Here is a 115,343-nt window from a genome sequence, read left to right on the forward strand (position 1 = left end):
TTCTTCTTTGCGTAGGTGCGGTGCTTGAGAAATGACTCCCAGCGGGCTTCCCAGGACGCGAACTCGCCCATCCACGATGCTGCCTCATCAAGGTCGGCCACGTGCGTCAGGGCCTTGGCCAGGGCCAGCAGTTCCTTGCCCGCTTCCAGTTTCGGGCGCAGCGTCAGATGCGTGCGGATCTTCTGGCGGATATGAAACAGGCACCGCTGGACCTTCGTTTCGGGCCAGTGTTCCCGCAGGGCGCTCTCGAGGCCTTTGTGCCCGTCCAAAATGGCCACGTCCGGTGCCGGGATTTGCTGCAGGAGCGCTGACCAGGATTGGACTGCACTCCCAACGACCTGTTCGAGGTGGACAAGACACCGGTGGAGCAGCCCACAGCCCCAACTCCGGTCGCGGTCGAACCGGCGAAGGCCGTTGGTGGCCGCGGCCGGTCGATGCCGCCGCTATAGGCCCGGTTGATTGCTGATGGGCAAGAGACAATGAGACTGCGCCGGATGGGGAGCACCGGTCGGGTTCATCGGCCGGGAGTACTGCTGTGAGTGCATGCGTCGCATCCGCGAGCAGGCGGCGAAGGCGCCATGCCCGCGCTGCGGCAAGGACCGCGTCTTAGATACAACAACCGGGGCGGTGCACGTTGTGCTCTCGATGCTGCTCGCGGTGCACATCCAAGGCGAAACATGGCCGAAGGCATGGTCCGCTTACCCGAGCCGATTACCCGCCAGTCCATCCCTGGCGCTCAACAGCGTTGTTCTCTGAGCCTTACTGTCGCATCGACATCAACCGTGAGACCTTCAGGGTCGGTAGCGGGATCTCCGACCACGACGACGCCGTAGTCACGCGCCGCCCCGACGATGCTCACATACCCGTTGCGCACGTCGGCGAGAACCCGTTGTTCTTCACGAGTGAAGGGGTCGCCCCATCCGCCGCCCCCGTTTGTCATGCTGCGGAGCACAGATCCGGCTGGCAGGTCCCACATCGGTCGGCTACCGAAGTAGAAGTACTTGCCGTCATTCCCATCCTGCAGTTTGGTGTCCGGGTGGAGGACCCCGGCGATCGGATCGGAGGACGTTAGAGTTTCGGCGCTGTGCGAGAGCAGTTGCTGTCGCTCGGCGATAGAGGCGACTGTCGGCGCGAAGGTCCAGGCTGCTCCGGTTATTCCGGCCTTTCCGCCGTTAACACCGAAACCGCCTGACCCCTTCAACGTCACCGGACACGGAAAATGCGTGCTGTCCGTGAGCCACAGCGAGTCGCGCGACATCGCGCTGCCTCCGCGGTGATATCCAGGACCGCCGGAATCGATGACAGCTTCGTTAGACAGCGCCACGACCGGCACACTCGCCTCGATGGGCTCGAACCCCAGGGACGAAATGTTGGCGAGTATCGAGATGATGTAGTTCTCCCCGTCGCCTACCTCCGACGCCCCCCAGGGGCCCTGTTCTCCTCCGAATGCCCCGACGGTCGACCACTGGCTTCCATCGGGCCGCACGCCGACGGTGTTATGTACATTCCGGCCGAGATCTCCGCCCACCGCCCGATGCCCGAGCGCATCCGCTAGCGCGTTGCTTACGGCACTTAGAAGCGAGGCGGTTGCATAGAAGTACATTGTTACTGCCCCGTCGGGCGGCATGGCAGAAACGATCGAACCAGGAGGGCAAACCACGTCGATGTTGCGCCAATTGCCCGAGGTGAATGCGATGCCCGGGGAGAGGAGCATGCTCAGTCCACACCCGATCGCATTCTTAGCGTCGATAAACGTGCAGTTAATGCCCGTGCGTGCCTGCCGAGAGGTTCCTGACAGGTCCGCCTCAATCTTTGAACCCCGCACGCGCAGCGCTACCTTGATCGCATACGTTTCCGTGTCATCGACGCCGTCGGCGTCGACGACAGACGATCCCGTGTAGTCGCCGTCGGGAAGTTCGGTGATGGCTTCGGCCATCCTCTCCGCGGAAGCATCAGTCGCATATCGAATGGATCCCAGGTACGGTTCGAGACCATAACGGTCGATGATTTCCAGGATCATCCTCTCTCCGAACCCTAACTGCGTTTGTGTCGCAAACAAGTCGGGAAGGATTAATTCTGCCCACCTGGTATTGTCGAACAGCAGCGAGAACGTCTGCCGAACCGCCTTACCTTGCGACCACATCAGCATCGGAGGCAAGACAAGCCCATCTTCGTAAGTGCTTCGCTTTGAAGCGCTGAAGCCCCCGGGCGTGACACCGCCGAAATCGAGCTGGTGCACCTTCATCGCGACGAACGAAACAATCGTGTCGTCAACGAAGATCGGCTTGATGAAGCACAGGTCATTGACGTGGCCGCCGATCCTGTACGGGTCATTGCCGACGAGGACGTCACCTTCACGCAGGTCGTCGTATCCATATTCTTCGACGGTGTTGCGTACAGCCTCCGTCATTGCACCGATGAAGGTAGGCAACCCGTCACTAATGGCACCCATCGCATAGTCGACTTCGCGAGGCCCAACAATTACACAGGAGAAGTCGTATACGAGCGAAACTATCGGGGAGAAGGCCTGCCGTCGGAAAGCCGTCGCCATATTTTGCACGGCATACGTAGATTTTGTGTTCAGAAGGGAGGTAGTGAACCTGTCAGCTCCGTACCTCGCCACGAATTCCTCGTTGGTCAGAGCGCGGAGGGATGTCTCGTGCACGGTGCCAGACGGCTGCTCATTGGTGATGGTCACTTCTGTTCTCCTCTCGACGCCGCGGACGTGATGACGAGCTCACCGTGGAGCCCGACATCGACGCGCTGACCAGCCGTGATGTGGGTAGTGGATAGCTTTTCGGACACGATCGCCGGACCCTCAATACGGTCCCCAGCGCACAGATCGAGCCGGTTGTACACAGGCACCTGAACAGGCGTGTCCGTAATGAGCTGGATTGTGGTATTCCGCACGGGGCTCAACGGCTGGGCACCACGAGCCGGAAGCTGGGGGTACTCGACCTTCTCGGATGCCACGGTTGCCTGGATCCGATACGTCACACCTTCAACAGGGAAGGCTTCGAACCTGCTGCCGGTCCGCGCGAAATAGGTATCGTGAAAGTTTCGAATAATCGCTGCTATGGCATCTGCATCGACCAACCCGTCCGGAACCTCGATGAACGGCATGTCGAACTCTTGGCCCGCTAGTCGCGCATCGAGCGACCGGACGATGGTGACCTCGCGATCGGTGTCGAGGGATTCCAGAAGAGCCTGCTCCATGTCGGCGTAGATGGCATCGATCTTCGCGGCGTTCTCAGGCACGAGGAACGTGTAAGCGCCACGGTTGCTCGTGTAGACCTGCTCTGCTGCCAGGAGCCCGAGCGCGGAGAACAATCCGGGGTGCGGGGGCACGATCACGGACTTGGCGTGCACGAGGTCCAGGGTTGCCGGAAGCAACATCGGACCAGCCGCGCCGTACGCCATAAGAGAGTACTCGCGTGGGTCGATGCCGTTCTTGATGGCAACGTTCGTCATCGCCTCCGCGAGGTTATGGAGACCGAGTTCGTACGCGTAGCGAACTCGCTCCTGATACGTGAAGTCAGTGTCCAGTGCCTCGAACGCTTCCCGCGACTTGTCGATATCGAGAGCAATCCTGCCGTCGGCAAACCAAGCGGGTTCGATGATGCCGGCCAATAGGCATGTGTCCGTCGTCGTCGGCTGAGTTCCGCCCTTGCCATAGCACGCGGGGCCAGGCGTTGAACCAGCGCTGTCCGGCCCAACCTGCAGCTCGCCCGACGATCCAATCTGAACGATGCTGCCGCCGCCGGCGCCGACGGAGGTGACATCGTTGGCCAAGGCACTGACGACGAGGTCATGCTCCAACTCAAACGTCGTGCTCAAATACGGGGCGCCGTTTGTCACCAGCGAAATGTCGCATGACGTACCGCCGACATCGGAACACAGCAGATCCTGCTCACCGATCATTCGGCCAAAATCGGCACTCGCGACTGTCCCTGCAGCCGGACCAGCGAATACGATCCGGAACGGTTGGATCAGAGCTCTGTCCGCTGGAACAAGTGTCGCCGCGCAATCGGCGAAATTGAGCGCGCCGTTAAATCCCGCGTTACTCAGGCCACTCTCTAGGTTTTCGATGTAGTCCGAAAAAAGAATCTTCATACAAGCATCGATCGTCGTCGTCGAAGCCCGCGCGTATTCGTGCGCGATAGGCGAGACCTCGCTCGAGATGGACACAGGAATGTCACCCAGAATTTCACGCACGAGCTCACGGAGCCGTAGCTCATGCGTGTCATTCACGTAGGAGTTCATCAGGGTGATAGCCACGCCTTCAACATTGCATTTGGCGAGCACATTGATCTCGGCACGCGCCTGATCTTCGTCCAGTTCGAACAGCACCGAGCCGTCTGCTTTGATCCGCTCGTGAATGGTCCGGCGCAGGTAACGCTCAACCAGAGGACGGCGCGCATCTCCGAACTCACGACGCCAGTTCGGGTCCAGCAGCGCCTTCATGGGGCGGAAGACCGAGCCGTGGTCGAGTGTGTCGCGGTGCCCTACGGTTGCCAGCACGCCGATCTTCGGTAGCTTCCGGGTGATAACAGCATTCAGACCATGCGTACTCGCGTGATTGAATATCGTGCCATTCTCCAGCCCGAGCTCTTTTGCGCCGCCCACTACCGCGTCGTAGATAGCCGAGTAATCGGTCGACACTTTCACGGTCCGAATATCCGACCCCGAAACAGCAACCACATCTGTAAACGTCCCGCCGACGTCCACTGAGAACATCATCGAAGCGCCTCCACTCGGTCAGCGAAAAATTCAAGTGGCCCAAACATGGTCCACCTCTCACGATCGACCTCGGCCAAGCACTCCTGGCATCGGGTTGTGAGGAACCAGCCGCCCTCCGAAGTCACCGGATAGCGACGGATATCTGTGCTTTGACAGTGTGAACAAACCGCCGCGACAGGTTCACGAGCTTGCTCCACAGTCAAACTCGACGGCCTCGGATAATGCACCATTGCACGGCTCCTCTCTATTCAGTGCTTCTTTGAAGCTTGGTAAATGCTCTTGTCACGCGAATTCGGCGGACTTCCGACGCCAATCGGTGGATTCCTTCACGACTGGGTTGAAGGCCCGGGGAGTGAGTCGTACGTGGAGACGCAACGCGCGCGACTACAAGGAGTGATTGTCAATTACCGACCACCCTCCACGCCGACAATGACACACGCCATCACCGCCGGCGCAGTGGAGACATTCCGCCAGGCGTGGCGGGTTCCGCGTTGGACCAGACAGTCGCCGCGGGTCAGCAACTCGCGCCTTCCGCCGTCGAGCTCGAGCTCAATCTCGCCGTCAACGACGAAGATGTAGTCGATGGTGTTCGACGTATGGAATGCCGCATCACCCGCTGTCTCGTGCGTAGCCGCAACCCCTAAAGCGTCGCCAGAGGACTCGTCCGGGCGGTCGACTACATCAGTAACCGACGAATCAGGAGGAATGGAAAAGACCGAGAAACGCGTTCCCCCTGGACCCGGAAAATTAGTGCCCGCCACTGGTTCTGCTGGGTCCTGGAAGACCGGGACACCGTCCGATGTACCCCAGACCTGCCACGAGATTCCCGTCCGTTCCTTGCTCCCATCCCCTACGGGAGTTCGTACGAATGCGGGCTCTATGAGGTCGGTCGACCGAAAGCGGGAGATACCCGCATCGTCTACCTCGGTCACCACTGCCTTGACTTTTCGAATTACGTCAGCGTTTTCCAGAAGAATTCTCTTTCGTTCGTACTTCGTGCGGTGGGGCCTTGAAACAGAGCTATTTATTCCATGAGATTTACTCTGCTTCTCATCAGTGTCTTCATCCCCGTTGATCAGACTCACGATGGGCCTTACTGCCCGAGTAGCTTCTTCCATCGCTGCTGGAATGCTTTGGCCTCGTCGGTCGTGATCTGCGGGATCTCTTCCAGCGTGACTCCATTGGTTTGAATCAGCCCGGACACACCCTCGCGAACGGCGTACATGCCTTTGGCAATAATCGTCTGACCGGCCTCGCCCAGGAGCCAGTTCACGTACACCTGCGCTGCATTCGGGTGCTTGCCCGCCTTCAACACCACCACCTCGTTGCGAATGCTCCCGGCGTTCGGGTAGACCTTGTAGTCGACCGGCGCACCGGTCGCCTTGACCGACGCCACGTTCCCCGCGGGCACGGGCATCGTCGCGGAGATCTCCCCTGCGGCCATCGCCGCGATTTGTGGGTTTGAGCCAGGATAGCTGCGCGGCGCGCCCTTTGAGGTCAGCTTGTCAAGGAACGCCGAACCACCGGTCTGGGGCTTTTCCGTCGTTTGGAGTACCGAGGCCACGGTCGGACCGATCGAGGGGTCTGTCACCCCCAGATGCGACGGGTCCACGTTCAAGAGGTCCTGCCAGGAGTTGATGCCCTGCGGCATCAACTTCGTGTTCCACGCCCACGCATAGACGGCGCTGCCCATCGTTACGACGTACGGGGTGCGCTGATTCTTCGCTCGATCGACCTTTGGATCACCCAGCGCCGGAACGGTGAGCGGCAGCAAAGCCCCCTTATTCGCGTATGCATCGAAAGTCGGATGATCCAGGATGTCGACAACGTCCGCACCCACGTTCCCAGCGGCGAGCTCGGCGTCGACTCGCGCTGTGATATCTGCCGGGGTCGAGCGAACATAGGTCAACTTGATATTCGGGTAATCCTTCTGGAATGCCGCCGGGAGCGGATCGGACATGCTCGGGCTGAGCAGCCCGTAGATGGTCAGCTCGCCCTCCTTGTTGGCGGCGTCCACTACCTTCGACCATTCCGCCTGGTCCATGATCTTGTTCGACACGTCAGCCGGGTTCGCGCCCGAATTGCTCGTTGAAGAACCGGCTCCTGCTGATGCGCATCCTGTCAGCGCGAGTAGCCCTCCCGCGACAAGCAGGCATCCATGCGCCATTACGGCCCTGGTCTTTTTCACAGCTATTGCCTCCATCCACAATGGACTCGAATCCACGTCTTCGGGAATCCGGCCTCCCCCAGTAGGCAAAATCAACGTATAGGACGGCTGGATACGATTGCAAGGAAACTCAATTTCTTTCTGGAAAAAAGATAACGACGATGTCGGGCAGATCGTCCGGGGCGGGTGGAACTTGTGCAAGAGGCAGCCGCGAGCGATCCTCGCCTGATGGCCCTCCTATCGGTTCGGTGTTAGGTCTGGCAATGGAGCCGATGACATGCCCGCCAGACGCCTACAACAGCGGCACGGACTCATCCGGCTGCAGCCCGGAGACAGTCATACGGCAGCGTGGAAAATCTACGCCCTTTAGCGCCGATGGCATCATGAATTTCCGAAGAACCAAGGGTCCAGCATCAGACTGGGCGGGAACCAGCGGATCAAACGCCACTACTGGCGGTTTGTGGCCATACCCAGCAGACAAAGCCGAAGCAGAAGACAAACTACAGGCCGGCTATGGCACGGCACCGTCGACATCACCGTTCCTGAACAAGGCAAGCTATGGATGTTCGTGGAACTAGGTGAACGGAAACTGTTCGATATCGAAGAACACAACATCAGCAGAATGGACTAGAGGGACGTGCTCATGGCCTACACCTCAACCTGACGTCAGGCGAGCAGCCCAGCCAATATCAGAATATTGCCCATTGGCGAGTTTCCAGACAGAGCGCTCAAGAGGTTATAGAACTCATCCTGACATCGCACGGTGCAGGAGGCTTGAGCGGCCGATAAATCGATTGGTCAGCGCGCCCACCTGGATTTGGGAGTGCCCTTAGTAAGGAACGTCATTGTGGGCATCTGCGCTGGCCAGGCAACTCTGCTAGACGGGAATCAGCCGGGAAGCCGTCCATCAGCCACCACCGCCCAGCCAAAGGTTGAGGTGAGCCGCTCCACCAAGCTCCAACAAAACAACCACTTGTAATACAAGTAAGCAACTTATATCCTAAGACTGTGGGCGAAGGAGCCCAGCCCCGCCTTTAGGAGAATCCATGAGCAGCGTCGATCTGATCCGGCACGTCAAACTGTCCACCGCCCGCCTCCCCCTCGCTGTCCCCATCAGCGATGCCAAAGTCTTCACAGGCCGGCAGAAGCCCATGACTGAGGTGGTTTTCCTCTTCGCCGAGATCACCACCGAACTGGGGCACACCGGCGTCGGCTTCAGCTACTCAAAGCGCGCCGGCGGCCCCGCCCAGTACGCCCACGCCAAGGAAGTGGCGGAGGGCATCATCGGCGAGGACCCCAACGACATCGCCAAGATCTACACCAAGCTGCTCTGGGCCGGTGCCTCGGTGGGCCGCTCCGGCGTCGCTACCCAGGCCCTCGCCGCCATCGACATCGCCCTCTACGACCTCAAAGCCAAGCGCGCGGGCCTGTCCCTGGCCAAATTCCTCGGCTCCCACCGCGACTCCGTCCAGACGTACAACACCTCCGGCGGCTTCCTCAATGCAAGCCTCGAAGAGGTGAAGGCCCGCGCCACGCAGTCCCTCGAAGAAGGCATCGGGGGCATCAAGATCAAGGTGGGCCTCCCGGACAGCAAGGAAGACCTGCGCCGCGTGGCCGGCATCCGCGAACACATCGGCTGGGACGTCCCGCTCATGGTGGACGCCAACCAGCAGTGGGACCGCGCCACCGCCCTGCGCATGGGCCGCCAGCTCGAGGAATTCAACCTCATCTGGATCGAAGAACCCCTGGACGCCTACGACTTCGAAGGCCACGCCCACCTGGCCAACGTCCTGGACACCCCCATCGCCACGGGTGAAATGCTCGCTTCGGTGGCCGAACACAAGGGCCTCATCAACGCCAACGGCTGCGACATCATCCAGCCCGACGCACCCCGTGTGGGCGGCATCACCCAGTTCCTCCGCCTCGCCGCCCTTGCCGACGAGCGCGGCCTGGGCCTCGCCCCGCACTTCGCCATGGAAATCCACCTCCACCTCGCCGCCGCGTACCCGCGTGAGCCCTGGGTGGAGCACTTCGACTGGCTGGACCCGCTGTTCAACGAGCGCCTCGAAACCAAGAACGGCCGGATGATCGTGCCGGACCGCCCCGGCCTTGGCGTCACCCTCAGCGGCCAGGCACGCGCCTGGACCACCGAGTCCGTGGAGTTCGGCGCCTAACCCCGAGGCCGTAATCTTGAAGCCATGAGCCGGAACCTCACCGCGGACCTCGCCGCTGACCTTCGCACCCGCATCGTCGACGGCGTCATCCAGCCAGGCGAGAAACTGCCCAGCGAGAACACCCTCATCAGCGACTTCGGCGTCAGCCGCACCGTGGTCCGCGCGGCGCTGACCCGGCTCCAGGCCGAGGGACTTGTGGAAACCGAACGGGGGCGCGGCAGCTTCGCCCTCACCCCGCCGTCGGACGGGCCCCAGGCAGCACCCGGGTCCCGTCCGGTGGCCACCATGGAGGACCGCCTCCACCTGCTCGAGTTCCGCATGGGCGTGGAAACCGAGGCCGCCGCACTTGCCGCCCGCAACCACACCGAGCGGCAACTCCGCGCCGTGACCACTGCACTTGAGGAGTTCACAGCCAGTGCCGGCCACCCGGCCCACGCCATGAAGTCCGATTTCGAGTTCCACCGCGCCGTGGCGGCCGCCTCCGGAAACCCCTATTACTCCGACTGCCTCGCTGCCCTGGGCCAGACGATGATCGCGATGCCGCGCACCCGCTTGATGACCGGCGTCGAGCATTACGCCCGCGACCACTTCGACCAGGTGGTCCAGGAGCACCGCTCCATCTCGGATGCCATCGCCGACGGCGACGAGGCTGCCGCGGCCGCTGCCATGCGCAGCCACCTCGCCAACTCACGACGACGGTTCAAGGCTTCCGCGCGCCCGTAGCCTCGCGCGCCCCGGCAAGGCGGAACCGGTCAGCCCGCCGCCTCCGCCAGCGGTTCGATCAGGTCCAGGAGCCTCAGGACTGCCGGGTTGTCCGTCTCCTCGTTCCACGCCAGTTCCAGATCCACCCGGTTCAGCTCCTGCATCCCGTGCCGGCCGTCGATCTCGCGGAACTCCACCCCCGGTGGCGCAAAAGCCATGGCCGACGCCGGCACCAGCGTCACCCCCAGCCCGGCCTGCACAAAGGCCAGGAGCGCGGGGACCTGGCTGGCGTACTGGGTGATGTTGGCATGGGCACCCGCGCTGGCGAACAGCCGGAGCACCAGATCGTGGAAGTAGCGCGCCTCCTTGGTGGAATACATCAGCAGGGGCCGCCGGTCCAGTGATCCCAACGGCAACGGCTCCCCCACGGGCGGCGCAGCGCTGCCCAGGAGCAGACTGCCCTCCGGCAGCGCCACCACCAGCCGGTCCTGCATGAGCGGCCTGGACACCACACCCGGCCGCGCCACGATGGGCCGCAGTAATCCGATGTCAACGTTTCCCTTCACCAGCCCGTCCATCTGGTCCGTGGAAACCAGCTCCCGCAGCACAAAGGACACCCCTGGCATCCCCTCAGCCGCACGCCGTAGCATCATGGGCAGAGCACTCTGCCCCGCGATGGCCGTGTAGCCCACCGTAATGGTGCCGGCCTGGCCCGAGGAGACCCGCCGGACATCCATGTCCGTTTTGATGCACATGTCCAGGATCTGCCGCGCCCGCGGCAACAGCATGGCCCCGGCCGCCGTCAGTTCCACCTTCCTGCTGGTCCTGCTGAACAGCAGTGTCCCCAGCTTCTTTTCAAGCATTTGGATCTGCCGGCTCAGCGGCGGCTGCGTCATGTTCAGCCGCTCGGCAGCAGCCCCGAAGTGGAGCTCTTCGGCCACAGCCACAAACGCCTCTAACTGGGGTAACGAGAACATTCATACCTTTTCTGGATGGTTGAGTGCAGAAGTTGGCTTGGACGTGTATTGATTGCTTCCCATATCGTCAGTGACCAGGAGCACATATGCAAGTCAATCCGGCACCCGAGTCAATGAGGACCTTGATGAACCACGCGCCCCCAGCACAGCTGCAAGCCCACCTCAACCAGGCCAGGATCACCGGCGTCACCATCACGCCTGTGGCCTTCAAGGACCCGCCCCTGCTCAACACCGTGGGCGTCCACGAACCGTTCGCCCTTCGCGCCATCGTGGAGGTTCACACGGACGCCGGCGTCTCGGGCTTTGGCGAAACCTACGGCGACACCGGGCACATCGCCCGCCTCAAGCTCGCCGCCAATTCCCTGCCCGGCACGGACATCTTCAACATCAACAGCATGCGCCTTGCCATTAATCACGCCCTCCGCCAGGACACCATCCAGGGCGGCCACGGCATGAGCGGCATGGTGACCGGCTCCAGCACGGGAGACCGTGTCCTGTCCGCGTTCGACGTCGCTGCCTTGGACATTCAGGGCAAGCTGCTGGGCAGGCCCATCAGTGACCTGCTCGGCGGCGCGGTCCGCGAGGCCATCCAGTTCAGCGGCTACCTCTTCTACAAATGGGCAGCCCACCCCGGCCAGGCCGGCGACCCCTGGGGCGAGGCCCTGGACCCCGCCGGCATCGTCCGGCAGGCACGGACTATGGTGGACCGCTACGGCTTCGGCGCGCTCAAGCTCAAGGCCGGCGTCTTCCCGCCCGAGGAGGAGATCGCCGCCATCCAGGCCCTCCGCGGGGAATTCCCGGACCTGCCCCTGCGCATCGATCCCAACGCGGCCTGGACAGTCGAGACCTCCATCCGTGTGGGCAAGGAACTGGACGGAGTGCTGGAGTACCTGGAAGATCCGACGCCGGGCATCGACGGCATGGCGGCAGTGCGACGCGAGGTGGCCATACCTTTGGCTACCAACATGTGTGTGGTCAGCTTCGCGGATGTTGCACCCGCTGTGGCTGCCGGAGCCGTGGACGTCATCCTGTCCGACCACCACTTCTGGGGCGGCCTGCGCCGCAGCCAGTTCCTCGCCGGCATCACCGAAACATTCGGCCTGGGCCTGTCCATGCACTCAAACTCGCACCTGGGCATCAGCCTGGCCGCGATGGTCCATCTCGCGGCAGCCACCCCCACCCTCGATTACGCCTGCGATACGCACTGGCCCTGGAAAGACCCGGCCGAGGACGTCATCAAGCACGGGGCCCTGAAATTCATGGACGGTGCAGTCGAGGTCCCCAACGGGCCGGGGCTCGGTATTGAGGTGGACCGCGATGCCCTGGAACGCCTGCACCGCCAGTACCTGGACTGCGGCATCCGCAGCCGGGACGACACCGGCTACATGCAGCGGATCAACTCCTCCTACCAGCTCCAGAGCCCGCGCTGGTGAGCACTGCTCCTGCGGGCGCCATGGAGCCATTGCGGATTGTGGTCACCGATCCCATCATCAGCAGGTTACAAGACGTATTAACGCACGACGGCGGCGCTCACCGCTGGGACATGGCGGCGGCCTGGAGCCCGGAACGGAAGCGTGACGCACTGGAGCGGGCCGACGTCGTGGTCTGTTCTTCCCTGGCACCAGCGGAAGCCGAGGCTGCCGCGAAGCTCCGCCTGGTCCACGTCACCGGCGCCGGGTACGACAAAATCGCCCTGGACCACCTGGCACCGCAGGCCGCGGTTGCCAACACCTTCCACCACGCCCGGCCCATCGCCGAGCACGTCCTGATGGTCACGCTGATGCTCTCGCGCAACGTGGTGAGGGCGGACCGGGACGTGCGCAGCGGCCAATGGCACACCATTGCCACGGCCGGGGACGTGCCGTTCCATCCCATCCTCGCGGACCTGACGCTTGGCCTGGTGGGACTCGGTTCCATCGGCGCGGAAGTGGCGCGGGTGGCCACAGCGATGGGGATGGAAGTGCGTGCTGTCCGGCGAAACCCGTCCGCCCCCCTCCCCGAAGGAGTGCAGCTGGCCTGGGTGGGCGCGAACCCGGATTTGCACCAGCTTCTGGCCAGCTCCGACGTTGTGGTGGTGACGGTCCCGCTGGATGAAGACACCAGGGGCATGATCGGGGCAACCGAGTTCGCTGCCATGAAGCCGACCGCGCTGCTGATAAACGTGGCACGTGGCCCCGTGGTGGACCAGGCTGCGCTGTTCGAGGCCTTAAAGGGACAGCGGATCGCGGGCGCGGGGATTGACGTTTGGTGGGGTGCCCCCGCGGACGGCATCATCCCGCCCGCCGAACTGCCCTTCGCCTCGTTGGCGAACACCGTGCTCACGCCCCACCATTCCGGCCACGCCCGGATCACCTTTGAACGCCGCGCCCAGGACATCGCGGCCAACATCCGGCGGCTGGCCCGCGGTGAAGAACTCCGGAACGTGGTGCGTGCGCCTGTTGCGGTGGGCTGACCTTCGGGACCGGCTGGCTACCCGGACAAAACCAGCTGAAGCACCAGCAGCACACTTCCCAGCGCCGAGGCACCAAACGCCAGCCCTTTGAGCCTGCCCGGAGTGAGGAAGCGGTTCACGTACCGTGACGCCACATAACCTGCGACAACCGCCGGGACCATCCACAGCGCCAGGGCCAGCATGTCCGGCGTGACCGCACCGGCCAGCCACAGCATCGTCATCGAAATGGCCGAGCCCACCATAAAGAAGGCACTCATGGTGCCGCGCAGGCGTGGCCCCTCGTGCCCTTGCCAGACGAGCGCCATGGGCGGGCCGCCGATGGAAGTGGCCGTGCCCATGATGCCCGAAGCTGCCCCGGCCGCCACCAAGGTTCTGCGGCGGGGCCGGGGAGCCCATCCCCTCACGGCCAGGACCAGGCCCATCAGCACCACAATCACCACTACCCAGGCCAGACCCTCCCGGGATGACGCTGCCACCAGCCACGCCCCAAGGAAGCTGCCGGGGATCCTGCCGGCCAAGGCCCAGCCGGTCCCGCGCAGGTCCAGGCTTTGCCGCTCCGTCACGGTCACCATCACCGTCACCAGCAGCGCCAGGAGGATCAGGGTGGCCGGCAGCAGCGCCGGGTCGATGATCGCGATCACCGGCGCTGCCAGCATGCCCATGCCAAAACCGCTGGAGGCCTGGAGGCAGGCCGCCAGGAAGACCACTCCCGCGATCACGGCATATTCGGGACCAGTCACAAGGCGCCCGTCACCTGTCGCCTGTCACGGGGCACTGGCGGTGACGGCCGCGCCCGCCAGGCCTTTGAGGGAATCGAGCGGGAAGTGGCATTCAGCGCTGTGCCGCCTGCCATCCGGCGCGGTCAGGACCTGAGGTTCCGGGGCCACTTGGGCACAAATGTCCTGCGCCTTCCAGCACCGGGTGCGGAAGCGGCAGCCCGACGGCGGATCCAGCGGCGAGGGCAGCTCGCCCTTCAGGACAATCCGGTCACGCTTGGCACCGGTGACGTCCAGCTTCGGGGATGCGGACATCAGCGCAGCAGTGTACGGGTGGCGGGGATGGTCGAAGACCTCCTCCGTCTCCCCCGTTTCAATAATCCTGCCGAGGTACATCACCGCCACCCGGTCCGCCACATGCCGGACCACGGTCAAGTCGTGGGAGATAAAGATGTAGGAAACCCCGAGTTCGCGCTGCAGCTCGTTGAGCAGGTTCAGGACCTGCGCCTGGACTGAAAGATCCAGTGCGGACACCGGCTCATCGAGGATGATGGCGTCCGGGTTCAGCGCCAAGGCGCGGGCGATGCCAATCCGCTGGCGTTGGCCGCCAGAGAACTCCTGCGGCGACTTCCGGCCGTCCGACGCGCGCAGTCCCACCATCTCCAACAGCTCACGGACCCGCTCGTCCCGTTCCTTCGACGTCGGATAGAGGCTGCGGTGCGTGGCCCACGGCTCGGCGATGATGTCCCCCGCGCTCATCCGGGCATTAAGCGAGGCGAACGGGTCTTGGAAGACCATCTGCACCCTGCGCCGCCAGCCCAGCAGTTCCTTGCCGCGCAGCCCGAACGGGTTGGTCCCCTCAAAGCTGACGGTCCCTTCATCCGGTGTCTCCAGCATCATCAGGGTCCGGGCCAGGGTGGACTTGCCGCAACCGGATTCGCCCACCAGGCCCAGGGTCTCACCGCGGCCCACCGTCAGGCTGATCCCGTCCAGGGCCTTGAGTTTTGTGTTGCCGCTGGCGCTTTTGGCCACGTGGAACGTTTTGGTCAGGCCGTCAATGCTCAGAAGCGGTTCAGCCATTGGTGATCTCCTCGCTGAAGTGGCAGGCTGCGGTGCGGACCGGCCGTCCCTCCGCGCTGATGGTGCGGTCCGCCGGGGTGGTTCCCATTCCGCCGTCGTCCGCTTCCAGCACGTTGGTTCCGGCCGGATCAGCCGTACGACGCCGGCCTGCCGGGCGGAGCGCGGGGCGTTCAGCCCGGCAGATGTCCTGGACCAGGGGGCAGCGCGACTGGTACACGCAGCCGGCGGGAATGTCGTGAAGCTCCGGCGGGCTGCCGGGGATGGACTTGAGATGGGCCCCGCGTTCCAGGTGGACGGGAACGGACTCCAGCAATCCCTTGGTGTAGGGATGCCGGGGGTCGGCAAAGACCTCGGCCACGGGCCCGCTCTCCACCACGTTGCCGGCATACATCACCGCCACGGAGTCCGCTTCCTCCGCCACCACCGCAAGATCGTGGGTGATGAGGATGACGGCCATCTGGCCTTCCTCGCGGAGCGTGCGCAGCAGCTGCATAATCTGGGCCTGGACCGTGACGTCCAGTGCGGTGGTGGGCTCGTCGGCGATCAGCAGGCGCGGGTTGAGGGCCACCGCCATGGCGATGAGGATCCGCTGGCGCATACCGCCGGAGAACTGGTGCGGATAGGAGTTGACCCGTGACTCCGGTTCAGGGATGCCCACCCGCTTCATCAGGTCGATCGCTTCAAGCCGGGCCTGCTTCGCGTTCAGGCCCCGGTGGATGCGGAAGGCCTCCCCGAGCTGTGTTCCGACTGTATATACAGGGTTCAACGCGGTGAGGGCGTCCTGGAACACAATGCCCAGTTCCGGTCCGGCGAACTTCAGCCTCTCCTTCGGGCTCAGCGCAGCAAGGTCGGTGCCGTTGAGGACTATCTGCCCGTCGGCGAGGTCGCACACCGGGTCCATGATTCCGGCCAGGGCCTTGGCGGTCATCGACTTGCCGCACCCTGATTCACCGAGCAGTGCCAGGGTTTCCCCGGCCCGTGCTTCAAACGCCACGCTGTTCACGGCGCGGATGGTGCCGCGGTGTGTGCGGATGTCCACCGCGAGGTCCTTCACCTGCAGGACAACATCGTGGGCCTGCGACTGTGTTGCGGGCGTCCCTGCCCGCGGCCTGCTGTTCGGGGGAGCTTGTTCGGCGGCTGTTCTCACGGTTGTGCCTCCTTCGCTGGGATGCGGACGATCAGCCGCTTACGGGGAAGTGCCAGGCGCCAGCGCTGCGCGGGATCTGTTGCGATCCGCAGCCAGGCAGCCAGGACGTTGGCGGCGATGGTGGTCACCACGATGGCGACGCCCGGGAAGATGGACAGCCACCATGCCGTCTGCAGGTACTGCCTGCCTTGCGAGACCATCAGGCCCCAGCTCACGTCCGGCGGCTGGATGCCAATCCCCAGGAAGCTGAGCGAGGATTCGGCCAGCATGACGTAGCAGAACTCCAGGGTGGCCAGGGTCAGCAGGGTGGGCAGCACCACCGGGATGACATGCCGGACGATGATGGCGTTGGGTTTTGCGCCGAAGGTCCGGGCAGCATCCACGAAGGTGCGGCTCTGCAGTTCGGCGGACTCGGCGCGTCCCGTGCGCAGGTAGATAGGGATGCGGGTCAGGGCGAGGATCAGCACGATGTTCGCGGCGGAGGGGCTGAACACGTACAGCACCACCACGGCGAGCAGCAGCGAGGGGAAGCTCATGATCACATCGGCGATGCGCATGGACACGTTTTCCCGCCAGCCCCGGTGGTAACCGGCCCAGACACCCCACAGCGAACCGATCACCAGGGCCACCGCCACAGCCGGTAATGCCACGGACAGCGTGGTGCGGCTCGCCACCACCAGCCGCGCCAGCATGCTGCGGCCCAGCGAGTCACTGCCCAGGAAGTACTCCCAGCCGTGCGCCATGGTGAAGGGGGCCTTGTTGGCAAACAGCAGGTTCTGTTTGGTGGCCAGGTCACCCATCAGGGCCGGGCCCACCAGCGCCGTCAGGCCCACGGCCACCAGGACCAGCGCGGACGCGGCAGCAAAACGGTCCTTGAGCAGGAGGCGGAACAGGCCCGGATTCCCGCCCTTGCCGGCCGCCGTGTTTTTGGTCGGAGGTTGCTGTGCGTCCGGCTGTGGCACCGCGGCGCTGTCAGTCATTGAAGTCGTCATGGGTCCTCCTAGGCTTTGACCGTCACGGGACGGACGCGTGCGTCCAGCAGCGCGTAGCCCATGTCAATGAGGATGTTCAGGGCAAAGATGGCGACAGCGGTGAGCAGCACCGCTGCCTGCAGGACGGCGAAGTCCCGCTGCAGGATCGAATCGATCATGAGCTTGCCAATGCCGGGCCAGCCGAAGATGGTCTCCACCACTACGGCGCCGTTCACCAGGCCAACCGTCAGGTCACCGGCCACCGTCAATGCCGGTGCGGCGGCGTTGCGCAGTGCGTGGTGGGTGACCACCCGCAGGTCACCGGCGCCGCGGCTCCGGGCCAGCTTGATGTAGGGCTCGGACAGTGCGGACACCATGGAGCCGCGGACAATCTGCACCAGCACACCGAACGGGCGCAGGAGCAGGGTGGCGATCGGAAGCACCCAGGCGCTGGCTCCCGACACACCGGATGTCGGCAGCCAGCCCAGGGTGATGGCAAAAACCCAGATGCCCACAATGGCCAGCCAGAAATCCGGGATGGAAGCGGCAGCCATGGAGATGAAACTTGAGATCCGGTCCGCAACGCCATTCGGCTTCAAGGCTGCCCAGCAGCCCACCACCAGGGCGAGCAGTACCGCCAGCACCATGGTGGTTGCGGCGAGCTGGAGCGTGGCCGGGAAAGCCCGCAACGCCATGGCGGCAGCATCCTGCCCGGTCCGCAGCGACTGTCCGAAGTCGAGCCGGAGCACCCCGCCGAAGTAGTCTGCCATCTGCACCAGCAGCGGCTGGTCCAGGCCATTGCGGGCCGTGAAGTCGTCCCGCATCTGCTGGGTTGCGTTCAGTGGCAGGTACAGGCTGGCCGGGTTACCGGTCATCCTGGCCAGCGCGAACACGCCCACGATCACCACCACCAGCGGCAGTGCGCTGGAAACAATGCGCTTTCTCAAGTAGATCAGCATGGTTGTCCTTCCCTCCCGGTGGCGGGACCTAGTTCGCCGGCGTCATTTCCGAAATGCGCAGTTCATCGCCGCTGGACGAGTTGGGCTTGTAGGTCAGGGACTTGGCCAGGCCAAGGATGCCGGTCTGGTGCGAGATGTGTGCGAACTGGACCACCTTGTCGTTCTGGTAGGCGAAGATCTCCTCAAACGCCTTCTTGCGGTCCTCCCCGGAGGCAGCATCGGCCTTCTTGATCATGGCGTCGAACTCGGGTGTGCCAAAGTAGCTCTGGGCGCCGGTGGAGAGCATGTACTGGTCAACGGTGAACGCTGCGTCACCGGCCTGGTTGCCGTGCTGGGTCATCAGGGCAACCGCTCCCTCATCCTCCGCGAACGGACGGACCTGGTAGGTCAGGTGCTGGCTGGTTTCGAGCATCTTGAGCTTGACGTTCAAACCGGCCTGGCTGAGTTGCTCCTGGAGTACCTGGGCCAGTTCCGTGATCTTGGGGAACTGGGCACTGCGGACAACCAGCGAGATCTGCTTTGACGTGTCCACGCCGTCGGCCTTTGCCTCGGCGACGAGGGACTTGGCTTTCTCCAGGTCGAACGGCCATCCGGACAGGCTCGAGTTGTGGCCCACAATGCCTTCCGGAACCAGCTGCGCCGCCACCTGGTGCTTGCCCTGGTAGAGGGAGTTGACGATGCCTTCCTTGTCGATGGCGAAGTTGACCGCCTGGCGGATCCGGATGTCGTTAAGCGGCGCCTCATTCGCGTCCATCCGCAGGGCAACGGTCTCGTTATTCGGGTAGTCCACGCCGAGGTCGCCGATGTTGTCGTCCGGGCTCAGCCCCATGGCCACATCGGCTTCCCCACTGGTGACCATCGCGGCACGCACGGAGCTCTCCGAGCGCCACTGGTACTCGGCTTTGGCGTAGGCCGGTTTGTCTCCCCAGTAGCCATCCCAGCTGGAGAGCGTGATTTTCTGTCCGGCGTCCCAGGAGTCGATCTTGTACGGGCCGGTGCCTACCGGCTGGCGAACCTTCTCCGTGGTGCTCGTGGACGTCGGCACCACTTCGAGGAAGGAGAGCCGCAGGGGCAGGATGGGGTCCGGTTCGGCAGTAGTCACGGTCAGCGTGGTGGCATCCACGGCCTTGACGGCCAGTTCGTCATCGCCGAAGACGTACCCCTCGACATTGCAGCCAAGCTTCGAGTTGACGGCCCGGTCGATGGTGAAGGCGGCTGCCTCGGCGTTGAAGGGAGTACCGTCCTGGAACGTGACGCCCTCACGAAGCTTCAGCGTCCATTCCGTATCGGACGTGGCCTTCCATTCGGTAGCAAGCTTGGGTTCGAGCCCGCCCGTGGTGGGGTTGCGTTCGATCAGCGGCTCGGTCACGTTCGAGCGCACCACAACACCCGTGGACGTCAGGTTCGATTCACAGGCTTCGAGGGTGGGCGGTTCCTGGCTGAGGACCACGCGGACCGTATCAGCGGCGGCAGCACCGCCGTCGTCCGAGTTTGCAACGGTGCAGCCGCTCAATCCCAGTACCGCGACGGATGCCAGGGCAGGCCACTTAAGCGCTCTGGCGATGGGAAGCTTTGAAGAAGACATCTTTGGGTTCCTCCAGGTTCGATACGTACGGCAGCGGGACGCTCCTGCACCGCCGGGCAACGCCGGATAACAGGGCCTTAGGGTCCGCCACGCTGGACTCAAGCTAATTGAGCTCCTGGGGGTCCACAAGGAAATTGGCCGTCCCTCCGCCCGAGGGGACGCGCCGGAAATCCGCTTTTATGCGCTGTGATCAGGACCACTCGCTACGGAATTCCGCGCCATGGCGGCGAAGCAGCGCGATCAATACAGTTCAGGCATCGATCCATGCCAATTCCAAGTTGGACCTGTATGAGTCACGAAACCTAGGGTGCAGCTATGAAGAACAACGCCGTCCTCCAGGTAGGGCCACTGATGCCGATCGTCCAAGACACCATTGCCGGGGACTACGGGGCGGTCCGCCTGCCCGATTCCGCCCAGGCGCGGGACGAATTCCTGCGCGAACACGGCGCGTCCTTCGATATTGCAGTGACGTCCGGCAAATTCGGCGTGGGGACGGAGCTGATGCGCGCCCTGCCGAACCTGCGCGCAGTCATCAACTTCGGCGTCGGCTATGACACCACTGATGCGGCCCAGGCACTCGAACGCGGCATCACCGTCAGCAACACCCCGGATGTGCTCAACGACTGCGTGGCTGACACTGCTATTGCGCTCTACCTTGACGTGCTGCGGGGAATCAGTTCCGCAGACCGCTTCGTGCGCCGCGGCGACTGGCTGAACAAGGGCAACTATCCGCTCGCCACGAAGGCCAGCGGCAAGCGCGTGGGCATCCTGGGGCTGGGCCGGATTGGGCGTGTCATTGCCCGTCGCCTTGAGGCGTTCGACTGCGGGATCAGCTACCACAGCCGCCACCCGGTAACGGAGGTCAGCTACCGGTACGCCGCCTCCCCGCAGGAGCTCGCAGCCGGCTGCGACGTCCTGATAGTGGCCGCGGCCGGCGGACCAGATTCGGAAAAGCTTGTGGACGCGGACACTATTGCTGCACTTGGCCCGAAGGGATACCTGATTAACATCGCTCGAGGGTCAGTGGTGGATGAGGACGCCCTTGTTTCAGCCTTGCTGGCGGGCCGGCTCGCCGGCGCCGGGCTGGACGTGTTCGCCGAGGAGCCCAAGGTCCCCGAAGACCTCCTGGCACTGGACAACGTGGTACTCCTGCCCCACCTTGGCAGCGGAACCCACGAAACCCGGGCCGCCATGGCGGAGTTGACCCTTGCCAACCTGCGCTCCTTCGTGGACAACGGGACGGTCCTCACGCCCGTGCATGCCTGATCCGATCCCGCGTCCCGGCAAGGCGAAACCTAACCTTGTTCGCAAATCCGAACCCTCAAGGCCAGGATTCGCGAACATGCCCAGGATCCGCGGCCGGAGGTTAAACAGAAGAGCCCCGGTCCTAAGACCGGGGCTCTTCATTTGCGTGCGCGAGGGGGGATTTGAACCCCCACGCCCTTTCGGACACTGGCACCTGAAGCCAGCGCGTCTGCCGTTCCGCCACTCGCGCGCAACTTCCTTCACTGAATTCCGGCCGGTTTCCCTGATCCGCAACCCTGTAAAAGCAGCGAGATCAAGCATAACGGACATTGCAGGGAAAATACCAATTGGGCTCCGGAACGGCCGTGGAGGCCCGCAAATAGGGACCAGAAAGGCCGCGCCGCAGAGCTGAAACCAAGGCCGCCGCGGCACCAAAAGCAACAGCAGACCGAACTTTTGGCGGCGCCCGGCCGTTGTGAATTAGGGTCATTCACAGGCCTGCCCAGTAGTATCGGATGTAGGAGTGGCTGCTGCCTGTGGGCACACCGGAGGCCTGGCAACACCACTGCAAGTGAACTTACGGAACGAAAACTGCCCCGCAGCCGGGGGGAAAGGAGAAGAACCATGGGTCTGCTGGACAAGGTGGAACGCGGCATCGAAAAAGCCGTCCGGGGCGTCTTCTCCACCGGCTCGCGCGCCCAGGTGGAACCCGTGGAGATCGCCAGCCGGCTCCGGCGCGAAGTGGACCACAAATCCCTCACCGTTGCCGCCGGCCGCACTCTGGTGCCCAACGTTTTTGACGTCCAGCTCAGCGATGAGGACTTCAAGCGCGCCCAGGAATGGGGCACGGCCCTGGCCGAGGAACTGTGCGACGTCGTCATCAACCACGTCCGCAGCCAGGGGTACATCCTGCAGGGCCCGGTACGGATTTCCTTCCGGCGCGAGTCCGAACTGCGGCCCGGGGACTTCGAGATCGTTTCCACAACAGAGAAGTCCGGTTCCGCGCCTGCCCGTCCCAACGTGCCGGCCGCTCCCAACCGCCGGCCAGTCCGCCTGCAGCCTGTCCTGGACATTGACGGCCAGCGGTACTCACTGAACGCACCGTCGATCGTGCTGGGCCGGTCTTCAGAAGCTGACATCCACATCGAGGACACCGGAGTTTCACGGCGCCACCTCGAAATCCGGACCCTCGACGGCGTCACCAGCGCCGTGGACATGGGCTCCACCAATGGCAGCTATGTCAACGGACACAAAGTTTCCGGAAGCACCGAACTGACCGACGGCTCCACCATCACGATGGGACGGACAAAGATCATCTTCCGCCTGCTCCCCGCCAGCCCGGGTGGCTCCGCATGAGCGAACTGACCATCACCGCCCTGAGGTTCGGCTTCCTGCTGCTGCTGTGGGTGCTGATCTTCAGCATCGTTTCTGCCATGCGCCGCGACCTCATGGTGGGCCGCAAAGCTGCCGCCGGGGCCCCCACCGCCCGCCAGGTCCGCAAGAACCCGGATTTGGCCGAGGCTCCGCCGCAGCCAGTGAAACAGCATGCCAGGCAGCTGGTAGTGGTTGAAGGCCCCCTCAAGGGATCAACCCTTCCCCTCGCCGCAAGCCCCATTCTCCTGGGCCGCGCCCAGGAGGCCACCCTGGTCCTGGAGGACGACTACGCCTCCGGCCGCCACGCCAGGCTCTTTCCCCAGGGCAGCCGCTGGTTCATTGAAGACCTCGGCTCCACCAACGGCACCTACCTGGGCGATCAGCAACTGACCCGCGCCCTGCCCGTTGAACCTGGTGTTCCCGTGAGAATCGGCAAGACGGTCATCGAATTGAGGCCATAGGCGTGGCCGAACCGCAAACTCCCGCAACCGACCCCAAGCCGGTGGAGCGGCCCCTCATCATGCGCTTTGCCGCGCGCTCCGACGTCGGAAAAATCCGCGCCAAAAACGATGACTCCGCCTATGCAGGACGCCATTTGGCCGTGGTGGCCGACGGCATGGGCGGCCACGCGGGCGGCGACGTTGCCTCCGCCGCCACCGTGCTGGACATGATCCACCTGGACCACGGCGATTACGACGGCGACGCTGCCACCACTTTGGCGGACGAGATCCAGACCGCCAACTCGCTGCTGTCCGAACTGGTGCACATCAACCCCAAGCTCGCCGGCATGGGCACCACGGTCACCGCGCTGCTGCTCGCCGAAGGAAAGCTGCACTTCGCCCACATCGGCGATTCACGCGCCTACCGCCTCCGGGATGGCAAGTTCGAGCAGGTCAGCGTTGACCACACCTTTGTCCAGCGGCTCATCGACGAAGGACGGCTCCGCCCCGAAGAGGCCGAAACCCATCCGCACAAAAACGTCCTGATGCGTGTCCTGGGCGACGTGGACGCCAGCCCCGAACTGGACCTGGACAGCCTTGACGTCAGGCCGGGTGAACGCTGGCTCCTCTGCTCCGACGGGCTCAACTACGTGGCCGGGCATGCCGTGGAACGCACCGTGCGCGAGACCAGGGACCTGGGCGAATGCGCGGAAATCCTGGTGGAGCTCACCCTTGAGGCAGGCTCCCCGGACAACGTCACCGTGGTGATGGTGGACATCGTTGAGGAAACGCCCGACGACGTCAATACCGCCGCCGTCGACGTCATTCCTTCCCCCGGGGCCACCAAAGGCCCTGCCGCGGCAAAGGACGCGCGTCCCCTGAGCGCCACACCGCCGGAAGGAAAGGACTCTGCCAAGGCTGCCGCCCCGCCAAGCCCAGCTGCCCCGGCAGCCAAAACTCCTGCCGCCACCGACGCCCAGAACGCCGGCGCAGTTGCGGACTCTGGCACCCCGGACTCTGACGAAGACACCGGCAAAGCAGGCCCGGAGGCTGACCCCGAATCAGGTTCTTCCGGGTCGGATTCGTCTGAGCAGGACCCCTCTGACGCCGGTTCCACCGACCCGCACCTCGGCGAACACCTCACCGCCGAAGTACTGCGCGAAGAACTTTCCTCTCGCCCGCACGAACTGGTGGGCGCGGCAGCAACAGCCGCAGAGAGCGGATCCATTCCCACCATCGCCGGCCGCACCGTGGCACGGCGTGCCGCCACCCTCCTCACGCACAAGGCTGAACCGCAGCCCGGCGATGCCGAAGACAACCTCGTGCCGCTCAAACCGCGCCGGTGGGTCACCTGGTCCGTCGCCGCGTTGGTGCTGGTGGTCCTGACGGCAGGACTCTGGCTCGGCTACGCGTGGACCCAGACCCGCTACTACGTTGGCGAGTTCGATTCCCGGGTGGCCATCTACAACGGCGTCTCCCAGCGGCTCGGACCCATCCAGCTCTCCACCCTTGAGGCGGTTACCGAGATCCGGATGGACTCGCTCCCCCCGTTCTCGCAGCAACGCGTCCGCCAGACCGTCCCGGCGCAGGACCTTTACGACGCCCAGCGCATCGTCAAGAACCTCGAACTTACCGGCACCACGTCCCCTGAAGAGGGGTGCCCGTCCCCGTCGGCATCGCCCACAGCCTCGCCGGTTACGGCCAGCCCGCCGCCGTCGGCAGAAGCCCCCGCGCCTTCACCCAGCGCCTCAGCCGCCCCGGCACCACCGGCACCGGCAGCGCCTTCCCCCACACCCAGTCCCACGATCTCCTGTGAGGTGGGCAAATGACCCAGCCCAGTACCGCGCCCAAGCCCCGACGCAACGTGGAGCTCGCCTTGCTCCTGCTTGCCCTCACCGTAGGCATCGGCGCGAACATGCTGGTTGGCGTGGACCAGGAAAAGGCCTTCGATTCGGACTTCTGGTTCCAGTCGAGCCTCCTCGCCGTTGCAGCCCTGGTATTCCACGGTGTCCTCCGCTTCCGCGCTAAATATGCTGATCCGGTAATACTTCCCGTGGTGGTGGCACTCAACGGAATTGGCCTGGCTATGATCCACCGTCTGGACGCGCCGGGCGATGACACCGGCAACAACCAGCTCCGGTGGACCCTCATCGCCATGGCGGTGGCCATCGCGGTGATCTGGTTCCTCAAAGACCACCGTGTCCTGCGCAAATTCACCTTCATCTCACTTGCCGCCAGTGCCCTGCTCCTGTTGCTGCCCCTGATCCCAGGGATCAGCGCCGGGGAGATCCTGGGCGCGCGGGTGTGGATCCGGCTCGGTCCCATGACTTTCCAGCCAGGCGAAGTCGCAAAAATCACCCTCGCAATATTCTTTGCCGGGTACCTATCGTCCAACCGGGACCTGATCCTGCTCGCGGGCCGGAAGATCGGGCCGCTCCAGTTCCCCCGCTTCAAGGACATGGGACCCATGATCACCGCCTGGCTGGTCAGCATCGGCGTGCTCATCTTCCAGCGCGACCTAGGCTCCTCAGTCCTGTTCTTCGGCCTCTTCATCGTGATGATCTACGTTGCCACCAGCCGCATCAGCTGGGTGGTGATCGGCCTGGCCCTCATCCTTGGCGGCGGGTTCGTGGCGGCCCAGGTGTTTTCCCACGTCCAGCAGCGCGTGTTCGGATGGCTCAATGCCTTTTCCCCCGAGGTCTACGAAAATGGCAGCCGGCAGGTGATCCAAGGCCTGTTCGGCATGGCCAACGGCGGACTGGTGGGAACGGGCCTGGGCCAGGGCCGCCCGGATCTGGTGCCCTTTGCCAACAGCGACATGATCATCGCCTCCCTCGGCGAGGAGTTGGGGTTGATCGGACTGTTCGCCATCGTCCTGATGTACCTGCTGCTGTTCACCCGGGGTTTCCGGGCCGCCCTCGGGACGCGGGACGCGTTCGGGAAGCTGCTGGCCTGCGGCCTGTCCTTCGCCGTCGCACTGCAGTGCTTTGTGGTGATCGGCGGCGTCACCCGGCTCATCCCCTTGACCGGCCTCACCACTCCGTTCCTGGCCGCCGGCGGGTCATCGCTGCTGGCCAACTGGATCATCGTGGGCCTGCTCCTCCTGATTTCCCATACCGCCCGCGGACCGGTGGATACCACTCCGCCTCCTTCGGCAAAGGAAGCCGATTCCCTGGGCATTGATACTCCTACCGAGGCGGTGAAGCACCTGTGAACCAGGCAATACGGCATTCATGGGTAGCGGCAGTTGCCATGTTTGCACTGCTCTTCGGCGCCATCAGCTTCGTCCAGGTGGTGGGTGCGGACGATCTCAAAGCCAACCCGCTGAACCAGCGCGCCATCCTGCAGAACTACTGCAATGACCGCGGCGCCATCATTGTGGGCGGAACTCCCGTGGCGGAATCGGTGGAGAGCGGTTCGGAGACCTGCAAGTTCCAGCGCACCTACTCCCAGCCCGAGCTGTATGCAGGCATCACCGGCTACTTCTCACAGAACTACGGCGCCACCGGCCTGGAACAGGCCCTCGGCCAGCAGCTGGCCGGCAATTCGGACCAGCTGTTCCTGGACCGGGTGGGCCAGATGTTCCTGGGAAACCAGCCCAAGGGTGCCTCGGTGGAACTCACTATCGACCCCGGGATCCAGAAGCTTGCCTATGACCTGATTCCGGACGGCCAGCGCGGCTCCATCGTGGTGACCAACCCCAAGACCGGGGCCATCCTGGCCATGGTGTCCAAGCCGTCCTACAACCCCAACCTCGTGGCAACCCAGAACACCGAGGAAGAGTCGGCCAACATCAACGAACTGGTCAAGGTCCCCGGCATCAACCTGAACGCCAACGTCAGCGGCCCCACCGGCGAGCAGCTTGCCCCGGGTTCGGTCTTCAAGCTGGTGGACGCCGCCGCGGCCCTTGCCTCGGGCAAGTACAACAAGGACAGCGAGCTGCCCAACCCTGCAGAAATGCCCTTCGACGGCATCCAGTACAAGCTGCCCAACTACGCCGGCGGCAACTGCTACACCCGTAACACCGCGGACTTCGCATTCGCCCTGCAGCAGTCCTGCAACACCCCGTTCGCCAGCATCGCACTGGACCTGGGGCGCAACGCCATTGCCGAGCAGGCCAAAAAGTTCGGCTTCGGCGAAGACATGGGCGACCAGCTGAAGCTGGGTTACGCCAAGGGCAACGGTTTCCCTGACGACCTGGACGCTCCGGGCCTGGCGCAATCCGCCATCGGCCAGCGTGACGTCCGCGCCACACCGCTGCAGATTGCCATGATGACTGCCGCCATCGCCAACGACGGGGTGCAGATGCAACCCACGCTGATCAAGGCCCTGCGCTCCCCGGACCTGCGCGTCATCGACGAACCGCAGCCGCAGCAGCTGCGGACCTCCACCACTCCGGCGATCGCCAACCAGATCACCGAATGGATGACCAGTGCGGTCAGCCAGGGCATCGCCAACAGGGCTGCAGTCCCCGGAGTCCAGGTGGCCGGCAAGACCGGAACCGCGGAGTTGGGCAATGGCGTCAACAACTCCTGGTTCACCGGGTTTGCCCCCGCAAACAACCCGCAGGTGGGAGTCACGATCGTCATGGAGGGCGTGGACATCACCACCGGCGCACAGCTAACCAGTCCGAACGCGAAGAAGATTTTTGAGGCGGTGTTGAATAAGTGAGGCCTACAACCGGAATCACCCTCGGCGGCAGATTCCAGCTGACTACGCGGATCGCGATTGGCGGCATGGGGGAAGTCTGGAAAGCCAAAGACCTTGTCCTGGGCCGCATCGTCGCCATCAAAGTCCTGAAAGAGGAGTACACGGGGGACCCCGGCTTCCTTCAGCGATTCCGCGCAGAGGCCCGCCACACTGCCCTGCTCAACCACGTGGGCATCGCCAACGTCTTCGACTACGGCGAGGAAGAGGGCTCCGCCTATCTGGTGATGGAACTCGTTCCGGGCCAGCCGCTGAGCAGCATCATCGAGCACGAGCAGGTGCTGTCCCCCGACCGCACCCTGTCCATGATCGCCCAGACCGCCCGCGCGCTCTCCGTTGCCCATGCCCAGGGCCTGGTGCACCGCGACGTGAAGCCCGGCAACCTCCTGATCACCCCTGACGGCCGCGTGAAGGTAACCGACTTCGGCATCGCCCGCCTCGCCGACCAGGTCCCGCTCACGCAGACCGGTCAGGTGATGGGAACGGCGCAGTACCTGGCACCTGAACAGGCCACCGGACAGACAGCCACGGGATCCTCTGACATCTACTCGCTGGGCGTCATCGGTTACGAGTGCCTTGCCGGGCACCGGCCGTTCTCCGGTGAGTCCCAGATCGCCATCGCCCTGGCCCAGGTCAACGACGCTCCGCCGCCCCTTCCCGAGTCGCTTCCCGCCCCGGTGCGCGCCCTCCTGATGTCCATGCTGGCCAAGGACCCCAAGAACCGTCCGGCCAACGCCATCAAACTTGCCGAAGCTGCCGAGGCCATCCGGAACGGCGACATCAACGCCGCCCGCGCCGCCGTACCGGGCATGCTCCTCTTCGACGCGGACACTGGCCCCATTACTGCCCCCGTGGACACGGCGACTGCCCCCACCGGCGTGATCGGCGCCCAGCGGGACTCGTCGCCGGCAGCCACCTCGGCGCTCCCTGTACTGGGTGCCGGCGCGGCAGGAGCCGCGGCCGGGATGGCGGCAGGCGCTGCCGGCGCGTCCGCAGCAGACGGTGAACCACAGGGGACACTCGCCCGCGCCAATGCCCTGGCCGCCGAACGGAATTGGATCCCGGAAGAGACAACGTACGACGACGAGCCCGCCGATGAGCCGCGGCGCAAGGGCCGCAGCCCCTGGACGTGGCCGTTGGTTGCCTTGATCCTGCTGCTCCTGTTTGCCCTGGTGGGGTTCCTCGTCAGCCAGTTGGGACTCTTTTCGCCCTCCGGCGATCCCTCACCCGGCGCTACCTCCACCAGCGCGCCGGCCACTTCGGCCAGCCCCACCCGGACCACGCCGTCGGCTACCCCAACACAGACCCGCAGCACACCGACGCCCACACCCACCCAGGAGCCCACCCCGGAAACGGTGAACGTCATCCCCGAGGCCTACCTCGGCAAGGACTACCGGACTGTTCAGTCGCAGCTCTCGGCAATGAACCTGGATGTGACCGTCCAGCCGCAAGTTGATGTGAATTCTGCGCCCAACACTGTGATTGCCCTGTCCCGCTCGGGCCGGGTGGAAGTGGGATCACCGATCACAGTGACGTACGCGGTGGCGCCGTCGCCCGCGCCCACCACAAATGCTCCCACTCCCACCTCCGCCCCCAGCACGCCGTCCGCAGCGGGACCTACGGCGCCTTCATCCCTCCCGGCTTGTGGACCAGACCAAGTGCCCGGCCTTCCTCCTACCTGCCGCCCGTAACTGCCAGGACAGCCAGTGAACGAGTCAGCGCGCACACCGTTGCACCGGGAGGACAACGTCCCGGTGGATAACCAGCGTGTCCTCAGCGGACGCTACGAACTGGGCGGCCTCATTGGCCGCGGGGGCATGGCGGACGTCTACCGGGGCCTGGATACCAGGCTTGGCCGTACCGTCGCCATCAAACTGCTCCGGGCAGATATGGCCCGGGACCCGCAGTTCCAGGCACGCTTCAAGCGCGAGGCCCAGTCAGTGGCCGCCCTGAACCACCCCTCGATCGTGGCGATTTACGATACGGGCGAGCACATGGTCCATGACGGCTCCGATGACAACGTACGGGTGCCGTACATCGTGATGGAATACGTCGAAGGCAGGACTATCCGGGACCTGATCCGGGCCAACGAAGTCAGCATCAGCCAGGCCATCGATTATTGCCTGGGCGTGCTCGGCGCCCTTGAATACAGCCACAAAGCCGGCATTGTGCACCGCGACATCAAGCCGGCCAACGTGATGTACTGCGACGGCACGGACTCGGTAAAAGTCATGGACTTCGGCATCGCCCGGGCCATCGCCGACTCCTCCGCCACCATGACCCAGACCCAGGCCGTGGTGGGCACGGCGCAGTACCTCTCTCCCGAACAGGCCCGCGGCGAAACAGTGGACGCGCGCAGCGACCTCTATTCCGCGGCCTGCCTGCTCTACGAAATGCTGACCTCCCGCCCGCCGTTCGTCGGCGACAGCCCCGTGTCGGTGGCCTACCAGCACGTGCGCGAGATTCCCGCGCCGGCGAGCAGCCTGAACCCTGACATTTCCCCGGCACTGGACACCGTGCTGGCAAAAGCGCTGCAGAAAAACCGCGATGACAGGTTCCAGGACGCCGCCGCCTTCCAGCGTGCCCTGCGGGCTGCGCGGGCGGGGGTTCCGGTCCCGGCAATTGCTGCTTCGGAGGCACCCACCGATCCCAATGACCACGTCCCCGCCCCAACCACAGCGCCCGTCACCGAAGCGTTTGCGGCAGCCGGGGCAGGCTTCCTCGATGACCCCCCAACCGGGCGCTTGGCTGCTCTCGGCACTACAGCCGACGACGACAGCGGCGCCACTGCCGCCGCTTACGAACCTTCAGCACGCGATGACCTTCCCCTCGGCTTCCCTCCCGAGCGTGAACGGACCGCACGGCAGAAGTCCCGCCGTCGTGCCTGGATAACCACCCTGGTGATCTTCACCCTCCTGGTCCTCACCGGCGGTGGGCTGTGGGTGTACAACACCGTGAACCGTCCGGCGCCGCCGCCGCCCAAGGTACAGATCCCGGCGGTGGCAACACTGACCGAATCGGCGGCACTGCAGGAGCTCTACGGCGCGGACCTCAAACCAAAAATCGTACGCCTTCAGCATGACACCGTGCCCAAGGGGACAGCCATCGGAACGGATCCAGCCTCCGGCACGTCCATGGACCCTGGCTCCGATGTGGTGCTGAACATTTCCGAGGGGCCCAGCGCCGTGAAGATTCCGGACAGCCTGCCGGGCAAGACGGAGGCCGCGGCCAGGGATATCCTGCGGCAAAACGGACTGGTGGGTGCGCCGTCCACCACCACTGCCAACAGCGCCACCGTCCCGGCCGGAATTGTGATTACCACCAGCCCTGCCCCCGGGCAGATGGTAGGAGTGGGCACCACGGTTGAGCTGGTGGTGTCCACGGGCAAGGTGGCAATCCCGGAACTGCGCGGCCGGACCCGCGAGGAGGCTGAAGCGGCACTGAAAGAACTCAGCCTCGTACCAGCGGTCACGGAGGCGGAGAACGCCCAGGTGGAAGCCGGCAGGGTGACGGACCAAAGCGATCCCGTTAACTCCGTGGTGGAGCAGGGAAAGACCGTCAGCATCGTGGTGGCCAAAGCCCCGCCGCCGCCACCACCGTCCCCCACACCTACGCCGAAGCCCACACCGACGCCCACCTCCACCAAGAAGGGCTAGCGGCAGCCGGCGCCGGCGAGTGTGGCCGGTGGCTAGTGCTGGATTAGTGGGCTCAGCTTCGCGGCTCGAGCCGCCGCACCCTTCATGCCCAGGGATTCGAGCCAGTTCCCCAGCATCTGGTAGCCGCCTTCGGTGAGCACGGACTCGGGGTGGAACTGCACCCCGCACAGCGGCGCGGTCCGGTGCTGAAGCCCCATCACCACCCCCGACGCAGTTTCCGCGGTGACTTCCAGGACGTCCGGGAGCGTTTCGCGGACTGCGGCCAGCGAGTGGTACCGGGTGGCCGTGACGGGGGAGGGGAGCCCGGAAAAAACGCTGGTCCCGATATGTTCCACCAGCGACGTCTTGCCGTGCATCAGTTCAGGCGCGTGCGTCACCTTCCCGCCGAACGCCTCGGCCAGCGCCTGGTGTCCCAGGCATACGCCGAACATGGGCACGCTGTTCTCGCCGCACCATTTGATCAGCTCGATGCACACACCCGCCTCGGCAGGGTTGCCGGGGCCCGGTGAGATGAGGATGCCATCCCGCGTGCCGGCCAGCTCGATGGCCTCGGCGAGGGTGACGTCGTCATTGCGGACCACAGTGGTCTCGGCGCCGAGTTCCTGGAGGTAGCCCACCAGGGTGTAGACGAAGCTGTCGTAGTTATCCACTACGAGGATCTTGGTTGTGGTCATGGCTGGCTTGCGGAACCAATCGTTGAGTCGGTGAATTGGGTGTACTCGGACATCCATGGGAAAAGGAACTGAACCATCAATACCAGCGCGGCGGCGACCAGCACCAGCGAGATGGCGATCCGCAGCCAGAGGGGCCCGGGAAGATGGCGGAAGATCCAGGCGTACATGCTCAGCCCCTTCCCGTCGCTGCGGCTACCTGGGCTGCTATTTCCGCCGGGGCACCGGCGGCGGCAGGGCGCCAGCTGTCCAGCAGCGCATAGGCGATGATGCGCTCTTCAGCACCAAAGCGGGGGTTGCAGCTGGTCATGGTGAGGAAACTTTCGGTGGGGGCGACGCCCGGCTGGGTGGGTACCGGCTCCAGGACGTCGGTGCGGGAGGGCATAACGATCTGGTTGTTGCGGAAGACGTAGATGTAGAAGCCGTCCTTTGTCTGCACGTAGATCTTGTCCCCGGGCACCAGCGTGTGGATGTTGTCCAGCACTGCGCCGTGCGTCTGCCGGTGGCCGGCAACGGCGAAGTTCCCCACCGCACCCGGCATGGCGGTGTTGCTGTAATGCCCCAGCCCCAGCGTGTCCAGCACATCCTGGCTGGTTCCCTGCACGATGGGCCGGGTGTAGTTGGGACCAAACCGGGGAATGTACATAATGCCGATGGTGCCGGCATGGCCGGGCGGGCTCCCCACGGCAGGAGGGCCGAAATCTTCAGTGGCCGGCGCGGCGGGGGCTTCCGGAGCGGCAGGTTCGGGGGTGCCCAGATCCTGGGCGAACTCCTTGATCGCTGCGCTCTGCTTGGCATCCGATTCAACGTTGGTCCACCACAGCTGCCAGGCGACAAACAACAGCAGGACCACCCCGGCGGTGATGAGCAGCTCACCCAGTACCTGGATGGTTCCGCGCAGAAATACGACGCCGGCACGCGGCGCAGCGGCGGGCCTTGCCTTCTCCTGCAGTACCACGCATTCTCCTCGGGGCGGTTGCGGCGGGCACTGGTGCCCCATGAACTACGACTAGAATTGGCTGCTAGTAAGAATCCAGATTTGACCAAGATCGCGCAGACCGCTGGCAACTTCCTTCTTGCAGGATATCAAGCCCGGAACGCCGAGCTTGCCTCAGCCCGCCAAGGAGAGCCAGTGCCCGAGTCAAAGCCTCGCAAGAAGACCGCCAGCACCACCGCGCAGGCGTCGTCCCAGACCTACAAGCCCAACCCTGTCTGGTTCAAGCCGGTCATGTTCGGCCTGATGATCATTGGCCTCCTCTGGATCATCACTTTCTACATCAGCGAAGGCCGGCTTCCAGTCCAGGCGTGGGCATCATGGAACATCGTGGCCGGCTTCGGCATCGCGATCGTCGGGTTCCTGATGACCACGCGGTGGCGTTCATAGCCGGTGGCATTCATGGCGCCTGACAGCGGCGGGGTGCTGGGCGAGGACGGGCTCGCCCGTCCCCTGTGGGCTTCCACGGACCCCCTCCTGCGCGAGTACTACGACACCGAGTGGGGCCTGCCGGTCACCGATGAACACGGACTCTACGAGCGGATCTGCCTTGAGGGCTTCCAGGCCGGGCTCTCCTGGGCAACCATCCTCCGCAAGCGCCCCGCATTCCGCGAGGCCTTCGCCGCCTTCAACCCCGACGCCGTGGCTTTGTTTACCGAGGCCGACGTGGAGCGCCTGATGCAGGACCCGGGCATTGTGCGGAACCGGCTGAAGATCCGGTCTGCCATCAGCAACGCCAAGGCCACCCTCGCCCTGCGGCAGGACGGTGGCCTGGTGGACTTCGTGTGGCAGTTCAAGCCCGCGCAGACGCCCAGCCCGGCCTTCCACGGTGACATTCCAACGCAGTCCCCGGAGTCGGTGGCGCTGTCCAAGGCGCTGCGGAAAAGGGGATTCTCCTTCGTGGGACCCACCACCATGTTCGCCCTGATGGAAGCCATTGGCATGGTGGACACCCACCTGCTGGACAGCCACCGCCGTGGATCCTCGGGAATCTGGGCCGCTCCAGGCGTCTAGCCTTCTAAGTTTTCCCCAACTGTTGGGAAAGTTATCCACACTGTTGAAAACTTTCCACTGCCACCGCACCGAAGCCGTACTGGGGAGCCAGGACGCACCGAAAGCGTCAAACCGGCCATCCGCATGCAGTTATTAACAGTGTGGAAGACCTGTGGATAAACCGGGGCAGTGCACGCATAATCGAGCTTCGCCCCGGCTTTAGCACCGGGGAACGTGCTCTCTACCGGTCCCGGACGACCGGATGGTGGCTGGTGATTGAGACCCGGTTGAAAGCATTCATGGCAATGGCCAGCCAGCTCACCGCGGAAAATTCCTCCTCCGAAAGGTGCTCCCGGGCGTAGGCTTCCTCGTGCCCCTGCACACTATGGCCCGGCAGCTCCGTAATGCTCTCTGCCAATGCGAGTGCCGCCCGCTCTTTCTCCGTAAAGAGAGCCGTCTCGCGCCATGCCGGCAGCACAGCCAGGCGCTGCGCGGTTTCCCCGGCCTCCATGGCTTCCCTGACGTGCAGGTCCAGGCAGTAGGCACAGCCGTTGAGCTGTGAGACCCGCACCCGAAGGAGCTCCACGGTGGTTTCGTCCAGCCCGGCCGCCTCCGCGGCCTCCCGCACCTTGAGTCCGAGCCCGTTGAGGGCACGCCACAGGGTTGGATGCTGCTTGTCGATATAGATGTGCTGGGTGGTGGCGCTCAATGGTTTCTCCTGGACGAACACAACGGTGGGGAAAACTGGCAGGTGGACAGCCCAGCGAAAAGGAGCGGGCGTGAGTCCGTTGCCCCCAGCTTTACACATCTGGCTTGTTGATCTTTTCCACTTACCAACACCGCGATACCCACAAGTTATCCACAGCTGTGGAAATGCATGGGGAAATTTCGACGCCGCGGGCCGTTTGGCACTGCTGCGCGGGTGTTTTTCCAGAAGGAACTACATGACTGTCAGTTATTAACACTGTGCACAAGCCTGTTGAAAGGGCCCTGACAAAGGGCCCATGGCGGCGCAAGGCCGAGGATTTCACGGCCTTTTTCCACAGAACGCCACCTGGGGGCCGATTTGTCCACTTAAGCACAGCCCTATCCCCAAGAGTTATCCACAGATGTGGATGAAAGAAGCGGATATCCGGGAAAACTCCCGCCTGCTGGCGGGAAAGGTGCTTTTCCCATCAGAACTACAGGCGTGTAAGTTACCAACACTGTGGATAAAAGCTGTGGATAAAGAAGGCCCCGGCATCCGTGTGGATGTCGGGGCCTTATCTTGAGGGAGTGGAAGGTGCGGTGGCTGCGGGACCTACAGCGAGATGCGTATCCAGCTGGCGGCAATCAGCAGCGCCAGGACGGCTGCCAGGCCCGCTGCCTGGATCAGGCCCTGCCTGGGTCCGCGGGGGGTGTAGGCGAGGACGGCCGCGCACAGCGCGCCGGTCACCAGCCCGCCGAGATGCGCCTGCCAGGCGATCTGGGGGATCAGGAAACCGATCACACCGTTGATGGCGATCAGCACCCAGAGCTGGCGGGTGTCCCCGCCCCGGTGCCGCTGCACCAGAAGCATGGCGCCGAAGAGGCCGAAGATGGCACCGGATGCACCGACCACTCCCACCAGTCCCTGCCCGGGCACCAGCACCGGGTTCAGGAGGAGGTATCCCACGGAGCCGCCAATGGCGGAGATTAGGTACAGCGCCAGGAAACGGATCCGGCCAAGGAGCGGCTCGAGGGCCTGGCCAAAGATCCACAGCGTGTACATGTTTAGGACGATGTGCAGGACCGAATCCGGCGAGTGCAGGAATGCCGCTGTGAGCATCCGCCACGGCTCAAAGGCCCCGTACTTGGGAGTGGCGAACACGTTGTTGTACGCAAACTGTTCATAAACCGCCTGGCCGGGGACGATCCACTGCAGCGCATACATCACCACGCACACGGCGATGATGGCGTACGTTACCAATGGTTTGCCGGCCACTGCGGCGCCGCCGTAGACGGTCCGTACCTCCGGCGTCGTACGCCGAGTTTCGTTGACGCAGTCAACGCATTGGAATCCGACGGCGGCCGCCCGCTGGCAGTCAGGGCATGCGGGGCGTCCGCACCGCTGGCAGCGCACATAGGATGGCCGGTCCGGGTGCCGGGGGCACACCGGAACCTGCGCGGACGGCTCAGCCGACGGGATTCCGTAACTCATGGAGGGGGATTACAGCTGTTCGATGTCGATGCTGTTGATGGTGACGTCCTCTACCGGGCGGTCACCCATGCCGGTGCGGACACCCTCGATGGCGTCAACGACCTTCTTGGATTCGTCGTCCGCCACTTCGCCGAAGATGCTGTGCTTGCCCTGCAGCCAGTCGGTGGGGATGGTGGTGATGAAGAACTGTGAGCCGTTGGTGCCCTTGCCCATGCGGATGCCGGCGTTGGCCATGGCCAGCTTGTACGGCTGGTTGAAGCTGAGTTCGGGGTGGATCTCGTCGTCGAACTGGTAGCCCGGTCCGCCCACGCCGCGGCCCAGCGGATCGCCGGCCTGGATCATGAAGTCCTTGATGATGCGGTGGAAGATGGTGCCGTTGTACAGCGGCGTACCCGTCTTGTCCTCGCCCGTCTCCGGGTGGGTCCAAGCCTGCTCGCCGGTGGCGAGGCCAATAAAGTTCTTGACCGTCTTGGGCGCGTGGTTGCCGAAGAGGTTCACGACGATGTCGCCGAGGCTTGTGTGGATGGTTGCTTTTGCGGTTGCGATGGCAGTCATAGGCCCATTCTTTCACGGCCCAATCGGGTGGTGAGGGCTGAGGGGACAGTTCCGCGCTCGGTGAAATCCGCCTAAAATCCGGGATGAGAATAGCCGGTGAACATCAAGCCACGTAGGCTAACCACAGACCGTCACATTAATCGGGAGGTAGTTGTGAAGAAATCGGATCGTATTGCCCGTGACCTTGAGCAGTCAGTCACCAGTGCCGTAGAGAATGCCCGGGATTGGGCAGCCCCCCGCGTGGAAGCAGCTGTTGACTGGGCTGTTCCCCGTCTCCAGCACAGCCTGGATACTGCTTCTCCCAAGATCCAGGAAGGCCTGAAGAGCGCGGCGCACAACCTGGCCGACGGCGTTGCAACCGTGACACCGCGCCTCCAGGATGGCCTGGCGAACCTGGCCCCGCGCATCAACGATGCCGTGGAGGGCGCGTCTCCCCGGCTGCATGAGGCCCTGGACAAGGCCACCCCGGTCATCCTCAACGCCCGTGACCGGGTGGTTGTTGAATACCTTCCCCGCCTGTCGGACCAGATCGGCCAGGCATCCGAGGTTGTGCACCGCACGCTCGAGAACACGCCGGCCCACGTTGACGCCGTGGCCCAGAAGCTTGGCGACGTTGGAATCATCCACGCCCTCCAGGAGCAGGCCCAGGCCACCGGTACCCAGCTGAAGGCAGCCGCAACAGAGGCCGGCCGCACCGTAGGCATCCAGCTGGCAGAGCCGCAGAAGCCCAAGAAGCGCGGCTGGCTGGTCTTTGGTGTCATCGCGGCAGCCGTTGCCGCCGGCGTGGCAGCCTGGAAAGCCTCCAAGCCGGTTGAGGATCCCTGGAAGACGCCGTCCCCGGTCACGCCCACTCCTGCTCCCGTCCCGGCTACCACGGTGAACGACGTTCCCGAGGCCACCAGCGGCACCGTGGCTGACACCACCGCGGGTGCGGCTGCGGCAACCGATGAAACCGCCGATGACGCCGCGGACAAGGCCAAGCACGTGGCCGAGGATATTCCGGGCGCAACCGCCCCGATCGTCACGGACGCCAAGACCGCCACGCAGAACATCGCCTCCAACATCGGCAACGGCAAGTCCACCGCCGACAAGGACGCCACACAGTCCTAGTACTCCTGCACTGTGCCTAAGGGCTCCGCCCCGGTGACAAGTTCACTGGGGCGGGGCCCTTTATTCATGTCCACCTTCCATCGCGCTCCGCGGGCGGGCCACTGATCGGTGCTAGATTTGGACTGATGTCAGCCGATCAATCCTCTGAGGATGCCTTGAACGACGCAGCAGACCAGCCCCGCGTGTCCATTGTCATCCCGGCATACAACGAGGAGAGCGTCATCCGGCAGTGCCTCATAGCTGCCATCTACCAGTCGGTGCCCGCCCACGAAATCATCGTGGTGGACAACCTCTCCAAGGACCGGACCGCTGACATCGTCCGCCAGATGCAGCTTGAGTATCCGGAAAGCCCCATCATCCTGCTCAGCCAGGATAAGGAACAGGGACTCATACCCACCCGCAACTTCGGCCTGGACAACGCCACCGGCGACATCTTGGGCCGCATCGACGCGGACTCCGTAGTAGAGCCGGACTGGGTGGAGCAGGTGCAGCGCGCGTTCGACGATCCGTCAGTCCAGGCCGCCACCGGCCCCGTGGTCTACTACGACATGCCCATGCGCCGCTTCGGCCTCAAAGCGGACGATAAGATGCGCCAGCTCATGCTGAAGCTTGCCAAGCACCAGTACCACTTCCTGTTCGGCTCCAACATGGCCCTGCGTTCTTCCGCCTGGCAGATCATCCGCTCCGAGACGTGCCGTGACGAGAAGGACGAGATGCATGAGGACATCGATCTGTCCCTGCATCTGGCAGACCACGAGCTGAAGATCAACTACTGCCCCCAGATGGTGTCCGGTATGTCCGCGCGCCGGCTGGAGGATTCACCTCGCGACTACCGCTATTACGTCACCCGCTTTGACCGCACGTACAAGGCTCACAACGTTAAGAAGATGGCCCTCAAGGCACCCATGGTGGTCTTCTTCTCGGTGTACTTCCCGGCCAAGCTCCTGCGGGCGATCCACACCGTTAATACAGCCCAGCCTGCCCGCCGCGGCGGCCAGTAGGGTTCGGCGGGAAACGCCGGCCTAACGGGTCAGTCCGTCCCCAGTTCGGCCAGCGGCCGGTCCGGTGGTCCGTCCTGGTCCCGCTTTCCTGCTCCGCGTCCCGATCTTCCCGCCCTTCCGGGCTTTTGGCCGAGGACCACGACGGCGAGTCCCACCAGGATCAGTCCCAATCCCGCATAGGTACCGGCGGGGAGTTTCTCCTGGAGGAATAAGGCGGCCAGGAGGGCCGCACCGGGGATTTCCAGCAGAATGATCATCGACACCAGCAGCGGACTCATCGTGGCGAGCAGGTGGTTGAACGCGGTATGGCCCACGAGCTGGGCGCAGACGGTGATCGCCAGGATGCCCAGCCAGCCGGCCGCCTCAAAGCCCGCCAGGGGCTGTCCGCCCAGCAGTGCCATGACCGCCACCAGGACAGCACACATCCCGTAGCAAAGCGTTGTGTAGGTCCCGGTGGTCATACTCTGCCGGGCCTTGCCTCCCGCCAGGGTGTACAGCCCGGCCAGGGCACCGCCCGCCACGGCCAGCAGGTCTCCCAGGAGGGCATCCGGAGAAGATCCCATATCAAAGCCCGTAATCGCCACCACTCCGCCAAAGGCGATGCCCAGCCCGGCCAGCACCTGCCACCGGTGCCTGATTCCCCTGAAGAGCTGGAAGACAGCGATCCACGCGGACTGCAGGCACACCAGCGCCGTGGCTGCTGCAACGGACGTCAGCTGCAGCGACGTAATGAAGCAGGCAAAGTGCAGGGCAAGGGCGACGGCGGCGAGCAGCGACCAGCGGAATTCCCCCCTGGTCACCCTGCCGAACTGGGCCGGTTGACGGATGAGCGTAGGGGTTGCCATGACGGCGGCACCGATGGCATTGCGCCAGAAGGCTATGGCCAGGGCACTGACGCTGGTGGCCCCCAGGGTGGCTGCTATCAGCGGGCCCGAGGAGGCGACACCCAGCACACCAAGGGCTGCAATAAAGAAGGCCACCATCCACCCCTACGTGTGCCGGAGAAAAACAAAAGTCCCGGCCAGCGTTTCCGCTGAACCGGGACTTCTTTATGGTGGAGGCACGGGGACTCGAACCCCGAACCCCCTGCTTGCAAAGCAGGTGCGCTACCAATTGCGCCATGCCCCCATAAGAAGCAACCCGTCCATCATACCCTAGAACCTTGGGGCTGCTGACCAGCTCCAAGACCAGGCGTCCGGCCTAGTCAACCGAATCGGTCGACTCGCTCCAGACTGTTTTCCGGGCTTCGGATTCCTGTGCTTTCCGGTAGACCAGGACGCCTGCGATTGCGGCTGCCAGTACAAGCAACTTCTTCACATGCTCCCCGTTCCGGTCCGGCCGCAGTACTGCGAACCAAACCTCCACTTGAACCTGCACAGGTTCCGTGGGCGTACCAGGACTTGAACCTGGGACCTCTTCGTTATCAGCGAAGCGCTCTAACCGCCTGAGCTATACGCCCCGATACCTCATCGGGCCGAGACATGACTTTACAGCACATCCCGGCCCGATCTCAAATCGGGCGCTTTCACCGCAATCTGCCCGGTGAAAGCAAGGGCCTAATCGTCGGTGAGGGTAACGCCGATGCCGCCCACCAAGGTGGCGGCAATGTTGTACAGGACAGCCGAAAGCATGGAGAGCGCGGTCAGCAGGACAACATTCACCACGGCAATGATGGTGGCGAACGAGGCCACCTGCCCAAGCGATGCAACCTTCTTCAGTTCGAAGCCGCCGCCCTCTGAGCCGGCGAGCGTACCAAGCAGGCTGTCTACCTGGTCAAAGATGCCGGTGAGGTCCAGGACGGTCCACAGGACGATCGCAGCCACCACCGTGACGATTCCCAGCGCCACGGACAGCAGGAAGGCCATCTTCAGGACGGACCACGGGTCAACCTTGCTGACCAGCAGCCGCGCGCGCCTGACCTTGGCCTTGGGCGCCGGCTTTACCAGCCCCGGACCGCCCTGGGCAGGCCGCTGGCCCTGCTGCGGGCCCTGCGCCGGACGCTGGCCGGGGACAGACGCTCCCGCAGCCGTGCGCGGCGCGGCCTGTCCCGGCGTCGGCCGTTCACCCTGGAGGGGACGCTGGCCGGGGACCGCAGGGCGCTGCCCTGGGGCGGCCGCGGGGGCGGCAGGACGCTGCTGCGGACGAACAGGAGCGTTAACCCGGGGTGCGGCCGAGGGCCGGTTTCCCTCGGAAGCTGAAGTGTTCGGCCTGGGAAATGAGTCGGGATTACTCACTCGTTACCTCCGTGTTGTCTTCGTTCGGCTCAGCGTCGCCCGAGGCGTCCTCTGACTCAACGGCCGGTGATTCTTCTGCCAGTGCTGACTCTGCGGCTTCCTCCGGGGAACCGCCATCTTCAGCCAACGTTACGTCATCGGCCAGCGATTCCTCGCCCTCAAGGCCGCGTTCGCTGTTGCGCGCCACCTCGATGATCCGGTCGTTTTTGTCCGGCTTGGCGAAGATAACGCCCATCGTGTCGCGGCCCTTGGCAGGGACACCGGCCACCGATGAACGGACCACCTTGCCGCCTTCCATCACCACCAGCACCTCGTCCTCTTCCTGGACAATAAGTGCGCCCACCAGGTCACCGCGTTCTTCGGCAAGCTTCGCAACCTTGATGCCCAGCCCGCCGCGGCCCTGGAGCCGGTATTCCTCCACCGCAGTGCGCTTGGCGTAGCCGCCCTCGGTCACGATGAACACGAACGAGCCGTCGGTCACAACGTTGGCGGCGAGCAGTTCGTCGTCCTCGCGGAACTTCATGCCCGTGACGCCGGAGGTTGCCCGGCCCATGGGGCGGAGTGCATCCTCAGTGGCCGTGAAGCGGATGGACTGCCCCTTGCGGGACACCAGAAGCAGATCGTCGGTTTCGGAGACCAGCTGCGCGGACACCAGTTCGTCGCCGTCGCGGAGGTTGATGGCGATCACGCCGGCGGAGCGGTTGGTGTCGTAGTCCTCCAGCCGTGTCTTTTTCACCAGTCCGCGCTTGGTGGCGAGGACCAGGTACGGAGCCTGCTGGTAGTCCTTCAGGTCCAGCACCTGGGCGATGTGCTCGTCCGGCTGGAACGCCATCAGGTTGGCAACGTGCTGGCCCTTGGCGTCGCGGCCGGCTTCCATCAGCTCGTAGGCCTTGGCCCGGTACACCCGGCCGAGGTTGGTGAAGAAGAGGAGCCAGTGGTGCGTGGTGGTGACAAAGAAGTGCTCCACCACGTCGTCGCCGCGCAGCTGGGCACCCTTGATGCCCTTGCCGCCGCGCTGCTGCGAACGGTAGTTGTCACTCCTGGTGCGCTTGACGTAGCCGCCGCGGGTGATGGTGACCACCATCTCCTCTTCGGGAATGAGGTCCTCCATGGACATGTCGCCGTCGAAGCCCATCAGGATCTTCGTGCGGCGGTCATCACCGTGCTTGTCCACGATCTCGCCAAGCTCAGTGCTGATGATTTCGCGCTGGCGCTGCTCGGAGGCGAGGATCTCGTTGTACTCGGCAATGAGGGCTTCGAGCTCTGAGTGCCGGTCCTGGATCTTCTGGCGTTCCAGGGCTGCAAGTCGCCGCAGCTGCATGTCCAGGATGGCCCTGGCCTGCAGTTCATCGATGTCCAGCAGTTCCATCAGGCCGTCGCGTGCTGCTTCGGTGGTGTTGGACGCGCGGATCAGGGCGATGACCTCGTCCAGAGCGTCCAGCGCCTTCAGCAGCGCCCGCAGGATGTGGGCTTCTTCCTCGGCCTTGCGCAGCCGGTACCGAGTGCGGCGGGCGATGACGTCCATCTGGTGGGTGACCCAGTGCCGGATGAAGGCGTCCAGGCTCAGGGTGCGGGGCACGCCGTCCACAATCGCCAGCATGTTGGCCGAGAAGTTGCTCTGCAGTTCGGTGTGCTTGTAGAGGTTGTTCAACACCACCTTTGCCACGGCGTCGCGCTTGAGCACGATGACCAGCCGCTGGCCGGTACGGCCCGAGGTTTCATCGCGGAGGTCCGCGATGCCCTGGATCTTGCCGTCCTTGACGAGTTCGGCGATCTTGATGGCCAGGTTGTCCGGGTTGGCCTGGTACGGCAGTTCGGTGACCACCAGGCACGTGCGGCCCTGCAGCTCCTCCACGTTCACCACGGCTCGCATGGTGACAGAGCCGCGCCCGGTCCGGTAGGCGTCCTCGATGCCCTTGTGGCCCAGGATGGTGGCGCCCGTGGGGAAATCGGGCCCCTTGACCCGGCGCAGGAGTTCTTCGAGCAGTTCCTCGCGGCTTGCGGTCGGGTTGGCCAGGTACCACTGCACCCCATCAGCCACCTCGCGGAGGTTGTGCGGCGGGATGTTGGTGGCCATGCCGACGGCGATGCCGGAGGAGCCATTCACCAGCAGGTTGGGGAACCTGGCCGGCAGGATGGTGGGTTCCTGGTTCTTGCCGTCGTAGTTGTCCTGGAAATCGACAGTTTCCTCGTCGATGTCCCGGACCATTTCCATGGCCAGCGGGGCCATCTTGGTTTCGGTGTAACGGGGTGCAGCCGCGCCGTCGTTGCCCGGCGAACCGAAGTTGCCCTGGCCCAGGGCCAGCGGGTAGCGCATGGTCCAGTCCTGGATGAGGCGGACCAGTGCGTCGTAGATCGCGGTGTCACCGTGGGGGTGGTACTGGCCCATGACCTCGCCCACCACGCGGGCACACTTGTTGAAGGATCGCTCCGGGCGGTAGCCGCCGTCGAACATCGCGTACAGCACGCGGCGGTGCACGGGCTTGAGTCCGTCGCGGACGTCCGGAAGGGCACGGCCCACGATGACGGCCATGGCGTAGTCCAGGTAGGACCGCTGCATTTCCGTCTGCAGGTCCACCTGCTCCACGCGGTCAACCAGCACGTCGCCTTCAAGAACGGTGTCCGGGTTCCCGGCTTCGGGGGCCGGGTTCTCGGGTGTTTCGTCGCTCATTTTCTATTTCCGTTTCAGGTATATGTCGGCTCTGGAATATCTATGCGGGTGAAGCCCTAGATATCCAGGAACCTGACGTCCTTGGCGTTCTGCTGGATGAAGTTGCGGCGTGATTCCACGTCCTCGCCCATCAGGACGGAGAAGATCTGGTCCGCAGCCAATGCGTCATCCATGGTGACCTGCAGGAGCGTGCGGTTGTCCGGATCCATGGTGGTGTCCCACAGTTCGGTGTAGTCCATTTCGCCGAGACCCTTGTAGCGCTGGATGCCGTTGTCCTTGGGGATGCGGCGTCCTGCCGCCTGCCCGGCGAGGAGCTTGGCGTCGCGTTCCTTGTCGCTGTACACGTAGTCGTGGGCAGCGTTGGACCACTTGATCCGGTACAGCGGCGGCTGGGCCAGGTAAACGTAGCCGTTTTCGATCAGCGGGCGCATGTAGCGGAACAGCAGCGTCATCAGCAGGGTGGTGATGTGCTGGCCGTCCACGTCGGCATCTGCCATCAGGACGATCTTGTGGTACCGGAGCTTGGAGAGGTCAAAATCCTCACCGATGCCCGTGCCGAAGGCCGTGATCATGGACTGGACCTCCGCGTTGCCCAGGGCCTTGTCCAGGCGGGCACGCTCCACGTTCAGGATCTTGCCGCGGAGGGGAAGGATTGCCTGGGTCTCGGGGTTGCGGCCGCGCTTGGCCGAACCGCCTGCCGAGTCACCCTCCACGATGTAGACCTCGCACCTCTCCGGATCCTTGGAGGAGCAGTCGGACAGCTTGCCCGGCATGCCGAAGGATTCCAGCGGGCTCTTGCGGCGGGCGTTGTCGCGGGCTTTGCGTGCAGCCATGCGGGCCTGCGCTGCGGAGATCGCCTTGCGGATGACGTCGCGGGCGGGACCGGGGTTGCGTTCCAGCCAGTCGCCGAGCCCATCGGTCACAACGCGCTGGACGAAGCCCTTGACCTCGGAGTTGCCCAGCTTGGTCTTGGTCTGGCCCTCGAACTGCGGCTCGGCGAGTTTGACGGAGATGACGGCGGTGAGGCCCTCACGGATATCGTCACCGGTGAGGTTGTCGTCCTTTTCCTTGATGATGCCCTTCTCACGCGCGTAGCGGTTGATCAGGGAGGTCATGGCAGCGCGGAAACCCTCTTCGTGGGTGCCGCCTTCGTGCGTGTTGATGGTGTTGGCGTAGGTGTGGACGCTCTCGGAGTAGGCGTTGGTCCACTGCATTGCCATTTCCAGGGCGATCTTGCGCTCCTGGTCCTCGGTTTCGAAGGCGATGACGTCCTCGTGGACCACGTCCACCTTCTTGCCCGAGTTGAGGTGCTTGACGTAGTCCAGCAGGCCCTCGTTGTACTGGTACACCACGGTGCGGTGCTCTGCACTGACTTCGCCTTCGGTGACCACGCCGTCCAGATCGAGGTCGGCGTCCGCCTCGCTGTCGCCGGCGGGGGTGCGTTCGTCGGTCAGGGTAATGCGCAGGCCCTTGTTGAGGAACGCCATCTGCTGGAAACGTGCGCGCAGGGTCTCGAAATCGAACTCGGTGGTCTCGAAGATCGCCGGGTCCGGGTAGAACGTCTGGGTGGTTCCGGTGAGGTCTGTTTCCTCACCCTGCACCAGGCTGCCCTGGGGCTTGCCGCCGTCGGCGAAGGACATCCGCCAGACGTGGCCCTGGCGGCGGACCTCTGTGTCCACCCGGCTTGAAAGTGCGTTGACAACGGAGATGCCCACGCCGTGGAGGCCGCCGGAAACGGCATAGCCGCCGCCGCCGAACTTGCCGCCCGCGTGCAGGATGGTCATAACAACTTCCACCGTGGGCTTGTGTTCGGTGGGGTGCATGTCCACGGGGATGCCGCGGCCGTCGTCGACAACCTTCACGCCGCCGTCGGCCTGGAGCACTACCTCGATATGCGTGCAGTAGCCGGCCAGGGCTTCATCAACGGAGTTGTCCACCACTTCGTACACCAGGTGGTGGAGTCCGCGGGGTCCGGTGGAGCCGATGTACATACCGGGACGCTTCCGGACGGCTTCCAGGCCCTCAAGCACGGTAATGTCGCTGGCGCCATACTCCCGTGGAGTGTCAGGCGTGCGGGCATCCTCGACTGCGGATTCAACTGCCAGAATATCTGTATTGTCGTTAGCCACAGGCGCTGTCGACTCCTCTGTTCTCGATGATGGCCGGCCGAAAAGCTCTTCCAGGCATGGAAAAACCGTCCGCCAACAGGCACAAACTTATGGCGCCGGCTACTAGCTGATGGTGGGATCCGAAATCCGCGTGCTGGAACCATGCGGAGAACGGACTCAGTCAACGTTTCACCGGCGCCCAGTTATCTACAACGATTCTACCGTGTAACGGGCCGGATTCCCGCATTCCGGAGACCGTGGATGGCGGGCGATATGCCTGCTGCAGGGCGTAGACCGCGCCTTGGGCGCTCCGAAACTCCGGCCTGCGGGTGCCTATACACCCTCCGGCCCTTCCAGGGCGCTACACGGCAATCAGAGGATTTTCAAGAGTTCGACGGCGGGCTATCCGTAAGTGTCCCGCGGTCCCCGGCCGTTGACGGTCCGGCCGCCCTTGCGCCAGCTCGGCGCGGATGGCCCCAAAACCTGGATGCTCGTGACCACACCCTCGCCCAGCTCCACCCGGAATTTCTCGAGCAGGCTCAAGCTGAGGAGCCGTAGCTGCGTGGCCCAGGCCGTTGAATCACACCTGACATGCAGCGTGGTGTCCGTGAAGCTTTCGGGCGTGCAGTGCGCCGAGATTTCCGGCCCCACCAGGGTGGCCCATTCCGCCATCACGGAGCCGACGGCAACCGGGGAGGTCCAACCGCGTTCGGCCACCAAACGGCCAACCACTTTGCCCAGTCCCAGCGGATCGCGGCCGGTGGCATGGAACTGGCTGAATCCGCGGGTATCCCGGATTCCTCGCTTGGCCTTCTGGGATCCGGGACGCACTGCCGCCCTGCGGATCTCGCCCCGGGCGGCCGCAGCTTCCCGCATTCTGTTCAGGGCGGCCTGGGGCGCATCGATATTGTCGGGCTCACGGCCCGGCTGCCGGGCGTCGTCGTCCTTGGCCCTACTCATCGATACCTCCCGCGATGACCTTCACCCGCCGTCCGGACAGCTCTTCCGGGATATCGGCGTCGACGGCGGCGGTCACCAGGACCTGTTCCGCACCCGAGACTATTGCGGCCAGTTTACGCCTGCGCTGCACGTCCAGCTCGGCAAAAACGTCGTCGAGGATCAGGATGGGCGCGGAACCACCGGTCCGGGCGTCGTCCAGCATCACATAGTAGGACGCGAGGCGCAGCGCCAGGCACATGGACCATGTTTCTCCGTGGGATGCGTACCCTTTGGCGGGCGCCTGGCCCAGGACCAGTTCCAGTTCGTCGCGGTGGGGACCCACCAGCGAAATGCCGCGCTCCAGTTCCTTGCGCCGGGCGTCGGCAAAGGCGCGCACATAGCGCTCAGTGAGCTGTTCCACGGTGAGCTGGCGCAGGTCTTCAGCTTCAGCTGTCGTACCTCCAGCTCCGCTGCCGGCAGGGCGCAACTCGGGTGCGCCGTCGTCGTCCATCTGGTTCTGGAGGGTGGAACGGTAGATGGCATCGGCCGGCTTTGAGGTGTCCGTGAGCCCGGCATATGCCTTGGCAAGGTGCGGGCGGAGGCGCTCCACGAGCTCGAGCCGGGCGTGCAGCAGTTCGGCGCCGGCTTTGGCCATGTGCTGGTCCCACACATCCAGCGTTGCTTCGTGCCCCGACGTGAATTTGCCGGCCCGGGCGGACTTCAACAGGGCGTTGCGCTGTTTGAGCACGCGGTCGTAATCGCTGCGGGTGGCCGCGTGGTGCGGAACCAGGCTGGCCAGGAGTTCGTCCAGGAAGCGGCGGCGGTTGGACGGATCACCCTTCACCAGGGCCAGGTCCTCGGGCGCAAAGAGCACCGTCTGGCAAATGCCGAGCAGGTCGCGGGCGCGGACCGGATTGCTGCGGTTGATCCGGCCGCGGTTGGCCCGGCCGGCATTGATTTCCAGTTCGAGGACGGTGGTCTGCCCGCCGCGGACCAGCCGGGCCCTGACCAGCGCGCGCTCGGTACCGAACCGCAGCAGCGGACCGTCGGAGCTGACCCGGTGGGAGCTGAGGGTGGCCAGGTATCCGATGGCTTCCATCAGGTTGGTTTTGCCGATGCCGTTGTAGCCCACCAGGACGGTGACGCCCGGGCCCAGGGCAAGGTCAACCTGGGCGTAACTGCGGAAATCAGTCAGCGAGAGGTGTTCTATGTACACGCGGTTTTCGGCAATTCCGGGAACCTCCCAGGTTCCCTCTGGTTGCTACTTGGCAGGACGGGTGGCGTGCCCGCCGAACTGGTGGCGCAGGGCGGACACCATCTTCATGGCCGGGGAGCTGTCCTCGCGGGATTCAAAGCGGGCGAACAGGGCAGCCGTGATGGCCGGTGCGGGAATGGCGTTGGCGATGGCCTCTTCCACAGTCCACCTGCCCTCGCCCGAGTCCTCGACGTAGTCATCGATGTTCTGCAGCCCCGGGTCCTCGTCCAGCGCTTTGACCAGGAGGTCCAGCAGCCACGACCGGACAACGGTGCCCTTTTGCCAGGCGCGGAAGGTGCCGGGCAGATCGTTGATGATGTCCTTGGATGCGAGGAGCTGGTACCCCTCGGCGTACGCCTGCATCAGGCCGTACTCAATGCCATTATGAACCATCTTGGCGTAATGGCCGGCACCTATTCCGCCCACGTGGACAAAACTGTCAGCGCGTTCACCTTCGGGGCGGAGGGCGTCAAAGACCGGAAGGGCGCGCTCAATGTCGGCGGCGTCACCGCCTGCCATCAGGCCGTAGCCGTTCTGGAGCCCCCACACCCCGCCGGACACACCACAGTCTGCGAAGTGGATACCCCTGGCCGCCAGGAGTTCGCCGTGTTTCTGGTCCTCCGTGAAGCGGGAGTTGCCGCCGTCGATCACCAGGTCACCCTCGGTGAGTTTTTCGCTGAGCTCCTTGACCACGGCGTCCGTGATGTCACCGGCAGGAACCATCACCCAGATGAGCCTTGGGGCGGGGACTGCTGCGATGAGCTCATCAATGGAACCGGCGTCCGTGACGTCCGGGTTCCGGTCATAGCCAGTGACCTCAACGCCGCCCTTGCGCAGGCGTTCGCGCATGTTGAATCCCATTTTGCCAAGGCCAATCAGTCCAATGTGCATGGTGGAATCTCTTTCTGCGCTGGGGGTGGGAAATTCTCTGGCTTGCCCAACTGGGTAGCTCTAAGTGTCGTTTTGGGCGGCCAAAACGACACTTGCTGCTACTTAGTTGGGGAGGCGGACCGGCATCACGAGGTAGCGGTAGTCATCCTGGTCTTCGCCGTCCGCGTCCGCCTGGGCCGTGATCATGGCCGGCTTCGGTGCCGTGGTGAACGAGAACCGGACGAACTTGGTTTCGATGACGCTTAGGCCTTCCACCAGGTAGTGCGGGTTGAAGGCCACAGTGATGTCGTCGCCGGAAAGCTGGGCTTCCAGTTCCTCAGAGGCCTGTGCGTCCTCGCCCGTGCCGGCGTCCAGGTTCAGCAGGCCCTGGGTAAAGGCGAGGCGGACCGGGGTGTTGCGCTCGGCTACCAGCGAGACACGGCGTACCGCTTCGACGAGTTCCTGGGTCTGGACAGTTGCGTGGATTGGCGTGGAATCCGGGAAAAGGGAGCGGATCTTCGGGTAGTCGCCGTCCACCAGCAGGGACGTGGTGGTGCGGCCCCCGCTTTCGAAACCGATCAGCCGGCTGTCATCATCCGAAAGGGCAAGCTGGATGTCCCCGCTGTTGCCCAGGGTCTTGGCAACCTCGTTGAGGGTTTTGGCCTTGACCAGTGCACTGGTGGAGATGCCCGGAGTGACCGGCTTCCACGGAACTTCACGCATGGCGAGCCGGTAGCGGTCAGTGGCGAGAAGGGTGATGAGGTCGTCCTCGATCTCCATTCGCACACCGGTGAGGATGGGCAGGGTGTCGTCCTTGCTCGCAGCAATGATCACCTGGGAAACAGCCTGGGCAAAGGAGTCGCCCGGAACTGTTCCGCTCACCGTCGGCAGGGCGGGAAGCGGCGGGTATTCCGCTTCGGGCATGGTGGCCAGGTGGAAGCTGCTGCGGCGGCAGGTGAGTGTGACCTTGTTGCCGTCCGTTTCGACGTCCACGGGCGCGGAAGGCAGGCTGCGACAGATGTCGGCGAGGAGGCGGCCTGAAACCAGGATGGTTCCTTCGTCCCGGATGTCAGCGGCAATCTCCAGGCGTGCGGAGGTTTCGTAGTCAAAGCTCGAGAGGCTGACGGTGCCTGCTTCAGCCTTCAGGAGGAGGCCGGAAAGGACGGGTACGGGCGGCCGCGGAGACAACGAGCGGGCTGTCCAGGTGACGGCTTCTGCCAGGACGTCCCGATCGACTCTGAACTTCACGGAAGGGTGCCGCCTTTCATTGCTGCTGCGTTGGTGTTCGACGAAACTTCCCGCAGGAAGCTCCTCAAGGGAGTTGTCCCACACCTGAACTTGCATGGTCCGTGCTGCCTGAACCACGCAGAAACCCAAGGATGGGAGCGCTGCTGACAGCTTAGCCGGAAGATCCGCGATTAACCCATCCCCACTTTGCGGCGCTGGCCCCTTGGGGCCGGCGGCCCCTCCGAGCGGTGCGGGCGGATTGATCTTGTTATTTGAGGGACTTCAAATTTTTGGGATTAGTAGTGTTAATAACTGCTGTGGAAACTGTGGATAACTGCCCCTGGCCGTACGATCCGGCGGTTAAGCCCTGTTCATGGACTGTGGGTGGAGCAGGTTTTAAACAGGGTGTGGATGGGGATAAGAATTTTGGCGTTTTTCGCGATCCACAGGCGGCTTAAGGGTTTTAAGCCCATTAACCGCGGTTGTCCCCTTAAGTATCCACAGGCTTATCCACATGTGCCTGTTAATAAGGTATAGGTGCTGGGTCAGGAATCCCGTTGCTGTTGCTTGATCCGGTTGGTCAGCTCGGTCACCTGGTTGTAGATCACACGGCGCTCGGCCATCAGTTCCCGGATTTTGCGGTCTGCGTGAATCACGGTGGTGTGGTCGCGGCCGCCAAGCTCCTGGCCGATCTTGGGAAGCGACATGTCGGTCAGCTCCCGGCAGAGGTACATGGCGATCTGGCGTGCGGTGACCAGCGTCCTGGTGCGGGACTTGCTGCAAAGCTCTTCCATGCTGAGCTTGAAGTACTCGGCCGTCTGCTGCAGGATCTGGCTGGACGTGATCTCCTGGGCGCCGTCGTCGGTGATGAGGTCCTTGAGCACCATCTCGGCGAGGGCAACGTCCACGGGCTGACGGTTGAGGCTGGCAAAGGCGGTGACCCTGATCAGGGCGCCTTCAAGTTCGCGGATGTTGCTGGAAATCTTGGACGCGATGTATTCGAGGGCGTCATCCGGAGCCGACAGGCCTTCACTGAGGGCCTTCTTGCGGAGGATCGCGATACGGGTTTCCAGTTCCGGCGGCTGGATGTCCGTCAGCAGGCCCCATTCGAAGCGCGATTTCATCCGGTCCTCGAACCCGGCGAGCAGCTTGGGCGGCTGGTCAGAGGTGATGACCACCTGTTTGTTGTTGTTGTGCAGCGAGTTGAATGTGTGGAAGAACTCCTCCAGCGTCCGGTCCTTGCCGGCCAGGAACTGGATGTCATCGATGAGCAGGACGTCCACGTTGCGGTAAGTGGTCTTGAAACTGGCGCCTTCATCGTCACGGATGGAGTTGATGAAGTCGTTGGTGAATTCTTCGGAATTGACGTACCGCACGCGGATGCCGCTGTAGAGCCGCCGGGCATAGTGGCCGATGGCATGCAGGAGGTGGGTCTTGCCCAACCCCGAATCGCCGTAGATGAACAGCGGGTTGTAGGCCTTGGCAGGGGCTTCGGCAACAGCGACGGCCGCGGCGTGGGCAAAGCGGTTGGACGAGCCGATCACGAAGGTGTCAAACACGTACTTGGGGTTCAGCCGCCCGAATTCGTGGGAGGTGCTGGGCAGCATGGGCTGCGGCTTCTGCTCGATCAGCTGGTCCGGCGAGAAGGAAGGCTCCACAACAGGTTCGGGCTCTTCGTGGATGGGCACCAGGTCCGTGTCCACGTCAATGGCACAGCGGATGTCCTCGGAGAAGACGCTGTGCAGCGCATCATCCAGGGCGTCCTTGACCTGGGTCTGAAGCACTTCACGGGTGAGTTCATTGGGTACTGCCACCAGCAGGGTGGAACCAATCAGGCCCTGGGCCTGGGCAAGGATGACAAAGCCACGCTGACGGGGTGAAACGCGGTGGTCCTGTTCCAGCAGGCTGACAACGCGGCGCCAGGAACTTCCGACAGTATTGGCGTGATTGGCTTCGTCTACTGTCATCAATTGGTTCCCTCAAAACTTGCTTTGCCTGCATTGCCTGCAGCCGCAAGCACGGAACCAGGATCCGGTTCAGCTTCATCCACAGGGTTATACACAGCACGTGGATAATCGGCTACTGGGCCACTCTAGGGGATGAAAAGCCTAGAAGATAGCTGGCAAGTAGCTTGTGGATAATTACACGGTTGTGGTTCTGAAATGGAGCCTGTGAGCCACTTCATCCACAGGCTCGAAGGGCAGGTTTGCCACAGTTGGGGACAACGCCGGCGGCCTGCTTCGGTTTGACTGGGGGCAGTGAATTGCCCTAACGTTGTGAAGTCCTTTGTGTCCGCTTTTTGGCCCCATCTGAATCTCTCAGACGCAGTGCGTGTGAGCAGCCGGGGGAAGCGTGCATATACAAAACTTAGCGTCGGCCAGTTCTTCCCCATACTGATCGGGTGGGCGCACCTTTGATCCACTGGAGTAACTAACGTGAGCAAGCGGACTTTTCAGCCGAATAACCGCCGTCGAGCCAAGAAGCACGGCTTCCGCCTTCGTATGCGTACCCGTGCCGGCCGCGCAATCCTGGCAGCCCGTCGTGGCAAGGGCCGTACCGAGCTGTCGGCGTAAATAACTGACTTGTCGGTAGACATTTCTTTGCGAGTTTAAGGTGCTGGCCACCCGCAACCGTTTGAGGACTGCAACCGATTTTTCAACAACTGTACGTTCCGGTGTCCGCAATGGACGCCGGAACGTAGTGTTATATGCGGCAGCTATTGCTGCCGACGAACCCAGCCGGATCGGGTTCATTGTTTCCAAAAGTGTTGGGAACGCTGTGGTCAGGAACCTCGTTAAGAGGAGACTGAGGGAAGCCGGTGCTGCCTCGCTGCGCGAGTACGGTACCGGGTTCGCCATAGTGGTCAGGGCGCTGCCTGCGTCCGCGTCCGCGAGCTGGGAGCAACTGCTCTCGGATTACAACGCTGCACTGGAATCGACAATGGCCCGTCTGGCCGGCCGCCCCCGGGCTGCCGCCAACGGTTCGGCCGGTACAACACAGGAGGGGACACCGCGTGCGTAACGCCACCGCCGTCGTCGCCCATTTACATCCTGTTGTGGCCGCCGTGGCGCTGTTCCTCTGGAACCTGCCCCGCAACATCCTCATTCTTCTGTTGAAGGCCTACCGCAAGGTGGTTTCTCCCTTGTACGGCCAGGTCTGCAGATTCTTCCCTTCATGCTCGGCATATGCCCTTGAAGCGATCACTGTCCATGGTGCCGTCAAGGGAAGCTGGCTTGCTGCGCGCCGCCTTGCCCGCTGCCACCCATGGAATGCCGGCGGTGTGGACCATGTCCCCGCCGGCCACCGGGAATGGCCTGCCAGCCAGACCCCCACAATTGTTGTGCTGAACAACCCGGACAAGTACCTGGCTGCTCGGACTGATGGAGAAGGCCGCACGGCGGCCTGACGAATAGGGATAAGTATGGACTTCTTTGAAACAATCATGTTTCCGTTCAAGTGGCTCGTGTCCGTCATCATGGTGGGCTTCCATGAGGGCTTGAGCGCGATCGGCCTGCCCGAAGCATCGGGCTGGACCTGGACGCTGTCCATCATTGGCCTGGTGCTGGTGATCCGCGCCGCCCTGATTCCCGTGTTCGTCAAGCAGATCAAGGCCCAACGCGGCATGCAGCTGCTTCAGCCTGACTTGAAGAAGCTGCAGGACAAGTACAAGGGCAAGACAGACCAGCTGTCCCGCCAGGCCATGGCGCAGGAACAGATGGCCATGTACAAGAAGCACGGGACCAACCCGTTCTCCGCCTGCCTGCCCATGCTGATCCAGATGCCCTTCTTCTTCGCCCTGTTCCAGGTGCTGTCCGGCATCAGTTCCGCCAAGACCCAGGGCAAAGGCATCGGTGCCATGAGCCAGGAGCAGGTGGTGCAGTTCGACGAGTCCAGCATCTTCGGGGCTCCGCTGTCCGCCGCGCTCCTTCACGGCGGCGCCACCAACGTGGCCGTCGTGGTCCTCTCGATCATCATGATCCTTGCCATGACGGCCTCGCAGTTCATCACGCAGAAGCAGATCATGGCCAAGAACATGTCTGAAGAAGCCATGGCCAGCCCCTTTATGCGCCAGCAGAAGATGATGCTCTACATCCTGCCCATTGTCTTCGGTGTTGGCGGCATCAACTTCCCCATCGGTGTGCTCATCTACTGGACCACCACCAACCTCTGGACCATGGGCCAGCAGTTCTTTGTCATCCGCCGTATGCCGACGCCGGGATCCCCCGCAGCGAAGGCCCTCGCCGAGCGCCGTGCCGCCAAGGGCCTTCCGGCCCTTTCGATCTTGAGTGGTAAGAAGGACGACGACGCGGACGCAGCGGCCGCCGCCGCTGCCGTGGCGCAGGCAAAAGGACAGCGCACCCAGCCACAACGCAAGAACAGGAAGAAGAAGTAATGTCAGCCGAGAGTACTGAACAGGCCCTTTCTGAAGTGACTGTCGACGAGCAGGACGAGTCCTTGGACCAGGATCTTTCCTCCCCCAAGGCCTCCTCAGCGAGCCGCCTGGAGGAAGAAGGCGACGTCGCAGCGGACTACCTCGAGGAGCTGCTGGACATTGCAGATATCGACGGCGACATCGACATCGAGGTCCGCAACGGACGCACCTACATCTCCATCGTTACGGAGGAGGAATCGGACAGCCTCGACAGCCTGGTGGGCGAGGACGGCGAAGTCCTTGAAGCCCTGCAGGAACTGACCCGCCTCGCCGTGCTGTCCGCCACGGAAAACCGTTCGCGCCTGGTGCTGGATATCAACGGCTACCGGCAGGAGCGCACTGGCCATCTGCAGAAAGTTGCCGAGGACGCGGCCGCCACTGTAAAGGAAACCGGCCAGGCAGTTGCCCTCAAACCGATGAGTGCCTACGAACGCAAGATCGTCCACGACGCCGTTGCCGACCTCGGCCTGGTGAGCGAGTCCGAGGGCGAAGGTGCCGGCCGCCATATCGTTGTATCCGCGGACTAGAGAATTGCTGATTCGCTAATCATGGTTGACATCACGCCAGCTGAGCTTCTGGCAGCTGAGAAGATTTTCGGTGACCGCCTGGACCTCGCTAAGCGTTATGTGGAACACCTCGCCACTTCCGGAACTGAGCGCGGGCTGATTGGCCCCCGCGAGATCCCCCGGCTGTGGAGCCGCCATGTCCTGAACTGCGCTGTCATTGAAACTGCAATTGCCCACGGAAGCCATGTAGCGGACGTGGGAAGCGGGGCCGGGCTCCCGGGCCTGTGCCTCGCTATCGCGCGCCCGGACCTGGAACTGACCCTGATCGAGCCTCTTGAACGCCGGGTGATCTGGCTTCAGGAAGTGGTGGATGATCTGGGCCTGGAGAATGTCACGGTGATGCGCACCCGCGCCGAGCTGGCAGTGGGACACGTGGACGCCGATGTTGTGACCGCGCGGGCTGTCTCTGCCCTGAGCAGCCTTGCCGGCCTCACCATCCCCCTGCTCGCAGGCAAGGGTGAAGTGGTTGCCATCAAAGGCCGCAGCGCGGGCGAGGAAATTGAGAAGGCGGCCAAGGTCATCCGGAAACTGGGCGGTGTGGAGACATCGGTCCTCACGGTTGGCGATAACCTGCTGGAAGAGCCCACCACTGTGGTACGCATCGTTGTAAACAAGTCCCAAAAGAAGCCCTAGTGTTGGCCCGGCAGCCGCAGTCTGCCGGGGTAAGCAGTTAGGCTAGTCAACGGCAGCAAAAATAGCTGAACGAGAGTGAGTGTGCCCCAGTGACCAGTAGCGAAGCCTCCACACAACGGATACCCCCGTTTGTGTCTTTGGGGTCAGCACGTTCTTTCGCTGGGACTGTCTCGGGCGCCTCCGGTGTTCTTGGAAATCAACCTGGTGCGGTAACAAATTCATCTCCGGTGTTCGTTTCACGTGAAACAACCTCCACAAGTAGGGGGAACATCATCGACGCCATTGATGATTCCAGTCCCATTGCCCGCGAATTAGCGCATGAGACCCGCCGGCGCGAGCGGTTGGTTGGACGACAGTTGCCGCGCCCGGAGAAGACGCGCATCTTCACGGTATCCAATCAAAAGGGCGGGGTGGGGAAGACCACTACCACGGTCAACATTGCTGCGGCCCTCGCAGCAGCCGGACTGAACGTCCTGGTCATCGACATTGACCCCCAAGGCAATGCGTCCACCGCGTTGGGTATCGAACACCACGCGGATGTGGACAGCATCTATGATGTCCTGATCAATGACGTGCCCCTCGCCGATGTGGTGGCTCAGTGCCCGGACATCGGAAATCTTATTTGCGCGCCAGCCACCATCCACCTGGCCGGCGCTGAAATTGAACTTGTTTCCCTGGTGGCCCGTGAGCAGCGGCTCCGCCGGGCCATTGACGTTTATGCCAAGGCCCGCGAGAAAAATGGCGAACAGCGCCTGGATTACATTTTCATTGACTGCCCGCCGAGCCTTGGCCTCCTGACGGTCAACGCGTTCTGTGCAGCCAACGAAGTCCTCATTCCCATCCAGTGCGAGTACTACGCGCTGGAGGGCCTGAGCCAGCTGCTCAAGAACATCGAGATGATCCAGAAGCATCTCAATGCGGATCTGGTAGTTTCCACCATCCTGCTGACCATGTATGACGGCCGCACCAATCTTGCCGCGCAGGTGGCTGCCGAAGTCCGTCAGCATTTCCCGCAACAGGTCCTGTCCGCCGTGGTGCCGCGTTCGGTGCGCATCTCCGAAGCGCCGAGCTACCAGCAGACGGTGATGACTTACGACCCCTCATCCAGTGGTGCCCTGTCCTACCTGGAAGCTGCTGCTGAAATAGCAGAACGCTAAAATCTTCAAGAACTGCAACAACTGGAGCCTGGCTGGACCTGGCTCTTCCACTGGAGGGATTTATTCATGAGCGAGAAGCGACGGGGCCTGGGCCGCGGTCTTGGCGCACTGATTCCGAGTTCCGCCGGTGCTAATGGGGCGGGCAACGGAACAGCTGTGGCGCGCCCTGTCGATCTCTTCTTTCCCGAGGGGCGCCGGAAGACCGATCCCGCCGAGTCTGTTGTGGATTCAGCACCGGTAGAAGAGTCCGCGGCCAGCACTGTTGCCGGGACTTCTTCTGTTGAGTTGCCGGATGCGGTCTCGAAGGGATCAGCGTCCACATCCTCAAGCAACGGCTCTCGCAAGCCCGCGGCCGCAAAGTCCTCCAGCGCAAAGAGCGCACCTGAAGCGGCTGGCCCCCGCTCCAATGGGCAAACTACAAAATCCAATGCCAGTTCGAACGGTGCGGGCAAGAGCGCCGCGCCGGCCAAGAAGGCCGCCGATGCGAGTGCAGTTCCCAGCGACAAGCAGGAGGTTGGGCGTGGTGGCCCATCCCCCGAATCTGCGGCAATTCCTGCGACGGACAACGGAGTGGACCTGGTAGAGGTACCCGGTGTCCGCTTTGCCGAGATCCGCGTCACGGACATCCACCCGAACCGCAAACAGCCCCGTTCCGTCTTCGATGAAGACGACATGGCTGAGCTGGTTCACTCTGTCCGGGAAATCGGCGTTCTCCAGCCAATTGTGGTCCGGAACTCAACCGAGTCCGGTGGAGAACCGTTTGAGCTCGTTATGGGTGAACGCCGTTGGCGTGCAGTGCAGGCTGCTGGACTGGAAACCATCCCGGCAATAATCCGGGACACCACCGACGACGACCTCCTGCGTGACGCTCTTCTCGAAAACCTCCACCGCAGCCAGCTCAACCCCTTGGAAGAGGCGGCGGCCTACCAGCAGCTCCTCGAAGACTTCGGCACCACACACGAGCAGCTTGCAGACCGGATCGGCCGGTCACGCCCGCAGGTCTCCAATACCCTGCGGCTGCTGAAGCTGCCTCCCCTTGTCCAGCGCCGTGTTGCTGCGGGTGTTCTCTCCGCTGGCCATGCACGGGCCCTCCTGGCCCTGCCAGACGCCGCAGCGATGGAACGGCTGGCCCAGCGTATTGTCGCTGAGGGAATGTCGGTACGGGCCACGGAAGAGGCCGTCACCATGTACCAGGATCCCGCCAAGCCTGCCAAGAACAACATTCCGCGTCCGGGTGCGCGGCACGAGCGCCTGGACTATCTGGCCTCATCCCTCTCGGACCGCTTGGACACCAACGTCAAGATCTCGCTGGGAGTCCGCAAGGGCCGGGTCAGCATTGAATTCGCCAGCGTTGAAGACCTCAACCGGATCATGGACGTCCTGGCACCCGGGGCAGACAGCTAACAAGGGTTTTGCGCGGGTGGTTGCTTGACGGCTTATTCAGCTGCTCTCCTCGGCTGTCGCACATCTAGGTGCTCTTGAATCTTAAATATTGCTGACTCCTGTGCTCCGCGTGGAGTGCGCTGTCAGATCAACAAGCCGTTCTGGTTCTTGCCGCTTGGTTGAATGGACACCGCACGCTCTGCATCTTCTCGGTTAAGGGTTGATGCAGAGCCTTGGTTTACCGTCGAAAGTTAGAAGACGCGCTCCTCTGCTCGATCGCGCACAGCTGCCTGGCGAAGATCGCATATATCCCGACTGCTTCAGCCAAAAAATGCGCCGCAGCTTCTCCCACTTCTCTTTACAGGATTCGGGCAGATTATGCCCCGGCAGCCTGTGGTTCCTCTGTTTCACGTGAAACAGGCAGAGGGTAGGCGCCGAGAGCGTCGCATCGTCGCTGCCCCGCCGGCGCAATAAGGATAAAGTCACCTTTCCGGTCTATCTTCGACGGCGGTTTAGGTCCTGAGATGCGCAGTATTCTGCTTCAGCTGGTTCCGGAGATCGGCAACTCGAAGAACGGGGTGACTGTGCTGGAGCCTATTCGCCGACTCAGGGGCGAGGTGACGAGCTGAATAGAACTACACAAGGGGCTGTTGCACCCAATTTCGTCTCCCGACCTATAGAGCCACCGCATCCGATAGGGCTCTTGAGAGTCCGTCGTGCAGATTTTGACTGGCGGATAACGTGTTGTGGAGGCCTTCTTAGGTACTGCGCGTCTGCGTAGTACCGTGCTGCGCCTCCCCACTTGTGCGCGGCTCGAGTCGTCTGTTAGCCGGGGCGCCGCGAGTTCACCCATAGGTGCTCCGTAAAGTAGGGTTCTAAGGCGACGTTCCGTTGCTTGGGCCTTGCGTTCCGCCCTCCGAGCGCTCACCTCGCAGAAGGCCAAAGTAGTACGCGTATAGGGGGTGAACTTGCGTCAGCAAAGACCTCTAACCATCGACGATCAATTGCCAGGGTCGACTCGACGCCATCGGTGCGGCCGTCTTGAATGAACCAATGCGCTTTCCCCGCCCTGGCGAATTCCGGGGAGGATAGTTTCCGCGCCTCAACTTCGCTCTAATGCGACCGTTTCGCTTCGCGCCAATGAAGGTGCCCGTGCCAGCGGAACGGGTGCCCGAATCCATAGGGCCATCTATTCGACCCCGCGTTATGCATTTACCCACCTCCTCCTCGCGGCAAAACAGGCACCACGACGTTTCGCGTGAAACGGCCTTCCGTCATCTGCCTCTCAAGTCTGCCTCTTTGAGGTTGGGCGCCAGAACAAGGCTTCTGGATCGAAAAGCAGCCTTGGCATTCCCGCCAAGGCTGAGATAGTGGTGTTCTGCGAGGGAGATCACCGTTGCCAGCCGACGACTATCCGTGCTGCGTTCAGGCAACAGCACGACTTGCTTTTCGCGGGTGGTAGACGAGTGAGCTAGCGCCGCAGCGGAGGCCTGGGCCGCACTGCACGTAGAGAGGGCGGCAAGCTATTGTGAATGTGGCGGAGGCTCCCCTTCCGCGTTGGTTCTATAGTGTTGTGCCGGCCTGACTCGACGCTTAGGCGCACCGCTTCAGCAGGTGATTAGTATCTGCCCCGATAGCTTTCGGCACCAGGATTCCAAGGCAATTTGCAGTGGATTGATCATGCCGGTTGCGCACGCAGTGTAGGGCTGCGACGTTGCTGCGCTGACCGACTGGCTTGGTGCATAACTGACTCCAACGGTTGGCGCCGCACACTCCCCCTTGGATGCGTCCGGATCCGCCAAAGAATTTGTGCCTATGTCTCCGCTGTTGCTACTCGGGGTATTTGTAGAGCCCGGAGGGCTCGCTCCTGATGGTCAATATGGACGAACGAACGAACCCATATCAGCCGGAGGAAGAGCGTCCTCGCGTTGACACTGGTCTGACCTCGTCGCCGTTTCACGTGAAACATGTTCAGCTGGGATTAGCATGCGCCACAGGCAGATCTCAGCTTCAAGTGGGAGGCGCGGCTAGGCGGGCAAGCAGGTACTTGTGCGGCTCGTGCGGACGTGTTGGAAAGGCGGATCCCGACCGTTTAGCTATTGGTTGGCGCCCAGGCAAGTGTCGGCCGCTATCTTGCTCCGGGATACTTTGGCCTTGGCTGCTACGGCTCCGGGCCTAGGCATGGAGCGTGGGCGTTCTCGCCTCGATCCCCGAGTTCATCGCAACTGGCGATCGCTCCGCAGGAATGGCAGCTAGGGAGTGGAGTCTGTGGGCCTACCGGTGTCGTGTAGAAGCCCCGGTGGCTGACTAGACGAACCTGCTCGGGTGCTTGCAACTGGTCAGTGCGGCGAGGCAGCACGCCTCCGGCTCGTGCCTTCGAGTTCGCAGGCGGACAGTACGACCCGTCTGGGGCCTCTCCTCGTGAGAGCGGGCCTTCCCGGGTCGCGATTGAGGCCGAGTAGATCCATTCGCTGACCGCTTCTGACGCCAAGGTAGTCGGTGGATATCGCTGTGGATAACGGTGTGGATAATCTAGCTTCTCCCTGTGGATGTGACTGACTTCTCATCCCCTCGCTCCGCTGCTACTCTCGGCCTGCCACGGCGCCTGAACCGCAGTCAGGCATAGGGGTTTCACGTGAAACAATCGAGAACCTTCAAGTCGAGAGTCAGGCCGGTACAAGCGGTGCGCAGGGGTCCGTAGAGGCCCGTTTCCGGTTTATTTTCGGGTGTTCCGGCACCCGTTCAATGTCCTGTTCTGGCTTGGTGCAGCGTTAGACCTGGCTAGACCTAGCAGCTGGGATCTTTCGTCCAACTCATAGGCGCAGGGCGTTCCTTAGCGTTGCCACCTTCCTCCGAGTTGGCCTGTGGATAACCATGTGGACAAGCCCGTTCGGCGCCTGTGGATAACGTGGGGAAAACTCAAGCTCCGTATGCCGCTTTGTGACCCAAGCTGCGCGTTCTTTGCGGCAGAGCATACGCAGCACGGATCGGAGCAATACGGCTATTGATCTTGCGGCGGTACCCGATAAGGGTTATGCAAGTGACGGGAATGTCCGGATAGTGTCGACTGTCCCTGGGACTGCATCCTGGTTTCCCTTCTTCATTGCCACGGCAGCCGGCCAAGAAGTCCCGTGTTGCCTCACAATGGCACCGCCAATATTGGTCACTTGAATGACGAAGGCGGCTGGCACATAAGACCTAGGGCAGCCGCCTGATTGCCGGCAGCGTGTTTGTGGCTTGGTTCTGGAAGGGAATGCTCCTTCGAAGAATCGGTAGCCGACACTCGTGAGTGGCGGGCGGCGGGCGACGGGGGCGGTACTGGCGAAAAGACGCCCTAGGTGCAGCCGGAGTGCCCCCTGACGTTACAGGGGGCGGAAACTGGGCCTGCTAACATCGCGGACTCCTCCCTGGCATCTTCCACTCGTGCGCGGGACTTTGGAGGCCTGACACGACGACTCGCCCAGGTCCAAGCTCTGGTGTGCGCTGATCCATTGCCAGGCCCCCGTACATGGTGAACTCTGATGTAGGTGAGCATCCGTCTGGTACCCCCGGGCCGTTGGCTGATGCTTGAGGGCCAAAGACACGCCTTTCACTGGGCGGTACATCGGCGTAGCGCTGGGGGGTCTTTGACTAGGCAGGAGGCCCGTCGTAGAAGGATTTGTTTCGGGGACTGGCGCTGGTGTGGGCGTTTCTTGGCGGCCCGGCTCGATCCGACTCTGTTTCACGTGAAACAGTGCGAAAGACCTGCCGTGGCCTTGGTCCGCATGCCCCTGGTCGATCGGCACCTGCGCTAATGACGGGCCCGGGGTGTTGGCTGTATTGGGCGGTCCGCATTGCACCAACAGGCCACCCTAGCAGCCTGCCCCGTGACTGTTCTGGATGGCAAGTTCGGAAACTTGAGGTGGCGGTCGGCGCTTTCAGAGTGCGGTCATTTTGCTATTACGGTGATTACCGGTGAAGAATAGTCGATCCTGTCCCGCACTCTTAGAGACGACACGGATAGGCTTGTTTTGAGTCGCAAGCGGAAGGAGGTTGCGTCAGGTGGGCTCGTTGAACCAGGGGAAAGGAACCGAAGGACGGTGCGCGCGCGTTAGCCGCCGGTCGCTTTGAGCACGTGCGGGCCTATTCCTTGCAGCGCTAGGGGTCCCCCTTTTGGCGGTGGACCGATGCCCCTGGCATGCTCATTGTTTGATCGTCTTCTGGAATTTGGGGCACGAGCCTAGGACCAAGAGTCTTTAGCGCCGCGATGACGATCGGACGCGGCGTTGTCGGAATGACTGAAGGACTGCGTACCGTGAAGGCAGCCTTCAGCATGTCCTCGTCGTATGAGTTGATATCTGGGGACACCGCGGCACCTTTGAAGTTGCGGCATATAGGTCGTCCCTACCTGTTCCTGTTCCTGTTTCACGTGAAACAGGACTGAGCTGGGAAGCCTAACCATTTCAGGTAGTGCTGCGAGACCGTTCAGTTTCCACTTATTGCGACAGCGAGGCCAATGCGGGCGCAGCTGATAGGTCATCCCTGTTCCTGTTTCAGGTGAAACAGGAACTGAGCCGCGGGGCCTAGCCATTTCCGGCTGGGGATGCGGGGACCGTCCAGTTTCACTTTTGCGGCAGCGGGCCAATGCTGGCACAGCTGCGGGCATTCGAAGGCATTGGAATCTTGGTCACTTTCGCCGCGCATGTTTTGGGGAAGGCGAGGTGGTCCAAATCGAAGTGGGCACAAGCCGGCGAGTTCGCTCCCTAATCGCAGTGAACATCCGAACAATCCCACCGACTCTCGTGCTGTTTTGGGTATGGAGCTGGTGCAAAGTCCGTGGTTGTGCCAGGCGCGGGTTGCCGGTGCCGGCATCTTCGACTCGTAAGTGGTGGAGCGGCTACTCTCCTTGGCCCCGCAGGCGGAATCGATGCGGATAGCATCCTAGAGCCTGCCGAGTCTTGGATTCTGCCGCGGCCCTGCCGGCCCCGTGCTGCTCCTGGTGGAAAGGCTACTCGGGATGGGTGCGCCCCGCTCTTCCGCTTCTTCTGCAGCTTCACCTGTTTTACGCCACGAATTGCTGCTGCAGCTCGCTGCACTACTGCAACAACCAACTGGGCTTCGTGTTTCACGTGAAACAACGGGCACGAAGCGCAGCGCAAGAACTGCGCGGGGAACTCAGCGTTTTCCCCTGTGTCCGCAAAGTTCATCCAAAGGCAGTGGGCCCCGCCGTATGGATGTGCAGCAATAAGAGCACGTCACTCTGCGTGCACCACAGCAGCGAACGCCTTGGGAACAAAAAGGTGGCCACTGCCCTCACGAGCAATGGCCACCCTCTACGGTTGCTGGTCCCCCAGCAAGCGTTTTTTGTTAGGACAGTACGTCCGCGAATTCCTTCTCAAAGAACTGCTTCGGCTTGGCTCCGATAACCGTGCTCTTCACTTCGCCGCCCTGGAACAGGTAGACGGCAGGAATGGACGTGATTCCGTATTCGGCTGCGATAGCCGGGTTGTCGTCAACGTTCAGCTTCACGACATCAACCTTCTCGCTGTACTCAACGGAGATTTCGTCGAGGATAGGCCCGAGCTTGCGGCAGGGACCGCACCATTCAGCCCAAAAATCAACGATGACCGGCTTGTCAGAGGACAGGACGTCCGTGCCGAAACTTGCGTCTGTTACATCTTTTGCATTGCTCATAATCTGTCTCTCTCTTCGATGGCGTTTACGGACTTAGGCGTGCAGGTCTGCGAGGTAGTGCTCCACGTCAATGGCCGCTACACAGCCCGAACCCGATGCGGTGATGGCTTGGCGGTAGGTGGGGTCTACAACGTCGCCTGCAGCAAAGACACCCGGCAGGCTCGTCCTGGAACTCCGCCCCTGCACAGCGATGGTGCCCTCGGGCGTCAACTCCAGAACGTCCTTCACCAGGTCAGTACGCGGGTCGTTACCAATAGCCACAAACACACCCGTGACCGCAAGATCTGAAACTGAACCGTCAATAAGGTTCTTCAACTTCAGGCCGGTGACTTTGCTTTCGCCGATGACATCCTCAACGGTGCTGTTCCAGATGAAGTTGATCTTCTCGTGCGCCAGTGCCCTGTCGGCCATGATCTTGGAGGCCTTGAGCGAATCACGACGGTGAACAACCGTTACCGATTTAGCGAACTTGGTAAGGAACAACGCTTCTTCCATGGCTGAGTCTCCCCCACCGATGACAGCAATGTCCTGGTCCTTGAAGAAGAAACCGTCACAGGTTGCACACCAGCTAACACCGTGTCCGGACAGCCGCTTCTCATTCGGAAGGCCAAGCTCACGGTAGGCGGAGCCGGTGGAGAGAATCACTGCTTTGGCCTGGAAAGTTTCCCCCGTGGCGATGGTGACCCGCTTGACAGGTCCTTCCAGTTGGAGCGATGTGACGTCTTCGAACTGGATCTCCGTGCCGAAGCGTGCTGCCTGCTTCTCGAAGTTCTCCATCAGGTCTGGTCCCATGATGCCATCGGGGAAGCCCGGGTAGTTCTCCACATCGGTGGTGTTCATCAGTTCACCGCCGGCGGTGACAGAGCCTGCCAGCAAAAGGGGCTTCAGGTTGGCCCGGGCAGTGTAGACAGCTGCCGTGTAACCAGCGGGGCCGGAGCCGACGATGATGACATCACGTACATCCGACGTGGTGTTTTCTGCGATGGTCACTGAACGGTGAACCTCTTCCTTATTAGACGCGCCCCGCCTTGGAGGCCGGCCACATGGCACAACTGATACTGCTGGCTGATTATTCCGGCGCCCAACACGATGGATTTCCGGCAGGCAGCAACAGCCAGCTCCGTGAGGCGCTCTTTCCAGATTACCGTCTCGCGGCAAAAGGAAAGTGCCGCAGCCCGATGACCATGGACTGCGGCACTTCCATCAGATAACTAGAAGAGGAACCCTCCCTGGTGGACCCGCGCTTACTGGACCTTGATCTCAGCGAGCCGGAGGCCGTATCCGTAACGTGTCTTCGGAGCCGCCAACCGGGGCAGCGAATTGATCGACACGATCACATACTGCGCCTGAACAGGTTCTGCCAGGGGGATGTTCAGGTCCGTGGAGGTGAAGCTGTTCGTGCCAACAGCCTTGGCCCCGTCGATTGAGGGCCGGTCGTTGGTGTACAGGGTGATGTTTCCACCGGAGCCGCCGAGCTGCGAAAGCGTGATCGACGAGACGGTGGCAGGGCTCTTCAGTTTCACAACGAGCGGAACACCCTCGGGTGCGAGTCCGCCCCAGTTCTCAGTGGCAAATTCCATGTCCGACCAGTAGCTGGCAGCGTTGCCGTCGTAAGCCTTCACCAAATCGCGGTCGAACGTGGCGGCGAAGTCGAAGTTACCCTGGCGGGTGACTCCTTCAATGGCCGGCGGGACAGCAGGCGGTGCAGAGGTAGGTGCCTGGGTTGCGGTGGCGTTCGCAGAGGGAGCGCTGTTGTTGGTGCTGGCCGCCGTCGGCTTGGCCTGTGGCTGTGCAGAAAAGAGGCTGCCAAGGTTGGTCACGGCAAACACCAACCCGGCAATCAGGACCACTGCGAGGAGCCCGCCCACCAGCCACCGCATGGAGCGCGGTTCACGTTCCGGGGCATCCCGGTCGTCGCCGTCATCATAATCATCCTGATCGGAGTACGAAGCGCCCGCAGCGGCACCTGCAGCAGCGGCGGGGGCTGCGGACCGTGCAAAGACCGGAGACTTCTTTTTGGTAGGCCGCGGCTCTTCTTCTGCCTGGGCATCTTCGTACAGGTCCTGGTCATCGACGTTCGCGTAGTCGTCCTCGGACCACAGCGAGACCTTCGGCTTCCCGGGACCGGACGGGGAGACGGATGACTCATCCCGGTCTGAAGGGCCCGACGGGAAGCTGGCGGTGGCCGGCTCCTCGGACTGAACCGCTGGCCTGGTGGCCGGACCCGAAACGCCCGGTGAAGCGGCACCGGCAGCGGCGCCAGCCGCCGCACCAGCGGCAGCCCCACCCAACGCAGAGGAACCGGACGGCTTGCGTCCAGCGGCGGGTGCCGCCGCAGGCCGTGCCGGCGGCTTGGGCGGCACTACGGGCGCTGCAGGGTAAGGATCAACCTGGCTGCGATGTCCGTCCGAGTAATTGATGTAGCCGGCGTCGACGTTTTCTTCGTCATCATAGGGCTCGGGTTCGCGGGACCGGGGCTGCCCAAAAATCTCGCTCCCCAAGGTGTCCGTGAAGAACGGTTCCACATAGGGAGGGTTGGAGGCCACCACGAGGTCCAGCAGGTCCGCAGCGGACGTGTGGTTGGTGATGAGGTACGTGGCCGCAGCTGTGACGCCGAGGTCCAAGACCTGGACTGTGCCGGGGCGCTCCCCGGTGGCAACCTCCCGGGCGCTTTGGGCAACCTGCTCTGTGTTGTCGGGTCCGGCAACCAGGATGCTGACCGGACGGTTCAGTACCTGGTCCACACCATCCAGCACCAGATCGTGGTCGTGCGAGGCCAATACGGTGGCTGTGACCTTGTAACGGCCGCCCAGTACTGATCCGACATCGATCGGGTTGGACACGTGTTCCTCCTAGACTGTCCGGTATTGCCGGCTCGGTTGACGCAACCACCGTTCAGGGACCGGCGCGAGGCTGGCCCTTGAATGCAACTACCCCTGTTCCCTTCCGATCCTAGCCGATTGAGCCCGGCCCACCGTGGACAAAGGCAGCGGCGAACGGCCGGAATATCACTTCTTGCGCGGCCGCCGCGGCTTGAAATGCGGGTTCTCGCCGGGCTTGCCCTGGAAGGTCCGCCGGCCGGGCAGCGGGATTTGCTCACGCAGCAGGCCGCCCCGTGCAGTACTCGGCTGGTCCTCTCCGGGGAGGTAGCCGCCGTCGTCCTGGCCCCTGCCGACCTCCGCAGGCGGCTGTGCGGCCGCCTCGCGCCGGGGAGCGGGTCCGGCGCGGAAGGAAACGGCGTCGAACTCGCCGGAAATCCGGGGAATGAGGCCGGTGTCCACAGAGGTGGTGGCGCGCTCTGGCGCCTGCGGCTGACGGTCGCCGGAGGAACCACCGGAGGAACCACCGGAGGGACCACCTGAGGAAGAGCCCGACGGCGGCGCGTCGTCTTCCGCTGAAGGGGCAGCCGGTCCCCCGCGCCCCAGCCGTCCCATCAGCGGCCGGAGCAGGTCCCGCAGTTCCGATACCCGGAACAACCTGAGCAGGAAGAAGTAGGCCACCAGCATGACGGGGCCCGCCACAACTACGGTGATGAGCGCCGTGATCCGGTTCTGCCAGGCAAAACCGTCCGGGTTGTAGCTGCCCAGGAGCCAGAGCGCGCCCGCACCTGCAATGGCGGAACCGAGGGCTGCGTAACCCATGCGGATGTAGGAGTTGGCGATCCGTGCCCCGTCCAGGTGGCCCAGGAGCCGGCGCAGGAAGTACGCGCTGATCACCACCGAGAGGATATTGCCCACCATATAGAGGACCGCGATGGCATAGATGATCTGGTTGACGGGCAGGAACTGGATGGCAAACGCCCCGGCCACGTACACAACGGCCAGCAGCAGCTGGATGTAGAAGGGTGTCCGGGCGTCCTCGTTGGCATAGAACACGCGGGACATCATGAAGTTTGCGCTCATAAACGGCGTACTGAGCGCGAGGATGGTTAACGTCTGGGCCAGCATCACGCCGTCCTGGCGGATGCCGCCAGAGAAGAACATGCCCAGCGGTCCGGCCAGGGCAAACAGGGCAAGGGCTCCGAACACCGTGGCCACGGCCATGGTCCGCAGGCCGTGTGAGAGGGCGTCACGCAGTTCAGCCCGGTTGCCGTCCTGCGATGCGCGGGTCATCCGGTTGAACAGGACAGTGGCCAGGGACAGGGCAATGATGGAGTGCGGCAGCAGGTACAGCTGGCTGGCCACCTCAAGGACGGCGTTGCCCGGAAGCATCTCCGCAGCGGGGTCGCCCGCCTCCTTCAGCCGGAGGCGTTCGGCACCGGGGATGGTGGCGATGCGCATGACGTACAGGAAGGCGAGCTGCCCGACGGCGGCCGTCAGCAGCGTCCAGACGCTCAGCTTGGCTGCCTTGCCCAGTCCCACACCACGCCAGCCGAAGCGTGGACGGAGGCCCAGCTTCAGCCGGATCACGGGAATCATCAGGATGGCGGTCTGTGACACCACGCCGATGGTGGAGAAACCGGCAACAAACAGGGTTTGGGTGGGCCCCCAGTTGTCCAGGGTGTGCGCATTGATTTCGTTGGCGCCGAAGATCCAGATGAACATGCCCAGCCCGGCGATGGCCACCACGTTATTAAGGATGGGCGCCCACATGGCCGGCCCGAACGCACCATTGGCATTCAGGACCTGGGTGAGGAGGGCATACAGTCCGTAAAAGAAGATCTGCGGCAGGCACCAGAAAGCAAACGTTACCGCCAGCGCTTTCTGCTGCGGCGAGTACCCCTGGGTGGTGAGCTCAATAACCCCGGGCGCTGCCAGGGTCACCAGGGCGGTCAGCCCCAGCAGGAGCAGGACAGCCAGCGTCAGCAGGCGGCTGATGTAATCCGCTCCCCTGTCCGGGGCCTTGCTTGCCTTGATGATCTGCGGCACCAGCACGGCGTTGAACACGCCGCCGGCCACCAGCAGGAAAATCAGGTTGGGCAGGTTGTTGGCATTGATGAAGGTGTCGTTGACCGTCGATCCCAGGCCCAGGGCCGTGCCCAGCATCCAGGTCTTGCCGAAGCCCAGGAAACGGGACACCAGGGTGCCCGCGGCCATGATGGCACTGGAACGGGTTTCGCTGGGGCCTGCAGGAGCTGGCTGGGCAACGTCCGGGGCGGCCGGCTCAGGCGGAACGCCGTCGGGCGCCGCGTCGTCGGGCCGGCTGGACCTGTCGGAAGGAAAATTGGAAGCTGACATCGAGTTCATCGTCTCACCCGCAGCAGCCCATCGCCGCACGGCAGTCGCCGCGGTGCGCCCCTAAAGGTGTTCGGGAAGGACTTCCCGGGCGAGGTCGGCGATCCGGCGTTCATTGGGGAAGGACAGCTTGCGGGCAAGTTCCTGGATGGGAACCCACGCCACGTCCACCGCTTCCTGGTCCGGATCGTTTTCGATGGTTAGTTCGCCGCCCGTGGCGCGCAGGAGGTAGTGGTGGACCGTTTTGTGGACACGGTGGCCGCTGACCGTGAACCAGTAGTCAATGCTTCCCAGCGGTGCGAGGATGTCGCCTTCAATGCCGGTTTCCTCGGCAATCTCGCGGACGGCGGCCTGCTCGTTGTTTTCCTTGCCTTCGGGATGCCCCTTGGGCAGGCACCATTCCAAACGGCCGCCGCGATTGAGGCGGGCGATAATCGCCACCCTCAGTTCGGCGTCGGACGTATCCACCACCACGCCGCCGGCGGAGACTTCCTCCACCGTGGGCAGCGAGGCCGGCGCCGAATGCGGGGCAGGCGCAACGTGCGCACCGATTGCCGACGGCAACGGTGCGTTTGTCCTCCTGCCTGGAGCGCTCGGTACTGGATGGGCCATGGAGTCCACTCTAACGACTGTTGCCCGTCCGTGATGACCGGAACATGACATCAACATGGACGGCATATGACGCGCTTTGCCGGGGGCGGACGGAATCAGCAGGATCTTGACAGTATTTTGGCCTGCGGTGCCGCTGGTTTCTGACAAGCTTAAGTAACTATGGCGCACGTACATCACAAGACTGAATCCCACACCGTCGATTTCCAGGTGGACCCGGTGGTCCTGGAGCTCGGCCAGCGCTTCGTGGACGCCGGCCATGAACTGTCGCTGGTGGGCGGTCCCGTGCGTGACCTTTTCCTGGGCAGGACCTCCCCCGACCTGGACTTCACCACAGACGCCACGCCGGACCAGACGGTATCCCTTATCAAGAAGTGGGCGGACAACTACTGGGAGATCGGGCGCGCCTTCGGGACCATCGGCATGCGCAAGGCCGGATTCCAGATCGAGATCACCACCTACCGGGCGGAGGCGTACGATCCTGAATCCCGCAAACCCGTGGTGGCCTTCGGCTCATCGTTGACCGACGACCTGCTCCGGCGCGACTTCACCATCAACGCCATGGCCCTCAAATTGCCGTCGCTGGAACTAGTGGACCCGTTCGGTGGGGTCAAGCACCTGCATGCCTCCATCCTGGCCACCCCCGGCGCCCCTGAAGCGTCCTTTTCCGACGACCCGCTGCGGATGATGCGCGCGGCCCGGTTCGCGTCGCAGCTGGGCGTCTCCGTCCATGACGACGTCCGGCAGGCCATGACCCAAATGGCCGAGCGGATCACCATCATCTCCGCGGAGCGCGTCCGGGACGAGCTGGTCAAGCTCATCTGCGGCGCCCGCCCCCGCGTAGGTATCGACCTGCTGGTGGACACAGGGCTGGCGGAATTCGTGCTGCCCGAGGTTTCGGCCCTGCGGCTCGAATCCGATGAACACCACCGGCACAAGGACGTCTACCAGCACTCGCTGCAGGTTTTGGAGCAGGCAGCGGAGCTCGAAACCGACGCTGACGGTCCCGTGCCCGGGCCGGATTTTGTGCTGCGTTTCGCAGCGTTGATGCACGACGTCGGCAAGCCGGCTACGCGGCGCTTCGAACCGGGCGGCGCCGTAAGCTTCCGCCACCACGACATGGTGGGTGCCAAGCTCACCACCAAGCGGATGAAGGCGCTCCGCTTCGACAACGACTCCATCAAGGCAGTTGCCCGCCTGGTGGAACTCCACATGCGGTTCTACGGCTATGGGGACGCCGGCTGGAGCGATTCCGCAGTCCGCCGCTACGTCACTGACGCCGGGCCGCTGCTTGAGCGGTTGCACCGGCTGACCCGATCCGACGTCACCACCCGGAACCAGCGGAAGGCCGAGCGCCTGGCGTTCGCCTACGACGACCTCGAGGCCCGGATCGCGGCACTGCGGGAACAGGAATCGCTGGAGGCCGTCCGGCCGGACCTTGACGGTGCCCGCATCATGGCGTTGCTGGACCTCAAACCGGGTCCGGTGGTGGGCAGGGCCTACAAGTTCCTGCTCAACGAGCGGATGGAACACGGACCGCTGCCTGCCGCCGAAGCGGAGGCCAGGCTCCTTCGCTGGTGGGCCGAACAGCCTGAATCAGCACCTGCCGCAACCGGGGATGGAACCTCTCCCGCCGGCGTCGCCCTTTCCCCTAAGGAGTCCAAGTGACCAACCCTGCCATTGCCCCACGCCCCCAGCTCTGGATCCTCCGGCACGGCGAGACCGAGTGGTCCAAGAGTGGGCAGTACACGGGACTCACTGACCTGCCCCTCACCGTGGAAGGCGAACAGCAGGCGGTGGAAGCCCGGAAGGTGCTGGACCCCGTCGATTTCGACTTGGTGCTGACATCACCGTTGCGGCGCGCCCGGCGGACTGCCGAACTCGCAGGCTTTCCCGACGCCCAGCACGAACCGCTTGCGGTGGAATGGAACTACGGGGACTACGAAGGCATCAGCTCGGACCTGATCCGCAAGGACAACCCGGACTACCTGATCTGGACGCACGGCGTGCCCAACGGCGAGACGCTGGACGAGGTTGCCGCCAGGGCGGACAAAATCATTGGGCGCGTCCTCGAATCGGGAATGGATAATGTGCTGATTGTGGCCCATGGACACTTCTCCAGGATCCTGACCGCACGGTGGCTTGAACTCCCGCCTGCCGAAGGGCGGCACTTTATTCTCGGCACTGCGAAAGTGTGCACCCTTGGCTGGGATAAGCGGACGCCGGCAATTGTGCGTTGGGGCCTTTAGGAACTGTTTCTAAATCTTTTTGATGATTTCCCTGAATTAGGTAGCCGCGCGCACTAATCGTGGTGTAGCTTTATTCCTGACCCCAGAGCCACTTGCCGGGGTCACCGGCGCATGTTGCTGCAGGCGGACAGCCTGGGCAACGGCAGAGCAGAAAAGGAGGTTGGGAAAATGATTACTTTGACTAGCGGATGGAAGATGACCATCACCGCGGCCCCGGCCTCTGATGCTTTTGCGCGCCCGTTTAGGGGTCACGCCGGCTCCTAGCCTGCGCCCTTTCCGCCGGTACTGAGTCCGGCGGTGACCGGGCGGCTGCGCACCGGCGTCTGTACCTCCTGCGCCATTGCACCGCGCAAGAGCCTGCCCCCTTTTAGCCGCGCTTTCTGCTGCTTCCTGCAGATATTAGCTGCCTGCTTTTAGCGGCCTTTTTATGCGCTCTAATGACAGCGCATAAACTTCCCTGCCCATTGCACTACATTTCGCTGCCCCAAATCCACCTGTATCCGCGGTGTGAAGAGGGCTTAATTGCCGCGCCCATTTTGCGGGCCAGTCAATTCGAAAAGGAGGTGACCACAATGATAAAGAAGATTCAACAGTTCCTGCTTCCCCAACGGGGAAAACGCAGCAGCCGCCGGCAATTCAACCGTCCGCTCCTGGAGAAGCAGCGGGAAGACGTATTCGTCCTTCTGCACCAGCACATGGGTGGCCTGCGCTGACTCTGTGGCCTGTCCCTTTACCTGTCCCCGGGAGAACCGATGAAGCAGGTCCATGCGGTACAGGAGCCCACGCGGCCGCGCGTGGGCTCCTGCCGGTCCCGTTCCCCGTCCCGGGCGGCGGTAAGCTCGAGGGCATGCAGGAGAACCAGCCGCCGGAGCATCGAGGGCGGCCCCGACTGGTAGTTCCCAGCCGTAGCGACATCCTCTTGCGGAACTTCACCGAAGTCATCGGCGGACCCCTGGGATCACGCTCTGCGCCGGGCATTGTCCGGCCCGGGGTTTTCACTGTTGAACGCGTCCTGGTCCTCCTGACGGTCCTGGCTGCCCTCGCCGGGATCCTGGTCAAGGGTTATTGCCGGGCCAATGGTTGGGAATCCCCCACGCAGTTCTATGCCACCTGCTATTCGGACTTTCCCGAGCTGTTCCGGAACCGGGGTCTGGCAGACGGGACCTTTCCCGTCCTTGGTCCCGGAAGCCTGTTTGAGTATCCCGTCCTGACCGCCCTTATTGCCGGAGTTACGGCCTGGCTGGTCCCCGGGAGCGGAATAACCGATTCGCGCGTCCTCGCCTACTTCGATATCAATGCCGCCCTGCTGGCGGCGGTCACCGTGGTGGCGGTCCTGGCGACCGCCCGGATGAGCAACCGGCGGCCGTGGGATGCCGCCATGGTGGCACTGGCCCCGGGCATCGTGCTGGCCGGAAGCATCAACTGGGACATGTGGGCCGTGGCCCTGCTCGCCCTTGGCATGTACTTCTTCGCGCGGCAACGGCCCCTGCTTGCCGGCGTCTTCATTGGCCTGGGCGCGGCCACAAAGTTTTACCCGCTGCTGGTGCTTGGCGCCATCCTGCTCCTCGCCCTCCGCACGGGACGGTTCCGTCCCCTGTTCGTGACGGCCGGTGCCGCCGGAGCCGCCTGGGTGGCCGTAAATGTGCCTTTCGCCTTGGCCAACCCTGCGGGCTGGACCTACTTTTTCCAGTTCAGCGCGGACCGCGATGCCGGCTACAGCTCGCCCTGGTTTGTGTACAACCTGGTTGCTGCCCGGTTGCGGTGGACGGAACTCAGCCCGGCCGCCGTCGACCTTCTGTCCCCGGGCCTCTTTCTGCTGTCCTGCGCGGCCATAGCGGCGGTTGCGCTGACTGCCCGGCGGCGGCCCCGGCTGGCGCAGTTGGCCTTCCTGATCGTGGCGGCGTTCATCCTGACCGGCAAGGTCTACTCGCCGCAGTTTGTGGTGTGGCTGGTCCCGCTGCTCGCGCTGGCACGGCCGCGGTGGCAGGAGTTCCTGATCTGGCAGGGCATTGAAGGCCTGCACTGGGCGGCCGTGTGGATGTACCTTGGACAGGTGACCAGCGCAGGCTCATCCCAGCACAACCTGGATATGCCGTACTACGCCCTGGCCGTGGCTGGGCACATGGCCGCGGTGGGATACCTGATGCTGCGCGTGACCTGGGACATCTTCGATCCGGCCTACGATCCCATCCGGCGGCACCACGTTGATGATCCCCACGGCGGCCCCTTCGCGGGCGCGCCCGACTGGTTCCGGCTGGGCCCCGGCGGATCCTCCCGTTCCCTCCTCCCATGGAAAGCAGGGTCCAATGCCTGATGTTGTGGTGGTGGGCGCCGGGCCCAACGGACTGGCAGCGGCAGTGGTGATGGCGCGGGCAGGTCTGTCCGTGGAACTCTTCGAAGCCGGCCCAAGCGTCGGCGGGGGCACCCGCACCAGCGAGTTGATGCAGCCAGGGCACTTCCACGACATCTGCTCGGCGGTGCATCCGATGGCCGTGGCATCACCGTTCTTCAAGGCCTTCGAACTGTTCCGGCGCGTCAACCTCATCACGCCCGACCTGTCCTACGCCTCCCCGCTGGACGGCGGACGGGCCGCCCTCGCGTACCGGTCGCTCGATCGGACCGCCGAGGAGTTGGGCCGCGACGGCGGGGCCTACCGGAAGCTGATGGCGCCCCTGGTGCAGCGCATCGACGACGTTATGGACTTCACCCAGAACCAGCTCCTTCGGATCCCGCGCAACCCTTTGGCAGCGGGGATTTTCGGGCTGAGGACCCTGGAGCAGGGATCACGGTTGTGGAACACCCGGTTCAGGGAAGAACTAGCGCCCGCCCTGCTCGCAGGCGTGGCGGCGCACGCGATCTCCCACCAGCCGTCCCTGGCCGCTTCCGGCGGCGGGTTGATGCTGGGAGCACTGGGACACGCGGGAGGATGGCCTATTCCGGAAGGCGGGTCCGCATCCATAGCTGCAGCCCTGGCCGAGGACCTCGCTGCGCACGGGGGTGCAATCCACACTGATGCACCAATCGACCGGCTTGAGGACCTTCCCCCTGCACGCGCCACTCTCTTGAACGTGGCTCCGCAAGGGCTGTTGAACATGGCGGGCCATGCCCTGCCCACCGGCTACCGTGCGGCCCTGGAATCCTTCAGGTACGGCAACGGTTCCTGCAAGGTGGATTTCATCCTTTCCGGTCCTGTGCCATGGACTGCACCTGAACTGGCCAACGCCGGGACAGTCCACCTCGGCGGGACCCGGGCGGAAGTTGCCCGCTCTGAGAACGAGGTCAGCGCCGGCAAACACCCGGAACGGCCTTATGTGCTGGTGGCCCAACAGTCCCGCTTCGACTCCAGCCGTGCTCCGTCCGGCCGCCACACCCTCTGGGCGTACTGCCACGTGCCCGCCGGCTCAACGAGGGACATGACGGAAACCGTCACCGCCCAGGTGGAACGTTTCGCCCCCGGGTTCCGGGACGTCGTGGTGGAGTCCAGGGCCATCACCGCCGCCGGACTGGCCCAGTACAACCGGAATTACGTGGGCGGGGACTTCAGCGCCGGGAGCATGGACATGCTGAACCTGGTGCAGCGGCCCGTGGTTTCGCCCGTGCCCTGGCGTACACCGTTGCGTGGCATCTACCTTTGCTCCTCCTCGACCCCGCCCGGGCCAGGGGTCACGGGCATGCCGGGCTACCACGCGGCCAAACATGCCCTGCAGGACATATTCGCCCTGCCCGTCCCGGCACTCGGCCTGGACGCGGCCTAGGCCCTGCTCCGTTTCGTGCCGCGGGCCATGGCAAGCCCGGGGCAAAAACCGGGAGATAATGGCGCGATGGGGATATCTACAAAACTGTCTTTGGGCATTGCTGCCGTCATTCTTGGAACATCGCTGGTGGCTTGCGATGACGGCAGGGGCGGCGCCGAAGCCGCCGCCACACAACTGGCTACCGCCGTCTCGGGACTCGACGTGGGGACGGTGCCCTTCGACGGCAAGGACTCCACGGCCGCCAGTGACCAGCTGAAGAGCGTTTTCGCCGCCCTCGACCCCTCGAAGCCAGCCGTTGAAGCCGGCGAACTCACGCTTGATGGCGACAACGCCTCAGCCCCGCTGAACTACACCTGGAACTTTGGCGGTGCCGAGTGGAAATACACCGTCTCGGCCAAATTCAAGAAGTCCGGGGACAAATGGCTTACCGTGTGGGACCCTGCCACTTTGGCGCCGGGGCTGGCGGACAGCGAGATCCTGACCAAGGGATCGCAGTCACCCCAGCGCGCGGACATCCTGGGCGCCGGAGACGTGCCCCTGGTGACGTACCGCCCCGTCGTGAACGTTGGCATCGACAAGCCCCAGCTGGGCGCTGCAGACCCCGCTGATTCCGCCGGCAAACTGGCCGCCCTGGTGGGCGTTGATCCCGCCGCCTACACCCAGCAGGTGCAGGCCTCCGGCGCCGAGGCCTTTGTCTCCGCGATAACGCTGCGCGACGAAGGCCGCACCATCACCAACGAGCAGATTGCAGCCATTCCCGGAGCCCGTGCCATTCCCGCATCCATGCCGCTGGCACCCAGCCGCACCTTTGCCCGGGCCGTCCTCGGTTCCGTCGGGGAGGCTACTGCCGAGCAGATCGAAGCATCAAAAGGCGGGCTGACGGCGGGAGACGTGACCGGCATCGGCGGGCTGCAGCAACAGTACGACGAACAACTCAGGGGAACTGACGCCGTCGTAATCCGCGCGCAGCGGGCAGACCTGACCAGGGAACAGATCCAGTCGGCCGCCACGGATCCGCGTCGGGTCCTCTTCGAAGTGAAGCCCACGCCGGGAACGCCGCTGAAGACCACCCTGGACCCGACGCTCCAGTCACTGGCGGAGACCACCCTTGAAGGAGTGAAACCGGCCTCCGCGATTGTGGCTCTCCGGCCGTCCACCGGGGCTGTGCTGGCAGCAGCGTCAGGGCCGGGAAGCAACGGCTACAACACGGCCATGCTGGGCCAGTACGCACCGGGCTCCATCTTCAAAATGGTGGATTCGCTGGCCATGTTCCGGAATGGCCTGACCCCGGATTCGAAGGTTGAATGCACGCCCACATTGACGGTGGACGGGCGGACGTTCAAGAACTCGGAGGGGTACCCGGAGAGTTCGCTGGGGTCGGTGACGCTCCGTGATGCCTTCGCCCACTCCTGCAACACGGCCTTTATCGCCGCGCGGGACAACGTCTCCCAAAGCCAGCTTGAAGCAGCGGCCTTGGCCATGGGCATCGCCGTCGAAGCGCCCACCCTCGGCGCGGACGCCTTCCTGGGCTCCGTCCCCGGCGAGGCCGCCGGCACCGAGCACGCCGCCTCCATGATTGGCCAGGGCAAAGTGCTGCTGTCTCCGTTGGCCGCCGCCATGATGGCCGGCTCGGTGGCCAAGGGCGCTCCGGTTGCCCCGCAGCTTGTCCTGAATCCCGACGCCGGTGCTGCCGCCGAGGGAACCACCAGCGGGTCCTCTGTTCCGCCTGCGCAGCCCTCCGCGACCGCCAGTGCCGAGGCGCCCTCCCAAGCATCCGGCAACCCCATCACCCCGGAAGAGGCGACGAAGCTGGCGGACATGATGCGCGCCGTCGTGACCTCCGGACATGCCGGCTTCCTCGCCAGCGTCCCCGGGGCACCGGTGGGGGCCAAAACCGGTACCGCCGAGTTCGGGAAGGAAAACCCGCCCAAGACGCATGCCTGGATTGTGGCCGTGCACGGCGACCTCGCGGTGGCTGTGTTTGTGGAGGACGGCGGCCTGGGCGCAACCACCTCCGGCCCGCTGCTGCAGAAGTTCCTGACCGCCGCCGGCTAAGGCCAAAAATCCGGGAGGGCGTGCCGTGGGAAGATGGAGTACGTGGCCCATATTGACGTTTCCGGCATTGATTACTTCCTCTCCGACGGCACCCAGCTGCTCAACGGAGTGACCTTCAAGGTTCCGGACGGCACCAAAACGGCCCTGATCGGTCCCAACGGAACTGGCAAGACCACGCTGTTCCGGATCATCGCCGGGGACCTGGTGCCCGACGAAGGGGTTATCGGCCGGTCCGGGAACATGGGCATCATGCGCCAGTTCGTCGGCCAGGTCCGCGATGACTCCACAGTGCGCGACCTGCTGGTCTCCGCCGCGCCGCCCGCACTGGCCGCTGCCGCCCGTGAGGTCGACGAGGCGGAACTTGCGATGGTGGAGCACGACGACGAGCCAAGCCAGATGCGTTACGCCCAGGCCATCGTGGACTGGGGGGACGCGGGCGGCTACGACGTCGAGACCGTCTGGGACGAAGTCTGCATGGCCGCGCTGGGACTACCCTTTGACCGCGCACAGCACCGCCCGGCGTCGAGCCTGTCCGGCGGTGAGCAGAAGCGGCTGGTCCTTGAAGCGCTCTTTGCCGGCCCTGATGACCTGCTGCTGCTGGACGAACCGGACAACTACCTGGACGTGCCCGGCAAGCGCTGGCTCGAGGAGAAGCTGAACGACTCCAAAAAGACCGTCTTCTTCATTAGCCACGACCGGGAGCTGCTGAACAACGCTGCCGGCCGCATCGTGACACTTGAGCCGGGCATCAACGGGGCCGGAGCCTGGATCCATGGCGGCGGGTTCGGCTCCTACGTGGAGGCCCGGGCGGACCGCAATGCCCGCTTTGAGGAACTGCGCAAGCGGTGGGACGAGGAGCACGTCAAGCTCAAGGAACTCGTCAACATGTACAAAAACAAGGCTGCGTTCCGCTCCGACATGGCCAACCGGTACCACGCCGCCCAGACCCGGCTGGCCAAATTCCTGGAGATCGGGCCGCCCGAAGCGCTGCCCATTGAGCAGAACGTGCAGATGCGGCTCAAGGGCGGCCGCACCGCCAAGCGCGCCATCGTGGCCGAAAAGCTGGAACTGACCAACCTGATGAAACCGTTCTCCACCGAAGTATGGTTTGGTGACCGCGTGGGCGTCCTGGGATCCAACGGTTCCGGCAAATCGCACTTCCTCCGGCTGCTCGCCACCGGCGGCACCGATCCGGAGCGGGAGCACCTGCCCGTGTCCGACGTCGAAATCGCCGAAGTGCCCCACGAAGGCACAGTGAAACTTGGCGCCCGCATCCGACCCGGCTTCTTCGCGCAGACACACGTGCGCCCGGACCTGCTGGGCAAAACGCTGCTGGAAATCCTGCACCGCGGAGACGAACACCGGTCGGGGCTGGGCCGCGAGGCAGCAGCCGGCGCACTGGACGGGTATGGGCTGGCCGGGCAGTCTGAGCAGAAGTACGAGTCCCTCTCCGGCGGGCAGCAGGCGCGCTTCCAGATCCTGCTCCTGCAGCTCAGCGGTGCCACGCTGCTGCTCCTCGACGAACCCACTGACAACCTGGACCTGCACTCGGCCGAGGCCCTGGAGCGCGCCATCGACCACTTCGAGGGAACCGTCCTGGCGGTGACGCACGACCGCTGGTTTGCCCGCACCTTTGACCGGTTCCTGGTCTTTGGATCTGACGGCAAGGTATATGAATCCGACGAGCCCGTGTGGGATGAGAAGCGGGTGGAACGCGACCGCTGAGCCTCACACGCTCTCTCAGTTAATGGGCATTTTTCGCTGACCCTCTCGCATGAGTGCGAGAGGGTTGCGAATTTTGGCGCATCAAGTGAGAGAGCGTCTGACGACTTTATGATCAAATGATCAGAAGTTGCTATCATTTGGTCATGAAGACGGACGAGCGGCATCGTACTATCGCCGGGCTGCTCCGCCAGCGCCAGGAGGTGACGGTCGAGGAGCTGACGCTTGCCTGCGACGCTTCTGGAGCTACTATCCGCCGGGACCTTGAGGTCCTCGCCGCCAACGGCGTTCTTCGCCGGGTCCATGGCGGAGCGCGAAGCCTGATTGGCCATGGCGGGAATCCCGGCTATGGGCAGCGGGAACTGGAGGACCAGGACGCCAAGAAGCGCATCGCCGCCGCCGTTGCCGGCCTCCTCCGCGACCGGGAGCATGTGTGGCTGGACAGTGGCAGCACCGCCACCGAGGTGGCCCGGGCGCTGGCAGGGAGGGACCTGACCCTGATGCCGATGTCACTGCGGTCGCTCAACGTTCTCGCCGCTGAAGAAGCTACGGCCGGAACCCGCCCCGCCCTGCTGCTGCCGGGCGGAAGCCTCGTTCCCGCCGAACTGTGTTTCCGGGGTCCGCTTGCGGAATCGAACGTCCGCTCACTGCGCTTCGACACGGCAGTGGTCACGCCCTGCGCTGTGGACCTCAAGGACGGGCTTCTTGCCCATGACCTGGAGGACGCGGCGGTGAAGCGGGCCGGGCTGGAATCAGCGTCCCGAGTGGTGGTGGCCGCCGCCGCCGCGAAATGGGACGCCCATGCCAGGGCCCTTGTGGCAGGCCTCGACCGTGTGGACATCATGGTCACGGACAAGCAGTTCAGCCAGGACGAACGACGACGACTTGAAGACAACTCTGTGGAAGTAGTGAACGTATGAGCATAAATACAGGTACGGCAGAGCAGGCCGGACTTAAGGCAGCCGCGGCCGCCACTTTTGTTGTCTTTGGCATCAACGGACTGGTTTTCGCCAGCTGGGCCGCACGGATTCCCGCAGTCACCGAAACGCTGAAGATCACATCGGGCCAGATGGGGACCTTGCTGCTCTGCACCGCCGTCGGCTCACTGCTCGCCCTGCCCACCGCAGGATGGGTGGTAGGACGGCTCGGTACAGCGAACACCGTACGCCTGGGCGGATTGCTGGCCTCGGCCGCCGGCGTGGGAATTGCGTTGTCGCTGTCCATCGCGTCCATCCCGGGCACAGCCGTTTCCCTGTTTTTCTTCGGTATCGCCATCGGCCTGTGGGATGTTTCCCAGAACATCGAAGGTGCGGACGTGGAACACAAGCTCCGGCGGACCATCATGCCCCAGTTCCATGCTGCCTTCAGCGGCGGCGCGTTCGTTGGTGCCCTCATCGGGGCAGGCCTGTCCAACCTTGGCATTGACCTGCCGCTGCACCTGCTGGTCATCGTGGGCATTGTCCTGGTGGCGACCATGCTCGCGCCCCGCTACTTCCTCCCGCACGTCGCCATCCCCGCTCCCGCCGACGGCGCCAAGGCTGTCAAAGGCCCGTCCGCCTGGCGGGACAGCAGGACTGTGCTCATCGGCATTGTCGTCCTTGGAGCGACCCTGACAGAGGGTGCGGGCAACGACTGGATCGCCAAGGCGTCGGTGGACGGCCTGGGCACCTCCGAATCCACGGGCGCCCTGATGTTCGCCCTCTTTGTCCTGGCCATGACGGCGATGCGCTTCCTCGGCGGCCGCGTCATCGACAAGTACGGCCGGGTTGCCGTGCTCCGGGCGAGCATGGCCGCAGCTGCGGCCGGGCTGTGCCTCTTTGTGCTTGCCGGAAACCCTTGGCTGGCCGCCATAGGTGCCGCACTCTGGGGCATAGGGGCCGCCCTGGCCTTTCCGATGGGTATGTCCGCTGCTGCCGACGACCCGCAGCACGCTGCAGCGCGTGTCTCGGTAGTGTCCACCCTGGGATACATCTCATTCCTGGCAGGTCCTCCCCTGCTGGGCTACCTGGGCGACCTCACCGGTATCCACCACGCCTTGCTGGCAATCCTTGCCCCCATCCTGGTGGCGCTCCTGCTGGCCGGTGCTGCCAAGCCGTTGAAGGCCAAGTAGGCCGCAACGCCGGTAGAAGCCGCTTCCGTCCCTTGTCTACGGCGGTAGGGTGAGGGGCATGCAGAGCAAATGGCGGACAAGCCATCGATGGATCAGCCGCACGGATAGATACCTCGTTCGGTATGTTTCGCGCTTGCCGGGCGGAAACCATGACGAGTTTTTCCGCAGGCTTTCCGCTGCCGCCAACCACGGAAAACTCTGGATGGGCATAGCAGCGGCCATCGCCATAATTCCCGGCAGGCCCCGGCGGGCCGCTCTTCACGGACTTATAGCCCAAGCGGTGGCTTCGGCGGTCACCAACGGAATTTTCAAGACGCTCCTTCCCCGCGCCCGGCCACTCCCGGAGCATCTTCCCGTGTTCCGGTTTGTCCATCCGCAACCCAAAAGCTCATCCATGCCGTCGGGACACTCGGCCTCGGCCGTGGCCTTCGCCGTGGGGGTGGGACTGGTGAAGCCGTCCGTTGGTGCAGCGCTGGCCCCGGCGGCGCTGGGAGTGGCCTACTCCCGCGTCCACACCGGAGCGCACTGGCCCTCGGATGTGCTCTTCGGCTCAGCGATCGGGGCGGGTGCTGCCTTGATAACCCGGCGGTGGTGGCCTGTCCGCCCGCCCTTTCCTCAGACCAGCAGGACCTGGACCTCGGCTCCCGGACTGCCCGAGGGAGCCGGGCTAAGCATCGTGGTGAACACCCTCGGAGGCTCTTTCAAGGAAGAGACGGCCGAAGCACTCCTAAAGGTATTCCCTAAGGCGTATATAAGAACCGTGGAGCCGGATGAGGACCTCCTGGCAGCGATTGACCAGACGGCGGCCCGGCCGGGGACCCTCGCGCTGGGGGTGTGGGGTGGTGATGGAACCGTGGGAGCTGCGGCCGCGGCCGCCGTCGAACGTTCCCTCCCCCTGCTGGTGCTGCCGGGCGGGACACTCAACCACTTCGCCCGTGACGCCGGTACCGGGAGCCTGAAGGAGGCCCTTGCCGCAGCATCGAAGGGCGAAGCTGCCTTGGCCGACGTCGGCATTGTCACCGTGGAGCGCGGCCTCGCGGGCAAGCCGGAAGCAGCGGAAGTGATCATGCTGAACACCTCCAGCATCGGTCTCTATCCCAACCTTGTCCGCCGCCGCGAACACCTGCAGCCGGCATTGGGCAAGCCCCTGGCAGGAGTAGTTGCCATGTTCCGCACGTTCGCCGCCGGCACCCCCACCACCCTGACAGTGAACGGCCGGAGCCATAAGTTGTGGATAGCCTACGTGGGACGCGGCCGGTACTACCCCCGCGACCACGCGCCGCTGTTCCGGCCCGTTCTTGACGACGGCATCCTTGACGTCCGGATGATAACGGCCGATGAGTCCTTCGCCCGGCTCCGCCTGCTCTGGTCCGTGTTGACCGGCACAGTGGCCACTTCACGCATTACCCACCTGAGCGAGGCGACGAACGTGCGGATCGAGGCAGGCGGCTCACCCATGGCACTGGCTGTGGACGGTGAGGCGGTAGCGGGCGTACGCAGCGTGGAGTACAGCGTGCGGCGCCAAGCACTGACGTACTACTCCCCGCGCCCCTGACACAGCAGTCCGAGGAAGCAGTCATCCAGGGGGACTACCCCGGTTTACCCCTGAATCATCCCTGAGACCGGCGAATTCGGGCAGTCGGATCGGTAGCGTGGGGTTTACACCACGTCCCAGCAACCTCTCCCGCAGCGCATACTGCCGTCCGAAGGAAACATCCATGATTGAGGCAAAAGGCCTGACCAAGGTTTATGGCGGAAAAACCGCCGTGGCCGGGGTCAGCTTCACCGTGAAACCAGGGCTCGTTACGGGCTTCCTGGGACCGAACGGTGCCGGCAAGTCCACCACCATGCGAATGATCATGGGACTGGACCGGCCGACGTCGGGTTCGGTCACCGTCAACGGCCTCCCCTACGCGCAGCACAAGGCGCCGCTGCACGAGGTGGGCGCACTGCTGGACGCAAAGGCCGTGCACACGAGCCGCAGCGCGTACAACCACCTGTTGGCCATGGCTGCCACGCACGGCATTCCCAAGGCCAGGGTCCGGGAAGTCATTGAAATGACCGGCCTGGAGGCGGTGGCGCGCAAGAAGGCGGGCGGCTTCTCCCTGGGCATGGGCCAGCGGCTGGGCATTGCCGCTGCGCTGCTGGGCGATCCCCAGACCCTCATCCTGGACGAACCGGTCAACGGCCTGGACCCGGAAGGCGTGCTGTGGGTCCGGAACCTGGTCCGCTACCTGGCCAACCAGGGCAAAACAATCTTCCTGTCCTCGCACCTGATGAGCGAGATGGCCCAGACCGCGGACCACCTGATCGTCATTGGCCGCGGCCGGATTATCGCCGATGCACCGGTGAAGGAAATCATTGCCGGAACCCGGCAGGCCAAGACGCTGGTCCGCACCGGCGCCGCCTTGGAACTCTCCGCCCTCCTGGCCGGCGACGGCGTCACCGTGGACCAGAGCGAGCCGGAGACCCTTGAAGTAACTGGGATGGACTCCCGGCAGATTGCCCGCATCGCTTTGGACAACCGGGTGCTGCTCTACGAACTCACGCCGCAGCTCTCATCTCTGGAAGACGCGTACTTCGACCTCACCAAGGACGAAGTGGAATACCACTCACACCTGACCAGCGGGCCCGCAGTATCCGCCCCGGCAGCGGCAGGAAAGTAAGGACGATGAGCACCATGACTGAAACCCGTACCGTCCCCACCCGTTCCTCCGCAGGTTCACGGGGAGTGACATTTACCGGCGTCCTGCGGTCCGAATGGATCAAGCTGTGGTCCTTGTTGTCCACCCGCATCCTGCTGCTGCTGACGCTGCTTGCCATCGTGGGCGTGGGGGCACTCGCTGTCCTGATCCGCTACACCTACCTGGATGAAATGATCCGCCGCGCCAGGGACCAGGGGCAGACGATGACCCCTGACATGCTGGAAAAATCCTTTCCCCCGGGCTCCGGTTTTGACCTGTACAACCTGCCCAATGCCGGGCTGCAGATCGGCATCCTCATCCTCGGCTCACTAGCGGTCCTCTTTATGTCCTCCGAGTACGCCACCGGAATGATCCGTTCCACCATGAACGCCGTCCCCCGGCGCACTCCTGCCTTTGTGGCCAAGGCGATCATCCTCGCCGTCATCTCCTACGTGATCACCACCATTGCCGGGGTGGTAACCTTCCTGATCGCCATGCCGGTGTTCCAGGGGATGGGCTTCGACCTCGACTGGTCCACCGACGGCGTGCTCTACAGCATCTTCACCGGCGGCCTCTACGTGGCCGGCGTTGCCCTGATCGGACTGTCGATGGGAACGCTGCTGCGCAATTCGGCTGGCGGCATCACCGTCCTGGTGGCCTTGTTCTTCGTCCTGTCCATCGCCGCAAGCTTTATGACCCTCATCCCCGGCGAGTTCTGGAAGTACGTACCGCAGTACATTCCCAGCGAAGCCGGCGGGCGGTTCCTGTCGATCGGACACACGGACGGCATCATTGACCCTTGGCATGGCGGCCTGATCTTCCTGGGCTACGTACTGCTGTTCCTGATCCCCGCGATGATTGTGCTGAAAAAGCGCGACGTATAACCCAGCAGGAATATAAGCAGGAATGACAGAAACGGCAGTAGGAAGGGACGCGCCGGCCGGCCAGGCCGACGCGTCCTTTGCCGAGCTCACCGCCAGGCGCAGGGGACTCATCCGGCGCTACCTGCATGCCCACCGGCGGGTTATGGATGCTGTGGTGGTTCTCAGCTACGGCCTGCTGGTGGCACCCACGGTGGTGGACGCCGTCGGGTCCGGCAACTGGATCGCCGCACTCCTGCTGGCGGCCGTGGCGGGGGCGTTGTTCCTCCGGCGTTCCTACCCGGTGGCCCTTGTTGCCTTCGTGGCGGTGGCCGAGGTGGCCGTGACGCTGCTGCATCCCTGGGGTTCCAACGTCTCGGCGGGACTGTGGTTTTCGCTCTACGCCGTGGCCGTGGCGCGCAGCCGCCGCTTCGCAATCATCGCGACGGCCGCGGCCACCGCTCCGCTGGCACTCCTCTACCTCCTGGCCGCCGTCGGGCCGATGCGGATAGAGGTTGTCCACACCCACGTCAATCCGGAAGATTTCCACCTCCTGACCAGCATTGCCACCGGTGCCACCATCGCGCTGTCCAACGTTATTGCCACGGGGATCGGCATCTCGGTCCGGCAGCGGCGCGAACACGAACAGGAGATAGCCGCCTGGGCGGCGAGGACCGCGAGCCTGGCGTCCGTTAGTGAACGGAACCGGATCGCCCGGGAGATGCACGACGTCGTGGCCCACTCGCTGACGGTGATGGTCAGTTTGTCCGACGGTGCCGCCGTCGTGGTCCGGAAAAGTCCGGAACGCGCCGGCGAGGTGCTCGGTGAACTGTCCCGCACGGGCCGCACGGCCCTCGCCGATATGCGGCGCGTGCTGGGCGTCCTGCGCGAGGACGGATCAGCGGCACCACGGCTGCCGCTCGCTTCGGGGGACAGCCTGTCCAAGCTTCTGGAGGGTTTCCGCACGGCAGGCCTGCCCCTGCATTACTCCCACACCGGGCCGGCCTTGCCGGACGACGCCGCCTTCCAGCTCACCGTGTACCGGATCGTCCAGGAATCGCTGACCAATGTGCTCCGCTACGGCCGTTCACTGGGGCGGGTGGACGTTTCGATCATCCGCTCAGGTTCCACGGTCACCATAGACGTGCTCGACGACGGCGCGGGAGTTCCCGGGGAGGTCCCACCTGAGGGGGTCAGCATTTCGGCCGCCGCGAACGGCTCCTACGGCACCTCTTCGGGCACCTCTTCCGGGACCTCGTACGGCACGGGCCAGGGAATCACGGGAATGGCTGAACGTGCCCGGATTTATGCCGGCAGTGTGGAAGCCGGCCGCAGCGGACGGGGCTGGCGGGTGCACGCCGTCCTTTCTTGGCCCGGCGACGAGGTTACCGATTCCATCCGCCCACACCAACTGCAAGGGAAAGCATGACGATCAACCCGGCCATCACGGTCCTGCTGGTGGACGACCAGCCCCTGCTCCGGATGGGGTTCCGGCTCATCCTTGAAGGCGAGGAGGATCTGCGGATTGTGGGCGAAGCCTCCGACGGCGCCGAGGCCGTCCGGCTGGTCCGTGAACTCACGCCGGACGTGGTGCTGATGGACGTCCGGATGCCCGTGCTGGACGGCATTGAGGCCACACGGGCCATCACGGCCGACGGCGCGGGCTCGAGGATCATCATCCTGACCACCTTTGACGTGGACGAGTATGCCTTTGCCGGCCTCCAGGCAGGCGCATCCGCGTTCCTCCTGAAGGATGCGGCGCCGCAGGACCTGATTAATGCCGTCCGGGTGGTGGCCAGCGGTGATGCAGTGGTGGCACCCCGAGTGACCCAGCGGCTGCTCGAAACGTACGTGCGCGGCACCACCAGGCCGGCGCCCTTGACAACTGCGCCTGATCCCCTCCTGGCGGATCTGACGCCCCGGGAAACCGAGATGCTGGAAGCGATGGCAGAGGGACTGTCCAACGCGGAGATCGCCCACCGGTACTTCCTGTCCGAGGCGACGGTGAAGACGCACGTGCGGCGGATCCTCACCAAGCTCCATCTCCGCGACCGTGTCCAAGCAGTGGTGTATGCCTACGAGACCGGCCTGGTGGTGCCGAGCAACCCGGACTACTGAGGCACAGCCTGCGCACAGGAATGCCCTATGCAGGTGACAGGCGGGGACGGTTGGATGGTGGCATGACAAACAAACTCCCCCATCCCGATCACGACCGCGGACTGGAGTTCGACCTGACCACGATGATGAGCCGCCGCTCCCTGGGCATGTTCCTTGGCGCGGGCAGCGCCGCCGCAGCCCTGGCTGCATGCACGCCAGGCGGATCAAGCTCCGGCGCCGGCCCGTCGGCGTCGAACGCTGCAACCACTGGGAGTGCAACGGCATCCGCGTCTGCCTCGGCAACCGCCGTACCGTCGCCCACATTGACCCGGGCAATCGCCGAATGCGGCGTGGAGATTCCGCAGGAAACGGCCGGCCCGTTTCCAGGGGACGGCTCGAACGGACCGAACGTCCTGGAAGCCTCGGGAGTGGTACGGCAGGACATCACCTCCAGCTTCGGCACAGGCACGGCCAAGGCCGAAGGGGTACCGCTGACCTTTACGCTGACGCTGCTGGATAACGCCAACGGCTGTGCGCCGTTGGCCGGTGCGGCCGTCTATGCCTGGCACTGCGACAGGGAAGGGAGGTACTCGATGTACGATTCCGGACTCGGGAACGAGAACTTCCTCCGCGGGGTCCAGGAGGCTGACGCGAACGGCCAGGTCACGTTCACTTCAATATTCCCTGGCGCGTACACGGGCCGTTGGCCGCACATCCATTTTGAGGTGTTCGAATCGATGAGCAACGCGACGGCGGCGGGCCAGGTGCTGGCCGTTTCGCAGATTGCCCTCACCCAGGCCGCGTGCGAGGACGTGTACGCCACGGCAGGCTATGAGTCCAGCGCCAAGAACTTTCTCCGCACCACACTCAAGTCGGACAACGTCTTCAGGAACGACGGCGGAATCTACCAGCTGGCCACTCTGACCGGCTCGGCCGCGGCCGGCTACACGGCGGGCCTGAACGTCACCATCTAGACTCGGGAGCATGCCTTCTCTTTCCTCCGCTGCAGACCACATCCAGGACCTTGGCGCGTATGTCAGCGCATCGCCGTCGAGCTTTCACGCGGTGCACGAAGCGGCGCGGCGTCTGGTGGAGGCCGGCTTTGTCCGGCTGGATGAACTGGAGCCTTGGGAAGGCGGTGCGGGTTCGTTTTTTGTGATCCGTGACGGCGCGCTGATCGCGTGGGTGGTGCCGGAGGGCGCCGGCCCCACCACAGGGTTCAGCATCCTCGGGGCGCACACGGATTCGCCCTCCTTCAAGCTCAAGCCCAAGCCGACTACCGGTGCGCACGGCTGGCTGCAGGCAGGTGTGGAGGTGTACGGCGGGCCGCTGCTGAATTCCTGGCTGGACCGGGAGCTGCAGCTCGCCGGCCGGCTGGTGATGCTGGACGGCACCGAGCACCTGGCCGCTACCGGGCCCCTGCTGCGCTTCCCGCAACTGGCCATCCATCTGGACCGGGCCGTAAATGAAGGCCTGACGCTGGACAAGCAGCGGCACATGAACCCGGTATGGGGACTCGGGAACCCTTCTGATTTCGACCTGCTGGCGGTGCTGGCTTCTTCTGTCTCCGGGGCCTCCGTTGATCCCGGGCAGATTGGCGGGTACGACGTCGTGATCGCGGATACGCAGGCGCCTGCGGTTTTCGGGGGGAATGGGGAGTTCTTCGCGTCCGGGCGGCTGGATAATCTTTCGTCCACGCATGCGGGGCTGGTGGCTTTGATGAAGCACGCTTCTTCGGCATCCTCTGGCGGCCCAGTCGCCGTTCTGGCCGCCTTCGACCATGAGGAGATTGGGTCCAACTCGCGTTCCGGGGCCTGCGGGCCCATCCTTGAGGATGTCCTGGTGCGTATCTCTGACGGACTTGGCGCGACGTTGAGCCAGCGGCGGCAGGCGCTGGCGGCGTCGTTCTGTGTTTCTGCTGATGCGGGGCACGCGGTGCACCCGAACTATGCCGAGCGGCATGACCCCGCCAACCATCCGGTCCTCAACGGCGGGCCGCTGCTGAAGATCAACGCGAACCAGCGGTATGCCACCGATGCGGCCGGTGCGGCGCTGTGGGCGCGGCTCTGTGCTGAGGCCGGCGTGCCCTACCAGGAGTTCGTATCCAACAACGCGATCCCGTGCGGTTCCACCATCGGGCCGCTGACCGCAACCCGGCTGGGGATCCGGACGGTGGACGTGGGGGTTCCCCTGCTTTCGATGCACTCCGCGCGGGAACTGTGCGGTGTGGAGGACCCGCGGCGGCTGGCTGCCGTGGCGGAGCTGTTTTTCCGGACCGCCGTGTAGGTCCTGCCCGGCTTCCGCTTAAGGCCGCAGGGCGGCCATCAGCTTGATGCACCTTGCGCGTGGTCCCTCACTAATGCACGAGGCATGCCGCATAGCATCTGCGGTTATCCACAGAGTGTGCGAGTTCGTGTGGTGGCTCCGCGAGCGTCCGCCTAGCTTTGAACCAGATGCCCTCCGGGGCGGTGTCCCAGGTTCCGGACATTGCCATTAACACCTGTGTGCATCAGCTGCCAAGGAAATACCACGAGAGTCTGGAACCGGTCGGACCGGTTTTTGTTCCATAACCAGGGGAGTGCAGACCCCGCGTTTACCGGAGCGCCCACCAGCATACGTTTGGAGCCCGCATGACTTCTGCACCAATTACTCCCACCGGAATGCCTCAAATTGACAGTAGTGCCCGGCGTCGCGGCACCGGGACAAGGCGGTGACGGCAATGATGACTGGGTTGGGCAACCTCTTGGAACCAGGTAAACGCGTCTTGTGGGTTGCCAGCTGCGGCGGTCACTTGGCCGAACTCAAGAAGATAGCTGACCTGTATTCACAGTCCGGACTTCACGAGAAGTGGGCCACCTTCGACACGCCCCAGTCCAGGTCGATCCTTGAGAGAGCTGATGTGCTTTACTTGCCCCGTGTGGGTACCCGTGACGCAAAGGGCACTTTGCGCGCTTTGGCCAGTGCCTGCCGGATCCTGCGGAATGATTCCTATGACTATGTTGTCAGTACCGGGGCTGCCGTAGCCGTCTCCTTCCTGCCGCTTGCCGCTTTGCTGGGATCCGAGGCCATCTACATTGAGAGCCTGACCAGGACACAGGGTCCTTCCACTACCGGAAAAATCCTCCAAAGATTTCCCCGAGTCCACACCTATACACAGTACGAAACGTGGTCGGATCCGCGTTGGAAGTATGTCGGTTCGGTCTTGGATAACTGGAAGGTTCGACGGCGGCCGTACCGTAAAGTCCGACAGGTACTGGTCACTCTTGGGACCATTCACCCCTATCGCTTCGACCGTGCTGTGGACGCCGTGGCACGGAGACTGCCTGAGGGATGCTCGGTCATTTGGCAGCTGGGTTCCACGACTCGAAACGACCTGCCGGGAACTGTCCACAGGGACCTTGGCTGGACGGACATGAACCGATTGATCCAGGAATCGGATGTTTTTGTTTGCCATGCCGGGGTGGGCTCGGTCCTCCAGGCTTTGGACAATGGAGTTGTCCCTGTACTGGCAGTCCGTTCGGCCAGCCTTGGCGAGCATGTGGATGACCACCAAGGATCTTTTGCGCACGAAATGATCCGGCGTGGCCTCGGGAAGGTGTTGGAGTTCTCGGAAGATGGAGCCGCAGTTCTCGAAGAGGCAGCTGAGCTGGAGCCGTACATTCCATCGCCTGCCTCAACTGTGGATTATGAGGAGCCACTACGCCGCGGGCCGGTCCTGCTTCCAGCCCGCCGTCTGGCTGCACATGCTCTGCCAGGGCACAGCCGCGAGCAAGTCCCCTCCCGCAGGCGTCCCTCCCGAAGCGGGCAGGCGAGATGAGCCGGGCAGGCAGTTCAAGGCCAAAGGAATCAGACGGTGAGTTCAGGCAGCACCAAGACCTCGATACGTGGCCGCGGTTCGCCGGCATTGACGAGTTCGCGGACGTTGCGGTTCTGGTGGTGACGTTCAATAGCGAAAGGGACATAGACCGGCTTCTCACGAGCCTTCGGCAAGAAGCGCAAGACCAGTCAATGAAGGTTATTGTGGCGGACAACTCTCCTACGCCCTGGACCTTGGATTCCATCTCGCAGCACGAGGATGTGCTGGCTTTTTCAACCGGCGGAAACTTTGGATACGCAGCGGCCATCAATGCCGCGTTGAAACGCGCCGGCGAAGCAGGATCCTATCTGGTGCTAAATCCGGATTTGCGGGTGCAACGGGGCGCCGTGCTGGCACTTCGCAGAAGGATGGCGGTCGCCGGCGCCGGAGTGGTAGTTCCACGGTTGCTGGATGAGGACGGGACCGTTTATCCGTCCCTGCGACGCGAGCCGAGTTTGTCCCGGGCCCTCGGTGATGCCCTGCTGGGCAGTAAAGTTCCAGGCAGGCCGGGCTGGTTGTCGGAAATCGACTATGCAGCGGCGAGCTACAGGCACTCCCATCCGATCGATTGGGCGACGGGCGCCGCGCTCCTCATTCGTTCCGATGTTGCCGGAAGGGTTGGCGGGTGGGACGAACGCTATTTCCTCTACTCCGAGGAGACCGATTTCATGCGCCGGGTTCGGGCTGGCGGTTTTTCCATTTGGTTCGAGCCGTCCGCCAAAATGGTGCACGCCCGCGGCGGATCCGGGAGCTCCCCGTTGCTGGACGCACTCCTGGGTGCAAACCGCATCCGCTACGTTCGGAAGTTCCATCCGGTTGCCTATGCAAGGGCCTTCCGCGCCGTCGTCGTTTTTTCTGCCCTGCTGCGCGCACCCCTTTCCGGGCGGAGGAGGATTTTCGGGCTCATCGCCCGGGAGTCCCGATGGAAGGAACTGCCCCACGCCGCCGCATTTCCGGCGCTGGAGGATGGCCCGGATGTGATCCCATACGGTGCCATAATCATCCCCGCCCATAACGAGGTTGCCGTGCTGCGCAGGACCTTGGAGGCTCTGACCCTTCCTCTGGCAAGCGGGCGCGTGGAGGTGATAGTCGTCTGCAACGGCTGCACCGACGGCACCGAGAAGTTGGCCCGTTCTGTAGCGGGGGTGCTGGTGGTTGAAGTAGCAAATGCGTCCAAGGTGGCTGCATTGAACGCCGGAGACTGCGCAACGAGCCTCTGGCCGCGGTTGTATCTGGACGCTGATATTGAGCTGCCGGTCCCGGCACTTTCTGCAACACTGAAGGCCCTCTCCGGGGAGCAAGGGCTGCTTTGCGCCCGCCCGGCTTTCCGCTACGACACGGACGGTGCCTCTTGGCTTGTAAAAGCCTATTATCGGGCACGCAACCGCCTGCCCCAATCCTCCGCCTCAATGTGGGGGGCAGGCGTCTACGGGCTGAGCCGAACCGGCCATCAGCGGTTAGGCAAGTTCCCTGATGTTTCAGGCGATGACTGTTTGGTTGACAGGCTGTTCGAAGGTAAAGAAAGGGCAGTCGTGGACTGCCTGCCGGTCACCGTCCGGACTCCGCGCTCCTCGAAGGCGTTGTTAATGACCTTAAAGAGGGTCTACAGGGGCAATTCGGAGCTTGGCGAATTGCCCGGCAGTACCCAGCGGACCGTGACGGAGTTGGCTGCGTCAGTTCATAGCCCTGCCTCGGCGCTCGATGCCTTGGTATACACCGGGTTCGCCTTGGCGGGCCGGTTGGCCCCCCGGCCCGTTAGGGCCTGGGAACGTGACGAGAGTTCGAGGGTCACATGAGACATTGTCCGGAAACGGCAGCAGGGGAGGCACCGTGAGAGTTTTGGTTTATCCACATGATATGGGTATGGGTGGGAGTCAGCTCAATGCTATAGAACTTGCGGCCGCAGTGCACAGCCGGGGGCATGAAGTCACCGTGGTGGGCCGCCCAGGTGCGTTGCAATCCAAGATCTCTGAACTAGGGTTGACCTTTATCCAACTGCCCCGCCCCGGCCGCCGTCCGAGCCTGCCCGTGGCCAGGGCGATAAGAGGATTGGTGTGCGAACGAGGTATTGATATCGTTCACGGCTATGAGTGGCCCCCTGCGCTGGAAGCCCTGCTGGGTTGCTCAAGAACGCCAGCGACGCCTGTTGCAACGGTGCTCTCCATGGCGGTGGCTCCCTTTATCCCGCGGCATTTGCCACTGATTGTCGGAACGGAACAAATCGCCCAGGCGGAGCGCGAACGGGGAAGAAGTTTCGTCCGGCTGATGGAACCGCCGGTGGACGTAACATCCAATTCCATTGAATCCCCATTGCCGATAAACGATATGGCCCATCGGTGGGGGATCCATCGCCGAGGGGTAACTCTGGCCATTGTGTCGCGGCTCGCCCGTGAGATGAAACTCGAAGGTATTCTCAGCGCAGTACGGCTGGTGGGCGGATGGAACGGACCGGAACCCCTCCAACTCCTCATAGTGGGATCCGGGCCAGCCCAAGATGAAGTGGCTGCGGCTGCGCGTGCCGCAAATGCGGCTGCCAAGGAACAACGTATTATCCTCACCGGCGAGATTGCCGACCCGCGCTGGGCTTATGCCTTGGGGGACATCATTCTGGGTATGGGTGGGTCTGCACTGCGCGGAATGGCAATGGGAAAGCCGGTTATCGTGCAAGGCGAAAAGGGGTTCTGGAAGACCCTGACGCCGGATTCCGTTGATGAATTCCTGTGGCAGGGCTGGTATGGAGTGGGGCCTGGCGAAGCTTGCGGTGTAGAAGCCCTCAGGAGCGAACTGACTCCCCTGATTGAAGATGTCAGGCTGCGGCAAGGAGTAGGGGAATTTGCCAGGACGCTGGTGCACGATCGCTTTTCTTTGGATCAGGCCGCAGCACGACAAATCGAGTACTACAACGAGGCGCGGACGCAGCGGACACTCCGTGGGGCACAGAATCTGAGCATCCTGCAAGGAGCGTATGGCCTGATCGGCCACGAGGTTCGACGCTTTGGGGAACGAATACAGGGAACCGTAGTAAATGACGATTTCAATGCCAGCCCGCTGGCCGGACAGTCACCCCACGAAAAGGCTGGCCGGCGATGAACGACATAACCGTCATCGCCGGCAGCCGCTGGGAAAATACCTTCGGTACCGACCACCGGTTGGCCCTTGCCTTGGCGGCCCAACACAGCGTGCTCTGGGTTGATCCTCCGGTTCCCTGGGCCGGACCGGCGGAGGTTGACCGTCCGCCGGCCCGCGCGAAACACAACCTCGACGCCATTGCGCCAGGGATCCTGCGGCTTCGCGTCCTTGTGCCGCCGGGCCCATACCGTGTGGGGTTGCGCATCTGGGCGGGACACCTGATGCAGCAAGGGATGAGGCAAGCACTTCAAGACACTGGAGCAAGGCCTGTAGTGACGCTTTCATTGTCGCCAACCCTCCGGCTTCCCGTCCCCGATTGCGGGGTGCGTGTACTTCACGTAACTGACGATTGGTTGGCCGGGGCGGCTTTGATGGGGCTATCCCGCCGCTACATTGCAGGCATCCTCCGCCGGAACTTCCTCGCGGCGGACATTGTCACGGCGGTCACTCCCCCTCTGGTGTCAATGCTCCAGGACATGAACCCGCGAGCCCGCGTTGAGCTGTTGCCAAACGGATGCGACATCGAAAAATGCTCCCCGGTGACGCCGGCGCAATCGCGAACGCCGGCCGTCGCCTTGATGGGGCAGTTGAACGAGCGCCTGGACTTCGATCTTCTCGGCAAAATTGCGGACACCGGCATTCCCATACACGTGATCGGGCCCCGACGGGACCATGACGTCGTTACAGCCAGGCTCCTGAGCGGGTTTTTGGCCCGTCCGAACGTGACTTGGTTTGGCGAAGTTCCGGTCACTGAGGTTTCCCGCCTTCTACGCCGGGCAACGGTGGGTATAACCCCTTATCTGTCCAGTGACTTTAACCGGGCAAGTTTCCCCCTTAAGACGCTCGAATACCTGGCCGCCGGACTTCCGGTCGTTGCCACGGACTCGCCCGCGGTGAGGTGGCTGGACACCGGCCTGATTCGGATCGGCAGAACCACCGAAGAGTTCGTTTCGCTGACCGTTCAGCATGCCCGGTGGCCTGTAAGTGAGGAGCAGCGTCGGCAAAACCAAGCCTTCGCGCGGCTGCATAGCTGGAGTGCAAGGGCGGCACACCTAATGAAGTTAACTGCCCCTTTCGCATCTTCTAAAGAGATATCAATGTTAGGAGGAATCGGTGAGTAGCGATGAATTAAAGATTCTGGTTGTGCCTAATTCATTGTTCTTCCCCCCATACTTGGAAGACTTGCACAAGTTGGAAAAAGCAGGTGATATACCGCGCAGTTGGGTGCATAACATCGAGGGTAAGGTTGACTACCTTGATCAGCGTTTACAGACCAATCCCTCAAAGTGGCGGCGTCTGGTGTACAAGAGATTACCTATGTGGGTGGTCCAAGTACTGGAAACGTACAGGGTGGGTCGGAACTATGATGCGGTCTTCCTCTGGAGTGTTGCCAACGTAACGCTTGTCCTGGCGATGCTGCTTCGGCTGACATACAGGCGCATGACTGTAGTGGCTCTATTCACGAGGATCATGGAGCCCAAGAAGGCGCGGTTGCTTAAGTTGGTGCATCGGAAAATTACCCGGATCATCCTGCCGCCAATCACTCAACGCGAGGCCCTGATTTCGCAACTGGGAGTTCCCGCCGAGAAAATAGTTGGCCTGCCCTGGACCACTGATTCAGATTTCTGGCACGAGGATAATCCGGGCTCCCCGCGGATGATGATCTCTGCTGCGGGTGGAGAAATGCGCGATTACCAAACCCTCGTTGGGGCGCTTGCGGGAACGGGAATTAAATGCCATATTGCCGGCGTGCTGGACACTGACAGGCAGGACTGGTGGAATGTTGCCGCCGACTGCGGACGTGCTGATCTTGATATGCCCGCAAATGTGACCTTTGGGACGATGCCGCCAGGGGAATTGCGCGAATTGTACGCGAAATCGCGTTTTGTGGTTGTTCCTCTTAAGCCGACGAACAGCGATAACGGAATTACATGTATGAATGAGGCATGGTCAATGGGACTGCCTGTTATCGTTTCACAAGTGGATGGGCAGCGGGGAGCTTTTGTTCACGGCGTGGAAGGCCTCTGGGTTCCGCCGGAAAACGTTGATGCACTGCGGGAAGCCATTCTCTCCCTGTGGAATGACCCTGCGATTGCTGCCGGGATGGGGGCTGCAGGCCGGCGTCTCGTGGAGACTGGCAAGACCAACCACATCTTCAGCGATGGGCTGAATCGAGTGCTGGCGGACGCTGCCCGTAGGTCCTGAACGGGCTCTTCGTGGTTGCTGGGAAAATGACTGCCACCATTCTCTTCAACCTGCCCGACTACCGTGTCATTTCCACCGCTGTTATTGCCGGCCGGCGGCAGGTGATCATCGAAACCAACCAGCTTCCGGGCTGCCCGGGCTGCGGGGTCATTGCGTCCCGAGGAAGGAACGTCGCCTTCCGCGCAGCAGGAGCATTCGGTGCGCCTGAGCCGAGAGTCAGACCCGCCTCACCAGACCATCCTGCCTCCAGCAAGCCGAGGCCGCCACGTCCATCAAGGAGCCAGACCAACCGGTCCACGACTCCATAGTGAAGAGCCCTTGAACGAGCATCAGCCCCCATGGATGCCGCTCCGGAACCAGGGGCGGTTTCTTAGTCAGAGAGCTTTACGATGTGAAACCCGGCGCACCGTCTGGACACGTTCGACCAAGATCGGGACTCCACTTGCAACTCCGACGGTCAACAGAATCATTGTGACCGTGGCGCGGCTGTTCCTCACATCGATGTAGCTAACGGAGGGCACGGCGGGAGACAACTCGGTGGTGATGCGGGAGGTCCCGGGAATACCTTCCGCGCCCTGGGTCAATGACGCGAGCTCCGCGATTCTCGTAACCAAAAGGGCCAGCGACCGGGAAGCACCCTCTGATGAGTCTGAAACCACCTCCACTGTGATGACTGGACGGCTGAAGCTCAGCTGCCATTGCCCGCCTGAACTCGGTATGTAGACGGCATGGGTGTTTTTGGCACCAGTTCCATATAGCGGGGCGGACGTAGTCCTCGGCGCGGTGCTCGGATATTCCGCGTTGACCTTATGTTCAACCATTGCTGCGAACGACAGGGTTTGTGTTGGATCTGCCTGAAGGAGATTCCCTCCAACCAACGCCTGTGGAGGCAGGAAGAGAACGTCTGCCCGACTGTAATACACGCCTTCCACGTGCTCAGTGGCGAACGTCATCGGCAGCATCATGGCGACGATAAGCAATGCGAGCCGACGCCTGCGGACTACGGTCCTTGCATTGGCTCGTGTACGCCGTAAAAACTGGATCCAGATGCCCATCATCGTCCCCCCGGAGCCAGACTAAACACGTTGCTTATGTTGCAGTAGGCGCCGCACAACCCCATCATCATGAAGAGCGTGCCGGCAGCTTGGGTAAAAGCGAAGGCGTCGAAGAATCCAAGAATCATTCCCCCGGCGAGCATCGACGCAAACAGGGCCGGACCCAAACCCCTCATGGGTTGGGCGTCCCACAGTTTTCGGTGGCGCAACGGTAGGACCATGGCCGTGAAGATGAGGCCCAACAGAGTAACGAGGCCTATTGCTCCGATCTCTATGGCGCTCAAGAGATACTGGTTATCAACAATTCTGTAGGCGGGGAGAAAGGTGCCAAACCCGCGTCCAAATAGCGGGCTGATTCCTAGAAATGATAACGCTGTGTCATAGCTGTCTGTCCTGGACGTGACGCTCGCATCCCCCTCCGTGAACATTGCAAGAATGGTGCTGGCCATCCCCGGCACTGCCACATACATTGCAAAGGACCCGATGCCTGCGGCGACGATAAGGACCTTTCGTGTTGTCCGGGGCCAGGTGGGCATGAGCACCAGGAAGACCGCCACTGAAGCCAGCAGCGCGGACCTTGTCACAGACAGGGCGGAAGCCATCGCCAGAAGCAGCACTGGAGTCCAGCGTCGGAAAGCTGACCTGTGCTTGTCATGAACGGCGAGGGCCAGCGATAACGGCAGGAGCATGGTCAGGACCACGGAGTATTCCAGCGGATGCACGGCAGTGGACACTGGACGAATGAAGCCATTCCGGGCACCGACTCCCGCGTCCGCCGATGCGGTCAGCCCCGGAATCTCGATGACGTCAACAAAGCTGAGGCCCGTAAAGAACTGGACGAGACCCAGGCCCGCGTACAGCGCGCCGAGCAAGCAAAGACGGCGTACAAGAAGGAGCAGGCGCGCTTCCGTGTCGATCCCGTCACTGGCCACGAGCAGTATTCCTACAAGAGCGGCGACGCGTATCAGCCCAAGATCTGCGACGCTCTGGTCAGCGACGGTGAGCGGGGACAACGCCGCAAACACGTAGCTGGCCATACAGGCGGCAAAAAAGATAAAGGCGATGACCCGGATCCATTGAACCGTCCTGCCGGCGTGCGCGCCGGCCGTGTTGATTTGATGCCAGCACCACCACAGCAGTGCCGCCATGGCCAGGACTGAGGCCAGTGCGCCGGCACCGCCCAGTGGTGCGATGCGGCGGTCTGACGGTACGACGTACAGCAGGACGGCATAAGCGGTAAGGACTGTGGTGGCGTCCGGCCTCACCTGCCCCAGTTCTCTGCGGAAGTTGGAGGGGGGCCACCTAAGGGCCTCAACGCTGCTCGTCATGTCAGGTTTTTCGCTTTTAGGGTGGGAAGTATCAATTCCTGTTCATTGCCTTGCAGTTCAACAGCATCGCCAACACGCCCGCCCGAAGTTGTCCGGGGTATCCGGGAGGAGGGCTCCAGAGCATCCTTCCGCCGCATTAGTTTCACCGGTAGGGACAGGTGTTCCGCCGCCGGGCCGGCCCGGCGGCCTCTCCGGTCTTTCCCGGCCGTCATGACCCGATCCAGTACTGCCGTGGCCAGCACGGTGAGGCCCAAACAGAGCGCGAGTACCGCCAACAGTGTGCGCAACTGATCTTTGATCATGAGCTCCGGTGCTTCGTCCTGGACAACCGTCATGACTTCAACCCGCGAAAAAGTGGGAATCCTCAGCTGGTCCTGCATCACCGAGAGGTTCTCTGGCACTGTCCGCACCACATCCTCCAGCAGTTGCATGGCATGTCCCCTGGAATCCCCAGTTGCAGTAATGAGCATGATGGGGCCGGGGGTAGTAGGGTCTCGCTCGACTGTGAAGCCTGCGTTGCCCCGACCCTCGATCAGCGGCTCTGCCACTTCCGGCGAATTCAGCCGGACCGTCAGCACGGTCAGGACTTGGTCCAGGCCGCCCATGTACAAGTATGGGTTTCCATTCTCCCCAACCAGTGAGGAGGGTGGAATAAGGACTGCGGTTGAAGTGGCCTGATACGAAGGAGGAACGACGGTCCAGGTAAGAAAGCAGGCTCCCGCCGACAGGAGTACCCCCGCAAGAACGAAATACCAGCGCCTAAGCAGACCGAGTCCGAGGTTATGCAGGAACATCGTCTACACCCCCTCCGCCCGACGTGCGGGACAGTTTGCGTTGTAATTCAGTAGCGACTTCATCAGGCACCTGGTTCCTCCTAAGGGAGTGGGAGGCCCACTCTGCCTTCAAACGGTCCAATCCGTCCCGCCCCAGCACGGCAAGGGTGGCGCGCCTGGCTACCGAACGGCCAAGATCCCTGATTGAGCGCTGAGGTGCCTGAATCAGCAAGTCCTTTAGAAGATCGCCCGCTGCGACATCTCCCACCCCGTCCAGCAGGGCACCGAAGTTTGGCCTATGGGACATGGGTGAAGTCCGGCGTCCCCTGACTCGATTGCTGACATTGGATCCGTGAATAACCTGCAGCCACGCCGGTTCTCCGCCTACCTGGATGACCTTCATTGTTTTACCGAGCAGATTGTGCCAAGTGGACCAGCACGTTTGAGCCGAATTCCAATCCTCCTGAACGGAACAAAACGCGTTGGAGCGGTCCGTTCTCGAGTACAGCCTGTCGCCGGAGCGGATCAGGCCGCGAACCAGGTAGACAGCTGCCCTGTCCGACTCAACCGGAACGCTCTGGAGGCGCTCGACGAAGTTCGCAGACAACGCATCGTCATTGTCGAGGTTGGTAGTAATGACATTCCTGTGCCTGGCTCCGCTGACCAGCTTCAGGTCATTAAGGAGGTCATCCCTGCTGACCTGAGCACGGTAAATGGGATTGAAAACGTGGGTTTGGCTGAGTTGCCCGACCTTATCCTTGAGCCATGCCGGACTTTGCGGATCAAAATAGATTATCCAGTGAAATGTCTTCACGGTCTGGTTTTCCACTGATGGGAGGCAGTACTGCTCGAAAAGTTCAACTCGGGAATGAAGCCACCCCTCTCTGCCCCGAACGAAACTCTCTGCTCCTGGTGAAGGCAGGTTGAACCGGGTCAACAGGATGTGGTCAAAGTTGCCGTGCATCGTCAATCCTCTCGGCAGTCACGGGATTCCTCACGCCGAGACTTCCTCGGGCGTCGTGCGTCCGACATTCCGGATCAGCCTGAAGTGCCTTGCTTGGCCCGCCAGCAAGGTGAGAGTCACAAGGACCGTCACGGTCCCGCTGGCAATCAGCGCATGGAAACTGTCTGGGATAAAGCTTGCGGCTGCCCATGCGAATAGTCCGTTGGTGGCTGATACGGCGAAGGCCGGCAGCAACGTCCGCATCAGTACCGAAACCTTTACTCCATTTCCGTGCAGCTGCCAGAGGTAGAGGGGAAGGACGACGAATCCGGCTATCACTGTTTGGGTCGCCGCCACGCCAGCCAGCCCGAACCACGTCGATGCGGTGACCAACATCGGAATCAACACCATCAGACTCTTCAGTTGGATCATCAGAACGGTCCCGGATTTCCCGAGAACCACTAAGAAGTCGTAGGCGAGATCACAGAACACTTTGCAGATGAGGGCCAGGGCAAGCCAAGACAGCACTGCTGCAGCCGGCAGCCATTCCTGCCCGTAAATGAAAGCCACTAAAGGGGCTGCGCTGCCTGCAAGGAACGAGACGGCAGGAAACGAAGCACTTGCCACTAAAGTCCAGATGGACAACAGAACCGCGTTCATTTCGGTCCTGTTGTGCTGCAAGGCAGAGAAGGATGCAGGTGCTACGCGCCGCAGCGGTTGGGCCAGGATACTGACGGGCCAGCTGGAGAGGTTGAACGCAACGGCGTAGAAGCCCAATACGGAGGCGCCGAGAACAGCACCAACGGTTAGTTGGTCGGCGTAGGCAACGGCAAAGAAGATGATGCTTGTCCCCGCCAACGGCAGGCCGAAACGAAGCAGGGGGCCAATCAGTGCGCGGTCGAGGCCGAACCGGTACGGGAGTGGCGAAGCCTTGAGGAACATCGCCCCTGAAATGAGGCTCCCCGCGACCCGCCCCACGGCCAAAGCCATGGCGCCCATGCCTGCAAGCGTCAAGGCGAGTGAAAGAACGGCGCCCACCCAGACGTTGGCCTGATCGATACCCAGCCTCTTCTTTTCCTGAAACTCCCGCTGTAACAAGGCAGCCGGTGAGGCTACGATCCCATTGATAAAGACGCTGATTATCAGCACCCGAATCACATCGGTGGCATCGGGGTCCCCGACAGCGGTAGTGAAGACCGGTGCGGCAACAATTGCCGCGATGCAGAAAAGGGCACTGCTGGCAACGGATATGGTGTTAACCGTCGGAACGATCCGTGCGGGGTCATCGGGCCACCGCACGATTGCCAGCGATACCCCCAGTTCGTTGAAACTGAGGACCGCCATCAGCGCGACCAGTGCCACCGCAAACGTGCCGAAGGATTCAGGCCCCAGGACACGGGCCAGCGCGATGCCGATGCCCAGCGTTCCCAACCGGGACAACACGGTGTTCAGCACGCTCCAGGCGAAGGCGCTGGAAGCCCCGGGGCGGATGGCGGTACCTGTCACAATGCCTCCATCGCCGGACGTAACTCCTCAACTACCCGCTCCTGCTGCTCTGCACTGATATGCGGGTAGAGCGGCAGCGACAGAATCTGTCCCGCAGCTTCTTCGGCTACCGGGAAAGACCTCTGCGGAAAACCCGATTCGGCGTAGGCGCCGCTCAAGTGCACCGGCACCGGATAATGGACTCCAGCCTGGATCCCCGCGGCTTGAAGGGCTGCCAGGACGGCGTCACGGTCAGGAACCCGCACCACATACAGGTGCCACACATCCACATTCCCGGGTGCCTCACAGGGGACAACAACACCGGGAACATCGGCAAGCAGTTCCGTGTATCGTTCAGCGGCCGCCCGCCGCAGGAGATTCCAGGACTCCAGGCGGGCCAGCTTCGCTTTAAGCACCACCGCCTGGACGGTGTCGAGCCGCGAGTTCATGCCAACAGCATCATGGCGGTACTTTTCCGAGCTGCCGTGCGCGCCCAGCATCCGAACCCGGGCGGCAACGGAAGAATCGTCTGTCAGGACCGCACCGGCGTCACCGGCCGCCCCAAGGTTCTTCCCCGGGTAGAAACTCGTGCCCGCAGCCAGGCCAAATGTCCCGGCAGCCTTTCCATACCGCGTCGCTCCCTGGGACTGGGCGGCGTCTTCGACAATCACGGCCCCGCAAGCCTCGGCGATCGGAACCAACTGCTCAACAAATGCCGTCTGCCCAAAGAGGTGGACTGGAACAATGGCCTGCGTCCGGGAGGTGACGGCAGCCGCGACAGCAGACGGAGAAATCAGCAAATACTCCGGGTCCACGTCCACAGGAACGGGTACCGCCCCGATCCGGCTGACGGCCTCCGCGGTAGCGATAAAGGTATTGGCCGGAAGAATGACCTCCCCGCCAGGGGTTACGCCTCCGGCCCGCAGGGCCAACTCCAAAGCGTCGGTCCCGTTGGCAACGCCCACGCAGTGCCGTGCCCCAAGAAAGGACGCATACGCCTCCTCGAACTGCCCGACGGCGGGACCCCCTATGAAGGACGCCCCCTTCAATACGTCTGCCAGTTCCGCCATGACCTCTTCATGGACTTCCGCCTGCTGCGCGGCAAGATCCACCAGCAGCACAGGCCCAACAGCGAACCGGACATCAACTTCGGCACTCACCGGACACCCCCAAAACTAAAACTTTCCCGATCAATCTCGTGCGCCGGCACACCCACCCAGGTCTCGCCGTCGGGCACGTTGCTGAGCACCGCGGCACCCATGCCTACGGTGGCGTAGGCACCCACCGAGGTCCGCTCGCGGACGCTCGCATTCATGCCGAGGTACGCTGCCCGGCCGATCCGGACTCCGCCGCCCAACGACACTCCCGCAGCAAACGTGGCAAAGTCAGCCACGTCGTCGTCGTGCGTGAAGGTCACGGACGGCATGGCCACCACGTGGGACCCGAGGGTGACTGCCGCGGTCATGGTCACGTTGCGCAGCAGGATGCTGCCCCGACCGATCCGGCACCCCTCGGGGTACTGCACGGTGGGGTCCACCGCAGTGGCATACCGGGCCTCGTTCAGCCCCATCGCGGTGAGCCGCTCCACCACGGCCTCCCGTGACTTCCCCGAGCCAATGCACACCAGGATCAACGCGTGGGTGTACCTTCCGGCGTCGTCAATCGTCCCCAGCACTGGGGCGCCGTCCACCGTTACGCCAGCCATTTCCTTGTCGTCATCCAGCAGGCCCACCACGTCGTACTGCCCGCTGGCCCGCACCATCGCCAGGACTTCACGGGCCAGTCCGCTGGCGGCAATCAGGATCAGCTCGCTCATGTGGCCACGCCTGTGGCGGCGCCGCGGATGGTGCTGATGATCCTGCTTAGGCTTTCGTCGTCGAGTTCGTGGAAGACCGGGAGGATCAGGGTCCTGTCGTTGAGCCGTTCCGTGTGCTCCAGCAAGGAATTGCCGGTGTCCCGCCAGCGGTACGCCGGTTGCCGGTGCGCCGCCATGATGCCCCTCCGGGCAGAGATGCCGGCCTCCGCCAGACGGGCCAGCAGGCCTTCGCGGGTAGTGGCGAAGCCGGGCAAAACCTCCACCCACAGGGACTGGAAGTTGCTGGTCCCATACGGCGGGTCGGACACCAGCCGCAGCCCACGCAGCCCGGCGAGTCCGGCAACATACCGCGCCGCGATATCACGGCGGCGCTGCACCACCTCAGGCAGCCGCCCCAACTGCACAATGCCGACGGCGGCCTGCAGGTCCGTCATCCGGTAGTTGAACCCCACCTCCAGGTAGACCTCCGGCGGGGCGAGCACCGATCCATGCCGGTCCGCGGCGGACACACTCATCGAGTGCTCGCGGAGCGCACGCGCCCGGGCGGCCCAGTCGGCGCGGTTGGTGGTCAGCATTCCGCCTTCGCCGGTGGTGAGGATCTTGCGCGGATGGAAGGACCACACCGCTACGTCCGCCCTGGCGCCTACCGGCCGGCCCTTGTAGGTGGATCCAACGGCGCAGGCAGCGTCTTCGATAACGGTGATTTCATGCCGGTCGCACAGTTTGCGGATCGGATCCATGTCCAGCGGCACACCGCCCTGGTCCACCACGATCACCGCCCGGGTATCAAGGGTCAGGGCCGCGTGGATGGTCTCCGCAGTCACGTTCCCGGTGGCGGGATCCACATCGCAGAACACGGGGCGGGCCCCCACATAGGTGACCGCGTTCGCCGTCGCGATAAAGGACAGCGACGGTACCACCACGTCGTCGCCCGGGCCGATGCCCGCCACCACCAGCGCCAGGTGCAGGGCTGTAGTGCAGTTGGAGGTGGCGACGGCGTGCCGCACCCCCTGCGCGGCGGCGAACGCTGTTTCGAATTCCTTAACCTTCGGCCCCTGGGCCACCCAGCCCGAGGCAACCACTTCCGCCAGGGCCTGGGCTTCTTCTTCCCCAAGCCAGGGCTTCATGACGTTGATCCGGGCAAGGACGGCTTCCGTGCTCATTTGGCACCGACTTTCCGTGTCGCCGCGATCTCGTCCCGGAGCGGCTTCCACCAGGTGACGAGCTCCCGCAGTCCTTCGTCGAGGTCCACTTCGGCCTTGAACCCCAGGTCGCGGGCAGCCGCCGAGGTTTCCGCCAGGCGCCGGACCACCCCATTGACCTGCCGCGCCTGCCCGTGTTCAACCGCCAGGTCGGAGCCCATGACGCGCAGCAGCGCCTCCGCCATCTCCAGCAGGCTCGTCTCGGTTCCGCTGGCGATGTTGTAGATTCCCTCCCGGACACCGCTGGCGGCCGCAAGGACATTCGCCCGCGCCACATCGGCCGTATAAACGAAGTCCATCGTCTGCTGCCCGTCCCCAAAGACCAGCGGCGGCCGGCCGTCCATGATCCGCTCCATCCAGCGCACCAGGACTTCGGTATAGAGCCCGTGGACATCCATCCGCGGGCCATAGACGTTGAAGTAGCGGAGCATCACAAAATCCAGCCCGGTCATCGCGTGGAAACTGCGGGCCATCCCCTCGTTGAAGGATTTGGCGGCCCCATAGAACGTGTCGTTATTGGCGTGGTGGTGGCTCTCGCGGGTGGGGAATTCCTCCGCCATCCCATACACCGAGGCACTCGATGCAGCCACGAGCTTGTCCACCTTGTGCTCGGCCGCAGCTTCGAGGATGTTGAAGGTCCCATCCACCATGACCTCCAGCGCCAGCCGCGGTTCCTCCGCGCACTGCGTGATCCGGATGGCCGCCTGGTGGAACACCAGGTCCTTGCCCCTGGTCAGGTCATGGACCAGGTCGCGGTCCCCGATGTCCCCGTGCACCAGCTCCGCCTGCCCGCTGGCCAGGGCTCCGGCCAGGTTGTCGAGGCGCCCGCGGACCAGGTTGTCCAGGACCTCCACACGGCTTACACCCGCTTCGAGCAGCGCATCCACAAGCGTGGAACCGATGGTTCCCGCTCCGCCGGTCACCAGGACGGTGGCCCCTTCAAGCCGGCTCACCGCGCACGCTCCAGTTCGACGCCGGAGGCTGCTTCTGTGGCGCCGGTACCCTCCACCGGGGAGGCGTGGCCGTCCAGGCTCAGGCTGCGGGTCACCGCTTCGAGGACGGAAAGGACCCGCAGGCCCGACGCCCCGCCGGTCCGAGCCTCCTGGCCGTTGCGGATACAGAAGGCCAGTTCGGCCACCACCTGCCCCAGCGCCTCACGCTCAGGCAGTGCGGGGGACCAGGTGTCCCCGAGCCGGTAGGACACGGCGTCGGACGCCTTCTCGCCGGCCGACTTCGGCTGACGGTCCAGGCTGACGCCCCGGTCGTACACGCTGAGCCGCTGCTGCGGGTTCAGGTCATCCCACACGAGGGTCCTGAGGGATCCTCCGATCACCATCTGCCGAATCTTGGTGGGACTGAGCCAGTTCACGTGGACGTGGGCCGTGGCATCGTTGGGGAGCCTGAAGTTCAGGTGCCCCACGCAGTCCCGCCCGGTTCCGAGCGGGTCGGCGCCGAACGCCGAGACTTCGGCCGGGTTCAGTCCGCCGGGGAGGACAAAATCCAGGATGGACAGGTCGTGCGGCGCCAGGTCCCAGAACACATTCACGTCGGGCTGCACGAGCCCCAGGTTGATCCGGGTGGAATCCACGAACAGGATTTCGCCGAGGGACCCGGCCTGCACCAGCTCCTGCATCTTCAGCACCGCGGGCGTGTAGCAGTACGTGTGGTCCGCCATCAGCACCAGACCCCGTGCCTTGGCTTCGGCCACCATTTCCAACCCATGCGCCCGGCTGTCCGCCAGCGGTTTTTCCACCAGGACGTGCTTCCCGGCACGCAGTGCTGTCATCACGGTGCCGTGGTGGGTGCGCGCCGGCGTGGCGATGGCCACGGCGTCCACATCAAAGGTGTCCAGCAGCTCATCAAGGGACTCGACCACCGGGATCTCCCCCAGCGTGGCGGCCAGCTTGCGGGCCCGTTCGATATCCAGGTCGCAGATGGCTGCCAGGTCCCAGTCGGGGCTTGCCTGCAGGTTGCGGGCCAGGTTCGGTCCCCAGTATCCGGCTCCGACGACGGCGATCCTGAGTTTTCGGGCAGGCTGGCGGTGGGTGGGGGTGTGGAACGGATTGGGGAATGTCCTCATGTCACTTTCTTTCGGGCAGGGGTTGTTAGTAGGCGCCGGACGGCTGGATGACTGCGCGGAAGGTCCGCCACAGGATCAGCAGGTCGCCGGCGATGGACCAGTTTTCGACGTAGTAGAGATCCAGCCGGACGGCTTCATCCCAGGAGAGGTCGGAGCGGCCGTTGATCTGCCACAGCCCCGTGATTCCGGGTTTGATCAGCAGCCGGCGGCGGGTGTGGCGTTCGTAGGCGCTCACTTCGCGGTCCAGCGGCGGGCGCGGACCCACCATGCTCATGTGGCCCGCCATCACGTTCCAGAGTTGCGGGAGCTCGTCGAGCGAGTACTTGCGCATCCAGCGCCCGCACCGCGTCACCCGCGGGTCATCCTTCATCTTGAAGAGGACGCCCGCGCCCTGGTTCTGTGCGTTCAGCTCCGCCAGGCGTGCTTCGGCGTCCACCACCATGGACCGGAACTTGACCATTCCAAAGACACCGCCGTTCTTGCCGATCCGGTCTTGGCGGAAGAACACCGGGCCGGGGCTGTCCAGGCGCACGATCAGGGCAAGGACCAGCAGCAGCGGCGACAACACCAGGGCAGCGGCGAGGGCCATGGCCACATCCATGACCCGTTTCAGTACATGCTTGGCGCCGCTGTACTGCGGAATGTCCACATGCATCAGGGGCAGGCCTTCCACCGGCCGCCAGTGGATCCGGGGCCCCGCAACGTTGGTCAGGGTGGCCGCCAGGACCATCTCTGCGGAGCATTCTTCAAGCTTCCAGCCGAGTTCGCGGATGAACTGGTTGCCGCCGGGAAGCGGTCCTGCCACGATCACCGAATCGGCTTCCACCAGGCGGACAGTGCGGGCGATGTCGTCCGTGGAGGACAGAACCGGCACCTGGGCGGCGTCCACGCTGAGGGTGGTGCCGCGGCGGGCTCCCGGGAGGCAGACGCCAAGGATGTGGTAAACAGGTCCGGACTTCCGCGCGACCTGCCGGACAACGTACCTGACGTCTTCCGGATCGCCCACAACGACTGCCCGCGAGAGGTGGCGTCCCTTCGCCTTCTCAGCCGAGAGCCGCCGTCGGAAGAGCCAGCGGTTGGCGGTCAGGGACACCAGGCCCAGCGGGAGGGACGCGGTGACGAAGGCCGCGGCGCCGTGGACGGAGAAAACCACTGCTGCGATGGCGAGCAGCCCGAAGATCCGCAGGCTTGCCGATGCGACGCGCTTGTATTCATCGGCACCCACCCCCAGTACCTTCGCGTCGCGGGTGCGGTAGATCTCCAAAGCCGAGGGCCACAAAAGGGCGACGGCGGCAGCGGTGACCAATGTGCCGCCGTCGCCGGGTTCCCCGGAAGCAAGCCCGACACTGGAGAGCTGGTATCCGGCGAATACGGCGCCCAGGACCAGGAGAGAGTCGGTGGTGCGGAGGAAATTGATGTGCCGGGCGAGCCACGAGGCGGTGGCCTTGCGCGCGGGGACTAGGGGTGCTGATGCCGTGCTCACTGATGCTGCCGAGGATAAGCGTGCAGCTGCTGGAGCGCCCGTTGGCGGCAGCAGGAACCGGGTTCCTGCGGTTTCCGCCGCCGCCAACGGCGCTGTTGACATCCGCTGTGCAGCAGCGGGCGCAACGGGCCAGCTGAAGGCAGTGCCCCGGGTCTTGGCCACTGGTATCTCTGCCATGATGTCCCCTTCCCGGCGTATCCGCCTTATGTTCTGGCCGTGAAGCAAAACTAGGGTCAAAACAGCTGCCGTGGCGGGGATTGGAAGGGCTGTTGTGGATGCAGCGGACGCACAGTGTGGAAAATGCGGGTACCTGCAAAGGCCGGAATGGGCCCTAAAGTACGGGCAATACGTACGGCTCGCGGGCCGCACTGTCCTTGCCGGCAGCAAGGGCCGTGAGCTGCGCGCGCGACTCCACTCCGAGCTTGCGGTAGATCGCGGTGAGGCGTACTTCGACGGTCCGGACGGATACGTAGAGTGTGGCCGCGATTTCCTTGTTGCGCATGCCGCGGGCCACCATCTGCGCCAGCGACCGTTCATGGTCGGCAAGCATCAGCATGGCCGGATTGCCCTTGGGCCGGGACGGTTCCACCCGCTCATCCAACAGCAGCGAGTCAACGTGCTGTGCCCAGGCGTCGGCTCCGGCCTCATCGAACATGACCTTCGCGCGGAGCATCGCATCGCGGGCCTCCCGCAGCCGTCCAAAGGCGCCCAGCCGCTCCGCGTAGCAGAGCAGGGTCCGGGCCCGTTCCTGCAGCGAGTCGTGGCCGTTCCGGCTCTCAAGTGCCTGGCAGAAAAGCTGAAGTGACTGATCCCCGTCGGCGAGCATGGCCCGGCTCCGAGCCACCACCATCATGAGCCACGGTGACCGCAGTCCCACCGACCGGCTTTCGAGCCGGTAGAGCGCCTGGCTGGCCTCGCGGTGCCGGCCCAGCCGTACCAGGACCTCCACCAGGTCCGCCTCGCACCGGAGCAGCGTGGGGTTGCCGAATTCCAGGCCCAGCTCGGCCGCACGTGAGAGTTGGGCCAGTGACTCCGCGAGGTTGCCGCGCATCAGGGCGAAGTGGCCTTGGATGGCGGCAAGCTGCGCGGTGATGGACGGGTGGCTTTCCGCTCCGGAGAAGTGCTGGGCGTCCGCTGCATACACCCGCGCCAGCTCCTCATCCCCGAGGGCGTGCGCCCGCCACACCCGGAAAACGGACCGCATCCCCCGGTGGTATTTCATTTCCGGTTCGTCCAGTTCCAGGTCTTCAATGAGTTTCACGGCAGTCCTGACGTTGCCGGCGCGGATCTCGTTGTCCACGGCAAGGAAGGCTGCGGTCTCCCGCCAGTTGATGTGGCGCGGTTCTGCGGAATTCCGCACCATCGCGAAAGCTTCCTGGGCAAGGCCATGATGCTCGGCGTAGCTCAGGGCCCGGCCGTGCACCAGGAGGCCGGCCACCCAGGCATTCCCCGCCTGATCGTTTTTGCGCTTGAGGTTTTCCGAATTCCCGCCGACCGCTTCCGCCAGCAGTTTGGCCTTCTCGGCCACGGCAAGGCACTCCGCAGAGGCGGCGCCCTGGAACTCTTCGGCGTAGCGGAGCAGCGCGGCGGCATCCTTCAGCTCCCAGCGTTCGGCGAAGTACAGCGCACCGGCGGCCAGCAGTTTGGCCGAGTACGCCGGATCATGCTGTCCGAACTCCTTAACCAGGCGCAGCACCATACTTGCCCGCACTGAGGCACCTTGAATGAACTCGATCTCGAAGGACAGCCCGGTCAGCCGAAGGATCAGTGCGGGGTTCCGGGTCACCCGCCGTGCCCAATCCAGGTAACGCCTGGCGTAAACGAATTCGCCGCGGTTGAACAGCAGTTCGGCAACCGTGGTCAGCCGCGCGGCCGTTTCCGCCTCCCACGGATTAATGGTCAGGGCCCGCTCGATGTATTCGACGGCGAAGGGCACTTCCCCCGTCCTGATCAGCTCCACCGCGTAGCGGAGGAGGCCAAACGGCGTTTGCCGCTCCAGTGCAGTGAAGCTCAAGTGCCATCTGCGGGCGTACAGGTCCGAGTCGCTGGCCGCTTCGGCCAGTGCCCGGTGGCTGGCGGTCCGCATGGCAGGGGTCATTGCCGAGAAGACGTAGCCACGGAGCAGTTGGTCCCTGATCCCCAGATAGGGCCCTGACCGGCTGATCATGCCGGCGGCCAGGAGCTCATCCACGCCGGCCCAGACGTCACTGTGGACCTTCTCCAAGGTGGTGATCCCGCTCCGGTAGGACAGCGACAACAGATCAAGGGCCTGCCGCGCCGCCGGCGAGAGCCCGCCCAGGGTGGCCGCAAATTCGGCTTCGAAGCTGCCCCTGGACGGCAGCGGAACGGGGAGGGCGTACTTTCCCTCCGCCTGGCGTTCCAGCAGGGCGGAGTAAAGTTCGACGGCGGCCAGCGGGTTCCCCTGTGACGCTGCGGCAACTGCGTGTACAGCCGCCGTCGCGGTCTGTCTGGCTGGAATGGCCTCCAGCATACGGACGGTGTCGTTGTAGCCCAGTGCCCGCAGCGGGAGGACGGGAAGGCTCGAGAAAGGGCTGTCTGCTGTGTCTTCACGAAGGCTGGCGAAAACGGCAAGGTCGGTTCCGGCCAGGCGCCGGGCGAGGTAGCCGATGATTGCCTGGCTGCTCGGGTCCAGTTGGTCGGCGTCGTCAATCACCACTATGGTCCGGGACGAGGAACGCTGGTGCAGCCCGTTGAGCAGCATGGTGGAAACCGCCGCCACGTCCAGGGCCCCGGAAGAATCGCGGAGAAGTTCATCGGCGATCCGGTTCAGGACCGGATCATCCATGCCGTTCAGAAGGGCTGTAATACCGGACAACGGCCAGTCCGATTCAGAGACGCTGGCCCTCAGGAACACCGTGCGGTAGTCCGAAAGCCGGGGAATTTCGCCCAGTAGAGCTGACTTTCCCATGCCGTGTGAACCCACAACGGCCAAGGCACCTTCCTTGGGACCCCTGATCACCGAAAGGATCCGGCCGAGTTCCTTGCTTCTGCCAAATAACGACATGGGACCCCATCCATAGAAGAAGGAGACCACTTTCTTGCCTTATCGGTTCCAGCATTTGATGCACTGCACCAGCCGGTCATGGTGACCGGCGGTCCAGCAGACTGTCCGCTCGAAAGCATCCAGTCCGGTACCCAGCCGTGGAGTCAATATAGCCGCACCTGAAAAAGAGGCACTACCATTTAGGCGCTGGATTTCATCAAGATTTCTGAGGTGCCCGTCAGAAATCAACTGGTGCACAGCAGGCGCTCCAAGTAGAGATACGTCCGGTTTGGAGGCCGCGCATTTGTGCTGATGCACAGCCTTTCGTGCTTCGCAGTGCGTCTAGGGTGGGAGAAACGTGTGATCAACCGCACTCGATGGCGGCCTCCTCCGGCGCGCGGGCCACCGCCCGCCGCCGTCTCCAGGCCATCCATTTCCCAAAGAACCAAAGGACGGCGCACCCATGCCCGCTGACCAGCAATTAGCCAAGTCGCTCAAACCGCGGCACCTGTCCATGATCGCCATCGCCGGTGTTATCGGTGCCGGGCTCTTCGTAGGCTCCGGTGCCGCCATCCAGCAGGCCGGCCCAGGAATCCTGTTGGCCTACATGGCCGCGGGCGTGGTGGTCATCCTCGTGATGCGCATGCTCGGCGAAATGGCCGCAGCGAACCCCGAGACGGGCTCGTTCTCCACCTACGCAGACAAGGCGCTGGGCAGGTGGGCCGGCTTCAGCATCGGCTGGCTTTATGCGTGGTTCTGGATCATCGTGCTCGGCATCGAAGCCACTGCCGGCGCCGCGATCATGCATCGTTGGGTTCCCGGCATCGACCAATGGGTCTGGGCCCTGGCCCTGATGGTGCTGCTGACCCTGACCAACTTGGGTTCCGTGAAGTCATACGGCGAATTCGAGTTCTGGTTCGCCTCCATCAAGGTCGCGGCCATCGTGCTGTTCCTGCTGTTCGGCGTGGCCGCCATCCTGGGTCTTGTGCCCGGCGTCCCGGCCCCCGGATTGAGCAACCTCACGGACAAGGGCGGGTTCCTTCCTAACGGCCCGGGAGCGGTGCTGGCTGGCATCCTGGTGGTGGTCTTCTCGTTCTTCGGCGCCGAAATCGCCACCATCGCCGCCGGTGAATCCGAAAACCCCGTTGACGCTGTCAAGAAGGCCGTGAAGTCAACCGTCTGGCGCATCCTAGTCTTCTACATCGGGTCCATCGCCATCGTTGTCACACTGCTGCCCTGGAACGATGCCAGCGTTGCCAAGAGCCCCTACGTGGCAGTGATCGAGCTCTTCGGAATCCCCGGGGCCGGAACCATCATGGACGTTGTGGTCCTGACTTCCGTGCTGTCCTGCCTTAACTCCGGCCTCTACACTGCCAGCCGCATGCTCTTCTCCCTCTCCCGGCGCGGCGACGCCCCCGGAGCATGGACAAAAATCTCCCGGCGCGGGGTGCCCGCAGCGGCGGTGCTCGCATCAACCGTGGTGGGCTTCATCACCGTTGGCCTTAACTACATTGCCCCGGACACCGTGTTCCTGTTCCTGGTCAACACCTCCGGTGCCATAGCCCTGTTTGTGTGGCTGGTCATCGCGTCCTCCCAGCTGGTCCTGCGCAAGCGGATGGGAGCTTCCGCCAAAGACCTGGCGCTGAAGATGTGGCTGTTCCCGTACCTGACCTGGGTGGCTATTGTCAGCATCGTGGCCCTGCTGATCGGGATGGTCATCCTGGAGTCCACCCGCGAGTCCCTGTTCCTGTCGCTGGCCCTGGCCGGCGTGGTGGTGGGCATCGGACTGTGGCGGTACCGCGGCCGCGGCAGCGGGTCGGAAGCAGGCGACGCCGACAGCCGCGACGTTCCCGTGGGAGCCGAACCTACGGCTTGAGCGCCACACCCGACGGCGGTTTTCCACATAGCAGGCTTTATGCTCCCGCCCGGCCAACCACGGGCATAGCCTTGGAGTCAAGCGCGAATCGCCTATCCGTTCCAAATGCACTAAGATATTGAAGTCTGTGCTGCGTCCTGCTTCCGTTCCTGGCGGCGGGGTACCGCACAGCATCGCAAATGAACCTCCTGTTACGGAAATGCCGTAACCGCTTAGCCCAAAGGAGGTGGGTTCACATATGCGTCCTTACGAATTGATGGTAATCATCGACCCCGAGGTCGAAGAGCGTACCGTTGAGCCGTCGCTTCAGAAGTTCCTGAACGTCATCACCAACGATGGTGGAACCATCGAAAAGGTTGACATCTGGGGCCGTCGCCGGCTGGCTTACGACATCAAGAAGAAGTCCGAAGGTATCTACGCCGTGGTGAACTTCACCGCCAAGCCGGAAACCGCCAAGGAACTTGACCGCCAGCTGTCTCTTAACGAGACCATCATGCGCACCAAGATCACCCGCCCCGAAGAGCAGAAGGTTGTTGCTGAGTAATTCAGCACCGGTTTTCATTCTTTACCCCGCAGGAAACGCACTCTTCACCCAGGATCGAACAAGGAGGCAGTAGATGGCAGGCGAGACCACCATTACGGTCATCGGTAACCTCACCAATGACCCGGAATTGCGGTTCACACCGTCCGGTTCGGCAGTAGCGAACTTCACCATCGCTTCCACCCCCCGCACCTTTGATCGCCAGTCCAACGAGTGGAAGGACGGGGAAACCCTGTTCCTCCGCGCCGCTGTGTGGCGTGAAGCAGCCGAGAACGTCGCCGAGTCCCTCACCAAGGGCATGCGCGTGATCGTTACCGGCCGTCTGAAGAGCCGTTCCTACGAAACCAAAGAAGGCGAAAAGCGCACCGTTATCGAGCTTGAGGTCGATGAAATCGGCCCGAGCCTGCGCTACGCCAATGCCAAGGTCAACCGCACCCAGCGCTCCGGCGCCGGCGGGCAGGGTGGCTTTGGCGGCGGCAACAGCGGCGGCGGCTTCGGTGGAGGCAACTCTGGTGGAAACCAGGGCGGCAACTCCGGCGGAGGCTGGGGCGGCGGCAACCAGCAGGCTGCACAGGACGATCCTTGGGCTACGCCCGGAGTCTCCAACGCAGGCGGCTGGGGCAACGGCCCCGATTCCGAACCTCCCTTCTAATAACCAATTAAGGCCCGACGCCGGGACTGCCGGAAGTGCCATACGGCACCTAAGGTGACTGCCGCCGTCGGACCACCACCATCCCGTGGATCAATATCCACGGGCTCCCTAGAATAGGAGCTCCACGATGGCTAAGGCTGAACTCCGTAAGCCCAAACCAAAGTCCAACCCCTTGAAGGCCGCTGACATCACTGTCATCGACTACAAGGACGTAGCATTGCTGCGCAAGTTCATCTCCGACCGCGGAAAGATCCGCGCCCGTCGCGTCACTGGCGTTACGGTGCAGGAACAGCGCAAGATCGCACAGGCAATCAAGAACGCCCGCGAAGTTGCCCTGCTGCCTTACTCCGGCGCTGGCCGCGGCTAAGGAAGGGATTAACTAACATGGCAAAGCTCATTCTGACCCACGAAGTAACCGGTCTCGGTGCTGCTGGCGATGTTGTAGAGGTTAAGGACGGTTACGCACGTAACTTCCTGCTCCCCCGCAACTTCGCCCTGACCTGGTCGAAGGGTGGCGAGAAGCAGGTTGAGTCCATCAAGGCTGCCCGCGCCGCCCGCGAGCACGCTTCCCTGGAAGACGCTCAGAAGCAGGCTGCTGCACTCTCCGCCAAGCCGGTCAAGCTCGTTGTCAAGGCTGGCGAGACCGGACGCCTGTTCGGCACCGTCAAGCAGGGCGACGTTGCTGACGCTGTTGAGGCCGCAGGCCTTGGCCGCATCGACAAGCGCAAGGTTGAACTGCCGGCACACATCAAGTCTGTTGGTTCGTACCAGGCCAACGTCCGTCTTCACGACGACGTTGCTGCGGTGATCGAACTCGACGTAGTGGCTGGTAAGTAGTTTCTTACTGCACCAAGAGA

General features: G+C 63.4%; 98 protein-coding genes, 3 tRNA genes and 1 pseudogene. 53 read left to right on the forward strand and 49 right to left on the reverse strand.

Annotated elements, in window-relative coordinates; genetic code table 11:
* From BMX78_RS22740 to BMX78_RS10815, 5 genes are all read right to left on the reverse strand, one after another.
* A partial coding sequence (locus BMX78_RS22740; protein ID WP_139204914.1) for a transposase occupies positions 1-278 on the reverse strand: 278 nt, incomplete at its 3' end.
* 458 nt (positions 279-736) lie between these two features.
* Positions 737-2,698 carry a hydantoinase B/oxoprolinase family protein gene (locus BMX78_RS10800; protein WP_091419322.1) on the reverse strand — a complete coding sequence of 654 codons (1,962 nt, stop codon included), beginning with the start codon at positions 2,696-2,698 and terminating at the stop codon, positions 737-739.
* The gene (locus tag BMX78_RS10805; protein WP_211482568.1) at positions 2,695-4,740 is read right to left on the reverse strand and encodes a hydantoinase/oxoprolinase family protein; all 2,046 of its coding nucleotides are present in this window, start codon (positions 4,738-4,740) and stop codon (positions 2,695-2,697) included. Before BMX78_RS10805 ends, BMX78_RS10800 begins: the two co-directional genes overlap by 4 nt.
* Before the next feature lie 404 nt (positions 4,741-5,144).
* Positions 5,145-5,825 carry a cupin domain-containing protein gene (locus BMX78_RS10810; RefSeq protein WP_211482569.1) on the reverse strand — a complete coding sequence of 227 codons (681 nt, stop codon included), beginning with the start codon at positions 5,823-5,825 and terminating at the stop codon, positions 5,145-5,147.
* A gap of 8 nt (positions 5,826-5,833) precedes the next feature.
* Positions 5,834-6,799 carry an ABC transporter substrate-binding protein gene (locus tag BMX78_RS10815; protein WP_211482570.1) on the reverse strand — a complete coding sequence of 322 codons (966 nt, stop codon included), beginning with the start codon at positions 6,797-6,799 and terminating at the stop codon, positions 5,834-5,836.
* A gap of 359 nt (positions 6,800-7,158) precedes the next feature.
* Between BMX78_RS10815 and BMX78_RS23420 the strand changes: the two are divergent.
* The 3 genes and pseudogenes from BMX78_RS23420 to BMX78_RS10825 all read left to right on the forward strand — a co-directional run.
* Positions 7,159-7,277, forward strand: a pseudogene (locus BMX78_RS23420) (aldose 1-epimerase family protein); the annotation flags it as partial.
* A 676-nt stretch (positions 7,278-7,953) separates the two neighbouring features.
* The gene (locus tag BMX78_RS10820; protein ID WP_091419327.1) at positions 7,954-9,081 is read left to right on the forward strand and encodes an L-talarate/galactarate dehydratase; all 1,128 of its coding nucleotides are present in this window, start codon (positions 7,954-7,956) and stop codon (positions 9,079-9,081) included.
* A gap of 24 nt (positions 9,082-9,105) precedes the next feature.
* Positions 9,106-9,804: a FadR/GntR family transcriptional regulator gene (locus BMX78_RS10825; RefSeq protein WP_091419329.1), complete on the forward strand. Its 699-nt coding sequence runs from the start codon at positions 9,106-9,108 to the stop codon at positions 9,802-9,804.
* A gap of 29 nt (positions 9,805-9,833) precedes the next feature.
* Here BMX78_RS10825 and BMX78_RS10830 read toward each other — a convergent pair whose 3' ends face one another.
* Positions 9,834-10,760 carry a LysR family transcriptional regulator gene (locus BMX78_RS10830; protein ID WP_091419330.1) on the reverse strand — a complete coding sequence of 309 codons (927 nt, stop codon included), beginning with the start codon at positions 10,758-10,760 and terminating at the stop codon, positions 9,834-9,836.
* Positions 10,761-10,885: 125 nt separating this feature from the next.
* Between BMX78_RS10830 and BMX78_RS10835 the strand changes: the two genes are divergently transcribed.
* Positions 10,886-12,193, forward strand: a complete 1,308-nt coding sequence (locus tag BMX78_RS10835; RefSeq protein ID WP_091419624.1) for a glucarate dehydratase family protein — start codon at positions 10,886-10,888, stop codon at positions 12,191-12,193.
* Complete coding sequence (locus BMX78_RS10840) at positions 12,190-13,212, forward strand: 2-hydroxyacid dehydrogenase (RefSeq protein ID WP_286138906.1); 1,023 nt, start codon at positions 12,190-12,192, stop codon at positions 13,210-13,212. Before BMX78_RS10835 ends, BMX78_RS10840 begins: the two co-directional genes overlap by 4 nt.
* A 17-nt stretch (positions 13,213-13,229) precedes the next feature.
* On the opposite strand, the gene BMX78_RS10845 is transcribed toward BMX78_RS10840, so the two are convergent.
* Genes BMX78_RS10845 through BMX78_RS10870 form a run of 6 tightly spaced genes read right to left on the reverse strand, consistent with a single transcriptional unit; the run spans position 13,230 to position 19,670 of the window.
* A complete protein-coding gene (locus BMX78_RS10845) occupies positions 13,230-13,952 on the reverse strand; it encodes a sulfite exporter TauE/SafE family protein (protein WP_091419332.1) in 723 nt (240 codons plus the stop codon).
* A gap of 24 nt (positions 13,953-13,976) precedes the next feature.
* Positions 13,977-15,008, reverse strand: coding sequence for an ABC transporter ATP-binding protein (locus BMX78_RS10850; RefSeq protein ID WP_091419333.1), 1,032 nt, complete (start codon positions 15,006-15,008; stop codon positions 13,977-13,979).
* Positions 15,001-16,155, reverse strand: a complete 1,155-nt coding sequence (locus tag BMX78_RS10855; protein ID WP_091419335.1) for an ABC transporter ATP-binding protein — start codon at positions 16,153-16,155, stop codon at positions 15,001-15,003. The genes BMX78_RS10850 and BMX78_RS10855 overlap by 8 nt, the downstream gene beginning before the upstream one ends.
* Positions 16,152-17,147, reverse strand: coding sequence for an ABC transporter permease (locus tag BMX78_RS10860; RefSeq protein ID WP_091419336.1), 996 nt, complete (start codon positions 17,145-17,147; stop codon positions 16,152-16,154). Before BMX78_RS10860 ends, BMX78_RS10855 begins: the two co-directional genes overlap by 4 nt.
* An 8-nt stretch (positions 17,148-17,155) precedes the next feature.
* Positions 17,156-18,085: an ABC transporter permease gene (locus BMX78_RS10865; RefSeq protein WP_091419338.1), complete on the reverse strand. Its 930-nt coding sequence runs from the start codon at positions 18,083-18,085 to the stop codon at positions 17,156-17,158.
* 28 nt (positions 18,086-18,113) lie between these two features.
* Positions 18,114-19,670 (reverse strand): ABC transporter substrate-binding protein, encoded by a 1,557-nt coding sequence (locus tag BMX78_RS10870; protein WP_091419339.1) that lies wholly within the window; start codon positions 19,668-19,670, stop codon positions 18,114-18,116.
* Positions 19,671-19,985: 315 nt separating this feature from the next.
* Here BMX78_RS10870 and BMX78_RS10875 point away from each other — a divergent pair, with 315 nt between their 5' ends.
* On the forward strand, positions 19,986-20,936 hold the full coding sequence (locus tag BMX78_RS10875; protein ID WP_091419341.1) for a 2-hydroxyacid dehydrogenase: 951 nt from the start codon (positions 19,986-19,988) through the stop codon (positions 20,934-20,936).
* 146 nt (positions 20,937-21,082) lie between these two features.
* On the opposite strand, the gene BMX78_RS10880 is transcribed toward BMX78_RS10875, so the two are convergent.
* Positions 21,083-21,165 (reverse strand) — tRNA-Leu (locus tag BMX78_RS10880).
* Positions 21,166-21,539: 374 nt separating this feature from the next.
* On the opposite strand from BMX78_RS10880, the gene BMX78_RS10885 reads away from it, so the two are divergent.
* Genes BMX78_RS10885 through pknB form a run of 7 tightly spaced genes read left to right on the forward strand, consistent with a single transcriptional unit; the run spans position 21,540 to position 31,092 of the window.
* The gene (locus BMX78_RS10885) at positions 21,540-22,271 is read left to right on the forward strand and encodes an FHA domain-containing protein (protein WP_091419342.1); all 732 of its coding nucleotides are present in this window, start codon (positions 21,540-21,542) and stop codon (positions 22,269-22,271) included.
* Positions 22,268-22,750 carry an FHA domain-containing protein FhaB/FipA gene (locus BMX78_RS10890; protein ID WP_091419344.1) on the forward strand — a complete coding sequence of 161 codons (483 nt, stop codon included), beginning with the start codon at positions 22,268-22,270 and terminating at the stop codon, positions 22,748-22,750. Before BMX78_RS10885 ends, BMX78_RS10890 begins: the two co-directional genes overlap by 4 nt.
* A gap of 2 nt (positions 22,751-22,752) precedes the next feature.
* Positions 22,753-24,558: a PP2C family protein-serine/threonine phosphatase gene (locus BMX78_RS10895; RefSeq protein WP_502686288.1), complete on the forward strand. Its 1,806-nt coding sequence runs from the start codon at positions 22,753-22,755 to the stop codon at positions 24,556-24,558.
* A complete protein-coding gene (locus BMX78_RS10900; protein ID WP_091419346.1) occupies positions 24,555-25,943 on the forward strand; it encodes an FtsW/RodA/SpoVE family cell cycle protein in 1,389 nt (462 codons plus the stop codon). Before BMX78_RS10895 ends, BMX78_RS10900 begins: the two co-directional genes overlap by 4 nt.
* Positions 25,940-27,400 carry a peptidoglycan D,D-transpeptidase FtsI family protein gene (locus BMX78_RS10905; RefSeq protein ID WP_091419347.1) on the forward strand — a complete coding sequence of 487 codons (1,461 nt, stop codon included), beginning with the start codon at positions 25,940-25,942 and terminating at the stop codon, positions 27,398-27,400. The genes BMX78_RS10900 and BMX78_RS10905 overlap by 4 nt, the downstream gene beginning before the upstream one ends.
* Positions 27,397-29,127, forward strand: coding sequence for a serine/threonine-protein kinase (locus BMX78_RS10910; RefSeq protein WP_091419349.1), 1,731 nt, complete (start codon positions 27,397-27,399; stop codon positions 29,125-29,127). The genes BMX78_RS10905 and BMX78_RS10910 overlap by 4 nt, the downstream gene beginning before the upstream one ends.
* A 15-nt stretch (positions 29,128-29,142) precedes the next feature.
* On the forward strand, positions 29,143-31,092 hold the full coding sequence (pknB, locus tag BMX78_RS10915; RefSeq protein WP_286138907.1) for a Stk1 family PASTA domain-containing Ser/Thr kinase: 1,950 nt from the start codon (positions 29,143-29,145) through the stop codon (positions 31,090-31,092).
* Between the two features lie 32 nt (positions 31,093-31,124).
* Here pknB and BMX78_RS10920 read toward each other — a convergent pair whose 3' ends face one another.
* From BMX78_RS10920 to BMX78_RS10925, 3 genes are read right to left on the reverse strand one after another with little or no spacing between them, the layout of a single operon-like run.
* Positions 31,125-31,766 (reverse strand): anthranilate synthase component II, encoded by a 642-nt coding sequence (locus BMX78_RS10920; RefSeq protein ID WP_091419350.1) that lies wholly within the window; start codon positions 31,764-31,766, stop codon positions 31,125-31,127.
* Positions 31,763-31,933: a hypothetical protein gene (locus tag BMX78_RS23100; protein ID WP_170850778.1), complete on the reverse strand. Its 171-nt coding sequence runs from the start codon at positions 31,931-31,933 to the stop codon at positions 31,763-31,765. Before BMX78_RS23100 ends, BMX78_RS10920 begins: the two co-directional genes overlap by 4 nt.
* 2 nt (positions 31,934-31,935) lie before the next feature.
* Positions 31,936-32,721, reverse strand: a complete 786-nt coding sequence (locus BMX78_RS10925) for a class E sortase (RefSeq protein ID WP_170850779.1) — start codon at positions 32,719-32,721, stop codon at positions 31,936-31,938.
* A gap of 174 nt (positions 32,722-32,895) precedes the next feature.
* Here BMX78_RS10925 and BMX78_RS10930 point away from each other — a divergent pair, with 174 nt between their 5' ends.
* Together BMX78_RS10930 and BMX78_RS10935 are read left to right on the forward strand one after the other, a co-directional pair.
* The gene (locus tag BMX78_RS10930; protein WP_091419633.1) at positions 32,896-33,147 is read left to right on the forward strand and encodes a cell division protein CrgA; all 252 of its coding nucleotides are present in this window, start codon (positions 32,896-32,898) and stop codon (positions 33,145-33,147) included.
* Between the two features lie 12 nt (positions 33,148-33,159).
* Positions 33,160-33,771 (forward strand): DNA-3-methyladenine glycosylase I, encoded by a 612-nt coding sequence (locus BMX78_RS10935; RefSeq protein ID WP_091419635.1) that lies wholly within the window; start codon positions 33,160-33,162, stop codon positions 33,769-33,771.
* A 220-nt stretch (positions 33,772-33,991) separates the two neighbouring features.
* Here the strand turns inward: BMX78_RS10935 and BMX78_RS10940 are convergent, their stop codons facing one another.
* Entirely contained in the window at positions 33,992-34,459 is a 468-nt protein-coding gene (locus BMX78_RS10940; protein WP_286138908.1) for a carboxymuconolactone decarboxylase family protein, read from the reverse strand.
* Positions 34,460-34,865: 406 nt separating this feature from the next.
* Here BMX78_RS10940 and BMX78_RS23105 point away from each other — a divergent pair, with 406 nt between their 5' ends.
* Positions 34,866-35,021 (forward strand): hypothetical protein, encoded by a 156-nt coding sequence (locus tag BMX78_RS23105; RefSeq protein WP_170850780.1) that lies wholly within the window; start codon positions 34,866-34,868, stop codon positions 35,019-35,021.
* Positions 35,022-35,050: 29 nt separating this feature from the next.
* Here the strand turns inward: BMX78_RS23105 and BMX78_RS10945 are convergent, their stop codons facing one another.
* The gene (locus tag BMX78_RS10945) at positions 35,051-35,929 is read right to left on the reverse strand and encodes a rhomboid family intramembrane serine protease (protein WP_091419356.1); all 879 of its coding nucleotides are present in this window, start codon (positions 35,927-35,929) and stop codon (positions 35,051-35,053) included.
* 9 nt (positions 35,930-35,938) lie between these two features.
* A complete protein-coding gene (locus tag BMX78_RS10950) occupies positions 35,939-36,484 on the reverse strand; it encodes a peptidylprolyl isomerase (protein WP_091419357.1) in 546 nt (181 codons plus the stop codon).
* 153 nt (positions 36,485-36,637) lie between these two features.
* Here BMX78_RS10950 and BMX78_RS10955 point away from each other — a divergent pair, with 153 nt between their 5' ends.
* Both BMX78_RS10955 and BMX78_RS10960 read left to right on the forward strand, forming a co-directional pair.
* On the forward strand, positions 36,638-37,594 hold the full coding sequence (locus BMX78_RS10955; protein ID WP_091419359.1) for a hypothetical protein: 957 nt from the start codon (positions 36,638-36,640) through the stop codon (positions 37,592-37,594).
* Between the two features lie 125 nt (positions 37,595-37,719).
* Entirely contained in the window at positions 37,720-38,595 is an 876-nt protein-coding gene (locus BMX78_RS10960; protein ID WP_091419361.1) for a glycosyltransferase family 2 protein, read from the forward strand.
* A gap of 29 nt (positions 38,596-38,624) precedes the next feature.
* Here BMX78_RS10960 and BMX78_RS10965 read toward each other — a convergent pair whose 3' ends face one another.
* From BMX78_RS10965 to dnaA, 12 genes are all read right to left on the reverse strand, one after another.
* Positions 38,625-39,575, reverse strand: coding sequence for a DMT family transporter (locus BMX78_RS10965; RefSeq protein ID WP_091419637.1), 951 nt, complete (start codon positions 39,573-39,575; stop codon positions 38,625-38,627).
* A gap of 72 nt (positions 39,576-39,647) precedes the next feature.
* A tRNA-Ala gene (locus BMX78_RS10970) sits at positions 39,648-39,723 on the reverse strand.
* 72 nt (positions 39,724-39,795) lie between these two features.
* Positions 39,796-39,912 carry a DLW-39 family protein gene (locus BMX78_RS23265; protein ID WP_211482571.1) on the reverse strand — a complete coding sequence of 39 codons (117 nt, stop codon included), beginning with the start codon at positions 39,910-39,912 and terminating at the stop codon, positions 39,796-39,798.
* A gap of 68 nt (positions 39,913-39,980) precedes the next feature.
* Positions 39,981-40,054 (reverse strand) — tRNA-Ile (locus tag BMX78_RS10975).
* Between the two features lie 97 nt (positions 40,055-40,151).
* Positions 40,152-40,829, reverse strand: coding sequence for a DUF3566 domain-containing protein (locus tag BMX78_RS10980; RefSeq protein ID WP_091419362.1), 678 nt, complete (start codon positions 40,827-40,829; stop codon positions 40,152-40,154).
* Positions 40,822-43,500, reverse strand: a complete 2,679-nt coding sequence (gene gyrA / locus BMX78_RS10985; RefSeq protein ID WP_091419364.1) for a DNA gyrase subunit A — start codon at positions 43,498-43,500, stop codon at positions 40,822-40,824. The genes BMX78_RS10980 and gyrA overlap by 8 nt, the downstream gene beginning before the upstream one ends.
* 56 nt (positions 43,501-43,556) lie before the next feature.
* Positions 43,557-45,629 carry a DNA topoisomerase (ATP-hydrolyzing) subunit B gene (gene gyrB, locus BMX78_RS10990; RefSeq protein ID WP_091419365.1) on the reverse strand — a complete coding sequence of 691 codons (2,073 nt, stop codon included), beginning with the start codon at positions 45,627-45,629 and terminating at the stop codon, positions 43,557-43,559.
* A gap of 381 nt (positions 45,630-46,010) precedes the next feature.
* Positions 46,011-46,568, reverse strand: coding sequence for a DciA family protein (locus BMX78_RS10995; protein WP_091419367.1), 558 nt, complete (start codon positions 46,566-46,568; stop codon positions 46,011-46,013).
* Positions 46,561-47,763 (reverse strand): DNA replication/repair protein RecF, encoded by a 1,203-nt coding sequence (recF, locus tag BMX78_RS11000; RefSeq protein ID WP_091419368.1) that lies wholly within the window; start codon positions 47,761-47,763, stop codon positions 46,561-46,563. The genes BMX78_RS10995 and recF overlap by 8 nt, the downstream gene beginning before the upstream one ends.
* Before the next feature lie 45 nt (positions 47,764-47,808).
* Positions 47,809-48,693, reverse strand: coding sequence for a phosphogluconate dehydrogenase (NAD(+)-dependent, decarboxylating) (gnd, locus tag BMX78_RS11005; RefSeq protein WP_091419370.1), 885 nt, complete (start codon positions 48,691-48,693; stop codon positions 47,809-47,811).
* Between the two features lie 102 nt (positions 48,694-48,795).
* Positions 48,796-49,920 (reverse strand): DNA polymerase III subunit beta, encoded by a 1,125-nt coding sequence (dnaN, locus tag BMX78_RS11010; RefSeq protein ID WP_091419638.1) that lies wholly within the window; start codon positions 49,918-49,920, stop codon positions 48,796-48,798.
* Between the two features lie 524 nt (positions 49,921-50,444).
* Positions 50,445-51,866 carry a chromosomal replication initiator protein DnaA gene (gene dnaA / locus BMX78_RS11015; RefSeq protein ID WP_091419371.1) on the reverse strand — a complete coding sequence of 474 codons (1,422 nt, stop codon included), beginning with the start codon at positions 51,864-51,866 and terminating at the stop codon, positions 50,445-50,447.
* Between the two features lie 468 nt (positions 51,867-52,334).
* On the opposite strand from dnaA, the gene rpmH reads away from it, so the two are divergent.
* The 8 genes from rpmH (at position 52,335) to BMX78_RS11055 (ending at position 58,091) form a co-directional block, all read left to right on the forward strand.
* Positions 52,335-52,472, forward strand: coding sequence for a 50S ribosomal protein L34 (rpmH, locus tag BMX78_RS11020; protein WP_003800212.1), 138 nt, complete (start codon positions 52,335-52,337; stop codon positions 52,470-52,472).
* Positions 52,473-52,512: 40 nt separating this feature from the next.
* Entirely contained in the window at positions 52,513-52,920 is a 408-nt protein-coding gene (rnpA, locus tag BMX78_RS11025) for a ribonuclease P protein component (RefSeq protein WP_091419373.1), read from the forward strand.
* Entirely contained in the window at positions 52,913-53,305 is a 393-nt protein-coding gene (gene yidD / locus BMX78_RS11030; RefSeq protein WP_170850781.1) for a membrane protein insertion efficiency factor YidD, read from the forward strand. Before rnpA ends, yidD begins: the two co-directional genes overlap by 8 nt.
* Before the next feature lie 15 nt (positions 53,306-53,320).
* Positions 53,321-54,292, forward strand: coding sequence for a membrane protein insertase YidC (gene yidC, locus BMX78_RS11035; protein WP_091419377.1), 972 nt, complete (start codon positions 53,321-53,323; stop codon positions 54,290-54,292).
* Complete coding sequence (locus BMX78_RS11040) at positions 54,292-54,858, forward strand: Jag family protein (protein WP_091419378.1); 567 nt, start codon at positions 54,292-54,294, stop codon at positions 54,856-54,858. The genes yidC and BMX78_RS11040 overlap by 1 nt, the downstream gene beginning before the upstream one ends.
* Before the next feature lie 21 nt (positions 54,859-54,879).
* Positions 54,880-55,530 (forward strand): 16S rRNA (guanine(527)-N(7))-methyltransferase RsmG, encoded by a 651-nt coding sequence (gene rsmG, locus BMX78_RS11045; RefSeq protein ID WP_091419380.1) that lies wholly within the window; start codon positions 54,880-54,882, stop codon positions 55,528-55,530.
* A gap of 89 nt (positions 55,531-55,619) precedes the next feature.
* On the forward strand, positions 55,620-56,687 hold the full coding sequence (locus BMX78_RS11050) for a ParA family protein (RefSeq protein WP_286138909.1): 1,068 nt from the start codon (positions 55,620-55,622) through the stop codon (positions 56,685-56,687).
* A gap of 66 nt (positions 56,688-56,753) precedes the next feature.
* A complete protein-coding gene (locus BMX78_RS11055) occupies positions 56,754-58,091 on the forward strand; it encodes a ParB/RepB/Spo0J family partition protein (RefSeq protein ID WP_091419381.1) in 1,338 nt (445 codons plus the stop codon).
* A 5,325-nt stretch (positions 58,092-63,416) separates the two neighbouring features.
* Here the strand turns inward: BMX78_RS11055 and trxA are convergent.
* Positions 63,417-63,743 carry a thioredoxin gene (trxA, locus tag BMX78_RS11060; protein WP_091419383.1) on the reverse strand — a complete coding sequence of 109 codons (327 nt, stop codon included), beginning with the start codon at positions 63,741-63,743 and terminating at the stop codon, positions 63,417-63,419.
* A gap of 33 nt (positions 63,744-63,776) precedes the next feature.
* The gene (gene trxB / locus BMX78_RS11065; protein ID WP_091419384.1) at positions 63,777-64,733 is read right to left on the reverse strand and encodes a thioredoxin-disulfide reductase; all 957 of its coding nucleotides are present in this window, start codon (positions 64,731-64,733) and stop codon (positions 63,777-63,779) included.
* A 53-nt stretch (positions 64,734-64,786) separates the two neighbouring features.
* Here trxB and BMX78_RS23110 point away from each other — a divergent pair, with 53 nt between their 5' ends.
* Entirely contained in the window at positions 64,787-64,954 is a 168-nt protein-coding gene (locus BMX78_RS23110) for a hypothetical protein (protein WP_170850782.1), read from the forward strand.
* A 33-nt stretch (positions 64,955-64,987) separates the two neighbouring features.
* On the opposite strand, the gene BMX78_RS11070 is transcribed toward BMX78_RS23110, so the two are convergent.
* Both BMX78_RS11070 and murJ read right to left on the reverse strand, forming a co-directional pair.
* A complete protein-coding gene (locus tag BMX78_RS11070) occupies positions 64,988-66,586 on the reverse strand; it encodes an ABC transporter substrate-binding protein (protein ID WP_091419386.1) in 1,599 nt (532 codons plus the stop codon).
* 165 nt (positions 66,587-66,751) lie between these two features.
* Positions 66,752-68,779, reverse strand: coding sequence for a murein biosynthesis integral membrane protein MurJ (murJ, locus tag BMX78_RS11075; RefSeq protein WP_286138910.1), 2,028 nt, complete (start codon positions 68,777-68,779; stop codon positions 66,752-66,754).
* On the opposite strand from murJ, the gene BMX78_RS23425 reads away from it, so the two are divergent.
* The gene (locus tag BMX78_RS23425; protein ID WP_286138911.1) at positions 68,778-68,984 is read left to right on the forward strand and encodes a hypothetical protein; all 207 of its coding nucleotides are present in this window, start codon (positions 68,778-68,780) and stop codon (positions 68,982-68,984) included. The genes murJ and BMX78_RS23425 overlap by 2 nt on opposite strands.
* Here the strand turns inward: BMX78_RS23425 and BMX78_RS11080 are convergent.
* Positions 68,981-69,481, reverse strand: a complete 501-nt coding sequence (locus BMX78_RS11080) for an NUDIX hydrolase (protein WP_091419389.1) — start codon at positions 69,479-69,481, stop codon at positions 68,981-68,983. The two genes, BMX78_RS23425 and BMX78_RS11080, sit on opposite strands and share 4 nt — an antisense overlap.
* A gap of 207 nt (positions 69,482-69,688) precedes the next feature.
* Between BMX78_RS11080 and BMX78_RS11085 the strand changes: the two genes are divergently transcribed.
* Together BMX78_RS11085 and BMX78_RS11090 are read left to right on the forward strand one after the other, a co-directional pair.
* Positions 69,689-71,194 carry a CCA tRNA nucleotidyltransferase gene (locus tag BMX78_RS11085; protein ID WP_091419391.1) on the forward strand — a complete coding sequence of 502 codons (1,506 nt, stop codon included), beginning with the start codon at positions 69,689-69,691 and terminating at the stop codon, positions 71,192-71,194.
* Positions 71,191-71,775 (forward strand): histidine phosphatase family protein, encoded by a 585-nt coding sequence (locus BMX78_RS11090; protein WP_091419393.1) that lies wholly within the window; start codon positions 71,191-71,193, stop codon positions 71,773-71,775. Before BMX78_RS11085 ends, BMX78_RS11090 begins: the two co-directional genes overlap by 4 nt.
* A 518-nt stretch (positions 71,776-72,293) precedes the next feature.
* On the opposite strand, the gene BMX78_RS23115 is transcribed toward BMX78_RS11090, so the two are convergent.
* Positions 72,294-72,542 (reverse strand): hypothetical protein, encoded by a 249-nt coding sequence (locus tag BMX78_RS23115; protein WP_170850783.1) that lies wholly within the window; start codon positions 72,540-72,542, stop codon positions 72,294-72,296.
* An 80-nt stretch (positions 72,543-72,622) separates the two neighbouring features.
* Between BMX78_RS23115 and BMX78_RS11095 the strand changes: the two genes are divergently transcribed.
* From BMX78_RS11095 to BMX78_RS11180, 18 genes are all read left to right on the forward strand, one after another.
* Positions 72,623-74,089 carry a glycosyltransferase family 87 protein gene (locus tag BMX78_RS11095; protein ID WP_091419394.1) on the forward strand — a complete coding sequence of 489 codons (1,467 nt, stop codon included), beginning with the start codon at positions 72,623-72,625 and terminating at the stop codon, positions 74,087-74,089.
* Complete coding sequence (locus BMX78_RS11100; RefSeq protein ID WP_091419396.1) at positions 74,082-75,530, forward strand: phytoene desaturase family protein; 1,449 nt, start codon at positions 74,082-74,084, stop codon at positions 75,528-75,530. Before BMX78_RS11095 ends, BMX78_RS11100 begins: the two co-directional genes overlap by 8 nt.
* Before the next feature lie 66 nt (positions 75,531-75,596).
* Complete coding sequence (locus BMX78_RS11105; protein ID WP_091419398.1) at positions 75,597-77,585, forward strand: penicillin-binding transpeptidase domain-containing protein; 1,989 nt, start codon at positions 75,597-75,599, stop codon at positions 77,583-77,585.
* A gap of 42 nt (positions 77,586-77,627) precedes the next feature.
* The gene (locus BMX78_RS11110) at positions 77,628-79,310 is read left to right on the forward strand and encodes an ABC-F family ATP-binding cassette domain-containing protein (protein ID WP_091419399.1); all 1,683 of its coding nucleotides are present in this window, start codon (positions 77,628-77,630) and stop codon (positions 79,308-79,310) included.
* 143 nt (positions 79,311-79,453) lie between these two features.
* Positions 79,454-80,227, forward strand: a complete 774-nt coding sequence (locus tag BMX78_RS11115) for a DeoR/GlpR family DNA-binding transcription regulator (RefSeq protein ID WP_091419401.1) — start codon at positions 79,454-79,456, stop codon at positions 80,225-80,227.
* Positions 80,224-81,417, forward strand: a complete 1,194-nt coding sequence (locus tag BMX78_RS11120; RefSeq protein WP_091419403.1) for an MFS transporter — start codon at positions 80,224-80,226, stop codon at positions 81,415-81,417. The genes BMX78_RS11115 and BMX78_RS11120 overlap by 4 nt, the downstream gene beginning before the upstream one ends.
* A 58-nt stretch (positions 81,418-81,475) precedes the next feature.
* Positions 81,476-82,972, forward strand: a complete 1,497-nt coding sequence (locus tag BMX78_RS11125; RefSeq protein WP_091419404.1) for a bifunctional phosphatase PAP2/diacylglycerol kinase family protein — start codon at positions 81,476-81,478, stop codon at positions 82,970-82,972.
* A 163-nt stretch (positions 82,973-83,135) separates the two neighbouring features.
* Positions 83,136-84,083 carry an ABC transporter ATP-binding protein gene (locus tag BMX78_RS11130; RefSeq protein WP_091419405.1) on the forward strand — a complete coding sequence of 316 codons (948 nt, stop codon included), beginning with the start codon at positions 83,136-83,138 and terminating at the stop codon, positions 84,081-84,083.
* A gap of 5 nt (positions 84,084-84,088) precedes the next feature.
* The gene (locus BMX78_RS11135; RefSeq protein WP_091419407.1) at positions 84,089-84,985 is read left to right on the forward strand and encodes an ABC transporter permease; all 897 of its coding nucleotides are present in this window, start codon (positions 84,089-84,091) and stop codon (positions 84,983-84,985) included.
* Between the two features lie 22 nt (positions 84,986-85,007).
* On the forward strand, positions 85,008-86,390 hold the full coding sequence (locus tag BMX78_RS11140) for a sensor histidine kinase (protein ID WP_091419408.1): 1,383 nt from the start codon (positions 85,008-85,010) through the stop codon (positions 86,388-86,390).
* Positions 86,387-87,079 carry a response regulator gene (locus BMX78_RS11145; protein ID WP_091419410.1) on the forward strand — a complete coding sequence of 231 codons (693 nt, stop codon included), beginning with the start codon at positions 86,387-86,389 and terminating at the stop codon, positions 87,077-87,079. Before BMX78_RS11140 ends, BMX78_RS11145 begins: the two co-directional genes overlap by 4 nt.
* A gap of 62 nt (positions 87,080-87,141) precedes the next feature.
* Entirely contained in the window at positions 87,142-88,032 is an 891-nt protein-coding gene (locus tag BMX78_RS11150; protein WP_091419411.1) for an intradiol ring-cleavage dioxygenase, read from the forward strand.
* 10 nt (positions 88,033-88,042) lie between these two features.
* Positions 88,043-89,344: a M18 family aminopeptidase gene (locus tag BMX78_RS11155; protein ID WP_091419413.1), complete on the forward strand. Its 1,302-nt coding sequence runs from the start codon at positions 88,043-88,045 to the stop codon at positions 89,342-89,344.
* A gap of 436 nt (positions 89,345-89,780) precedes the next feature.
* Complete coding sequence (locus BMX78_RS23665; protein WP_353615438.1) at positions 89,781-90,875, forward strand: glycosyltransferase; 1,095 nt, start codon at positions 89,781-89,783, stop codon at positions 90,873-90,875.
* A complete protein-coding gene (locus tag BMX78_RS11165) occupies positions 90,872-92,710 on the forward strand; it encodes a glycosyltransferase family 2 protein (protein WP_091419417.1) in 1,839 nt (612 codons plus the stop codon). Before BMX78_RS23665 ends, BMX78_RS11165 begins: the two co-directional genes overlap by 4 nt.
* A 34-nt stretch (positions 92,711-92,744) precedes the next feature.
* On the forward strand, positions 92,745-94,004 hold the full coding sequence (locus tag BMX78_RS11170; protein WP_091419418.1) for a glycosyltransferase family 4 protein: 1,260 nt from the start codon (positions 92,745-92,747) through the stop codon (positions 94,002-94,004).
* Positions 94,001-95,164 carry a glycosyltransferase gene (locus BMX78_RS11175; RefSeq protein WP_091419420.1) on the forward strand — a complete coding sequence of 388 codons (1,164 nt, stop codon included), beginning with the start codon at positions 94,001-94,003 and terminating at the stop codon, positions 95,162-95,164. The genes BMX78_RS11170 and BMX78_RS11175 overlap by 4 nt, the downstream gene beginning before the upstream one ends.
* Positions 95,157-96,248, forward strand: coding sequence for a glycosyltransferase (locus BMX78_RS11180; protein WP_091419421.1), 1,092 nt, complete (start codon positions 95,157-95,159; stop codon positions 96,246-96,248). Before BMX78_RS11175 ends, BMX78_RS11180 begins: the two co-directional genes overlap by 8 nt.
* 374 nt (positions 96,249-96,622) lie before the next feature.
* On the opposite strand, the gene BMX78_RS11185 is transcribed toward BMX78_RS11180, so the two are convergent.
* The 12 genes from BMX78_RS11185 to BMX78_RS11240 all read right to left on the reverse strand — a co-directional run bounded on the left by BMX78_RS11185 (position 96,623) and on the right by BMX78_RS11240 (position 111,438).
* Positions 96,623-97,228 (reverse strand): hypothetical protein, encoded by a 606-nt coding sequence (locus tag BMX78_RS11185; protein WP_139204917.1) that lies wholly within the window; start codon positions 97,226-97,228, stop codon positions 96,623-96,625.
* A 74-nt stretch (positions 97,229-97,302) separates the two neighbouring features.
* Positions 97,303-98,451, reverse strand: a complete 1,149-nt coding sequence (locus tag BMX78_RS11190; protein WP_170850785.1) for an O-antigen ligase family protein — start codon at positions 98,449-98,451, stop codon at positions 97,303-97,305.
* A 176-nt stretch (positions 98,452-98,627) separates the two neighbouring features.
* Positions 98,628-99,236: a hypothetical protein gene (locus BMX78_RS11195; RefSeq protein WP_139204918.1), complete on the reverse strand. Its 609-nt coding sequence runs from the start codon at positions 99,234-99,236 to the stop codon at positions 98,628-98,630.
* A 175-nt stretch (positions 99,237-99,411) separates the two neighbouring features.
* Positions 99,412-100,368, reverse strand: a complete 957-nt coding sequence (locus tag BMX78_RS11200; RefSeq protein WP_091419429.1) for a glycosyltransferase — start codon at positions 100,366-100,368, stop codon at positions 99,412-99,414.
* A 30-nt stretch (positions 100,369-100,398) separates the two neighbouring features.
* Complete coding sequence (locus BMX78_RS11205) at positions 100,399-101,802, reverse strand: oligosaccharide flippase family protein (RefSeq protein ID WP_286138913.1); 1,404 nt, start codon at positions 101,800-101,802, stop codon at positions 100,399-100,401.
* A 47-nt stretch (positions 101,803-101,849) separates the two neighbouring features.
* Entirely contained in the window at positions 101,850-102,992 is a 1,143-nt protein-coding gene (locus BMX78_RS11210; protein ID WP_091419431.1) for a DegT/DnrJ/EryC1/StrS family aminotransferase, read from the reverse strand.
* On the reverse strand, positions 102,989-103,648 hold the full coding sequence (locus BMX78_RS11215) for an acetyltransferase (RefSeq protein ID WP_091419433.1): 660 nt from the start codon (positions 103,646-103,648) through the stop codon (positions 102,989-102,991). The genes BMX78_RS11210 and BMX78_RS11215 overlap by 4 nt, the downstream gene beginning before the upstream one ends.
* On the reverse strand, positions 103,645-104,811 hold the full coding sequence (locus BMX78_RS11220) for a DegT/DnrJ/EryC1/StrS family aminotransferase (protein ID WP_091419434.1): 1,167 nt from the start codon (positions 104,809-104,811) through the stop codon (positions 103,645-103,647). The genes BMX78_RS11215 and BMX78_RS11220 overlap by 4 nt, the downstream gene beginning before the upstream one ends.
* Positions 104,808-105,803 carry an NAD-dependent epimerase/dehydratase family protein gene (locus BMX78_RS11225; RefSeq protein ID WP_091419436.1) on the reverse strand — a complete coding sequence of 332 codons (996 nt, stop codon included), beginning with the start codon at positions 105,801-105,803 and terminating at the stop codon, positions 104,808-104,810. The genes BMX78_RS11220 and BMX78_RS11225 overlap by 4 nt, the downstream gene beginning before the upstream one ends.
* On the reverse strand, positions 105,800-106,930 hold the full coding sequence (locus BMX78_RS11230; RefSeq protein WP_091419437.1) for a Gfo/Idh/MocA family protein: 1,131 nt from the start codon (positions 106,928-106,930) through the stop codon (positions 105,800-105,802). Before BMX78_RS11230 ends, BMX78_RS11225 begins: the two co-directional genes overlap by 4 nt.
* Before the next feature lie 25 nt (positions 106,931-106,955).
* On the reverse strand, positions 106,956-108,590 hold the full coding sequence (locus BMX78_RS11235) for a sugar transferase (protein WP_286138914.1): 1,635 nt from the start codon (positions 108,588-108,590) through the stop codon (positions 106,956-106,958).
* 154 nt (positions 108,591-108,744) lie between these two features.
* Entirely contained in the window at positions 108,745-111,438 is a 2,694-nt protein-coding gene (locus BMX78_RS11240; RefSeq protein WP_091419439.1) for an AAA family ATPase, read from the reverse strand.
* Between the two features lie 442 nt (positions 111,439-111,880).
* Here BMX78_RS11240 and BMX78_RS11245 point away from each other — a divergent pair, with 442 nt between their 5' ends.
* The 5 genes from BMX78_RS11245 to rplI all read left to right on the forward strand — a co-directional run bounded on the left by BMX78_RS11245 (position 111,881) and on the right by rplI (position 115,323).
* Positions 111,881-113,293: an amino acid permease gene (locus BMX78_RS11245; protein WP_091419441.1), complete on the forward strand. Its 1,413-nt coding sequence runs from the start codon at positions 111,881-111,883 to the stop codon at positions 113,291-113,293.
* 238 nt (positions 113,294-113,531) lie between these two features.
* Positions 113,532-113,837, forward strand: a complete 306-nt coding sequence (rpsF, locus tag BMX78_RS11250) for a 30S ribosomal protein S6 (RefSeq protein ID WP_015939036.1) — start codon at positions 113,532-113,534, stop codon at positions 113,835-113,837.
* Between the two features lie 73 nt (positions 113,838-113,910).
* Positions 113,911-114,486, forward strand: coding sequence for a single-stranded DNA-binding protein (locus BMX78_RS11255; protein WP_050057158.1), 576 nt, complete (start codon positions 113,911-113,913; stop codon positions 114,484-114,486).
* Positions 114,487-114,613: 127 nt separating this feature from the next.
* On the forward strand, positions 114,614-114,853 hold the full coding sequence (rpsR, locus tag BMX78_RS11260; RefSeq protein ID WP_003800144.1) for a 30S ribosomal protein S18: 240 nt from the start codon (positions 114,614-114,616) through the stop codon (positions 114,851-114,853).
* A 17-nt stretch (positions 114,854-114,870) separates the two neighbouring features.
* Complete coding sequence (gene rplI / locus BMX78_RS11265) at positions 114,871-115,323, forward strand: 50S ribosomal protein L9 (RefSeq protein ID WP_091419442.1); 453 nt, start codon at positions 114,871-114,873, stop codon at positions 115,321-115,323.
* Positions 115,324-115,343: the final 20 nt, after the last annotated feature.

The sequence above is a fragment of the Arthrobacter sp. OV608 genome (assembly GCA_900110595.1).
Taxonomy (GTDB): Bacteria; Actinomycetota; Actinomycetes; order Actinomycetales; family Micrococcaceae; genus Arthrobacter.

Excerpts from the sequence above, each read along its gene's own strand:
- BMX78_RS11255 (WP_050057158.1), top strand. The coding sequence starts at position 113,911 with ATGGCAGGCGAGACCACCATTACGGTCATCGGTAACCTCACCAATGAC.
- gyrA (WP_091419364.1), bottom strand. The coding sequence starts at position 43,500 with ATGAGCGACGAAACACCCGAGAACCCGGCCCCCGAAGCCGGGAACCCG.
- BMX78_RS10835 (WP_091419624.1), top strand. The coding sequence starts at position 10,886 with ATGAACCACGCGCCCCCAGCACAGCTGCAAGCCCACCTCAACCAGGCC.
- BMX78_RS10820 (WP_091419327.1), top strand. The coding sequence starts at position 7,954 with ATGAGCAGCGTCGATCTGATCCGGCACGTCAAACTGTCCACCGCCCGC.
- rsmG (WP_091419380.1), top strand. The coding sequence starts at position 54,880 with ATGGTTGACATCACGCCAGCTGAGCTTCTGGCAGCTGAGAAGATTTTC.
- BMX78_RS11055 (WP_091419381.1), top strand. The coding sequence starts at position 56,754 with ATGAGCGAGAAGCGACGGGGCCTGGGCCGCGGTCTTGGCGCACTGATT.
- BMX78_RS10935 (WP_091419635.1), top strand. The coding sequence starts at position 33,160 with ATGGCGCCTGACAGCGGCGGGGTGCTGGGCGAGGACGGGCTCGCCCGT.
- dnaA (WP_091419371.1), bottom strand. The coding sequence starts at position 51,866 with ATGACAGTAGACGAAGCCAATCACGCCAATACTGTCGGAAGTTCCTGG.
- BMX78_RS10995 (WP_091419367.1), bottom strand. The coding sequence starts at position 46,568 with ATGAGTAGGGCCAAGGACGACGACGCCCGGCAGCCGGGCCGTGAGCCC.
- BMX78_RS11100 (WP_091419396.1), top strand. The coding sequence starts at position 74,082 with ATGCCTGATGTTGTGGTGGTGGGCGCCGGGCCCAACGGACTGGCAGCG.
- BMX78_RS11195 (WP_139204918.1), bottom strand. The coding sequence starts at position 99,236 with ATGGGCGGCCTGGACCAAGTCCTGACCGTGCTGACGGTCCGGCTGAAT.
- BMX78_RS11190 (WP_170850785.1), bottom strand. The coding sequence starts at position 98,451 with ATGGCGGCACTGCTGTGGTGGTGCTGGCATCAAATCAACACGGCCGGC.
- yidC (WP_091419377.1), top strand. The coding sequence starts at position 53,321 with ATGGACTTCTTTGAAACAATCATGTTTCCGTTCAAGTGGCTCGTGTCC.
- BMX78_RS11125 (WP_091419404.1), top strand. The coding sequence starts at position 81,476 with ATGCAGAGCAAATGGCGGACAAGCCATCGATGGATCAGCCGCACGGAT.
- BMX78_RS10825 (WP_091419329.1), top strand. The coding sequence starts at position 9,106 with ATGAGCCGGAACCTCACCGCGGACCTCGCCGCTGACCTTCGCACCCGC.
- BMX78_RS11105 (WP_091419398.1), top strand. The coding sequence starts at position 75,597 with ATGGGGATATCTACAAAACTGTCTTTGGGCATTGCTGCCGTCATTCTT.
- BMX78_RS10920 (WP_091419350.1), bottom strand. The coding sequence starts at position 31,766 with ATGACCACAACCAAGATCCTCGTAGTGGATAACTACGACAGCTTCGTC.
- BMX78_RS11165 (WP_091419417.1), top strand. The coding sequence starts at position 90,872 with ATGAGCCGGGCAGGCAGTTCAAGGCCAAAGGAATCAGACGGTGAGTTC.
- rpsR (WP_003800144.1), top strand. The coding sequence starts at position 114,614 with ATGGCTAAGGCTGAACTCCGTAAGCCCAAACCAAAGTCCAACCCCTTG.
- BMX78_RS11215 (WP_091419433.1), bottom strand. The coding sequence starts at position 103,648 with ATGAGCGAGCTGATCCTGATTGCCGCCAGCGGACTGGCCCGTGAAGTC.
- BMX78_RS10945 (WP_091419356.1), bottom strand. The coding sequence starts at position 35,929 with ATGAGTTACGGAATCCCGTCGGCTGAGCCGTCCGCGCAGGTTCCGGTG.
- BMX78_RS11240 (WP_091419439.1), bottom strand. The coding sequence starts at position 111,438 with ATGTCGTTATTTGGCAGAAGCAAGGAACTCGGCCGGATCCTTTCGGTG.
- BMX78_RS10960 (WP_091419361.1), top strand. The coding sequence starts at position 37,720 with ATGTCAGCCGATCAATCCTCTGAGGATGCCTTGAACGACGCAGCAGAC.
- BMX78_RS11230 (WP_091419437.1), bottom strand. The coding sequence starts at position 106,930 with ATGAGGACATTCCCCAATCCGTTCCACACCCCCACCCACCGCCAGCCT.
- BMX78_RS11135 (WP_091419407.1), top strand. The coding sequence starts at position 84,089 with ATGAGCACCATGACTGAAACCCGTACCGTCCCCACCCGTTCCTCCGCA.
- BMX78_RS11155 (WP_091419413.1), top strand. The coding sequence starts at position 88,043 with ATGCCTTCTCTTTCCTCCGCTGCAGACCACATCCAGGACCTTGGCGCG.
- BMX78_RS23110 (WP_170850782.1), top strand. The coding sequence starts at position 64,787 with ATGGCACAACTGATACTGCTGGCTGATTATTCCGGCGCCCAACACGAT.
- BMX78_RS10865 (WP_091419338.1), bottom strand. The coding sequence starts at position 18,085 with ATGCTGATCTACTTGAGAAAGCGCATTGTTTCCAGCGCACTGCCGCTG.
- BMX78_RS10900 (WP_091419346.1), top strand. The coding sequence starts at position 24,555 with ATGACCCAGCCCAGTACCGCGCCCAAGCCCCGACGCAACGTGGAGCTC.
- BMX78_RS11235 (WP_286138914.1), bottom strand. The coding sequence starts at position 108,590 with ATGGCAGAGATACCAGTGGCCAAGACCCGGGGCACTGCCTTCAGCTGG.
- BMX78_RS11140 (WP_091419408.1), top strand. The coding sequence starts at position 85,008 with ATGACAGAAACGGCAGTAGGAAGGGACGCGCCGGCCGGCCAGGCCGAC.
- BMX78_RS23115 (WP_170850783.1), bottom strand. The coding sequence starts at position 72,542 with ATGGACCTGCTTCATCGGTTCTCCCGGGGACAGGTAAAGGGACAGGCC.
- BMX78_RS11200 (WP_091419429.1), bottom strand. The coding sequence starts at position 100,368 with ATGCACGGCAACTTTGACCACATCCTGTTGACCCGGTTCAACCTGCCT.
- BMX78_RS10875 (WP_091419341.1), top strand. The coding sequence starts at position 19,986 with ATGAAGAACAACGCCGTCCTCCAGGTAGGGCCACTGATGCCGATCGTC.
- BMX78_RS10870 (WP_091419339.1), bottom strand. The coding sequence starts at position 19,670 with ATGTCTTCTTCAAAGCTTCCCATCGCCAGAGCGCTTAAGTGGCCTGCC.
- BMX78_RS11040 (WP_091419378.1), top strand. The coding sequence starts at position 54,292 with ATGTCAGCCGAGAGTACTGAACAGGCCCTTTCTGAAGTGACTGTCGAC.
- BMX78_RS10860 (WP_091419336.1), bottom strand. The coding sequence starts at position 17,147 with ATGACGACTTCAATGACTGACAGCGCCGCGGTGCCACAGCCGGACGCA.
- BMX78_RS11220 (WP_091419434.1), bottom strand. The coding sequence starts at position 104,811 with ATGAGCACGGAAGCCGTCCTTGCCCGGATCAACGTCATGAAGCCCTGG.
- BMX78_RS11085 (WP_091419391.1), top strand. The coding sequence starts at position 69,689 with ATGGCGCACGTACATCACAAGACTGAATCCCACACCGTCGATTTCCAG.
- BMX78_RS23100 (WP_170850778.1), bottom strand. The coding sequence starts at position 31,933 with ATGTACGCCTGGATCTTCCGCCATCTTCCCGGGCCCCTCTGGCTGCGG.
- BMX78_RS23425 (WP_286138911.1), top strand. The coding sequence starts at position 68,778 with ATGATGGCACTGGAACGGGTTTCGCTGGGGCCTGCAGGAGCTGGCTGG.
- BMX78_RS11115 (WP_091419401.1), top strand. The coding sequence starts at position 79,454 with ATGAAGACGGACGAGCGGCATCGTACTATCGCCGGGCTGCTCCGCCAG.
- rplI (WP_091419442.1), top strand. The coding sequence starts at position 114,871 with ATGGCAAAGCTCATTCTGACCCACGAAGTAACCGGTCTCGGTGCTGCT.
- BMX78_RS10850 (WP_091419333.1), bottom strand. The coding sequence starts at position 15,008 with ATGGCTGAACCGCTTCTGAGCATTGACGGCCTGACCAAAACGTTCCAC.
- BMX78_RS11150 (WP_091419411.1), top strand. The coding sequence starts at position 87,142 with ATGACAAACAAACTCCCCCATCCCGATCACGACCGCGGACTGGAGTTC.
- BMX78_RS11145 (WP_091419410.1), top strand. The coding sequence starts at position 86,387 with ATGACGATCAACCCGGCCATCACGGTCCTGCTGGTGGACGACCAGCCC.
- rpsF (WP_015939036.1), top strand. The coding sequence starts at position 113,532 with ATGCGTCCTTACGAATTGATGGTAATCATCGACCCCGAGGTCGAAGAG.
- BMX78_RS10805 (WP_211482568.1), bottom strand. The coding sequence starts at position 4,740 with ATGATGTTCTCAGTGGACGTCGGCGGGACGTTTACAGATGTGGTTGCT.
- BMX78_RS10885 (WP_091419342.1), top strand. The coding sequence starts at position 21,540 with ATGGGTCTGCTGGACAAGGTGGAACGCGGCATCGAAAAAGCCGTCCGG.
- gnd (WP_091419370.1), bottom strand. The coding sequence starts at position 48,693 with ATGCACATTGGACTGATTGGCCTTGGCAAAATGGGATTCAACATGCGC.
- BMX78_RS11130 (WP_091419405.1), top strand. The coding sequence starts at position 83,136 with ATGATTGAGGCAAAAGGCCTGACCAAGGTTTATGGCGGAAAAACCGCC.
- BMX78_RS11245 (WP_091419441.1), top strand. The coding sequence starts at position 111,881 with ATGCCCGCTGACCAGCAATTAGCCAAGTCGCTCAAACCGCGGCACCTG.
- murJ (WP_286138910.1), bottom strand. The coding sequence starts at position 68,779 with ATGGCCGCGGGCACCCTGGTGTCCCGTTTCCTGGGCTTCGGCAAGACC.
- BMX78_RS23105 (WP_170850780.1), top strand. The coding sequence starts at position 34,866 with ATGAAAGAAGCGGATATCCGGGAAAACTCCCGCCTGCTGGCGGGAAAG.
- BMX78_RS11120 (WP_091419403.1), top strand. The coding sequence starts at position 80,224 with ATGAGCATAAATACAGGTACGGCAGAGCAGGCCGGACTTAAGGCAGCC.
- BMX78_RS23665 (WP_353615438.1), top strand. The coding sequence starts at position 89,781 with ATGACTGGGTTGGGCAACCTCTTGGAACCAGGTAAACGCGTCTTGTGG.
- BMX78_RS10950 (WP_091419357.1), bottom strand. The coding sequence starts at position 36,484 with ATGACTGCCATCGCAACCGCAAAAGCAACCATCCACACAAGCCTCGGC.
- BMX78_RS11175 (WP_091419420.1), top strand. The coding sequence starts at position 94,001 with ATGAACGACATAACCGTCATCGCCGGCAGCCGCTGGGAAAATACCTTC.
- BMX78_RS11095 (WP_091419394.1), top strand. The coding sequence starts at position 72,623 with ATGCAGGAGAACCAGCCGCCGGAGCATCGAGGGCGGCCCCGACTGGTA.
- BMX78_RS10890 (WP_091419344.1), top strand. The coding sequence starts at position 22,268 with ATGAGCGAACTGACCATCACCGCCCTGAGGTTCGGCTTCCTGCTGCTG.
- trxA (WP_091419383.1), bottom strand. The coding sequence starts at position 63,743 with ATGAGCAATGCAAAAGATGTAACAGACGCAAGTTTCGGCACGGACGTC.
- BMX78_RS10830 (WP_091419330.1), bottom strand. The coding sequence starts at position 10,760 with ATGTTCTCGTTACCCCAGTTAGAGGCGTTTGTGGCTGTGGCCGAAGAG.